General features: G+C 43.0%; 90 protein-coding genes and 1 tRNA gene (1 of these 91 running past the window's edge). 55 read left to right on the top strand and 36 right to left on the bottom strand.

Translation table 11 applies throughout. The features are described 5' to 3' along the window. From NAF19_RS24345 to NAF19_RS24245, 21 genes are all read left to right on the top strand, one after another. Window positions 1-930: the 3' portion of a helix-turn-helix domain-containing protein gene (locus NAF19_RS24345; protein ID WP_252792962.1), read on the top strand. The gene continues 24 nt to the left of window position 1, outside the view; the window shows 930 of its 954 coding nt (coding positions 25-954); its start codon lies off the left edge, out of view; the stop codon is at window positions 928-930. 58 nt (window positions 931-988) lie between these two features. Next, on the top strand, window positions 989-1,921 hold the full coding sequence (locus NAF19_RS24340; protein ID WP_252792961.1) for a tetratricopeptide repeat protein: 933 nt from the start codon (window positions 989-991) through the stop codon (window positions 1,919-1,921). Window positions 1,922-2,015: 94 nt separating this feature from the next. Next, entirely contained in the window at window positions 2,016-3,698 is a 1,683-nt protein-coding gene (locus NAF19_RS24335; protein WP_252792960.1) for a DUF5060 domain-containing protein, read from the top strand. A 175-nt stretch (window positions 3,699-3,873) separates the two neighbouring features. Further along, window positions 3,874-4,269: an HYC_CC_PP family protein gene (locus NAF19_RS24330; protein WP_252792959.1), complete on the top strand. Its 396-nt coding sequence runs from the start codon at window positions 3,874-3,876 to the stop codon at window positions 4,267-4,269. A 174-nt stretch (window positions 4,270-4,443) separates the two neighbouring features. Next, the gene (locus NAF19_RS24325; protein WP_252792958.1) at window positions 4,444-4,959 is read left to right on the top strand and encodes a DUF3347 domain-containing protein; all 516 of its coding nucleotides are present in this window, start codon (window positions 4,444-4,446) and stop codon (window positions 4,957-4,959) included. 43 nt (window positions 4,960-5,002) lie between these two features. Further along, complete coding sequence (locus tag NAF19_RS24320; protein ID WP_252792957.1) at window positions 5,003-7,252, top strand: multicopper oxidase domain-containing protein; 2,250 nt, start codon at window positions 5,003-5,005, stop codon at window positions 7,250-7,252. Between the two features lie 17 nt (window positions 7,253-7,269). Beyond that, window positions 7,270-9,288 (top strand): copper-translocating P-type ATPase, encoded by a 2,019-nt coding sequence (locus NAF19_RS24315; protein ID WP_252792956.1) that lies wholly within the window; start codon window positions 7,270-7,272, stop codon window positions 9,286-9,288. Window positions 9,289-9,417: 129 nt separating this feature from the next. Next, window positions 9,418-9,723: a DUF6799 domain-containing protein gene (locus tag NAF19_RS24310; RefSeq protein WP_252792955.1), complete on the top strand. Its 306-nt coding sequence runs from the start codon at window positions 9,418-9,420 to the stop codon at window positions 9,721-9,723. 65 nt (window positions 9,724-9,788) lie between these two features. Then, window positions 9,789-10,157: an HYC_CC_PP family protein gene (locus NAF19_RS24305; RefSeq protein ID WP_252792954.1), complete on the top strand. Its 369-nt coding sequence runs from the start codon at window positions 9,789-9,791 to the stop codon at window positions 10,155-10,157. A gap of 121 nt (window positions 10,158-10,278) precedes the next feature. Continuing rightward, window positions 10,279-10,518: a heavy metal-binding domain-containing protein gene (locus NAF19_RS24300; RefSeq protein ID WP_252792953.1), complete on the top strand. Its 240-nt coding sequence runs from the start codon at window positions 10,279-10,281 to the stop codon at window positions 10,516-10,518. 53 nt (window positions 10,519-10,571) lie between these two features. Then, window positions 10,572-11,846: an efflux RND transporter permease subunit gene (locus NAF19_RS24295; protein WP_252792952.1), complete on the top strand. Its 1,275-nt coding sequence runs from the start codon at window positions 10,572-10,574 to the stop codon at window positions 11,844-11,846. Further along, complete coding sequence (locus NAF19_RS24290; protein WP_252792951.1) at window positions 11,843-13,738, top strand: efflux RND transporter permease subunit; 1,896 nt, start codon at window positions 11,843-11,845, stop codon at window positions 13,736-13,738. The genes NAF19_RS24295 and NAF19_RS24290 overlap by 4 nt, the downstream gene beginning before the upstream one ends. Window positions 13,739-13,746: 8 nt before the next feature. Beyond that, the gene (locus NAF19_RS24285; protein ID WP_252792950.1) at window positions 13,747-14,970 is read left to right on the top strand and encodes a TolC family protein; all 1,224 of its coding nucleotides are present in this window, start codon (window positions 13,747-13,749) and stop codon (window positions 14,968-14,970) included. Then, entirely contained in the window at window positions 14,945-16,114 is a 1,170-nt protein-coding gene (locus NAF19_RS24280) for an efflux RND transporter periplasmic adaptor subunit (RefSeq protein ID WP_252792949.1), read from the top strand. Before NAF19_RS24285 ends, NAF19_RS24280 begins: the two co-directional genes overlap by 26 nt. Next, window positions 16,104-17,354, top strand: a complete 1,251-nt coding sequence (locus tag NAF19_RS24275) for an efflux RND transporter periplasmic adaptor subunit (protein ID WP_252792948.1) — start codon at window positions 16,104-16,106, stop codon at window positions 17,352-17,354. Before NAF19_RS24280 ends, NAF19_RS24275 begins: the two co-directional genes overlap by 11 nt. Before the next feature lie 227 nt (window positions 17,355-17,581). Then, complete coding sequence (locus NAF19_RS24270; RefSeq protein ID WP_252792947.1) at window positions 17,582-21,253, top strand: ABC transporter permease; 3,672 nt, start codon at window positions 17,582-17,584, stop codon at window positions 21,251-21,253. A gap of 298 nt (window positions 21,254-21,551) precedes the next feature. Further along, window positions 21,552-22,256, top strand: coding sequence for a hypothetical protein (locus NAF19_RS24265; protein WP_252792946.1), 705 nt, complete (start codon window positions 21,552-21,554; stop codon window positions 22,254-22,256). A 191-nt stretch (window positions 22,257-22,447) separates the two neighbouring features. Then, complete coding sequence (locus tag NAF19_RS24260) at window positions 22,448-23,608, top strand: helix-turn-helix domain-containing protein (protein ID WP_252792945.1); 1,161 nt, start codon at window positions 22,448-22,450, stop codon at window positions 23,606-23,608. Between the two features lie 65 nt (window positions 23,609-23,673). After that, entirely contained in the window at window positions 23,674-26,106 is a 2,433-nt protein-coding gene (locus NAF19_RS24255) for an ABC transporter permease (RefSeq protein ID WP_252792944.1), read from the top strand. Between the two features lie 159 nt (window positions 26,107-26,265). Further along, a complete protein-coding gene (locus NAF19_RS24250; RefSeq protein WP_252792943.1) occupies window positions 26,266-28,137 on the top strand; it encodes a S8 family serine peptidase in 1,872 nt (623 codons plus the stop codon). Window positions 28,138-28,344: 207 nt separating this feature from the next. Next, window positions 28,345-28,635 (top strand): hypothetical protein, encoded by a 291-nt coding sequence (locus NAF19_RS24245; RefSeq protein ID WP_252792942.1) that lies wholly within the window; start codon window positions 28,345-28,347, stop codon window positions 28,633-28,635. Between the two features lie 70 nt (window positions 28,636-28,705). Here NAF19_RS24245 and NAF19_RS24240 read toward each other — a convergent pair whose 3' ends face one another. Beyond that, window positions 28,706-30,184 carry a ligand-binding sensor domain-containing protein gene (locus tag NAF19_RS24240; protein WP_252792941.1) on the bottom strand — a complete coding sequence of 493 codons (1,479 nt, stop codon included), beginning with the start codon at window positions 30,182-30,184 and terminating at the stop codon, window positions 28,706-28,708. Between the two features lie 230 nt (window positions 30,185-30,414). Between NAF19_RS24240 and NAF19_RS24235 the strand changes: the two genes are divergently transcribed. Further along, window positions 30,415-31,791 (top strand): beta-helix domain-containing protein, encoded by a 1,377-nt coding sequence (locus NAF19_RS24235; RefSeq protein ID WP_252792940.1) that lies wholly within the window; start codon window positions 30,415-30,417, stop codon window positions 31,789-31,791. 123 nt (window positions 31,792-31,914) lie between these two features. On the opposite strand, the gene NAF19_RS24230 is transcribed toward NAF19_RS24235, so the two are convergent. After that, the gene (locus tag NAF19_RS24230) at window positions 31,915-32,331 is read right to left on the bottom strand and encodes a hypothetical protein (protein ID WP_252792939.1); all 417 of its coding nucleotides are present in this window, start codon (window positions 32,329-32,331) and stop codon (window positions 31,915-31,917) included. Further along, the gene (locus NAF19_RS24225; RefSeq protein WP_252792938.1) at window positions 32,307-32,729 is read right to left on the bottom strand and encodes a hypothetical protein; all 423 of its coding nucleotides are present in this window, start codon (window positions 32,727-32,729) and stop codon (window positions 32,307-32,309) included. Before NAF19_RS24225 ends, NAF19_RS24230 begins: the two co-directional genes overlap by 25 nt. Before the next feature lie 683 nt (window positions 32,730-33,412). Here NAF19_RS24225 and NAF19_RS24220 point away from each other — a divergent pair. From NAF19_RS24220 to NAF19_RS24145, 16 genes are all read left to right on the top strand, one after another. Continuing rightward, window positions 33,413-36,577 (top strand): SusC/RagA family TonB-linked outer membrane protein, encoded by a 3,165-nt coding sequence (locus NAF19_RS24220; RefSeq protein ID WP_252792937.1) that lies wholly within the window; start codon window positions 33,413-33,415, stop codon window positions 36,575-36,577. Between the two features lie 12 nt (window positions 36,578-36,589). Next, on the top strand, window positions 36,590-38,110 hold the full coding sequence (locus tag NAF19_RS24215; protein ID WP_252792936.1) for a RagB/SusD family nutrient uptake outer membrane protein: 1,521 nt from the start codon (window positions 36,590-36,592) through the stop codon (window positions 38,108-38,110). A gap of 30 nt (window positions 38,111-38,140) precedes the next feature. Beyond that, window positions 38,141-38,827, top strand: coding sequence for a hypothetical protein (locus NAF19_RS24210; RefSeq protein ID WP_252792935.1), 687 nt, complete (start codon window positions 38,141-38,143; stop codon window positions 38,825-38,827). 88 nt (window positions 38,828-38,915) lie between these two features. Further along, window positions 38,916-39,902 carry a DUF5007 domain-containing protein gene (locus NAF19_RS24205; RefSeq protein ID WP_252792934.1) on the top strand — a complete coding sequence of 329 codons (987 nt, stop codon included), beginning with the start codon at window positions 38,916-38,918 and terminating at the stop codon, window positions 39,900-39,902. Between the two features lie 601 nt (window positions 39,903-40,503). After that, complete coding sequence (locus tag NAF19_RS24200) at window positions 40,504-40,923, top strand: hypothetical protein (protein ID WP_252792933.1); 420 nt, start codon at window positions 40,504-40,506, stop codon at window positions 40,921-40,923. Between the two features lie 202 nt (window positions 40,924-41,125). After that, window positions 41,126-41,590 carry a ribosome assembly cofactor RimP gene (gene rimP / locus NAF19_RS24195; RefSeq protein ID WP_252792932.1) on the top strand — a complete coding sequence of 155 codons (465 nt, stop codon included), beginning with the start codon at window positions 41,126-41,128 and terminating at the stop codon, window positions 41,588-41,590. Window positions 41,591-41,594: 4 nt separating this feature from the next. Further along, window positions 41,595-42,830: a transcription termination factor NusA gene (gene nusA / locus NAF19_RS24190; RefSeq protein WP_252792931.1), complete on the top strand. Its 1,236-nt coding sequence runs from the start codon at window positions 41,595-41,597 to the stop codon at window positions 42,828-42,830. Window positions 42,831-42,891: 61 nt separating this feature from the next. Next, window positions 42,892-45,891, top strand: coding sequence for a translation initiation factor IF-2 (infB, locus tag NAF19_RS24185; protein WP_252792930.1), 3,000 nt, complete (start codon window positions 42,892-42,894; stop codon window positions 45,889-45,891). A 55-nt stretch (window positions 45,892-45,946) separates the two neighbouring features. Beyond that, on the top strand, window positions 45,947-46,084 hold the full coding sequence (locus tag NAF19_RS24180) for a hypothetical protein (protein ID WP_252792929.1): 138 nt from the start codon (window positions 45,947-45,949) through the stop codon (window positions 46,082-46,084). Window positions 46,085-46,341: 257 nt separating this feature from the next. Further along, window positions 46,342-47,094 (top strand): hypothetical protein, encoded by a 753-nt coding sequence (locus NAF19_RS24175; protein ID WP_252792928.1) that lies wholly within the window; start codon window positions 46,342-46,344, stop codon window positions 47,092-47,094. Window position 47,095: 1 nt separating this feature from the next. Continuing rightward, a complete protein-coding gene (locus tag NAF19_RS24170; protein ID WP_252792927.1) occupies window positions 47,096-49,861 on the top strand; it encodes a TonB-dependent receptor in 2,766 nt (921 codons plus the stop codon). A 23-nt stretch (window positions 49,862-49,884) separates the two neighbouring features. Continuing rightward, the gene (locus tag NAF19_RS24165) at window positions 49,885-51,060 is read left to right on the top strand and encodes a DUF4249 domain-containing protein (protein ID WP_252792926.1); all 1,176 of its coding nucleotides are present in this window, start codon (window positions 49,885-49,887) and stop codon (window positions 51,058-51,060) included. A gap of 111 nt (window positions 51,061-51,171) precedes the next feature. After that, entirely contained in the window at window positions 51,172-52,326 is a 1,155-nt protein-coding gene (locus NAF19_RS24160) for a DUF4249 domain-containing protein (RefSeq protein ID WP_252792925.1), read from the top strand. 44 nt (window positions 52,327-52,370) lie between these two features. Then, entirely contained in the window at window positions 52,371-54,731 is a 2,361-nt protein-coding gene (locus NAF19_RS24155; protein WP_252792924.1) for an MG2 domain-containing protein, read from the top strand. 113 nt (window positions 54,732-54,844) lie between these two features. Then, entirely contained in the window at window positions 54,845-56,059 is a 1,215-nt protein-coding gene (locus NAF19_RS24150; protein WP_252792923.1) for a glycoside hydrolase family 88 protein, read from the top strand. Further along, window positions 56,056-56,850: a hypothetical protein gene (locus NAF19_RS24145; protein ID WP_252792922.1), complete on the top strand. Its 795-nt coding sequence runs from the start codon at window positions 56,056-56,058 to the stop codon at window positions 56,848-56,850. The genes NAF19_RS24150 and NAF19_RS24145 overlap by 4 nt, the downstream gene beginning before the upstream one ends. On the opposite strand, the gene NAF19_RS24140 is transcribed toward NAF19_RS24145, so the two are convergent. The 14 genes from NAF19_RS24140 to NAF19_RS24075 form a co-directional block, all read right to left on the bottom strand. Continuing rightward, window positions 56,847-57,152: a response regulator gene (locus NAF19_RS24140; RefSeq protein ID WP_256484453.1), complete on the bottom strand. Its 306-nt coding sequence runs from the start codon at window positions 57,150-57,152 to the stop codon at window positions 56,847-56,849. The genes NAF19_RS24145 and NAF19_RS24140 overlap by 4 nt on opposite strands. A 72-nt stretch (window positions 57,153-57,224) precedes the next feature. Beyond that, window positions 57,225-59,894 (bottom strand): PAS domain S-box protein, encoded by a 2,670-nt coding sequence (locus tag NAF19_RS24135; protein WP_252792920.1) that lies wholly within the window; start codon window positions 59,892-59,894, stop codon window positions 57,225-57,227. A 234-nt stretch (window positions 59,895-60,128) separates the two neighbouring features. Beyond that, window positions 60,129-60,854: a 6-phosphogluconolactonase gene (pgl, locus tag NAF19_RS24130; RefSeq protein WP_252792919.1), complete on the bottom strand. Its 726-nt coding sequence runs from the start codon at window positions 60,852-60,854 to the stop codon at window positions 60,129-60,131. A gap of 126 nt (window positions 60,855-60,980) precedes the next feature. Next, window positions 60,981-62,492 carry a glucose-6-phosphate dehydrogenase gene (gene zwf / locus NAF19_RS24125; protein ID WP_252792918.1) on the bottom strand — a complete coding sequence of 504 codons (1,512 nt, stop codon included), beginning with the start codon at window positions 62,490-62,492 and terminating at the stop codon, window positions 60,981-60,983. 13 nt (window positions 62,493-62,505) lie between these two features. Continuing rightward, complete coding sequence (locus NAF19_RS24120) at window positions 62,506-63,114, bottom strand: zeta toxin family protein (protein ID WP_252792917.1); 609 nt, start codon at window positions 63,112-63,114, stop codon at window positions 62,506-62,508. After that, entirely contained in the window at window positions 63,107-63,355 is a 249-nt protein-coding gene (locus tag NAF19_RS24115; RefSeq protein WP_252792916.1) for a hypothetical protein, read from the bottom strand. Before NAF19_RS24115 ends, NAF19_RS24120 begins: the two co-directional genes overlap by 8 nt. Window positions 63,356-63,394: 39 nt before the next feature. Then, window positions 63,395-64,825 carry an NADP-dependent phosphogluconate dehydrogenase gene (gnd, locus tag NAF19_RS24110; protein ID WP_252792915.1) on the bottom strand — a complete coding sequence of 477 codons (1,431 nt, stop codon included), beginning with the start codon at window positions 64,823-64,825 and terminating at the stop codon, window positions 63,395-63,397. Beyond that, window positions 64,822-65,454: an HAD family hydrolase gene (locus tag NAF19_RS24105; RefSeq protein WP_252792914.1), complete on the bottom strand. Its 633-nt coding sequence runs from the start codon at window positions 65,452-65,454 to the stop codon at window positions 64,822-64,824. Before NAF19_RS24105 ends, gnd begins: the two co-directional genes overlap by 4 nt. 5 nt (window positions 65,455-65,459) lie before the next feature. Next, a complete protein-coding gene (tal, locus tag NAF19_RS24100) occupies window positions 65,460-66,554 on the bottom strand; it encodes a transaldolase (RefSeq protein WP_252792913.1) in 1,095 nt (364 codons plus the stop codon). 222 nt (window positions 66,555-66,776) lie between these two features. Next, on the bottom strand, window positions 66,777-67,475 hold the full coding sequence (gene rpiA, locus NAF19_RS24095) for a ribose 5-phosphate isomerase A (protein WP_252792912.1): 699 nt from the start codon (window positions 67,473-67,475) through the stop codon (window positions 66,777-66,779). An 83-nt stretch (window positions 67,476-67,558) separates the two neighbouring features. After that, window positions 67,559-69,568, bottom strand: coding sequence for a transketolase (gene tkt / locus NAF19_RS24090; RefSeq protein ID WP_252792911.1), 2,010 nt, complete (start codon window positions 69,566-69,568; stop codon window positions 67,559-67,561). A 19-nt stretch (window positions 69,569-69,587) separates the two neighbouring features. Then, window positions 69,588-70,343 carry an ROK family protein gene (locus NAF19_RS24085; RefSeq protein WP_252792910.1) on the bottom strand — a complete coding sequence of 252 codons (756 nt, stop codon included), beginning with the start codon at window positions 70,341-70,343 and terminating at the stop codon, window positions 69,588-69,590. Between the two features lie 243 nt (window positions 70,344-70,586). Continuing rightward, window positions 70,587-71,675 (bottom strand): glycosyltransferase family 2 protein, encoded by a 1,089-nt coding sequence (locus NAF19_RS24080; RefSeq protein ID WP_252792909.1) that lies wholly within the window; start codon window positions 71,673-71,675, stop codon window positions 70,587-70,589. Between the two features lie 2 nt (window positions 71,676-71,677). Further along, on the bottom strand, window positions 71,678-72,304 hold the full coding sequence (locus NAF19_RS24075; RefSeq protein ID WP_252792908.1) for a 1-acyl-sn-glycerol-3-phosphate acyltransferase: 627 nt from the start codon (window positions 72,302-72,304) through the stop codon (window positions 71,678-71,680). Window positions 72,305-72,581: 277 nt separating this feature from the next. Here NAF19_RS24075 and NAF19_RS24070 point away from each other — a divergent pair, with 277 nt between their 5' ends. Next, window positions 72,582-73,502, top strand: a complete 921-nt coding sequence (locus NAF19_RS24070) for a collagen-like triple helix repeat-containing protein (protein WP_252792907.1) — start codon at window positions 72,582-72,584, stop codon at window positions 73,500-73,502. Window positions 73,503-73,545: 43 nt separating this feature from the next. On the opposite strand, the gene NAF19_RS24065 is transcribed toward NAF19_RS24070, so the two are convergent. Then, on the bottom strand, window positions 73,546-74,724 hold the full coding sequence (locus tag NAF19_RS24065) for a 3-deoxy-D-manno-octulosonic acid transferase (protein ID WP_370362914.1): 1,179 nt from the start codon (window positions 74,722-74,724) through the stop codon (window positions 73,546-73,548). A gap of 472 nt (window positions 74,725-75,196) precedes the next feature. On the opposite strand from NAF19_RS24065, the gene NAF19_RS24060 reads away from it, so the two are divergent. From NAF19_RS24060 to NAF19_RS24040, 5 genes are all read left to right on the top strand, one after another. After that, window positions 75,197-76,513 (top strand): UDP-glucose dehydrogenase family protein, encoded by a 1,317-nt coding sequence (locus NAF19_RS24060; RefSeq protein ID WP_252792905.1) that lies wholly within the window; start codon window positions 75,197-75,199, stop codon window positions 76,511-76,513. Beyond that, on the top strand, window positions 76,510-77,496 hold the full coding sequence (locus NAF19_RS24055) for a UDP-glucuronic acid decarboxylase family protein (RefSeq protein WP_252792904.1): 987 nt from the start codon (window positions 76,510-76,512) through the stop codon (window positions 77,494-77,496). Before NAF19_RS24060 ends, NAF19_RS24055 begins: the two co-directional genes overlap by 4 nt. Further along, window positions 77,496-78,518, top strand: a complete 1,023-nt coding sequence (galE, locus tag NAF19_RS24050; RefSeq protein ID WP_252792903.1) for a UDP-glucose 4-epimerase GalE — start codon at window positions 77,496-77,498, stop codon at window positions 78,516-78,518. Before NAF19_RS24055 ends, galE begins: the two co-directional genes overlap by 1 nt. Before the next feature lie 156 nt (window positions 78,519-78,674). Beyond that, window positions 78,675-79,727, top strand: coding sequence for a dTDP-glucose 4,6-dehydratase (gene rfbB / locus NAF19_RS24045; RefSeq protein WP_252792902.1), 1,053 nt, complete (start codon window positions 78,675-78,677; stop codon window positions 79,725-79,727). Between the two features lie 3 nt (window positions 79,728-79,730). Continuing rightward, window positions 79,731-80,471, top strand: coding sequence for a tyrosine-protein phosphatase (locus NAF19_RS24040; RefSeq protein WP_252792901.1), 741 nt, complete (start codon window positions 79,731-79,733; stop codon window positions 80,469-80,471). A gap of 138 nt (window positions 80,472-80,609) precedes the next feature. On the opposite strand, the gene NAF19_RS24035 is transcribed toward NAF19_RS24040, so the two are convergent. The 3 genes from NAF19_RS24035 to NAF19_RS24025 form a co-directional block, all read right to left on the bottom strand. Continuing rightward, window positions 80,610-81,851 carry an ABC transporter permease gene (locus tag NAF19_RS24035; protein ID WP_252792900.1) on the bottom strand — a complete coding sequence of 414 codons (1,242 nt, stop codon included), beginning with the start codon at window positions 81,849-81,851 and terminating at the stop codon, window positions 80,610-80,612. A gap of 219 nt (window positions 81,852-82,070) precedes the next feature. Continuing rightward, window positions 82,071-82,445 carry a hypothetical protein gene (locus tag NAF19_RS24030; RefSeq protein WP_252792899.1) on the bottom strand — a complete coding sequence of 125 codons (375 nt, stop codon included), beginning with the start codon at window positions 82,443-82,445 and terminating at the stop codon, window positions 82,071-82,073. Window positions 82,446-83,316: 871 nt separating this feature from the next. After that, window positions 83,317-83,985 carry a hypothetical protein gene (locus NAF19_RS24025; protein ID WP_252792898.1) on the bottom strand — a complete coding sequence of 223 codons (669 nt, stop codon included), beginning with the start codon at window positions 83,983-83,985 and terminating at the stop codon, window positions 83,317-83,319. A gap of 1,205 nt (window positions 83,986-85,190) precedes the next feature. Here NAF19_RS24025 and NAF19_RS24020 point away from each other — a divergent pair. The 6 genes from NAF19_RS24020 (at window position 85,191) to NAF19_RS23995 (ending at window position 92,870) form a co-directional block, all read left to right on the top strand. Continuing rightward, on the top strand, window positions 85,191-85,916 hold the full coding sequence (locus tag NAF19_RS24020) for a tetratricopeptide repeat protein (protein ID WP_252792897.1): 726 nt from the start codon (window positions 85,191-85,193) through the stop codon (window positions 85,914-85,916). A 906-nt stretch (window positions 85,917-86,822) separates the two neighbouring features. Then, window positions 86,823-87,971 carry a DNA polymerase III subunit gene (locus NAF19_RS24015; RefSeq protein ID WP_252792896.1) on the top strand — a complete coding sequence of 383 codons (1,149 nt, stop codon included), beginning with the start codon at window positions 86,823-86,825 and terminating at the stop codon, window positions 87,969-87,971. Window positions 87,972-87,973: 2 nt separating this feature from the next. Beyond that, entirely contained in the window at window positions 87,974-89,404 is a 1,431-nt protein-coding gene (locus NAF19_RS24010; RefSeq protein ID WP_252792895.1) for a PSP1 domain-containing protein, read from the top strand. Further along, the gene (locus NAF19_RS24005) at window positions 89,401-89,892 is read left to right on the top strand and encodes a gliding motility lipoprotein GldH (RefSeq protein ID WP_252792894.1); all 492 of its coding nucleotides are present in this window, start codon (window positions 89,401-89,403) and stop codon (window positions 89,890-89,892) included. Before NAF19_RS24010 ends, NAF19_RS24005 begins: the two co-directional genes overlap by 4 nt. 247 nt (window positions 89,893-90,139) lie before the next feature. Further along, a complete protein-coding gene (locus NAF19_RS24000; protein ID WP_252792893.1) occupies window positions 90,140-91,525 on the top strand; it encodes a DNA recombination protein RmuC in 1,386 nt (461 codons plus the stop codon). 88 nt (window positions 91,526-91,613) lie between these two features. Next, window positions 91,614-92,870 carry a glycosyltransferase gene (locus NAF19_RS23995; protein ID WP_252792892.1) on the top strand — a complete coding sequence of 419 codons (1,257 nt, stop codon included), beginning with the start codon at window positions 91,614-91,616 and terminating at the stop codon, window positions 92,868-92,870. 130 nt (window positions 92,871-93,000) lie between these two features. On the opposite strand, the gene thiL is transcribed toward NAF19_RS23995, so the two are convergent. Further along, entirely contained in the window at window positions 93,001-94,047 is a 1,047-nt protein-coding gene (gene thiL / locus NAF19_RS23990) for a thiamine-phosphate kinase (protein ID WP_252792891.1), read from the bottom strand. Between the two features lie 343 nt (window positions 94,048-94,390). On the opposite strand from thiL, the gene NAF19_RS23985 reads away from it, so the two are divergent. After that, window positions 94,391-96,007, top strand: coding sequence for a hypothetical protein (locus tag NAF19_RS23985; RefSeq protein ID WP_252792890.1), 1,617 nt, complete (start codon window positions 94,391-94,393; stop codon window positions 96,005-96,007). A gap of 335 nt (window positions 96,008-96,342) precedes the next feature. On the opposite strand, the gene NAF19_RS23980 is transcribed toward NAF19_RS23985, so the two are convergent. Then, on the bottom strand, window positions 96,343-96,903 hold the full coding sequence (locus tag NAF19_RS23980; protein WP_252792889.1) for a restriction endonuclease: 561 nt from the start codon (window positions 96,901-96,903) through the stop codon (window positions 96,343-96,345). A 287-nt stretch (window positions 96,904-97,190) separates the two neighbouring features. Next, window positions 97,191-98,183, bottom strand: a complete 993-nt coding sequence (gene nadA, locus NAF19_RS23975) for a quinolinate synthase NadA (RefSeq protein WP_252792888.1) — start codon at window positions 98,181-98,183, stop codon at window positions 97,191-97,193. A 408-nt stretch (window positions 98,184-98,591) separates the two neighbouring features. On the opposite strand from nadA, the gene nadB reads away from it, so the two are divergent. Genes nadB through NAF19_RS23960 form a run of 3 tightly spaced genes read left to right on the top strand, consistent with a single transcriptional unit; the run spans window position 98,592 to window position 101,526 of the window. Continuing rightward, the gene (gene nadB, locus NAF19_RS23970) at window positions 98,592-100,184 is read left to right on the top strand and encodes an L-aspartate oxidase (RefSeq protein ID WP_370362915.1); all 1,593 of its coding nucleotides are present in this window, start codon (window positions 98,592-98,594) and stop codon (window positions 100,182-100,184) included. Window positions 100,185-100,224: 40 nt separating this feature from the next. Beyond that, entirely contained in the window at window positions 100,225-100,989 is a 765-nt protein-coding gene (locus NAF19_RS23965) for a hypothetical protein (RefSeq protein WP_252792886.1), read from the top strand. A 33-nt stretch (window positions 100,990-101,022) separates the two neighbouring features. Continuing rightward, window positions 101,023-101,526 (top strand): hypothetical protein, encoded by a 504-nt coding sequence (locus NAF19_RS23960; RefSeq protein ID WP_252792885.1) that lies wholly within the window; start codon window positions 101,023-101,025, stop codon window positions 101,524-101,526. Window positions 101,527-101,545: 19 nt separating this feature from the next. Here NAF19_RS23960 and NAF19_RS23955 read toward each other — a convergent pair. Both NAF19_RS23955 and NAF19_RS23950 read right to left on the bottom strand, forming a co-directional pair. Then, window positions 101,546-101,618: transfer RNA gene (locus NAF19_RS23955), tRNA-Gly, on the bottom strand. Window positions 101,619-101,677: 59 nt separating this feature from the next. Then, entirely contained in the window at window positions 101,678-102,184 is a 507-nt protein-coding gene (locus NAF19_RS23950) for a hypothetical protein (RefSeq protein WP_252792884.1), read from the bottom strand. 82 nt (window positions 102,185-102,266) lie between these two features. On the opposite strand from NAF19_RS23950, the gene NAF19_RS23945 reads away from it, so the two are divergent. After that, window positions 102,267-102,779, top strand: a complete 513-nt coding sequence (locus tag NAF19_RS23945; protein ID WP_252792883.1) for a gamma carbonic anhydrase family protein — start codon at window positions 102,267-102,269, stop codon at window positions 102,777-102,779. Here NAF19_RS23945 and NAF19_RS23940 read toward each other — a convergent pair. The 10 genes from NAF19_RS23940 to NAF19_RS23895 all read right to left on the bottom strand — a co-directional run bounded on the left by NAF19_RS23940 (window position 102,769) and on the right by NAF19_RS23895 (window position 115,252). Continuing rightward, the gene (locus tag NAF19_RS23940; RefSeq protein ID WP_256484446.1) at window positions 102,769-104,412 is read right to left on the bottom strand and encodes an Ig-like domain-containing protein; all 1,644 of its coding nucleotides are present in this window, start codon (window positions 104,410-104,412) and stop codon (window positions 102,769-102,771) included. The genes NAF19_RS23945 and NAF19_RS23940 overlap by 11 nt on opposite strands. Window positions 104,413-104,529: 117 nt before the next feature. Continuing rightward, a complete protein-coding gene (mnmG, locus tag NAF19_RS23935; protein ID WP_252792881.1) occupies window positions 104,530-106,392 on the bottom strand; it encodes a tRNA uridine-5-carboxymethylaminomethyl(34) synthesis enzyme MnmG in 1,863 nt (620 codons plus the stop codon). 34 nt (window positions 106,393-106,426) lie between these two features. Then, window positions 106,427-106,684, bottom strand: a complete 258-nt coding sequence (locus NAF19_RS23930; protein WP_252792880.1) for a CBU_0592 family membrane protein — start codon at window positions 106,682-106,684, stop codon at window positions 106,427-106,429. 2 nt (window positions 106,685-106,686) lie between these two features. Further along, complete coding sequence (locus NAF19_RS23925; protein WP_252792879.1) at window positions 106,687-108,549, bottom strand: ABC-F family ATP-binding cassette domain-containing protein; 1,863 nt, start codon at window positions 108,547-108,549, stop codon at window positions 106,687-106,689. Then, the gene (locus tag NAF19_RS23920) at window positions 108,546-109,202 is read right to left on the bottom strand and encodes a Rossmann-fold NAD(P)-binding domain-containing protein (protein WP_252792878.1); all 657 of its coding nucleotides are present in this window, start codon (window positions 109,200-109,202) and stop codon (window positions 108,546-108,548) included. Before NAF19_RS23920 ends, NAF19_RS23925 begins: the two co-directional genes overlap by 4 nt. A 367-nt stretch (window positions 109,203-109,569) precedes the next feature. Then, window positions 109,570-110,139: a crossover junction endodeoxyribonuclease RuvC gene (gene ruvC / locus NAF19_RS23915; protein WP_252792877.1), complete on the bottom strand. Its 570-nt coding sequence runs from the start codon at window positions 110,137-110,139 to the stop codon at window positions 109,570-109,572. 113 nt (window positions 110,140-110,252) lie between these two features. Then, on the bottom strand, window positions 110,253-110,891 hold the full coding sequence (gene aat, locus NAF19_RS23910) for a leucyl/phenylalanyl-tRNA--protein transferase (RefSeq protein ID WP_252792876.1): 639 nt from the start codon (window positions 110,889-110,891) through the stop codon (window positions 110,253-110,255). Further along, window positions 110,872-111,318 carry a hypothetical protein gene (locus NAF19_RS23905; protein ID WP_252792875.1) on the bottom strand — a complete coding sequence of 149 codons (447 nt, stop codon included), beginning with the start codon at window positions 111,316-111,318 and terminating at the stop codon, window positions 110,872-110,874. Before NAF19_RS23905 ends, aat begins: the two co-directional genes overlap by 20 nt. A 65-nt stretch (window positions 111,319-111,383) precedes the next feature. Then, complete coding sequence (locus NAF19_RS23900; protein WP_252792874.1) at window positions 111,384-113,318, bottom strand: DUF3857 domain-containing transglutaminase family protein; 1,935 nt, start codon at window positions 113,316-113,318, stop codon at window positions 111,384-111,386. A 2-nt stretch (window positions 113,319-113,320) separates the two neighbouring features. Then, window positions 113,321-115,252: a DUF3857 domain-containing protein gene (locus NAF19_RS23895; protein WP_252792873.1), complete on the bottom strand. Its 1,932-nt coding sequence runs from the start codon at window positions 115,250-115,252 to the stop codon at window positions 113,321-113,323. Between the last annotated feature and the right edge of the window lie 91 nt (window positions 115,253-115,343).

The following is a 115,343-nucleotide window of genomic DNA, read 5'->3' as shown; positions in this document are numbered from 1 at the left end:
TTAATTGATAAGTTCCCGCGTTTTGATACCCCGGGTTTTGATATTGATGCATATAACGAAACTTTCAGGCGATCAAATGTCATTATAAATGCCCACTCATCTGACGTTTCATACGCAGAGCATTGGGGCTGCCTTTCGATAAAATGCGCCTTTGGCGGCACTGAGACGTATAAAATTAGCGATAGGTATTATGCGGTTACCGATGACGCCTATTTTATTTGTAATGAAGGGCAATATTATTCGAGCTTTATAGCTGCTAAAAAAACGGTAGAATCTTTTACCGTAAACTTTACCGGCGCTTTTGTTAACCAGGTTACAAGCAGTCTTTATGCAGATACGAAACTGATTGATGACCCGGGTTTCATCGGCGGCGGGTCGTGCGAATTTGTTGAGACGCTTTATCGCCATAGCGGCGATTTGAGGAATAGCATAGCCGGGTTAAGGGCCCTGGCTAGAAACTTCGGGGAAAACAGGGGCGAGATTTCAGAAAGCTATTACCAATTGCTTCAGAATCTTATGTTTTCGCAGCAGCATATTTTAAATGAAGTAAAAAAAGTTAAAGCTGTTAAACTATCAACCCAAAAAGAATTACACAAACGACTACACTATGCCAAGGACTATATCGAATCGTGCTATGTTGACGATGTGACGCTTGAAAAACTGGGCCAAATATCCTGTTTAAACAGCGCCTACCTGTTACGCAATTTTAAACTTTACTTCGGGCAAACCCCTTACCAGTATTTAATAAACAAGCGAATATCGGTTGCAGCCCGTTTGTTGATTAACACTCAAATACCCATATCCGAAGTTTGTTTTGACACAGGCTATGCCGATGTCAGTTCGTTTTGCAGGTTGTTCAAAAAAGTTTATGGATGTTCCCCTGAAAGTTATCGCTTAAGCAAGACAAAAAAAGTCATTTTTAGCACGTAAAAGCGCCGGCAAATCCGGTAATATTACGTTTGAACAATATTTATTTAAAACCGTTCTTATGTTTAAAGCACTTACCTTTTTTGTACTTGCAATTTTTACGCCCGGCATTATCTTAACGGCCATTGCTCAATCGCCACAGGTTAAAACCGCTGATTCCCTATATTTGGCCGGGGACTATGCGCATGCCAGGATCGCCTATAAAAACCTGGTGAATGACACCTCGAAAAATGGCATTTGGTGGAACAGGATGGCTTTTTCGTACTACAACACAGGCGACTACGAAACGGCTCTAATGGGTTATCATAAAGCGTTGACATTAAAGGCAGGACCGCCGCTTAAGGCCTCCATTTACTCGCGTATGGCGCGGCTAAACGCATTGCAAAATAAACCAGAGCTTGCCTATGCAAGCATTGATAGCGCCCGGGCTAATGGCTACGTGCAGTTTACCGAACTGGATAATTTAAAGGACTTCGATAGAATAAGGAGCACTCCACGTTTCAAAGAATTACGTACTGCCGTTTTTAACAATGCCTATCCTTGTATGGTTAACAAACAGGCCCGTGAGTTTGATTTTTGGGTTGGGGAATGGAAGGTATACGTAACCGGGACGAAGATTGTGGCAGGGCATAGCGTAATACAGCGAATTGCCGGGGGCTGTGCCATTTTGGAGAACTGGACATCGAGTAACGCAGCCAACAATGGCAAAAGCATCAATTTCATCGACCCGGTTACCGGCAAATGGAAACAATCGTGGGCGGGCGGCGGCGTACAGGAGTTTGTAAACGGCGAATATAAGGACGGTGCCATGCGTTTCACCTTTGAAACCACCGGCCCGCAAAACCAAAAACTGATAGGCCGATTTATTTTCTACAACCAAAGCGACGGCACCGTAAAGCAATTTAACGAAACCTCGGCCGATAACGGCAAAACCTGGACAACGTCGTACGACTTTACTTACGTGCGGGTTGGCGAAAGCAAGGATGACCTGTAAATAAAGCCGGCTGACGGGCGGGCTTCTTTACTGTTTTTACAATTTATTGTCGGTGGTGCGTGCGTGCCTTTTTATTCATAATTTTAGGGCACTAATGAAAGCACTTAAAATTATTCCCGGCCTTTTTCTGTTGATATTGTCCGATTTTGTCGGACTGGCGCAGCCGAAAATAAACGCATACCAGCTATTAAATAAAGGTGTAAAGCAATATGAAAAGGCGGAGTGGGAAATAAAACTCGCCGCCCGGTATAGCAATCCATATAACCAGAAGGATATAACACTTGATATGTCGCTTATCTCGCCATCGGGCAAACCCGTTGCGTTGCCCTGTTACTTTGAAGGTGGCGATACAACTGCCTCGGTTTGGAGAGCCCGGTTTGCGCCGCAGGAAGCAGGAAAATATGTTTATCACTTCAGGGTTCAAAACAAAACGGGCGCGGTTGAATCTGCATCCGGGGCCTTTATTGCCGTTGCCTCTTTAAAGCCGGGTTTCTTACACAAAAACTCCTTATGGACTTTCAAATTTGATAACGGGCAACTTTTTAGGGGCATTGGTGAAAACGTTGGCTGGGAGTCGCGCGCGTTCGAAAACCCAAAATGGACTTATGATTATTTGCTGCCAACGCTAGCGAAAAACGGCGCTAACTTCTTCCGCACCTGGATGTGCTATTGGAACATGCCGCTAGAATGGCAAAAGGTAAATTCAACGAAACGATACGGCAATACAACCGAATACTTTAACCCGGGTGCCATCAAACGCATGGATGAACTGGTAAACCTTACAGATTCGCTGCACCTGTATTTTATGCTAACGATGGACTGGCACGGCCACCTGATGGAGGGCGGCGGCTGGAAAAACAGCCCCTACAATGTGGTAAACGGCGGCCCGGCAAAAACGCCCACTGAGTTTTTCACCCTGCGCGGCGCCCGCGATAAATACAAAAACAAGCTGCGTTATGTGGTGGCCCGCTGGGGATACAGCACCAGCATTGCTGCATTTGAATTTTTTAACGAGGTTGACAATGCCGCTTTCAACGGGGCCGACAGTATCTTAATTCCACACGCAGCAATTACCCAATGGCACGATGAGATGAGCCGGTATTTGAAAGATATCGACCCTAATCGTCATATGGTTACCACCAGCGTATCGCACCGGGATATTATCGGTATGAACTCCATTGCTTATATCGATTTTAACCAGAAACATATTTACAAACACACCGAAAAAATCCCGGCTATATACCCCGATTATATCCAAACTTTTGGCAAGCCATACGTGGTAGGCGAGTTTGGCTTCAGGTGGGAGGACGACGACCCGAAATATGGCAAAGATGAAGACTATGATTACAAGCGCGGACTTTGGTACGGCCTTTTCAGCCCTACGCCATTGCTTCCCATGACCTGGTGGTGGGAGTTGTTTGACACCCGGAAGATGACGCCCTATTTTAACGGCGTACGCCAGATTAGCGACGAAATGTTAAAAGCAGGAAACGGAAGCTTTGAGCAATTTGCAGTAACTATCGACCGGATTGAAAGCCACGGTGTACAATGCGGCAATAAATTTTTTGTGTACCTGCTTAATAATACCGGCGAAAAGATCACATCGCCGGTATCGTTTGCGTTTAAAGGCAAAGGTGCATTGGTAAAACAATTTGATCCTTCAACAAGGCAATATAAAACGCTTGCCGGATATACAGTTTTGCGTGGATCTATTAAAATAGGTGATTTATCCCTTGATACAAAGAAGGAGACGGTGCTGGTAATTGAGACCCGGTAACTTAACCTGTGCCCCTGTTCAATAAATAATTCGGCAAACTGAAGCTTTATCGAGCGTTCTGTCAAATGGCGACAAAACCATTATCCCTGGGTTTATATCGCCTTTGCGTAATTTTATAACATTAAACCATAATTGTATAAAACATTTCTCTGTATAAACTATAACTTTGTTATTAATGAAAAAGGCAGCGGTTTTCAGTATGGCAGCATTTTACCTGTTACTTACAACAGGGATGTTTGTTTGTATTGTGCACTGCGCTGCCGAAAGCATGGTTAAAAAACCGGCCATGGTTATGGCGCATAACCACGGCCATCAGTCTAAAAAACATTGTACCAATGGCTCAGGCTGCGACTGTTGCAAACAGCACGGCGCATATGTGGTTAAAGAAAATCTTAAACCGGGCTTCGACTACCTGTTTTCGCCCACGGCGGTATTAATTGCATTTGTTGTACCAGAAGGACTTTTTAAAACCAAACAGCAGTTAACTAATTATTGCTGGGCCGACACCAAAGCACCTCCCGGCAAATCGGGCAAGGCCTTGTCCATTCAATTACGTTCCCTTCAAATCTGATTTAAGCTTTGCTGTATTTACGGCCACCACATTCTATTGTCTAAATTATAGTAGCTTTAATTATTAAATAATACTTTCTGTTAAAAACACGATTTGCGACCGCTTAAATACGGTTGTAAGCAGCTGGTTTAATACTTAAACCAACAGATTGCTGAACATTAAACAAACAAAATCATGAAAAATATAAAATCGTTAATTATAGCCTTAATTGTTTTAACATCGTCGACACAAATAAAGGCGCAGGCTGTTACAACTAGTACTGCGGTTAATAATGTGGTAACCGCCTATTACGGGGTTAAAAATGCACTTACAGCCGATAATAATAACCTGGCGCAAACCAATGCCAAAGCTTTAGTTGCAGCCATTACCGCAGTGCCAATGGATAAGTTTACTGCTGACCAGCATAAACTTTGGATGAATTACTCAACCAAATTGCAGTTTGACAGCAGGCATATAAGCGAGAGCAGCGCGCTTGACCATCAGCGGGAGCATTTTACCAGTCTCTCAAAAAATCTTTCCGAACTGGTAAAGGGTTTAAAAATGAATACCGCAGTAATTTATGAGCAGTATTGCCCAATGAAAAAAGCTACCTGGTTGAGCGAGACCAGCGACATTAAGAACCCTTACTACGGCAAACAAATGCTAACCTGTGGCAAGGTTACTGAAACGCTGAACCCGGTAACAAAATAAATCATTTAAGCGCTGCCGGTTAGTCCCGGCAGCTTATTATAATATGAAAAGATACCTGCTGTTACCAGTTATTTTCTTGCTGTCTGTTTCTGCTTATGCCCAGCATATGATGGGTATGAAGATGGATAGTAAAGAGCCGCGCAAACCCTTTTACACCAAAATTGGCAATCGCGAAATTTATCACTTGTATATCGGCGATTCTACAGTAAACTATACCGGCAAAGCGAGGCCTGCCATGGTAATAAATGGGAGCATACCTGCTCCGGCGCTTGAATTTACCGAAGGCGATACTGCCGAGATTTATGTACATAACGAAATGATGATGGAAACCTCCATCCACTGGCATGGGCTGATATTGCCCAACCGCTACGATGGTGTTTCATACCTCACAACTGCCCCGATCGGGCCTGGCGAAACACATTTCTACAAGTTCCCGCTGGTGCAGCACGGTACTTACTGGTACCACTCGCATACCATGACGCAGCAGCAAAGCGGTATGTACGGCGCGTTTGTTATTCATTCTAAACACGAGGCCCCGCAAAAAGAATATACCTTACTATTAAGCGACTGGACAGACGAGAACCCCGACGAGGTGGAACGCTCGCTGCATAACCAAACTGATTGGTACGCAATACGTAAAGGCAGCACGCAAAACTATGCCGAAGGTCATTTTAAAACCAAGCTGACCAACGAGTGGAAAAGAATGGTGGCGATGGATGTAAGCGATGTGTATTACGACCGCTTTTTTAGCAATGGTAAGGCGGTTAACCATGCGTCGCAATTTAAAAAAGGCGACAAGGTGAGGTTGCGAATCGTGAATGGAGGCTCTTCAACTTATTTCTGGCTTAACTATGCCGCCGGCAAAATTACCGTGGTTGCCAATGATGGCGAAGATGTACAGCCAGTGCCAGTTGACCGGTTGATTATCGCCACCGCCGAAACCTATGATGTGGTAGTTACCATACCCCACGATGGTAGCTTTGAGTTTTTAGCTACGGCTGAAGACCGTACCCAATCTACCTCGCTATGGCTGGGCGGCGGTCCCGAAGTAAAAGCCAAACCCTTGCAGCATTTAAAATATTTTGAAGGCATGCAAATGATGAACGACATGATGGGAGTAGACGGCAACATGAAAAAGATGGATGGCATGGTGATGACCAACCAGGTAATGGACATGAATACAGTAATGTACCCGGAAATGAACGATGATGCAACGAAAAAGGACACAGTTGCACCGGATAAAAAAATGGCCGATATGACGGGTATGGATATGGGAAACACTGCCGGCATGGTTACGCTAAACTACGGCATGTTGAAGGCGTTAAAGCCTACAACCTTACTTGCCGGACCGGTTAAACTGCTGCATTTTAACCTTACCGGGAACATGAACCGTTATGTTTGGACCATCAACAATAAAACCGTTTCCGAATCGGATAAAATATTGATTAAGAAAGGCGAAAACGTTCGGATCATCCTGTATAACAATACCATGATGCGGCACCCCATGCACCTGCACGGGCACTATTTCAGGGTACTGAACGGACAGGGCGACTATTCTCCATTGAAAAACACATTGGATATTATGCCGATGGAAACCGACACCATTGAATTTGCAGCTACCGAAAGCGGCGACTGGTTTTTCCATTGCCATATTTTATACCACATGATGAGCGGTATGGGCCGCATTTTCAGTTACGAAAACTCCCCACCAAACCCCGAACTACCCGACCCGGCAAACGCTATTAAAAAGGTTTATGCTGATGACCGGCGTTTTTACCCGATGGCTAAAGTTGGCCTGGAAAGCAATGGCAGCGATGGCAATTTAAGCTTTGCAAATACACGCTGGAAATTATGGACCATGTGGCACCTGGGGATTAAAGACACAAAAGGCTACGAAAGTGAAACCATGATTGGCCGTTATTTTGGCCAGATGCAATGGCTGTATGGTTATGCCGGGTTTGATTATCACTATAAGAAAGCCACAGGGCAGGAAAAGAACCTGTTTGGCCAGGTGAGCAACAAAAACAACCGCCATACCGCAGTAGTCGGCCTGGCTTACACCCTGCCCATGCTGTTTGTTGCCGATGCGAGGATTGATGGCAATGGTAAATTAAGGTTTCAACTGGGCCGGGAGGATATCCCGCTTACCAGCCGGCTAAGGTTTACGGTGATGGGCAATACCGACAAAGAATACACTGCCGGTTTCAGGTATATTGTTACGAAGTATTTTTCGGTATCCAGCCATTATGATAGCGACATGGGATTGGGTGGTGGATTGACGTTGACTTATTAAAAAGCAGGATGATGAAAATGAACAAAATGCATGGCGGCATGGATCACAGTAAGATGCACCAGGGCAACGACCCACATCAGGGCATGTCAGAGCATGATCATCATGCGATGATGATAGCTGACTTTAAAAAACGGTTCTACGTGGTGCTGGCGCTCACTATTCCTATCATGATGTTGTCGACCATGATACAGCATTTCATGGGCGTTAACTGGCAATTTACAGGTTCGTCCTACATTTTGTTTGCACTTTCTTCGGTGGTATTTATTTATGGTGGCTGGCCATTTTTAACCGGGCTGGCAAACGAGGTAAAGGCTAAAAATCCGGGTATGATGTTTCTGATAGGGTTTGCCATAACAGTAGCTTACAGCTACAGCGTAGCTATCGTTTTCGGCTTAAAGGGGATGGATTTCTTTTGGGAGTTGGCTACGCTGATATTGATTATGCTGCTGGGGCATTGGATAGAAATGCGTTCAGTAATGGGGGCATCGAACGAACTGGAGTTATTAGTAAAGTTGATGCCTGCCGACGCCCACATGGTGATGCCGGATATGGTGCATGATGTAAAAACGGAGACTTTAAAAACGAATGATATTATCCTGGTAAAACCGGGTGAAAAAGTAGCAGCCGACGGAATTATACTGGAGGGCGAAAGTTATCTCAATGAATCTATGCTAACCGGTGAATCAAAACCGGTGCATAAGATTAAAGGAGATAAAGTAATTGCTGGGTCCATCAATGGCAATGGCTCCTTTAAGGTTACCGTATCTCATCCTGCAAAAGAGTCTTACCTCTCGCAGGTGGTCAAATTGGTGGATGACGCGCAAAAATCAAAATCGCAAACGCAGTTACTGGCGGATACGGCAGCAAAATGGTTAACCATTATAGCCCTGGTGACTGGTATTTCAACTTTCCTCTTTTGGTTTTTAACCGGGCATCCCTTGTCCTTTGCGATGGAAAGAATGGTAACCGTTATTGTGATTTGCTGTCCGCATGCATTGGGGCTGGCGGTGCCATTAGTTGTTGCCAAATCAACCGCCCTGTCTGCAAAAAATGGATTACTGATCAAAAAAAGGAATGCATTTGAAAATTCCAGAAAAATCACCACGATTGTATTTGATAAGACGGGTACATTAACGGTGGGAAAATTTGAGGTTTCAAAAATAGTTTCACTCCAAAAGGACTTAAAGGAAAATGAAATTATTCGTTTGGCATCAGCTTTGGAACAAAAATCAGAGCATCCCATTGCGACAGGCATCCTGCAGAAAGCAAAAGACTTAAAACTCACTATCCCGCAGGCAACGAACTTTAAAGCGATTAGCGGCAAGGGCGTTGAAGCCACGGTAGATGGCAAAAAGATATTGGTGGTTAGTCCCGGTTATCTGAAAGAAAGTAAGTTAGCCGTGCCGGATGGCTTTTCGGCCAACGATATAGAAACTGTAGTGTTTGTATTGATAGATAAAGAGCTGGCAGGGTATATAGCACTTTCTGACGAGATACGCCCCGAATCGGCAGAAGCTATTAAAACTTTAAAGGAGGAAAACATCAAATCTATTTTGCTTACCGGCGATAACAATAAAGTAGCGGCAAGCGTAAGTAAAACTTTGGGGATGGATAGTTTTATTGCCGAAGTTCTGCCCCATCAAAAATTGGAAAAGATTAAAAAATTGCAAAGCAAAGGCGAGTTTGTAGCCATGACCGGCGACGGTGTGAATGATGCACCGGCGCTGGCACAAGCTGATATTGGCATTGCGGTTGGCTCAGGCAGTGATATTGCTGCAGCAACCGCCGGTATTGTTTTAGTGAACAGCAATCCCAAGGATATTGTAAGCTTAATATTATTTGGTAAAGCCACCTATCGAAAAATGATCCAGAACCTGGTTTGGGCAACGGGTTATAACGTGATTGCCTTACCATTGGCAGCGGGAGTCCTTTTTAACCAGGGCATCGTATTAAGCCCGGCCGTGGGGGCGGCATTAATGACGGTTAGCACCGTGGTTGTTGCAATTAATGCCAGTATGCTGAAAGTTAAAACTTAATCTGATTTAGTTTCTCAATATACCGAAACGTGGCTCGATTAGTGTGCTCTAAATAATATCTACCAAAAAGTTAAAAACATGAAAAAAATTCTGATCGCCTTAACTGCAGTTGCACTAAGTTGTAGCGCAATGGCACAAACCAAAATGGCCGACACATCAATGCATAAGATGTCGCACATGTCTATGCACAAAATGAATCACTCAGCAATGATGATGAACGGCAAAATGATGACCGTGAGACACGGTAAAAAAATGCCTATGACCAAAACAATGACCATGACCAACGGAACGATGGTGATGACAGATGGTACCGTCAAAATGAAGGACGGTAAAACCATGATGCTGAAAGAGGGTCAATGCATAATGATGGATGGTAAGTTGATGAAAATGTCCATGAAAAAGGGCATGATGATGAAAGACACCATGAAAATGTGACCTGTTTTTATGCCCCGTATGGACAAATGCGGGACATTTGAATATAAAATCAGTAATTTAGACGCATGAAACGCACCGCGCTCATCTTATTAACGGCAGTTTACCTTTTATCCATTGCGGGTATAGGGGTAAACCGTTTTTATTGCTGCGGTAAACTCGCTTCGGTGACGCTGACCCTTGCTTCGACAGATCATACCGATAAGGGCAATTGCTGCAAGCATGAAAGCAAGAGTTTCAAGATAAGGGACGGGCACGTTATGGCGAAAACTACTGTTTTAGCCCAGTCTACACCGGCACTGTTACCGACACCAGCTTACGGCATCGCCGTTAATTCTCCAACAGAACAAACACTTCACACCAATTACCAGGCGAACGCCCCGCCGGGGAATCCTACGATACCTATCTATACTTTAAACTGCACTTACAGGATCTGACCTGTATTCTCCACTAGCCTTACTTTCTGTATCAGGCTATATTATCCCTTGTAATCCATCTTAATTCATTATTCACGCATTGGGCTTGCCCGTGTTATTATCGATTTTCAATTTTAAATAGATGAAAAAAATAATGCCGATGGCAGTTGCCATCCTATTCGCTGCTACAAGCGTTTTTGCTGCTCATTCAACAATCGCGTTAGCAGACACCACTAAGACAAAAAAAGTTAAACCGGCAAGGGTTCAGTACACCTGTACCATGCATCCTGAAGTAATCAGCAACAAACCCGGGAAATGCCCGAAGTGTGGTATGACGCTTGTTAAAAAGACTGATGCCAAAAAGAAACCGGCAGGAAAATAAAGATGTAATTCATTTCGGCCTTGCTTAAAGCAGGGTCGAATAAAACCTTTAAGATGATTAATCAACTTATTTCCCTGTCGCTGAAAAACAGGTATATCGTATTGCTGATCGCAACGATTCTTTTTGCTTGGGGTGCCTATTCTGTTAAGCAAAACTCCATTGATGCCATTCCCGACTTGTCGGAGAACCAGGTGATCGTTTTCACCGAATGGCAGGGCCGCAGCCCCCAGATTATGGAGGACCAGGTTACCTACCCATTGGTGAGCAACCTTCAGGGTATCCCAAAAGTAAAGTCCATCCGGGCCACCTCTATGTTCGGGATGAGCTTTGTATATATAGTATTTGATGACAAAGCCGATGTTTATTGGGCGCGAAGCCGTGTATTGGAAAGGCTGAACTATGCGCAGCGTTTACTGCCCGAAGGCATTACTCCAACATTAGGGCCTGATGGTACCGGCGTAGGGCATATTTTATGGTATACGCTGGATGCCAAAGGCCTTGACCTGGGCGAACAACGAGCTTTACAGGACTGGTATGTGAAATTAGGTTTGCAAACAGTACCTGGGGTTAGCGAAGTAGCTTCATTCGGTGGGTTTGAAAAACAGTACCAGATCAGCATTGACCCGCATAAACTCAACTACTATAACATACCCTTATCGCAGGTGCTTAAGGCTGTAAAAAGCAATAATAACGATGTAGGGGGCCGCAAGTTTGAAATGAACGGCACCGGTTACATTGTTCGGGGCCTGGGCTATATCAAAAATTTGCAGGACGTGGAGAATATCCCTGTTGGCGTTATCAACACCATTCCGGTAATGATAAAAGATATTGCAACCGTTCAAATGGGTGGCGACCTGCGCCTGGGCATATTTGACCAGAACGGCGAAGGAGAAGCTGTTGGTGGCATTGTTGTTATGCGCTACGGAGAAAATGCCGATAGGGTGATCCATGCGGTAAAAGATAAAATGACCGATATAGAGAAAGGTTTCCCACCCGGAGTTAAATTCAAGATAGCATACGACCGGAGTGAACTGATAGAAAATGCCATTGGTTCGGTTAAGCATACCCTCATTGAGGAGATGATAACCGTTTCAATTATTGTTATCCTGTTTCTATTCAGTTTGCGAAGCGCATTAAGTATTATCATACAAATACCCATCACAATAGCCACCAGCTTCATTTTGCTTAATGCCTTTGGCATCAGTTCCAACATCATGTCATTAACCGGTATCGCCCTGGCCATTGGCGTGATAGTGGATAACGGCATCGTAATGGTCGAAAACTCACACCGCAACCTGGCTATTGCACAAGAAAAAGAAAAATCATGAGCACAGCAGAAAGAATCAAAATTATAGAAGCCTCCTGCAAGCAGGTAGGGCGTGGCGTTTTTTTCTCCACTCTCATTATTGTTGCTTCATTCCTGCCGGTATTTTTACTGGAAGGCCAGGAAGGTAAATTGTTTGGCCCGTTAGCCTGGACAAAATCTTTCATCCTCGCTATTGACGCTATCCTTGCGGTAACGCTGGCGCCGGTGCTCATTTCCTTTTTCCTCAAAGGTAAATTGCGAACTGACAACCATAACCCCCTGAACCGGGTACTGCAAAAGGTATATCACCCGGTATTAAACTGGTGCATGACCTGGCGGAAAACCACTATAGGTATTAACATACTTGCTTTAGTAATCAGTGTACCGTTATTACTAAGCCTGGGTACGGAGTTTATGCCGCCTTTAGATGAAGGAACAATCTTGTTTATGCCGGTTACCCTGCCCGATGTTTCCAATTCAGAAGCCAAGCAGATATTACAGGTACAGGACAGGATAATTAAAAGCCTGCCCGAAGTAAAAAACGTATTGGGTAAAGCAGGACGAGCAAATACCGCTACCGATAATTCGCCTATAAACATGGTGGAAACAATCATTTTGTTAAAGCCCAAAGACGAATGGCGAAAAGGCATTAAAAAGGAAGATATTATTAATGAGTTAAACGCCAAACTACAAATACCCGGCGTAGTTAACGGCTGGACACAGCCTATCATCAATCGTATCAATATGCTTTCGACAGGTATCCGTACCGATGTGGGTTTAAAGGTTTACGGGCAAAACCTGGACACCATTGCTGCATTATCCACCCAAATGAAAAAGGCGCTGCAGGGCATTGCGGGTGTAAAAGACATCTACGTTGACCCGATCACCGGTGGAAAGTATTTGGATATTAAAGTGAACAAGGATGCCATTGGCCGTTACGGCCTGAGTGTGGATGATGTGAACGAGGTTGTTGAAAGTGCACTCGGTGGGATGAACCTTACCCCAACCATTGAAGGGCGCAGGAGATTTAGTGTGAACCTGCGGCTTGCACAGGATTACCGCAACAACCTGGACGCTATAAAACGCACACTGGTACAAACAAGTAATAACGGGCCAATTCCATTATCATCGGTTGCGGATATCCAAATCAGTGATGGCCCGGCTATGATACAATCAGAAAATGCCTTATTGCGGGGCACGGTATTGTTCAATGTACGCGACCGGGATTTGGGCAGTACTGTTGACGAGGCGCAGAAACGGTTAAACAACATGGTTAAAACTTTGCCCAAAGGCTATTTTATTGAATGGAGCGGCCAATATGAGAACCTGATCCGCGCCGAGCATACCCTGAAACTGGTTTTGCCAATTGTATTGGTCATCATTTTCGCCTGTTTGTATTTCGCCTTCCGGTCTGTCCGCGAGGCATTTTTCAGCCTCATCAGTATTCCATTTGCATTGATAGGCGGCGCGTACATGGTGTATTTTTTTGGCGTGCATTTATCTGTAGCAGTTGCGGTTGGGTTTATAGCCCTGTTTGGCATTGCTGTAGAAACAGGAATAGTAATGGTGATATACCTGAACGATGCGATGCAGCAATTAGTAGCCCTTAAAGGCAACTCCAGAGAGAACATTACCCGGGCTGACCTGCATGAATATGTAATGAACGGTGCGGTAAAAAGACTAAGGCCAAAGCTGATGACGGTTTGCGTAGCCTTGTTCGGGCTGGTACCCATCCTATGGTCCACCGGTACGGGCAGCGACGTGATGCAGCCAATTGTATTGCCGATGATTGGCGGGGTATTAACATCTTCCACCCATATTTTACTGGTTACCCCACTGATTTTTTTAATGGTGAAGGAATATGAACTAAAGAAGTATGGCAAGCTTGAAGTATTGGATGTAAAGGAGCAATAACCATGAAAATGAAATATCAAATTATAGCTATAACGCTTGCCTGTTTTGCCGGCCTGTCGGTAAAAGCGCAGCATTTGTCGTTAGACAGTGTTTTACACCGCGTTGCGAATAATCCGGCATTGCAGGCTTACGATGCGAAGATCAGTGCGCAGGATGCTTATGCCGCCGGGGCAAAAAGCCTGGACGCGCCAAAGATCAGCGCGGGGCAGTACCAAACCCCTTACCGGATTAATCCGAATGGCGGATCATTTATGATCCAGGCGGAGCAAATGTTCACAAACCCGGCAAAACTCCGGGCAAAAGAAGATTACATGAAAGGCATGTCGAAAGTGACGGCAGCCGATAAAGGTTATTTAAAAAACCAGCTCATCGCCCAGGCCAAACAATACTATTATGAACGGGTGATACTGGAAAAGAAGCTGGCCCTGCTTGGAAATACACGGGGGCTACTGGAATACATGCTTAAAGATGCCAATATCCGCCTGACGTATGGCAAAGAAAAGTTAAGTAACATTTATAAAGCCAAAGCCGAATTATTTGAACTGGATAATACAGATGAGCAACTGAAAAACGAGGTCAGTCAAAATAATATTATGCTGAATACCCTGATGAACAATGATAAGCAAACGGCCTTTACGGTGGATACCATTATTGATGTAAAAAATTACGAAAACAGTATCACCGATACTGTGACACTTGTAGCCACCCGAAGTGATATTAAAGGGGTAAGCCGAAGTATTGAACTACAGCAATTAAATTCCCAAATAGAATACAGCAAGCGAAAACCGGATTTTGGTATCCAGGCAGCGCATATGTTTAGTTACGGGGGGATGGCTAATCAATACGTCCTTATGGCCTCAGTTACGATACCAATTGTTCCCTGGGCCTCTAAGGAATATAAAGCCAATCTTAAAGGCATCCAATATGAAGTGCAGGAGTTACAGCAAAAGAGGCTCGACATACTGAACCAGGCCGAAGGCCAGTTGACCGGCCTGAGAACAGGCATGAACAGTAAAACCAGGCAGATCAACAACTATCGGCACAACATTATTCCTGCCTTACAAAACAGTTATAAAACCTCGCTGCAGGCTTATGATCAGAATACAGGTGATCTGCCATCGGTATTGAATGCCATCAAAGACCTGCAAATGGCAAGAATGACGGCCTTTGACCGTTTACAGGAACTTTTATTATTACAGGTAGCTTATGAAAAGGAAAATGAACAATACTAAAATAATACTAGTCGCCTTTGGGTTAAGCGGAATGCTGTTCGCTGCTTGTTCCGACCATACAAAGGAGGGGGGCGTTACAAAATCGGGCAAACCAGCGGATGCAAATATTGGTTTAAGTACAGTTTTACAGCCAGTCAATTCCTCGGTTTTATCAACGGTAAATGCCATTGTGCCGAAACAAAAAGCCGTGCAGACAACCATTCCGGCGGAGGGATACCTTGATTTTGATACGCGTACTTTTAATAATATTGCGGCCCGGTTTTCCGGGCGAATTGAAAAATTGTACATCAAATATGCGTTCCAGGAGATACACAGGGGGCAACGTATTTTTGATATTTATAGCCCCGACATGGTTACCGCACAGCAGGACCTCATTTATCTCAACAGAAACTCAGCCCAGGAAACAAACCTGGTTGATGCCGCAAAGCAAAAATTGTTGCTGTTGGGCATGTCGGCCGCACAAGTGGATAAGGTTGTCAAAACCGGCAAGCCATTCAATAGTTTACCGGTTTACAGCCCCTATGATGGCCATGTTCATGATGTGGCGCACAGCCAGATGCCCGGCAGTACAGCTGTCAGGCCTGAGCAAAACTTCACCGGTAATCTTCCTTTATTAATTAAGGAGGGTATGTATATAGAAAAAGGACAGCCCGTTTTTAATGTAGTTAATCCCCACCATTTATGGGCCATTTTAAAGATTGACCGATCAGCAGTTGCTGGTTTAAAGCTAAATCAGCCGGTGAAAATCAGCTCACCAGATATGCCGGGTAAAACAATCAACGGGAAAGTCGATTTTATTGAACCTTTTTTGCAGGATGGCGACAAAAGCACCAGCATCCGGGTTTATATAGACAATATGGATCATACCCTAAAAGTGAATGCCCTGGTTAAGGTGACTATACAAACAGGAGAAATAAATGCCTTATGGATACCACGGGCGGCATTATTAGATTTAGGGGAAACAAAAATAGTGTGGCTTAAAAATGGCCCGTTATTTAAAGCCCGCCAGGTGAGTACAGGAATAATAAACGGGAATGAGATACAAATTACCAAAGGTTTAGCCGTGACTGATAGCCTGGCAGAAAATGCCCAATATTTAACGGATAGTGAAAGTTTTATTAAAACCCGGGAAAATGAAAAATAAGCACACAAGGACTTCGAAGTTTATGATAACAGGGAAAAATATACTGTTTGTTTTAGTATTAGCGGCGTTGTTTACAGCTTGCAAACAAAAACCGCAACAGGTAACAAAGGCACAAAGCAAAGCCTATTACACCTGTTCGATGCATCCACAGGTACATGAAGACCATGACGGTAATTGCCCAATTTGCGGCATGAAGTTGATCAAGGTAGAAATAGCCGGTACTAATGCCGGTACAGCCAGCGATAAAATCATGCTGACTGCATCGCAAATCCAGCTGGCCGGTATTCAAACGGACACGGTACGGGAAGAAAATGTCGGTAATGAAAAAACCTTGACGGGAACGGTTACCACAAACGAAAACCTGGCTGAACAGCTAAGTGCCAGAATTTCAGGACGGATACAACAGCTTTTTGTTAGGGCCGTGGGTGAAAAAATAACTATTGGCCAACCTGTTTATTCCATTTACAGCGAAGATTTGCAGGAAGCAGAGAAAGAATACCTGCTGGCGGTGCAACAACAAAAAGTATTGAATAATCCGGATGTTGATTACAAGCAATTAATAGGCGCAGCCGAAAATAAACTCAAACTGTGGGGTATTACTAAGTCGCAAATCAGGAGTTTGGTTTCTACGGGAAAAGTTTCTGCAACCATAAATATTCAAAGCCAGGTAAACGGGACAGTGAGTGAAATAGCTGTGCATGAGGGGGATTATATAACAGAAGGCATGGCTATCCTGAAAACCCAGGCATTAACCAGTTTATGGGTGCAAGCGCAGCTTTACGCCAATGAAGCGGGAACGTATAAAGAAAAGGACCAGGTAAGTGTTTCGTTCCCCGACCTGGGCGGCCGGGTAATAAAAGGAAAAGTTGAATTTATCAACCCTGAATTGTCAGATGCCTCAAAAGTAGATTTGATCCGTATCAGCATACCAAACACACAAGGGTTGATCAAGCCTGGAATGCTTGCTTATATTTCATTAGCCTCCGGCGCTCAGCGGTCTTTGGCTATTCCTGTCACATCCGTACTATCAGATGGGACCGGCGATAAAGTATGGGTAAAAAACACAGATGGAAGCTACTCGCCAAAGATGATCAAACAAGGCAAAGGGAACCAAAATTATATCACCGTCATTTCAGGTTTAAATGCAGGCGATATTGTGGTAACAAACGGGGCTTATCTTTTAAATAGTGAAGCTATTTTTAAAAACGGTAACGACCAGATGGGTGGTATGAAGATGTGAGTTACGAAAACAACAAAAATTATCATCTGTCATTCCCGGGCATTCAACAAATGACTAAAATGGAAACGCTGATATGGTTAGCGTAATGTCAGGACGCGTGAATTTCAACTCAAAACCGAACGGCCTGATGTTCAGTATCGTTACAATAATCCGGACGAATAAAAACACAACTTACTATATGGCAACGTGTTAACAATTTGGAACGACGATTGACGAATTAAAACTACTTGAATGCGTACACTTTCCATATCAGCCCCTATGACCTGGCCTTCCTGGGAACAATTTTCGTCGGGCTGACTTTTGCCCTGCAATTATGGTTCACCAAAAGAATCAACCAAACGGCAAACCGGTTCCTTAGCCTGGCGTTAGCCATAATGGTTTTGTGGGTGGCGTGGGTATTGGGTATCGACCTCCGGTTGACGACCGTTTTTCCACATTGGAGCCAGCTTCCGCTGCAATTTTCGTTGGCCCTTGGCCCCCTGATCTATTTTTATGTACTTAAAATTACCCGGCCGCAATATAAATTCAGATGGAAGGATCTGCTTCATTTTAGCCCGCTGCTGGTGGAGCAAGGCGTTCTGGCACTGGAGATTAAGGAGAGTATAAAAACGGGTGCAGCTACTTACGATACTTTCACCTTTCATTATGTAAACCCCGTATTGCAGCTATTGGCATTTTTTTCAGTCATTATCTATTTGTATTACTCTTTTAGGCTGATAGACCACTTTTACCGGCGGCAGAAATTTAACGCTGTGAGCGACAGGTACCGGCACGAATTGCGATGGCTGTATAATTTACTTACCGGTTTTGGTGCGATATGGTTGTTATGGATCCCCTTTACGGCTGCGGATTACTATTACCAATTAGGGCGCCATGTATATTATCCCCTGTATCTTTTTTTAGCAGTAATGGCTATCTGGATGGCGGTAACAGCATTTTTAAAGCCGGAAATTAGCGCGCCGCCTAATCCGTCTCCGGCTTTAAAGCCGTCCCCGCCGGCTGAATTGAAGCAAAAAGGTATTTGGCTGAAAAAAGCTGTCGAAGCTAACCGGTATTACCAGGACCCGGAACTAAGCCTAAGCTTGCTGGCCGAAAGGCTTGAGCTGACTACCCATGAATTATCCCGTATAATCAATACTGCGCTCAAAAAGAGTTTTAATGATTTCATTAATGAATATCGCGTTGCCGAATTGATCCGGAGAATGCAGGACCCTGCTAATGACCACCTCACCTTGCTGGGTCTGGCATATGATTCGGGATTTAATTCAAAAACTTCATATAACCGTATTTTTAAACAATTGACCGGGAAAAACCCGGTGGACTATAAAGCCGAGTTGAAAAAAGAAGCCCCATCTTATAGTTTGGGGCTTCATCGCAGCCGGGCCGCGGTAATTTCGTACCGTCAAACCGCTCCGAAATGGGCGGACACGAAATTAAACCGCAACTATATGTTTAGAAATTATTTAAAAATCGCGTGGCGCAGCATCAGCCGCAATAAGGTATATACCTCCATCAATGTGCTTGGATTATCACTCGGCGTATGCGCCTGTTTGATTATTTATTTGATAACCAGTTTTGAATTAAGTTACGATACTTTTCACCCTGATAAGGACAGGATATACCGGCTCGTAACGTTGATGCAGGATCCCCAGGGAAATAAGTCTGAGGGGAGTAGTGGTATAATGGCGTTACCCATGACCGCACGAAAGGAGTTGAGCGGCTTTGAAGATGCAACCGGGTTTTACAATTATTTTGCAAAGGTTACTGTACCTGGCATCAATGGTGCCGCTAAAAAGTTTTTCGCGCCAAAAGAGGGTGAAGAAACCTCGCCGGTTATTGTAGCGGAACCACAATATTTCAAAATATTCCAATACAAGTGGCTGCGGGGCGACCCCTCTACAGCTTTAAGTGAGCCCTTTAAAGTAGTGCTATCACAACAGGAAGTGCACAAATATTTTGGTACAACACCATTGCAGGATGTTGTCGGCAAAGAAGTTATTTACAATGATTCGTTGCGGCTTACGGTGTCCGGCGTTGTGGAAGACTGGGATAAGCATACCGACTTTGGCTTTAAGGACTTTATATCATTTGCAACCGTTCAGCATAGTTTTCTGAAAAACGATATCGATTTGCAAAGCTGGCGCATGTGGGATTCTGACTCGCAAGGGTATGTAAAATTGGCGAAAGGGGTAACGCAGGCCCAGGTTGAGAAACAGTTTCAGCAATTTGTTAAAGCACATATCAGGGTGGAGGCAGGGTCAAAAGTACAAATGTTGCTGCAACCTTTGTCCGACATCCACTTCAATAACCATTACCCGGATTCGTATTCGCGACAGGCGCATTTACCCACGCTTTACGGCTTAATGGCTATCGCTGTTTTTATATTACTCATAGCAGCTATTAATTTTATCAATTTATCAACCGCCCAGTCGCTGCGCAGGGCAAAAGAGGTTGGCGTGCGTAAAGTACTGGGCAGCAGTAAAAGCAATTTAACTATCCAGTTTTTAGTGGAAACATTTATAGTTACTGCCATAGCTTTGGTCATCGCGGTGGCGGCCGTTAGCCCCATCATTTCAGCCTTCCACACCTTTATACCCCAGGGCGTGGCCTTAAATTTATTTAGTGCGCCGGTGCTTTTGTTTTTGGGTGCCATACTTATAATAACAGCGTTGCTTGCCGGTTTTTATCCGGGAATGGTGTTATCGTCGTACCTGCCGGCGTTAAGTTTAAAGGGGGAAAGCACATCGCCGAGCAGTCGTAAAAGCTACCTCCGGAAAACATTGATCGTGTTCCAGTTTACCGTGTCGCTGGTATTTATTATCGGCGCATTGGTTGTTGGGGACCAGATACGTTTTGTTTTAAATAAAGACCTTGGTTTTAACAAAGACGCTATTATTACTGTCCATACCAACGGGAATGGTGCTAAGGATCAGCTTAATGTTTTTTGCAACGGGGTAAGGGAATTACCAAATGTAAAAATGGTAAGCCGGCATCATGCAACACCGGCAGCACAAAGGCATTCCGGAACCTTTATTGAATACAAAGGTGTGGGCGGGGCTAAAATAGACGCTTCGTTTGATTTTTGCGACGAAAATTACGTACCCCTGTTTGGTTTGAAAATTATAGCGGGGCGCAACCTTTCGCATTCTGATACGCTAAAAGAATACCTGTTAAATGAAACATGCGCCAAAGCGCTTGGGTTCAGCAAGCCGGCAGATGCCGTTGGCAAGACGGTTGAAATGGGAATGTCGGATTCAAAAAGACAAGTAGTAGGTGTTGTAAAAGATTTCCATTCAAAATCATTACACGAAGTTATCACCCCATTTTTTATGGGCACCCTTAAAGGCCGGGAACGAACCGTCAGCATAAAATTAGCCCCGGGCAAAGGAGCCGGCGGTTTTAAAACAACAATAGCGCAGGTAGAAAAAACGTGGAAAAAGGTATATCCTAACGAAAAATTTGAATATGCTTTTTTAGACCAAACCATTGCCGGCTTTTATGATAAAGAGCAGAAAACTGCGCAGCTAATGAATACCGCAATGCTTATCGCAATATTTATTTCGTGTATGGGATTGTTTGGCCTGGCGACATTTACCGCACAGCAACGTGTTAAAGAAATAGGCATACGCAAAGTTTTGGGCGCTAGTGTTACCAACATAGTATCCATGTTAAGCAAAGATTTTTTAGTGCTGGTAATTATTGCGTTCCTTATCGCGTCACCAATTGCTTTTTATTTAATGTATACCTGGCTGCAGGATTTTGCTTACCGGGTTTATATTAGCTTGTGGATATTTTTATTGTCAGGATTATCGGCAATAATAATAGCCTTTGCCACCGTAAGTTTCCAGGCTATAAAAGCGGCATTGGCAAACCCTGTGAAGAGTTTGCGTTCCGAGTGATTGGAGATTAGAGACCAGAGGTTAGTTAAACTAATCTCTGATCTCTAATCAACTAACAAAAAGCGTTCCGGGGTGGGATACCCAAGCCGACGGATGGACCATGAGCGGCAATAAAGGTGGATTTGTTGCGCAACACGGGTATATCTATATAGTTACCGATGGGCAGCCCGTGATATTTAGCGGGCAGGACGGCATTTGTGATTAGTTACTTATTAGCCGTGAAGAGATTTAGTCCGTCGCTGTTTATTATAAAATAACAGCTATATTGTACCAAATTAAACGTCACAATCCACGCTACATGGAAACCGGGTACAAAAATGTCAGCCTGCTGTTTGTTGTAATTTTCGGCATTGTTGTTTTGGGGTTTTTCAAAACCTATTTCGGGCTATTTCCGGGCTTCAATAATGTTACCCTCATCCAGCATATTCACGGCCTGCTGTTCACCACCTGGTTTGTGTTGCTGGTTGTTCAGCCCCTGCTTATCCGCTACGGCAAATATAAGGCGCACCGCATCATTGGCCGGCTTACCTATGTGCTGGTGCCCTGTATTATTATTTCCATTCACTTTATAGCGCGCGAAGCATACTTAAATGCCGTAGCCGCTCATGCGCCCCAACAGCGCGTTCTCGCCGGAATGTATTTCCCTACTTACCAGATATTTGATTTCCTCGTGCTGTACCTGCTTGCCATCATCAACAAACACCGCCCCCCCTACCACATGCGCTATATGATCGCTACTTCGCTGGCTATTGCCGGGGCAGGGTTGCGCAGGGTTTTCACCCACATGGTGGGCCTGAACGGGGCAGAGGCAGTACTGCTTGGCTTTTTAATACCCGACCTGCTTCTGGCAGCACTCATTGTTTACGATAAGATAAAGGGCAATAACAGCAGGGCGTATGTCATCGCGTTCATTATCCTTGCGATATCGCATTACAGCTACTATTTTATACCTGATTCGGCGTTATGGCAATCTGTAAGCGGCTATTTTGTAAGGTTTTTCTAATGCGAATTACCCATGGGGTTATGGGCTTGTACCGCCGTAAGGGAATGACTTTAAGCGGGCCAAGTTCATTAACAGGCAAAACCAAACGCCCAAATTTGCGCTTTTTTTACAATCTTCGAAGCTCATAAACGCTAATTTTCCATTTGCCTGGATATTAGCAACTTGGAGCAGCTATTGATTATTTGTGTCACTTGAACCCATATACATTACATATTAACCTTTACGACCTGGCATTCCTGGGAACGATATTTATCGAGCTAAATTTTGCCTTGCTTTTAGGTTTCGCCAAAAGGACCAACAGGACCGCAAACCGTTTTCTGGCCCTGGTATTGGTTACCATTGTTTTGTGGATAGCCAGGATATTGGGCATTGATATCGGGCTGTCAGCTTACCTACCTGGTTGGAGCCGGTTTCCGCCGCAATTTTCGCTTGCACTTGGACCGCTTATCTATTTTTATGTGCTCAAAATAACCCGGCCGGAATACAAATTCAGGTACAAGGATTTGCTGCATTTTAGTCCATTGCTACTGGAACTGGGTGCACACGCACTGGAAGTTGGGGATAGCATAAAAACAGGTGCCGCTACATATGATACACGGACCTATCAGCAGCTGAGCCCGGTATTGCATTTACTCGCATTTATTTCAGTCAGTATTTACCTGTATCAGTCGCATAAGCTGATATGGCGTTTTTATAATCATCTTAAATTTAACGGTGGCGACCGGTACCGGCACCAACTCCGGTGGTTGCATAATTTATTGAAAGGTTTTGCCTTGTTGTGGTTATTGTGCATACCGTTTACAGCCGCAGACTATTTTTATTACCATTACCAATTAAGCATCCATGCTTATTATCCGTTATATCTCCTGGTAGCGGTATTAACCATTTGGATGGCCGCAGCCACTTTCTTAAGACAGGAGGCTGGCGTGCTGGCCGCTGCCCCTTCATTTTTAAAATCACAACTCCCTGCTGAGCTAAAGCAAAAAGGTACCTGGCTGAAAAAAATCGTCAAAACAAATTGCTATTACGAAGACCCGGAACTGAGTTTAGTTTCGCTTGCTGAAAAGCTTGACCTGACGACCCATGAATTATCCCGCATCATCAATACAGCGCTCAAAAAAAGTTTCAACAATTTCATCAATGAGTATCGCGTTGCGGACGTAATCCGGAAAATGCAGGACCGGGCCTATGGCCATATCACACTGATGGGCATCGCCTATGATTCGGGCTTCAACTCTAAGAGCGCCTTTCACCGGATTTTTAAGGAGTTGACTGGTAAAAGCCCGGCGGAATATAAGGCTGATCCCAAAAAAGAACTCCCATCTTATAACTTAGGACAACATCCCCAATAGCCGCGGTAATTTCGAACCAGCAAACCATCCCGAAGTGGTGTGCCGAGAAATTAAACCGCAGTTATATGTTTAAAAATTATTTAAGAAACGCCTGGCGCCACATTGCACGCCACAAAACTTATTCGGCCATTAATGTAATGGGGTTGGCGCTGGGTATTTGCGGCTGCCTTGTTATTTACCTGGTAGCCAGCTTTGAGTTCAGCTTTGATGCTTTTCATCCGGACAAGGAACGCATTTATTGTGTCGATCTAAGCTCTAACTGGGGGCCAAACGCCACCCTTATGCATTGGAACTCGGTGCCGGGCACGATGCCCGATGCGATGCGCAATGATATTTCCGGGCTGGAAACGGTGGCAGCTTTTCACCCCTATTTGCCAAAGGTAACGATAAAAGCGGGCGACAAAGCGGTTAAGGAATTCGATAAGGCAACGGCGGTAATTGCCCAGCCTGATTATTTCGACATATTGCCATATTCCTGGTTAAGCGGCAGCAAGAAAACATCGTTGAATAACCCAATGACCGTAGTACTTACCCAAAGCCGTGCGCAAACCTATTTCGGCAACCTGCCGCCCAACGAGATGATAGGGAGAACGATCACTTACGACGATTCGCTTACGGTAACAGTGACCGGCATCCTTCAGGACTGGAATAAAAATTCGGATTTTAATTTTTCTGAGTTTATTTCCTACAGCACCATTAAAACCAATTTTTTACGACACCGGATCTCATTGGATAACCCGCACATGATTGATGGCGATAGTCAAGTGCTTGTAAAGTTGCCCGCAGGCGCGAACCCCTCACAAATAGATGCCCAGTTTCCGGCATTTATAAAAAAGTATATCAATACCCTCCCTAATCCGAGAACGCACGGCCGGCTACAACCATTTACCGGTATTCATTTTCACAAAGAATATGGCGGACGTGGGAACAAAGCCGATTTGAGGGTGCTGTATATTCTTTCGGCGGTGGCGCTGTTTATATTATTTATCGCAGCTGTTAATTTCATCAATTTATCAACGGCGCAATCCATACAACGCACTAAAGATATTGGCATCCTTAAGGTGTTGGGCAGCGGGCGGGGTGGTGTTCTCATCCAATTTTTAACCGAGACATTTATCCTGGCCTTATTGGCGGTGGCTATAGCCGTAATTGCCATGCAGCCTGTGTTGAATTTGTTCGCCGGCTATATCCCGGCATGCGTTAAATTCCACTTTACAGATTATACCACCTGGATATTTTTGGCCTGCGCCGCAATTTTCACCACCCTGGTTGCAGGCTTTTACCCCGCGAGGGTGTTATCGGCATTTAAGCCAGTGGCCAGCCTGAAGGGCGAAACAAGTAGCCGGGCGGGCAATAAAGGCTACCTGCGTAAAAGCCTCATCGTTTTCCAGTTTACCATATCGCTTGTTTTTATTATCAGCACTATAGTGGTCGACCGGCAGGTTAACTACATGCAAAACATTGACCTGGGCGTTGAAACAAGCAATATTATCACGTTAAGAACCCTGTTTCGGGAACAACCGGGGAAAGTGAAAGTGCTTGCCGAAAACATAAAACGATTGCCCGGCATTGAACAGGTGATAACAGGGGCCACCCCTCCGATAAGCGTTAGCCATCTGATAGATGCAATACAATTACAGGGTAGCAATAAGCAATCTATCGAGTCTTACGCCTATTCGGGCAATGCCGGTTTTGTGCCATTTTACCACATGAAAATAGTCGCCGGCCGTAATTTGTTGCAATCAGACAGCGTAACGGAATACCTTATAAACGTAACCGCAGCAAAGGCCATGGGGTTTAGCGATCCGCAACAGGCCATTGGCAGGCTTTTAGGGAATACCGCGCGGGATAAAGCCTGGCCTATAGTGGGCGTGGTTGCCGATTTTTACGAAGAATCATTTTATCATCAAATTTTGCCATGCACAATATCCAATAACCCTGACGTACAAAAGACCATTGCTTTGAAACTAACCCCCGCCGAACATCAGAAGGGCGATATACCGTTGCTGATAAACCAAATCGCAAAGGAATGGAAGAAACTTTACCCTGAAGAACCCTTTGACTATGCTTTCCTGGGCGAATCGGTAGCAAAGCTTTACGAAAGTGAGCGGCAAACAGCATGGCTTATCCGGACGGCAACGCTCATCACCATCTTTATTTCGTGCATGGGCTTGTTCGGCCTGGCGATGTTCACCACCGAGCGAAGGACCAAGGAGATCAGCATCAGGAAAGTGCTGGGCGCCAGCGTTACCAATATATTAATGCTGCTAAATAAAGAGGTGATCGTGCTGATAGCTATTTCGTTGCTGATATCCTCGCCCATAGCCTGGTTGCTGATCCACAAATGGCTACAGAATTTTGCCTACCATACCAACCTGAACTTATGGGTATTTGTACTGGCAGGTGCAGGGGCCATGTTAATAGCACTGGCAACCATAAGTTTTAGGACGATGCGATCTGCGGCGGCTAATCCGGTGAGAGGGTTGAGGAATGAATGAAATACGCCGCCGATTCAAGGTCCGGCTGACGTTACTAAACGATCATTAGCCGGGTTTCGGCATTGACGCTTTTGTTTAAAGAAGTTATTGTAAGCGGGACGTATAAACCGGCAGGGAAAAATCGGCCGATTTTGTATCTTAGAAAATTAAATTACTACTATGAAATCGGTATTCTTCGCGAAAATGTTTGGCACTTTCCTGTCATTGTTATTTTTGTTTGCAACAAGTTCGTTGGCTCAAAAGCCAATTGCTAGTTCAGGTGCACAATTACCTGTACATAACTATCCCGTTAAAGACAGCCTTAACGTATTGCTTGGCAATGAGCAGCGGATCAAAGCCTTTGCCATACAATTGAGGAATGACCTGGCTACCGATATTGCTAAATTCGACATACGTGATACTGCTGTTTTAAAATCGTATTACAGGATATTAGGAGATCTTGCTTTTTACGATGGTGATCGTCAAAAGGCATTGGCGTATTATGATAGTTTAAGAATGCTGGAGGTTAAACCTGCAGCCAAGGCCACCAGCGCCTTGGTAAAAAGATCGTTGATAGCGGCGGGCGACCCTGCGTCACCGGCCTATATAGCCAATTTCAGAACTATTTTTACAAAAGCGATAAATACCATACCGTATGTTACTGCAGCGTCGTCATTGCAGCGCATCAGGCAGCAATATGCTAACATGACCGCCGCCGAATACGTTAAAATTGCAGCGAGCGACCTGAACCCACCTATAGCCAACGGACCGCTTTCTGTAAGAAACATAGATTATGTGTTGTTTCTTTTTTATGAAATGCATGATTTTGATAAAGTGAGTGCGGTGGTTACCGCTGTGATGGACAGCGTAACGCATGTAAACGCGCGCAACCAGGTAAACATATGGCCCGCGCGTGATTTGGAGCTGTTACCCGGAAAACCCTATAAACCCGTTGTGATATCGGTATTTGATTTAGGTACCGACATTTCTCTTTTTAAAGACAGGCTATACACCAACCCAAAAGAAAAAATTGACGGATTGGATAACGACCATAATGGCTACGTGGATGATCTTCATGGCGTGGCTTACGACGGTAAAGAAAATAAAGATACGCACCTGCTAATGCCCTTATCAGCAGAAAAACAAAAACTATACCCAAGTGCCGTGCGGCTGCTAAAGGGTAACGGCGAGGACGAAGCAGGTGTGGAAAGTGCTGACTACCGTTATTATAAAGACGCCCTGGCAAAGGCAAATGTGGTGCAACGCGACTCTATCTATGGCCTGATCAATTTTGTGGGCGACTACATCCACGGGACGCATGTTGCGGGTATTGCCATGCGTGGCAACCCTTATGCGCGTTTGCTTACCGTTAGGTTTACTGAAGATGTTGGATTTACTCCGGATGGGGGCTCGCCTTCTGTTGAAACAGAACAGAAAGTAGCCAAAAACCTGAAGGACCTGGTACAATATTGGAAAGCCGCAAACGTGCGGGTGGTGACCATGAGCTGGGGTTATTTTGTAAGCGATTATCAAAGCGATATAGCCAAATACAACCCAAAAATGCCCGAAGAGGATCAGAAAGCCCTTGCAGTAAAGTTATGGACCATGCGTAAAAATGCGCTTTTTGATGCGTTTAGTTCGGCCCCTGGTATTCTGTTCGTTGCATCAAACGGTAACAAAAACTCCAATTCCAATATCGACCTTAGGTATCCCGCAGCACTCGATATCCCCAATATGATAGGCGTAGGGTCGGTAAACAGCGCCGGCCTCGAAACCGATTTTACTGCTACCGGGAACAAGGTTGCCATACACGCAAACGGCTACCTGGTTGAAAGCTTTGCCCCCGGAGGTACAAAAATTTTATTGTCGGGCACGTCGATGGCTACGCCATACATCGCAAATTTAGCAGCGAAGCTAATCGCTGTTAAGCCATCACTCAGCCCGGCCGAAGTAATAGCGCTTATCAAAAATGGAGCGGATATTTCGGCAGATGGCCGTATTAAACTTGTTAACCCAAAGCGATCTTTTGAATTGCTGTCTGCTGCAAAATGAACGTAAACCGGTCCGTAGATTTTATAATCGCTCGCGTCTATAAAAGTTTGGATTTGAGACACCGTTTTCAAAGACTACGGGCATAGTCGTCTGCAGACACAGTCTACGAACAGCGGGCCTTCGTCTACAAATGCACCAGGCAGGTAGCCTATGACTACCAGGCACGAAATACCTTATAATCCTTATTTTCGAAAAAAATAACAGCCTATGAAAACGCTAGCAGATTTTAAAGCGTCCTTAAAGTCAGACCAGCCGGGTACCGGACTCTCTGTTCAATTAAAAAGCCTTTGGTATGATGGCAAAGGCGACTGGCATAAAGCACATGCGGAGGTAGATCAGCTTACAGACCAGGCTTCGGCATGGGTACATGCCTACCTGCACCGTAAAGAAGGCGACATTTGGAATGCTGATTACTGGTATAACAAAGCACGGCAGCCCCGCCCGAACGTGTCTTTGGAAAAGGAGTGGGAGCAGTTGGTATTACAGTTTCTTGGTTGAGGCCCTCGCCCCATGCCCGCCGGTTCAGGCGGGATTTAAACCGGCAGGGTAATTTAAAGTTAAATTCCGATCAGGGTTTTTGTTTCTTCCTGAGCCTTAACAGGCCGTTGGCGGTGGTTGCATAAATGGCCCCTTTTGAGTCCTGGACTAATTGATAAATTGTATGACCGGGTGCAGGGGAGTTAATGTTGTGATAATTTTCCCAGCCATCTTTCAAATTGAACCTTACAATACCCGACTGATCGGTACCTAACCATAAAACGTGTTCAAACTTGTCGTACAAAATATCATTGACGCGGTTTGAGGGCATTCCTGAATTTTTATCATTATAGTGAAGCCATTTGCCGTCGGCTTTCAGTACTGCCAGGCCTTCCTTATCGTCGTCATCCACAACTTTATTATAATTGACCAGCGAGAAGTAGAGGTTACCTTTTTCATCCTCTACCGCATCCGAGATGCTCATGTTTTTTAATGGTGTGTTTGATTTATTAAATGTGGTAACAAAGAAATTTTTATCAATCATGATAGTGCCTTTAGCGGTACCTATCCATAAATTTTTGCGGCTATCAACATAAGCATAGCTGATATCATTTGACGGCAGCTGTGGTAAGGACTTTTTATTAAACACCACCACTTTATCGTTTCTAACTGCCACCAGGCCCTGGTTTGTAGTAAAAAGGAGCTTTCCGTTACTGCTGTTTAAGATATGGGTAACCGCTGAGGTAAAATACTTATTGAAGTCGTACACCCGGAACCTGCCGGCGGTAACCTGGTAGATGTTATGATCAACATACACCCATGTCTTATTGTCTTTATCGGTGTTTATACTCCCTATCGCCTGGTCGGCAGTAAACGGCGAGTTGTATTCATTAACAGGATTGAAGAATTCCCCGTCGAACCGGGTTAGCCCGCCGGCGGTAGCATACCACAAAATATCAGACTTATCCATCGTGCACGACCGGCTTATATTATCGGGAAGAGGAGAGTTGTATTTGGTCCAAACGCTGAACTCGTAGGTTTTTAGCGACGGGTTGCTATAAGTAGTTTGTTTATTATAGATGACGGGATCGTCCGGGGGCCTTAATTCGGCCAGGTCCATCCGTTGGATCTGGCTTGACAATTTGCCATCGGCAATACGGAAAATCACATTCACAGATGCGCTTACGGCTTTGCCATTTACTTTAGCCGGTTTCCACAAAAAACCATTCAGGTACCTGATCAAATCGGCGGTGATCGGGAGGTTTGCGATGTCGGTATGGCTCAATACGCAACCAAAACCGGTAGAGTCGACCACAACCTGGAAGGTTATTGATCCTTTGGAATTCCCCAATAAGTATTTACGAACGATTTGTCCGGAGATATTATCCAGGATAACCTGGTCGCAAGTTGCCTTTGGGTCCCCGCAGTCCATACAATAGTTTGAAGTGTTGCAGGCCTCTACTTTTTCGAGGAAAAGATTTTGTGCTGAAAGCCCTGCAGGTAAACAGAAAATAAACAGGATGACGAGCCATAGCCTGCAAACCTGATTTGATGGAAATACTGCTGACATTAAGTTTATAAATTAAAGAAAGCAAACGCAGAACGGCAAATGAATGATAGTTAAAATAAGTTAAAGTTTGAAACGCTTGTCCGGGCCCCTGTCCGTGTTTTACCCCCGCCGGGCTATTATTGTTTAAAGCGACTGTTGCCAGATGATATTAATAAAATCATATTGGAAATTTAATTGATTTCAACGAAAACCATTTTCGTTATTTCTTGTTGTTGAATATATTTTTCCCCATGAAAAAAATTATTTTACTTACACTTTTTGTTTCCGTATATCTTATATCCTGCAAACAGGACAACATTTCTCCAGGCAAAATCAGCGGCAAAAAAACCGATACCTTGCAGGGGGCAATAACCACTAATACAACCCTTGATGCCGGCAAAAATTATTTTTTAAAAGGGCAGGTGTTTGTTAAAAACAATGCAGTGTTAACTATACCCGCGGGCGTAACCGTGTACGCCCAGGTGAACGCAGCAGCAGCCAATAAAAGCGCACTTGTAATAAGCAGGGGGGCGAAACTGAATGTAAATGGCACCGCCGCCATGCCTGTTGTTTTCACATCAGCAGCGACAACAAAATTGCCCGGCGATTGGGGCGCAATTGTATTAATTGGCAACGCACCAACAAACGTGGGTACCGGTTACGTTGCCGGTTTACCTGCCAACCCCGATACCCAGTATGGTGGTACCAATAGTGCCGATAATTCAGGCTCAATAACTTATTTGAGGCTGGAATATACCGGCGGCATAAATCCGCCTGCGGAAGACGAATGGGCAGTGGATAAAGCCAGCGGTTTGGTGCTGGCAAGCGTTGGTTCGGGCACCCGGATTGATAACGTAATGGTGAAATATTCTAACGATGACAGCTTTCAATTTGTTGGCGGAACGGTAAATGCAACCCATTTAATCAGTTATAACTGTGGCGATGATGATTTCGATTTCGACCATGGGTACGAGGGTAATTTGCAGTTCCTTATTGGTTACCGTACTAAAGCTTCTTCACATGCGCTTCGCGCTAACGGTTTCGAAAGCTATAATGATTCGGTGCCTACTACCAACGTCCCTTTAACCCGCCCGGTGGTGTCAAACATGACAATTATAGGGCCGGAGGGAATTGACGCTGTAAAAACCAATATTAACCAGGGGGTTTATATGCGCAAAGGAACCCGGTTAGCAATCAGGAATACCGTGATTGCCGAATACTCTGAAGGCGGCTTTATGGTATGCCCCAGGACACGACCAGTGATATTAACTAATAATGATGCCGAGTTCCGCAGCAATTTGGTTCACGCAGACACACTTGCGCGGACCTTTTGCTGGGACCAGGATTCGAAAGGTGTTTTTGCAGACCCGGAGCTGACGCTTTTTTTGACTAACACTGTAAATAAAGATTCGGTGATAGCCACCACTGCCGACCTGAAACTTAAGGCTATGTATAACCATGGTGCTGCTCCCGACCTTACGCCAACAACCGGCTCGCCGGCCCTGCACGGCACCGATTTTACCGGGGTTGATTTTTCAAACTCATTTTTTACCCAGGTAAGTTACCGTGGTGCTGTGGGGACAACCAACTACTGGGCAGCACAAAGTAACTGGGCCGACTGGCGATAGAAAATCACGACATCCGCTTATTTTGAAAGCCGGTAAAACATGCAAGCCGGAATCATTATGTGTCGCGGCAGAGACTAAAGGCATAGTGGTTCGTAAACGCAATCGACAAATAGCGGGCACCACTTATTTCGGCTTTTCTGTTTTTGCCGACGATTGATGGTGCATGATGCCCATATTGCCGTAGATGATGATGTTAACCAGCCCCAACAGAAAAGTGATGATCTGTAAGCCTGTAAATACCCTCATATTACTGTGCATGGTAACCTTTGCGCCTATGGTAATGGCGTCGTCAATTGCTCCTGTCAGTGCCATCAGGCTTAATATTCCGAAAAAAATCGACAAGAAGTTGAAAATCCAGCAAAGACTGATGTAACGCCTTATTTTGCGGGGGTTGTTTTTTGCGATGTCTTTTGCAAAGGTGACAGAAATGGTAATAATACCCGCCGAAAGCGTAAGCAATTGTTTGGTCAAATCGCCGGCGTAATCGAACAGGTCTTTTACCTCGCTCTGTATGTCTAGCAAAATGGAAATAGCGGGCATAATTTTTTTAGTGCGCTTTTAATAGAATAACTGGAAATCCGGGGTGGTCTTGATGTGTGATAAGCGATTAATACTATCATCGAGGGCCCTTTGCCTCCGGCAACTTTGTACATTGTAATAGTATCCGTTAACCTGCGAAAGTTAGCAACTATAGTGTTGTACACATCCTGGTTGTGTTGTTTGTCGTAGGCTTGCAATCCCCTGTCTATCAAACGGGTCATTTCTTTCTGTGCGTCTCCCGTCACTTCAAATCCCGAAAAAGCTTTATTTTCAATAGCATACAACTCGCTTTTCAATCCGAAACTGTGTGTTTGCGAAAAGGCTGAAGTACTGCCTGTCACCATCGCCGAAATCAGCAGGCACAAGCTTAAAATGCGATAAGATTTAAGGGAATTCATAACGGTTTTGATAAAAGGTTTACGATGGGCAAAGAAACGGCGGTATTCCGCACATTTTCAATTACTTATTGAAGGTAGAATTTATTTTTCGGATTTAAAAGCCTGAAGATAAAGTATTTCGGTGCAAAGAGAGCCGCTTGCAGAGGGGCTGCGCACCGTGCTATGTGGAAACCTGGACATTTTCTTCGCTGCCGCCCCCTAAACGCGGAGCACGAGTCGCCCACCTCTTTTGGTCCGCCCGGATACTCGCGCTAGAGGAGTTAACCGCCTCTTGCGGCAGGTCCCTTATTTTGCCGATAAAAACCTGGTCCTTTTCATTGGCCCAGACTTCGTACTCCAGTTCGTTGGGTATTTGGCCGGTGAGTATGGTGCGGTTATAGCTGATGATAAATTACCTCATATTTCATTTTATAAAAAAAATTCTCCTGGCTGCGATCGGACTTATCCGGGCGCTGGTCTACCCATATCGGTCTTTAAGCTTTCACCGGCGGCACAGGTTCCCCGGTGCTATTTTTTAAAATATTATAATATGTAAAGATTGTTGGGGCATTTCGGCCATAAGCCTGTAATAAAGGCGATAAGATTGAAAATTGGTTAATATAACGTTAATATGAGATAAGATATCGTGAAATAATATATCTGTGTAATATATACATTTGAGTTCACACACTAAACTATTAATTATGACAAAAACTTTTACATTCTACAGGAAACTTTTGATTGTATGTATTTTTCTTTGTTGGCAAATTCCCTGGGGTGCTTTTGCCCAGGCTGTTCTAAAGGGAAAAGTAGTTGATAAAGACAATGTGCCTATTGTAAATGCCACTGTTACGGAGAAGGGGACTACAAATTCAACATCCACAAATGAAAAGGGAGAATTTAGCCTCAAGATTATTAAACCCAACGCGGTTTTAGTAGCTACCTGTGTGGCTTTTTTGCCTGCCGAAACAACGGTTGGAGCAAAATCTACACTTACTATAGTGTTACATGAAAACCAGCAAACGTTGAGTGAGGTGGTGCTTATCGGTTACCAGAAAATTGCGAGAAAAAAAACAACAGCCGCCATTTCAAGTATCTCGGCAAAAGAATTGAGCGACCTGCCGGCTGCAAGTTTTGATCAGCTTTTGCAGGGTAGAATTTCTGGTGTTAACGTACAAAATTTTTCAGGCCAGCCGGGTGCAACACCTACGGTTTCTGTAAGGGGCAGCTCGTTAGTAAGCCGTGGATATGATGAATATAATGTGGTAAACACGCCGCTTTATGTTGTTGATGGTGTGCCGCAGCCAACAGAAAATTATGTTGGCCCGGGGGTAGGCACGGGTGCTAACTACCTTGCCGGAATAAATCCAGCCGATATTGAAACAATTGATGTATTGAAAGATGCTTCAGCTGCCGCAATTTATGGTTCAAGGGCGGCCAATGGTGTTATATTAATTACCACCAAAAAGGGGTTATCGGGCGATCCGAGGATTACCATTAATTCATACTTTGGCATTACTCAACGCCCGAAATTGCGTGACGTAACCCTGGGTACTACAGAACGGAGGCAAAAATTGGACGTTTTACAAAGTCAACTTCTTTACGGTGATCAAAGACAGCTTCCGTATATCCTTACTGATAGCCTAAACACTGCTTTTAACGGAAATACCGACTGGCAGGATCTTTTCTATCAAACAGGGAAAATTACCAATACTGACCTGAGCTTAAGCGGTGGTGGTGCCGGAGGTACGATTTATCGTTTTAGCGGTGGTTATTATAATGAAGAAGGTATTGTTAAAGCCACAGGATTTAAAAGATATTCTGCCAGGATGAACCTTACTTCGCACGCGCTTAATGGTAAATTGATGATTAACCCGTTAATGGCTTATTCAAGAACTGACAAAGCAAGAGGTAACGGCGACAACAGCAGCCCCATAAGTCTTGGAGCCGGAAATATGCCCTCCTCTCTATTAAATCTGGATCCTGATAAAAAAGCATATTATTTAGGCTCGTACAGCGAAAATTTAGATAAAAATATCGGGAACCAACTCACATTTAATTTAAATTTAAGCTACCAGATTACTAAGCATTTAACATTAAACTCACAATCGTCTTATTTATACAACGCCAATCGCAGGGATTTGAGCAGGAGCGATCTGTTACAGAACGGGCAGGGTAATTACTCTTACAGCTATGCTGATAATAGTATAAATTTAACTACCTCAAACTTTATAGCGTATAACAATACTTTCAAAAAACACTCAGTTAGCTTTGTAGCCGGTCAGGATATTTTATACAACCAGTTTCAGAATACTATAGCGTCGGGCTATAACGGGCCGTCAGATAATATCCAGGTTGTGCAGGGCTTTCAGCAATCAAAAATTGGTGCCAGCTCTGATTACCAGGCTTACGGTTTATTGTCATATTACGGTAGGTTAGCATACGACTATAACAGTAAATATTTACTGTCTGTAAGTACAAGGGCCGATGGCTCGTCTCGCTTTGGGCAAAACCATAAATGGGGCTTTTTCCCGGCAGCATCTGTTGGATGGTTAGTATCCGAAGAATCATTTTTGAAAGACAATCCCGATAATCCCTTTACCCTGGTGAAATTAAGGGCGAGTATTGGAGCCTCTGGTAGTTTACCTAACAATAACTACCTTCAGTACAACCTTTACAACGTAAATAACGGGGGGTTTGAAGGAAACAGCGGTGCTACATCTTATAATGGAGTTACAGCTATTACACCTAACTTTTACGATGGCGCAGCTCAAAAAAGTTTAAGCTGGGAAAGGTCAACGCAATGGAACATCGGTACAGATATTGAAATAAAAAATGGCAAGTATGCCGTTTCACTTGATGTATATAATAAAGAATCGTCATTACAGCTTTTCAGCGTAGATCTTCCGCTAACTACCGGTTATGATTTAGCGCTTACCAACTCCATTGGTGTTCGTAACTCTGGTGTTGAGATCACCATTTCGGCGAACCCGCTCGAGGGGGCTTTCAGATGGTACTCCCGCCTTAACCTCGCTTACAATAAAAACCGCATTATGAGCTTGCCAAACGGCGGGCGGGATTTGGTTTTGAGCGGCGACAGGTTTGATAAATCCCACATTTTATCTGTAGGAAGCCCGATCAACGCATTTTATCTTTACACAACCAAAGGTGTTTTTCCAACTAATGCAAGTGTTCCTGTAAATCCTCTAACGGGTGAAAGATACAGAAACAGCAACGGCACATACCAGGCCGGTGATTTTTACCTGGCCGATTTGGACGGAGATTATTTCATAGATATATTTAACGATGGAATAAATCCTGATAAAAGACCCATAGGTGATCCTAACCCTAAATACACCGGCGGCTGGACAAATAACTTCAACTACAAAAACTTTAGCTTAAGTATCTTTTCAACTTTTACGTTTGACAGGGATGTATTGAATTTATTTGAATCAGACAGGTTTTCAAATTCAACAGATGGTAACGCCGTATCCAATTTTGCCGGCACATCAACGCCCGATTTGAGCAAGATTAATATATGGAGAGCCCCGGGAGATAAAGCTACCTATGCAAAATATGATATAGGAACTTATAGGTATTACTATACCGGCGCCCAAACATTTTTCCTTGAAAAGGGTGGATATTTTAGAATTAAGAGTATAAACTTTGGTTATGACTTCCCAAAGAGCGTTTTAAAGAAACTTGGGGTAAGCAAACTTAAAGTATACGGCATCGCTGATAACGTGAAGATGTTCCAGCAATCAAAAAGATTGCCCGATGCCGAAGCAGTGAACCCTTATGGTGAATACAACGGGAATGGCTATCCAATACCAAGTAAATACACAATAGGCCTTGAAATTAATCTGTAATAAGAAATAGCGATGAGAAATATATATAAAAAATTAAGCGTATTCTTTGGTATATTGGTTTTTGTAAGTGTTAGTTCATGCAAAAAATTGCTTGAGCAGGTACCTAAAAACTCAACTTACTATGAGGCATTCTGGAAGAATGCAAAAGATGCCCGAAATGCACTGGCCGGCAATTATTCATTGCTGCGTAGTGCCGTTACCTATAAAAATGACCGGTATTATTTATACGGCGATGCGATTGCAAAAAATTATTTTACTATACAATATAATGGCGATGGGCTTGAAGGGATACAAAATGGTGATTTTACATTTCAGTATAACGTAAATTCATTAGCCAATTACACATTGTACTACAAAACAATCGCAATGTCAAACATTGTGCTGAAAAATGTAGCAAAGATAACTGATGCGCAGCTTAGTGATGAAGAAGATCCTGCTGCATTCAGGAAAAACGTGATGGGGCAGGCCTTATTTATTAGGGCGTTAAGCTATTTTATGATGGTTAGGATATGGGGCGATGTTCCTATTGTTACCGAAGCTTATGACGATCCGCTTAGCGCGCCTCAATTGGCAAGAAGCCCTAAAGCTGATGTGATGAAACTTATTGAGGACGATTGTCACAAAGCCGCAGGTATGTTAAGCTGGACATATACTAACGCTGGCGATGCTAAAGTTACCGCGAACTGTGGTTCTGTTTATGGCCTCCTTGCACATCTGTATCTTTGGAGGGCAACTATGCTGGATGTATCTAATAATAATCCAAAACTTACAGATGTAAGCAGCGCAGATACTACCATTAACAGCCTGATGGCTCATGGTAATTATGCAACTGTTGATACAGCTAATTATAAAAATATCTTTATTGGCCGGTCAACAGAGGGCATATTTGAAATTAACATGAGCGAAAATACCCTTGAAGGATCAAATTCAAATGTAGGGATTAACTTTTTAAACGGAAGTTATATAAACAATGCTTCCAATACCCCTCGTTATTTTGTGCCTCCGGGCTATTTATCTGACCATTATGGTACAGGGTCAACTGATATTCGTTACGAAAAGAATTTTGCCCTCACAGGTACCGATAAACCTATGTGCATTAAATACAGCAACGTTGTATATCGTAATCCCGGACAAAAGCTGGATGCTTACCTGAGCAATAATATGATTATTTTCAGATTAAGCGATTTTAAACTATTGAAAGCCGAAATAGCTTTGTACAAAGGAGATAAAAGTGCCGCAATAAAAATCATAAATGAGTTTAGAATTAAAAACGATCCTAACCCATACTTATTAGATGATAGTTTTAGCGCTGACGATGTAATGTATGAATATATTATTGAACGCGGTAAGGAAATGTACCTGGAAGGACAAATCTTTTATGATCTGCTAAGAACGAGGCAATATGGCAACCATATTGACTGGTTAAGCGAGCCGAGATTTAAGGCGGAAGGTTTTTACTGGCCGGTTGACCCGGCATTGTTCAGGCAAAATCCGCTGTTAAAGCAAACTAAATACTGGCTTGGTAAGGTTTAATAAATGAGTAGTACTAAACAAAAGAAAATTATGAAAAAATATATAAGTATATGTATATGTTTTGCGGCCTTTTTTATTGCTTCGTGCAAAAAAGACAGCTATAAAAACGACGGCGGGGTGAGCAAAGCATATGTTGATTTAACAACATATGATTACTTAAAATCGAACCCTAAATTTGATTCATTGGTAAAAGTGATTGACAAGGCCGGGTTAAAGGATGTAGTAAACAGTAATATTACCTTTTTTGTTACCACCAATTATGGTGTTGCAGATTATGTAGCTGCCAAGAAAAATCAAAAAGCTATTGAGGTGGGAAATGAGAATATCAATTTCGGCATCAAAGACATTCCGTCGCAAGAGCTAAGCGATTCATTAAAAACCTACATGTTTGAAGGGAAGATTAACAGGGATCAAATCACATTAGCCGGTAAATTATATAATAGTTTATTGGGGCCCATTCCAGATGTGAGTTACATGATTAAATTCAGGCGGTCATTTGACTATAGCAATTATGTAGATCATGTGGATTATGTGACCTATACCAAAGTAATCGGAACCAGGGATGATCAGGAACTTGATCAGAATGCCATTCCTGATGATCAAAAAGATAAGGCCGTTGATTGTCAAACATCTGGCATTATCACAAAAACGGGAATTGTGCATGTTCTTGATGGTCGCCATCGTTTATTTTTTAATGCGCAATCCTTAGGTAATTAATTAAATAATAATCTGATACGGCTGCATGATCTTGTGATCTGAATACATTTTATAAGGTTATGACAGCCATATCTAAAAAATAAATAATATGCAAGTGAAAAAATATATTCTTGGAATAATGCTTTTAGGGAGTGTTGTTGCATGTAAAAAAATCCAGAATGGTTTTCAAAGCGATGCTATTCGATATAAAGATAATGACATCTATGCCAAGCGCGGATTGATCTTGTTTCAATCTGACCGGATAAACGCCGACGGCTCAACTCCGCCATATTCGTTTAAAATGCTTAATTTAAGAAAGGAAGATGGCAGCGCCGCACCAAAGGAATTTACAACAAAATATGATATCCTGGTTTTTAAGCAAGGGCTATCTTTTGATGCAACAACCGACACAACTGTAGCATTACTCAATGCAAAAAGAGAAACTCAATCAACGTATCCGATGTCCTTTAATGAAACGAGCGGGCAGCTGACCTTTAACCGGGCTTCAACACATCTTCCGCTTGGCAGATATGTTTTTGATGTGGAGATGAAAAACGTTACCCGCACAAAATTATTCCCCTCATTGGCAACCATCAATGTTATTGACCCGGCTCCTGAGGATCTTTTTGTGAAGACCGATGGTGTGGCAAATGCTTTTAATGATAAAACCGGGGCCGTTACCCCCATGAAAGCCCCAACAATTACCTGTACTAAAATATCCGGTGATGGTGCAAGGGTGATATTGAAGATGGTTGACAAAAATGGCAAAGTTTTTAATCCCAGAAGCGGCGAAATCATTAAAAGGGGCGATAGGCCGGTGTTTGAAAACTATGCCAAATTTAATCCGGTTATAAAAAATGATACCGCCATGATATGCGATTTTGAAGTTGCGCCTTTTCCTTTAGCACCGTATGTAACACCTTCAACTAACTGGGGTTTTTTAATGTATTACAGAATCCCAAGCACTTTTGCAACAATTGATGGTTTCCCTGCTTCGTTAGGTACGTTTTCCATAAATCCAAGATGGTCATGGCAGGTAAAGCTTGAAGGAACTTATATAGTACAGGTTAAATTTAATGATGTAACCCATAAATAATATTCAAAGAGTCAAATACTGATTCATTAAAAGTCGATACTGTTATTTTATCTTTTACTTAAAAGTTAGAATTAACTAAGATTAATGGAGTTTGCAAATCACACTCCCGTTGTCTGGTATTTAACAGCAGTGTTTGCCTTTAATCCTTTCATCTTTATTCTATATGTTTTACATGTAGTTAATGCGTAAAAGCGTGGCCAGGTAAGATCGGGGCACGCTTTTTTTTAACTTTAATTTGAACTGAAAAGGTAACCAGCCCGCTGACACCTTTAGTTAATAAATTTTTATCATCGGGCAATAATGCCGCCATCAATTTATAGGCTTATACTTTCTTGAGCCCTTAACGCAGATGCCAAAGTTTTACTTGGAAAAATAAGCCCTGCTTTACCTAATGTAAAGCCGGGTTTATTAGAAATTGCCTTGTCCTGAAATAGATTACTTGATGTAAACCAAAAAGCGGACAAAACCAAGTGTAAACTTTTTTTAAGACGGGACAATTTGGAATTAACAATAGTCTCTTAAATTTTGAAGACGCCACGCATTCGGTAAATTCTTCAATTCTAAAAATTCCGGTTCAGAAAATTATTGATGATATTTAACCATGAAAAAATCCGCCTGGCTTTTACTAACACTTTGCTTCGCCTGTAGCCAAAAGCCAAAAGCGCCTTCGGTGCATATCAGCCTTATAAATAATAAGCAGTCGGTTAAATTCACGGGGCTCGATAATGCCATCGTAAACGAAATAAACCGCGATTCGGTGCGCGAAGTTTGGCAAACGCTGTTGCCTGTATACAAAATGCCGGCCGATTCCAATTTAAAAAATTATCAGCCTGTTCAGCCCGGTGCTTATATGGTAAAAGATAGCGCCGTAGTATTTACGCCCGATACCCCCTTCGTAAAAGGCCATGCTTACTTTATGAGGTACTACCGGTTTAAAGGCGAGAACATGTGGGATTACATACAAGGGCGAAAGAGACTGGGAAATGTGGAACACGTTGACCTGGTTGTTAAAGTTAATTAGGCTATAGTTGTTGTAAAGGTTGTAAAAGCATAGCCAACCGGGGTGCGCCTGCAACATTTACAACAACTACAACATTTACAATCCTTAAAACCAAAATACACTTGAAATTTTAAATAAAAATTACTACATTTGCAGTTGAATTAAAAAAGAGGGGGCGATTGTCCCCTCTTTTATTTTATCAATCAATTATTTTTGAGGGATAATGAATATCGAGAAAAGAGTAAAAGAGCTGGTTGAAGAAAAGATTGCCGATAAGCCACACCTGTTTTTAGTGGATGTAAAATTCCACAGCAATGGTAAGCTGATGATTTTGGTTGATGGCGATAACGGTATAGGCATTGATGAGTGTGTGGCCATAAGCAGGCATGTTGGCTTCCATTTGGAAGAGGAAAACGTGATTGAAACTGCTTATAACCTCGAAGTTTCATCGCCGGGTATTGATACTCCACTTACGTTAACCAGGCAGTATACCAAAAACATAGGCCGTAACTTAGCTATTAAAATGGCTGACGGCGCTAAGCGGGAAGGTAAACTATCGGGCATTACGGAAGATGCCGTTATAATTGAAGAAACAATAAAAAATAAAGGGAAAAAGGCCGAAACTGTTGAGAGCGTTATCCCAATAAATACAATAACAGAAACAAAAGTTTTAATATCATTTAAGTAGAAAAATGAGCAATATTAATTTAATTGATTCTTTCCAGGAATTTAAAGATTTCAAAAACATCGATCGCCCAACGATGATGAGTGTGCTGGAAGACGTTTTCAGGAGCATGATCAGGAAAAAATATGGCACTGACGAAAATTGCGACGTAATTGTTAATACAGACAACGGTGACTTGGAAATCTGGCGGACGCGTAAGGTTATGGAAGATGGCTTTAGTGAGGATGATGACCTGGAAATTGAACTGGCCGAGGCGAAATTATTAGACCCAACTCTGGAAGTTGGCGATGAGCACATTGAGCAAATCACCTTAGAGAGCTTTGGCCGTCGCGCTATATTAGCTGCCCGCCAAACGCTGGTATCTAAGATACTGGAACTGGAGAAAGACGAAATATTTAAAAAATATAAAGACCGCGTTGGCGAAATTGTTACCGGCGAAGTTTACCAGGTTTGGAAAAAAGAAACTTTGGTACTTGACGACGAGGGCAACGAGTTGTTGCTGCCAAAATCGGAACAAATACCTGCCGATTACTTTAAAAAAGGCGACAGCGTAAAAGCAGTGGTCGACAAGGTGGATATGCTGAACAGCAACCCCAAAATCATCATATCGCGTACAGCGCCCGAGTTTTTACAGCGTTTGTTTGAGCAGGAAGTACCTGAAATTTTTGATGGCTTAATCACCATTAAGAAAATTGTACGCGAGCCGGGCGAACGTGCTAAGGTAGCGGTTGAATCGTATGATGACCGTATCGATCCGGTTGGTGCCTGCGTAGGTATGAAAGGATCGCGTATACATGGTATCGTTCGCGAGTTGAAAAACGAAAATATCGACGTAATCAACTATACCAATAACCTGCAGCTTTATATACAACGTGCATTATCACCAGCTAAAATCACTTCGATTAAGCTTGATGATGAGAAAAAAACTGCTGCCGTTTACCTAAAACCCGACCAGGTTTCGTTAGCAATCGGTCGTGGCGGACACAACATTAAGTTGGCTGGTAAATTAACAGGTTACGAAATTGATGTTTACCGTGAAGCGGATGAAACCGACGAAGATGTGGACATTGAAGAATTTTCGGACGAAATTGAGAGCTGGATTATCGACGAATTTAAACGTATTGGTTTAGATACGGCAAAGTCGGTACTGGCTTTAACAGTGGGTGAATTGGTAAAACGTACCGATTTAGAAGAAGAAACTGTAAAAGAAGTGTTATCAATTCTGCAAGCTGAGTTCGAATAAACGTAATAACCAAAATTAAAATCGTATTTTTGCACAAAATAGCAGAGAAAGAATATAATAAATGTCAGAAGACAAATCCATAAAATTATTTACAGCAGCAAAAGAGCTGAATATCGGTACAGGTACTATTGTTGACTTTTTGGCAACAAAAGGGTATAAGGTACAAAAACACCCTACTACCTTGCTTGATGGCGATATGTACAGCGCGCTTTTGAAAGAATTTGCTGTGGATAAAATTATTAAGGAGGAAGCTAAGCAGATAAGCATAGGAAAGATAAGGAAGGAAGAGCCTGCGCCGTTTCCCGAAAAGCCGGTTGAACACCGCCGTTCGAGAGATTTCGAGAACGAGGAAATCCTTATTAAAGGAATTGGCAACCACTATAGCCCGCCGCCGGTTGAAAAGCCAAAACCTGTTGAACCTCCCAAACCCGTTGAAGTACCTGCGCCTGTAAAGGCCGAGGAGCACAACGCGGTATTGCCTGGTGTAACCGTAGTAGGCAAAATTGACCTGAATAATCTGAACGCAAAACCTCAGCCACCGGCCGAAAAGCCTGTTGTTAAGGAAGAGCCTGTAGCGGCAAAGCCAGAAGTGGTAGCGCCTGCGCCTGCACCGGAGCCTGTAAAAGAAACACCAAAAGAGGTAGTTGCTGAGGCCCCGAATGTTGAAGAAGTTAAAAAAGAAGTACCTCCGCCGGTTGTAGTGCCTCCGGTTGTAGCATCTGTTGTGCCTGAAGAGCCGGTTGTTGACGAACCGCAGGAGCCCGAAGTAATTCGTGCAAAAGCCGAGCGTTTGAGTGGCCCTAATATTATTGGGAAGATACAGTTGCCGGTTAATGCGCCAAAACGTAACCCGGTTGCTTCGTCATCAAACACAAATAGCGCAGCCGACCATAAGCGCAAACGTAAACGTAAAGATAACCAAGGCCCGGGTAACAACCAGGGTGGTGGCCAAAACCCGCAAAACTTTGCACCAAACCCTCCTGGGTCGCAACAGGCGCACGGTGGTAACCGTCCCGATTTCAGGAACCGTGGCACAGGCGCTAATCCCGGTGCTGGCAATAACCAGCAAGGTGGAGGTGGCAATCGTCCCGATTTCAGAGGCAACAGGAATACCGCTCCTCAAAACAGCGGACCGAAGGAAGAACCTTCAGAAAAAGATATACAAGACCAAATTAAGGCCACACTGGCCCGCCTTAGTGGCGCCGGTAAATCGGGCAAGTTTGCGCAACGTGCCAAGTTCCGCCGTCAAAAGCGTGATGATGTAGCAGCAACTGCCGAAGAGCTGGCAATGGAGAACGAATTGCAATCGAAGGTTTTAAAAGTAACCGAGTTTGTAACCGCCAACGAACTGGCAAGCATGATGGATGTATCTGTAACACAGATCATATCTACCTGTATGAGCCTTGGTATGTTCGTATCCATTAACCAAAGGCTTGATGCCGAAACATTGAGCATTGTTGCCGATGAGTTTGGTTACCAGATTGAGTTTGTAAAACCACAGGACGAAGAAAGCAGTCTTGATCAGCCGGATGATCCGGAAGATTTGGTACCACGTGCCCCAATTGTAACCATAATGGGTCACGTTGACCACGGAAAAACATCGTTGCTCGATTTTATACGCAAAACCAACGTTATAGGCGGCGAAGCCGGGGGTATTACCCAGCACATTGGCGCTTATGAAGTTACCTTACCTGATGATAAAGGAAAAATAACCTTCCTTGATACACCGGGCCACGAAGCGTTTACCGCTATGCGTGCCAGGGGTGCCCAGGTAACCGATATTGTAATAATAGTAATTGCTGCTGATGACAGCGTGATGCCGCAAACCCGCGAGGCCATAAACCACGCACAGGCTGCCGGCGCACCAATCATCTTCGCATTCAATAAAATTGATAAGCCAGGTGCAAATGCCGACAAGGTACGTGAGCAGCTATCAGCCATGAATATTTTGGTTGAAGAGTGGGGTGGTAAATACCAGTCGCAGGAGATATCGGCTAAAACCGGTTTAAATGTTGAGTTATTGTTAGAGAAGGTTTTACTGGAAGCAGAATTGCTTGAATTAAAAGCCAACCCTAATAAACGTGCCGTTGGTACTGTTATAGAAGCTGCTTTGGATAAAGGCCGTGGTATTGTTACCACCATTTTAGTACAGGCAGGCCGCTTAAAGGTAGGCGACCCAATACTGGCTGGCTGTTATAGCGGTCGTGTTAAGGCGTTAACCAATGAGCGCGGTCAGCGTGTAGAATCAGCAGGCCCGTCGACACCGGTACAGGTGTTGGGTATGCAGGGTGCACCAACTGCGGGCGATAAGTTTAACGTGCTGGAAAGCGAAGTTGAGGCCCGCGAAATTGCCAACAAACGCTTACAATTACAGCGCGAACAAGGTTTACGTACGCAGAAACACATCACGCTTGATGAAATTGGCCGCCGTTTGGCAGTTGGTAACTTTAAGGAACTTAACATTATTGTTAAGGGCGACGTGGATGGTTCAATCGAAGCGTTATCCGATTCGTTACTGAAACTATCAACCGAACAGATACAGGTAAATATCATATCGAAAGCCGTAGGGCAAATTTCGGAATCAGACGTATTGTTAGCATCAGCTTCTGATGCAATAATCATCGGCTTCCAGGTGCGTCCTTCAGGAAGCGCACGTAAACTGGCCGAGGCCGAGCAGATTGATATCAGGCTTTACTCGATCATCTACGATGCGATAAATGAGATAAAAGCCGCTATGGAAGGCATGCTTGCACCAACCTTCGAAGAGAAGATTGTTGCGAATGTTGAAATACGCGAAACCTTTAAAATCAGCAAGGTTGGTACCATTGCCGGCTGTATGGTGCTTGATGGTAAGATTACCCGTAACAGCAAAATACGCATCATCCGCGAGGGTGTGGTAATTTACACCGGCGAGCTGGCATCATTGAAACGCTTTAAAGACGATGTTAAAGAAGTTGCCACCGGCTATGAGTGCGGCTTAAACATCCAGAACTTTAATAATATTGAAGTTGGTGATATAGTTGAGGCTTACGAAAATGTCGAGGTAAAGCGCAAGCTCTAATAAAAACATAAAAAAAGTAAAAGGCCCGGTAAATTATTTTGCCGGGCCTTTTTTTGTGCTTTTATCTTTTGGTTACAGGGCGGCGGTGATGATGCCTTTTGCCATGATGATGCCTTTTATGATGCAGCTTACGATGGGCACTTCTATGATGAACAACCTGGGCATTTACTGTGCTGAAGCTAAACATCGCTAATAAAACAATCGCTAAAACTTTTAATGATTTCATGTAGGGGAGGGGTTAAATATTCCTCCAATATTATATATCGTGTCGACAAATTGAGTTGAGGATTTGTAACAATATTGTAGCAGTTATATTGTTTTGAGTACACTAAGGTAAGGTTTTAAACTAAAAATACAGTTTTTTTCAATAAACCAGCGTAAATGCTTGTTTTTTAGCCCAAACTGGCGTAAATTCCACTTTTAACCTTTAGCGCCAACTAACCTAAATTCATGAATAAACCTATTTACCTGTTCTCAGCAGTGCTGTTACTTTGCGCTTTTTTTGCGCGAAATGCACGGGCACAAACTGCACCAGGCGACAGCAGTTCGCAGCAAAATGCCCTGAATAACGCCGTAACACTATACAACACCAGCATAGGCATACAAGCACCGATTTACACAGGGCCCGAATATTATTTTTACGACCCGCATATTAAAGGCAATGCCTACTACCTGGATATAAATGGCTTTACCAAAGGCTCGGTTTACTATGACGGCACTTTGTACAATAACATGTCAATGTTGTACGATATTAATAATGATGATTTGGTAGTGTTGTACCCGAGCAGGGTATCAAAGTTTATAGCGATTAAAGAACGGGTAAAAAGCTTTGACTTTTTGGGCGGGCATTTTATCAACTTAAATGCAGATACACTGGCTGCCGGCGGCGACGTAAAATCTGGCTATTACAGGCAGCTTTACAATGGAAAATCTGAAGTACTGGGAAAATACTCAAAAACCATCCAAACTACCACCAGCAATACAAACGGGGTGGAGAATTATTTCAGCTTCTCGAAGGATTTTTATATCAAAAAAAACAACGTTTACCATAGTGCAGGCAGCAAGGGGGCGGTTCTCGATATTTTTAAAGACAGGAAGAAAGAAATACGAAAATTCATCAGTGCGAATGATTTGGATTTCCACGCCAACCCCGAAGAATCGCTGGTTAAAGTTGCAACCTATTACGACCACTTATCAAACTAACATGAGAAAAATATACCTCGCAAGTTTTTGCTTCCTGGTTTTTTTACACGCTGTTTCAGCCCAGCAAAATAGCACAAAGCTGTTTACTGTGAACTTTCAGCAAGCCACCATATCACAAATTGTAAACGAGCTTGAATCAAAAAGCAGCTATCATTTTTATTATGACCCTGCTCAGTTTGATAGTTTAAGGGTTACCCTGCAGGTAACGCAGCAACCGCTGAATGCTGTTTTAGACCTCGCCTTTAAGAAAACCGCATTTGTGTACGCCATTAACCAGCAGCAGCAGGTGTTTATTACCAAGGGCCGGCAAATACGCACGGAGCTAGCGCTGGGCTATTCGCAGGTACGTACAAATACACCGGTTAGCCAGGCGCCCGTTGCAGACTATACACAAGAGGCTGAAAAAAAGGTGCCCGATGCTACAACGGAAAACAAACTTTACGAAATTGGGGTAAAAACCAATACCATAAAGCCGGGGAGGGCCATATTGAGTGGATATATACGTGATATTAAATCGGGCGAGGCCGTTACGGGGGCTACTATTTACGTGGCAAATACTAAAACCGGCGCGGCTTCAGACCAATTTGGTTTCTTCTCAATTACTTTACCGCGCGGCCGGCAAACTTTGCTGGTACGGGGCCTGGGCATGCGCGACACCCGCCGGCAGATAATACTGTATACCGATGGCAAGCTGAACATTGAAATGCAGGAACAAATTAACAGCCTTAAGGAGGTTAAAATTTCGGCAGAGAAAGTGGCCAACGTAAGGAGTACCGACCTTGGCGTAGCAAAGCTGGATATCAAAAACATTAAACAAATTCCAACTGCATTTGGCGAGGCCGATGTTCTAAAAGTTGTTTTGACCCTCCCTGGGGTTACGTCGGTAGGCGAAGCTACAACCGGCTTTAACGTACGCGGTGGTGCGGCGGACGAGAACCTTATTTTGCTTGATGGCAATACCATTTATAACCCGGCCCACTTTTTTGGGTTTTTCGCAGCCTTTAACCCCGACATTGTAAAGGATATAGAGCTTTACAAAAGCAGTATTCCTGAAAAATTTGGCGGGCGTTTATCATCCGTTTTGGATATTACCAACCGCGAAGGCAACAAAAAGAAATTTACAGGCTCAGCAGGGATAGGCTTGCTGACAAGCAGGCTGAACGTTGAAGGTCCGCTTGGCAGCGATAAAACCTCGTTTATATTTGGCGGCCGCACCACTTATTCCGATTGGTTATTGAAGTTGCTGCCCGAATCGTACAAACATAGCCAGGCATCGTTTTATGATTTTAATTTGGGCATAAGTCACCAGATAAACGAAAAAAACAACCTGTACCTAAGCGGCTACCTTAGCCAGGATAAGTTTAAACTGAATAGCGATACGAGCTACTCATACAGTAATAAAAACCTGAATGTTAAATGGAAGCATAATTATAATAATAAACTATACAGTTTAATTTCGGCAGGCGTTGATAATTACAAGTACAACGTATCGAGCACCGCCAACCCGGTAAACGCGTACAACCTTGGTTTTAAGGTGATGCAATCGAATTTTAAAACCGACTTTACCTATTATTTAAGCAATAAGCACACGCTTAACTTCGGCCTGAGTTCAATACTGTATAAAATTAACCCCGGAACGTTTGAGCCCAATAGCGATAAATCATTAATTGCACCAGACATTATCCCATCAGAAAAGGCATTGGAAAGTGCTGTTTACCTGGGTGACAAATTTGATGTTACCGACAATTTAACCATTAGCGCAGGTGTCAGGTTTAACGCTTATAGCTACCTTGGCCCACAAACAGTTAATAACTACGCCCCTAATTTACCTAAAGAGCCCAACAACGTATTGGATAGCACCACTTATGGTAGTGGTAAATTTATAAAAACATACCTGGGCCCCGATATCAGGCTATCTGCACGCTATTTGCTGGGCGACAATTTATCTATAAAGGCGGGCTATAATACCCTGCACCAATATATCCACCTGTTATCTAACTCAACGTCAATATCTCCAACAGATGTTTACAAACTCAGCGACCCTAATATTAAGCCCGAAAACGGCGACCAGGTGTCGTTAGGGATTTTCAAAAACGCACAGGCCAATACCATCGAAATGTCGGTTGAGGTTTATTACAAAAGGCTCAGAAATTACCTCGACTACAAAAGTGGCGCTGTGTTGCTTTTAAACCACCATATTGAGCAGGATGTAATAAACACCGAGGGCAAAGCTTACGGTGCCGAATTTTTGCTTAAAAAAACCGCAGGTAAGTTAAACGGCTGGATGAGTTACACCTATTCGCGTACATATTTACGCCAAAACGACCCTTTTGCAGGTGAGTTTATAAATAGCGGCAAGTATTACCCGGCAAATTACGACAAACCGCACTCGGTTAATTTTAATGGTAACTACCGCTTTACACACCGTTACAGTGTATCTTTCGACATTTCGTACAGTACCGGGCGGCCAATAACACTACCAATTGCAAAATACGAATATGCCGGCTCTGAGCGCGTATTTTACTCGGATAGGAATGCGTACCGGATACCTGATTATTTCAGGTCCGACTTTTCAATTATCATAGAAGGCAATCATAGGGTACACCAGCTAACACACAACTCGTGGACTATAGGTGTGTACAATATTACCGGGCGGCAAAATGCTTACTCCACATTCTTTAGCGAGCAAAGTGGTGTAATAAGCGGCTATAAGCTATCAATATTTGCTGCCCCTATTCCGTTTATTAATTATAATATCAGGTTTTGATGATGGGGCACAGAACTGGTTATATGATATTGTTTTTTGCGCTGGCTGTAACTATAACTGCCTGCAGGAAACCGTACGACCCGCCGGCAATATCGGCGCCTGGTACCTATCTTGTGGTTGAAGGCGTAATTAACAGCGGGGCCGACTCAACTATAATTAAGCTGAACCATACAGTAAAGCTTTCCGCCTCAACCAGCATAAACCCTGAATTAGACGCCATAGTACGTGTTGAAGGCGACGATAACAGCAGCCGGCCCTTAGCCGCAGCCGGTAAGGGTATTTACGTCTTTCCGGGGCTAAATCTCGATGTTAACCACAAATACCGACTCAAAATAAAAACTGCTGACAATAAAGAATACGCATCGGATTTTGTGCCGGTAATAAACAGCCCGGCAATTGATAGCGTAACTTATAAAGTTAAAAGCGACGGTATCGACATTAATTTAAACACCCACAGCCCCAATAACCTAAGGTATTACAGGTGGGAATATAACGAAACATGGGTTCATCAATCAGACTTTGAATCGAACTACAAATCAAATGGTGACACGGTGTTACAACGCGACCGCGTGAACAACGGGATATATGTTTGCTGGAGAAATAATGCGTCGAGTACGATAACACTGGGTTCATCGGCAAAACTGGCGCAGGATGTAATCAGCGATTTCCCGATAACTTTTATATCGCGCCACGACGACAGGCTGAGGCACAGGTATAGCATATTAGTAAGGCAATATGCGCTTACCAAAGATGCTTACAGCTTTTGGCAAAACCTTAAAAAAAACACCGAGCAATTGGGTAGCATTTTTGATGCACAACCTTCGCAAATAAATGGCAATATCCACTCGTTAACAGGCGCTAATGAGCCGGTAATTGGCTATATCAGCGCGGGCAACTATGCAACTAAAAGAATTTATATAGATGAATCAACGCTGCCCCCCTGGCTCGACCCGCTTGGCGACGGCTGCGTGGCAAAACCGTTATTATATCGTTTTTTTGATAAAGACGGGCAAGGGCCATTTAACCAGGTTGACCAGTATATTAATTTTTACAAAGCAACCGGCGAGCTGCAAATACCTATCGACGCTATCAAGCCCCCCGGCTCACCAATAATAGGTTATACGGGAGCGCCGCCGTCATGTGTTGACTGTACATTAACTGGTAGCAATAAAAAGCCAGACTTTTGGCAATCAAATTAATAATAGCATGAGAAAAAGGGAGTATTGTATATTGAAAGTAATAGAAGTAGTTGGCTGTGGGTTACAAAATGGAACGAACAAACAACCTGATTTTTGGAAATAAGAGAAAATATGAAAAACTGGAGAATTTGGTTATTTATTTTAACGCTATCAATAGGTTGCAAAAAACCTTATAACCCTAAGGTGATCAATTCGCCGAGGAGTTACCTTATTGTGGAAGGCACAATTAATACGAATGATACCACCACCATTAAATTAAGCCGTACGGTTAATCTTAACGCCAGCACAACGTTAAACCCAGTGGAAGGCACCATACAGGTTGAGTGCGATAATGGGGATAAATTCGGCTTATTTGAGGTAGCGCCCGGCATTTATAAACTTGCGGGCATAACCCTTGACAGTACCCGGAAATTCCGGCTAAGGATAAATACGCCAGGTGATGGAAACGAATATCTTTCAGACTACGAACAAGCGAAAGCGGCACCCCCTATTGACAGCGTTGGCTTCAGCGTTACAGGGAAGGGCATCCAGTTGTATGCCAACACGCACGACCCCAAAAACGCTACGCACTATTACCGCTTCGACTATGTGGAAACTTGGCGGTTCCATTCCATGTTTAATTCGTCATACGTATCAAACGGCACCGCAGTAGTGCCTCGCAGCCAGGATCAGCTGGTTTATTATTGTTTTGCAAGCAATGCTTCTACAAGCATTATTTTAGGCTCTTCAGCCAAGTTAAAACAGGATTTTTTGTTCCAGGCTCCAATTACTGCAATTGAATCAACGTCCGAAAAAATTGAGTTAAAGTATAGCATTCTGCTGCGCGAGTATGCGCTTACAGCCGATGCGTACAAGTTTTGGGAAACGCTAAAAAAGAATACCGAACAACTGGGAAGTATTTTTGATGCCGAACCTACAACATTAGCGGGCAATATTCACAACACGCACGATGCCACCGACATTGTAGTGGGGTTTATCAGTGCGGGCACGGTGGCAAAAAAACGAATATTTATAGCCAGCGAACAGCTGCCAAGTACCTATTTGCCAAAATATCCTTACGACTGCTCTATAGATTCGACATTTTATAACGACCCGCACAGCCATGCAAACACGGTGTTGCAACGACTTTTGGCTGGCGCGGAAGTACCTGTAAACGCAATATTTAGTAATACGAGCCCTAATCCGATAGGATTCACAGCGTCCGACATATATTGTATCGACTGCACTTTGCGGGGAAGCAAACAGCAACCGGATTTTTGGAAATAATTAACTGAATAAAAGAAATTAGCTCAATATAAATAGCACTGATTATGAGAAATATTAAACGATCCGTTAAAGTAATGCTGCTGACGCCGGCTTTGTTGCTTCCTTTTTTAATCGGCCGGGCCCAGGTTATACAGGAGGTGCAAAACAGCTTCAACTTATATAAGCAAAGCGCATTACAGGAGAAGGTATTTGTTCATACAGATAAAAACACGTACTTACCGGGCGAAATAGTATGGTTTAAGGTTTTTTGTGTGGATGGTAACGACCATAAGCCATTAAACTTAAGCAAAGTGGTTTACGTCGAGATTTTGGATAATAACCAAAGCCCGGTAACGCAGGCTAAAATTGCCATAAAAAACGGCATCGGCGATGGTTCGTTATACGTACCCGTGTCGATAGCTAATGGCAAATACAAATTCAGGGCCTACACCAGCTGGATGAAAAATTTCAGCCCTGATTATTATTTCGAAAAAGTGATTACCCTGGTAAACCCGCTGCGATCGCCCGATGGCAGCCCTCCAAAGGAAACTGCTGCGGCCTTTGATATTCAATTTTTTCCGGAGGGTGGTAATTTAGTTAGCGGCCAACAAAGCAAAGTTGGCTTTAAAGCCGTCGACAAAAATGGCAAAGGCGCTGCCGCAAGGGGCGCGGTAATTGATCAGCATAATGATACAGTAGCCCGTTTTCAATCGCTAAAGTTTGGGATGGGGAACTTTTCTTTCACCCCCGTTGGCGGCAATACTTATAAAGCCATAGTAAAATTCAACGGCGCAGCATTAACCAAAGAACTACCTGAAATAAACGCCCAGGGTTATGTAATGAAACTTACCGACAAAGGCGCCCAGCTTGATGTGGAGGTAAAAGGCCCCGACGGCAATATTTTCCTGTTTGCCCATACCCGCCAAATGATTAAGGCTGCCGAAGGGTTATCGGTAAGCGCTGGTGTTGCCCATTTTAATATAAATAAAAACTCGCTGGGCGATGGCATATCAAGCATCGCCATTTTTAACAACTCGAAGCAGCCAGTTTGCGAACGCCTTTATTTTAAACGGCCAGGCCAAAAACTGTCAATTGCAGCTAGTGCCGATCAGCAACAATATGCGTTACGTAAGAAAGTTAATATCAGCCTGGCGGCAAAAGACATGGCAAATAAGGCGGTACTGGCAAACATGTCAATGGCTGTTTACCGGGTTGATTCGTTGCAGGAAGTTGACCACAGCAATATTTTTGATTACCTGTGGCTGGGTTCGGATCTGAAAGGTAATATCGAATCGCCCGATTACTATTTTGCAAATGCCACCGCCGAAACGGATGAAGCGTTAGACAACCTGATGCTTACCCAGGGCTGGCGCCGCTTTCAATGGAACCAGGTGCTTGAAAACAAAACACCATCATTTAGCTTTTTACCTGAGTATAAGGGGCATATTGTTACCGCCAAATTGGTAAACACGCAAACCAATACGCCCGCAAATGGCATTTTTGCCTATATGGGCGTACCGGGCAAGCGTGTACAGGTATATGCCGCGCAAAGCGACTCATCAGGACATGTAATGTTTAACACGAAAGATTTTTATGGCCCCGGCGAGTTAGTTGCACAAACAAATGAAACCGTCGACAGCACTTACCGGATAGATATAGCCAGCCCCTTCTCGGAACAATATTCAAAAACAGCCCTGCCAAAATTTGAATTTGTTAACGGCATGCAAACTGCATTACAGACGCACAGCCAGGGTATTCAAATATTGAATATTTATTCGGCCAACAACATCAAAAAGACATTTGATCCCGGAGCAGACAGCACTGCTTTTTTCGGAAAGCCCTACAAGAGCTATAAGCTCGACGATTTCACCCGCTTTACTACTATGGAAGAGGATTTGCGTGAGTATGTATCGGAAGATAATATTGTTAGATCGAAAGGTAAGTTTCATATCAAAGTGCTTAATGACCGGGGCTTTCTTGATGGCGACCCGCTGGTGATATTGGACGGTGTGCCTGTTTTTGATGTAAATAAAATATTCTCTGTCGATCCGTTAAAAGTAAGAAAGCTGGATGTGATACGTGAAAGGTTTTTTTATGGCCCGAGCGAACAGGAAGGCGTTTTTAGCTTTACCACCTACAAGGGCGACCTGGGCGGCGTAGAGCTTGATCCGAAGGCCGTAGTAATTGATTATGAAGGATTGCAATTGCGCAGGCAATTTTACTCGCCTGTTTACGAAACCGAGGCCCAGGCAGCAAGCCGTATACCCGATTTCAGGAACATCCTGTACTGGGGCCCGAATGTAAATAACCAGGACAAGGTGTCGTTTTATACATCAGACCAGGCTGGTAAATATGTAGGTGTTGTACAGGGGTTAACTGCCAATGGCGATGCCGCAAGCCAGTATTTTACATTTGAGGTTAAATAAAGTGATAAGCTAAAAAGGATAATGGCGTTCCATTATCCTTTTTAATTCAACCTTTTTCCAAATAAAAAAGGCCATGCCTTTACTAACTATTCTGTAATAATCAAAAACTGTCTATGAAAACCAGGATACTGTTTATTGCCGCATTAATATACCTTGCCGGTTTTAGTCAAGCTTGTTTCGCCCAGGCCGTTTCGTATTTAAAGCCGCAGGCTGAACTGCTTAATATTATCAAACAAAACATAACTGATGCCGACAGTCAGTATAAGTTTTTAACAAGCCAACTAACGGCCGGGCGTTTCCCAAAGAATTTTAATCCGGTTAACAATAAACTCGAAACAAGTAATTCCGGCTGGTGGTGTAGTGGTTTTTATGCCGGCACGTTACTAAATCTTTATGAGCAAAACCATGACGTCGCGCTGCTGACAGCGGCCAAACGATCAATGGATAGTCTTGCCAAAGAACAATATAATACCCACACGCACGACCTTGGCTTTATGATGTACATCAGTTTTGGTAATGCCAACAGGCTAAACCCGAATCCGGAATACCGGCAAATATTAATAAACAGTGCAAAATCATTATCCACCCGGTTTAATCCTAAAGTTGGTTGCATCAAATCATGGGAATCAAAACCATCGGACTTTTTGGTTATAATAGATAACATGATGAACCTTGAACTGCTGTTTTGGGCAACGAGAGAAACCGGCGACTCGAGTTTTTACAAAATTGCCGTAACCCATGCCAACAGTACTATCAAAAACCACTACAGGGCTGATTACAGCTCGTATCATGTTATAAATTATAATCCCGAAACCGGTGCTGTTCAGCAAAAGAAAACGGCTCAGGGCTTCGCTGACGAGTCGGCATGGGCGCGGGGGCAAGTTTGGGGGCTTTATGGCTTCACCGTAATGTATCGCGAAACAAAAGACAAAAAATACCTGGAGCAGGCTAAACATATAGCTGAATTCATTCTCAACAACCCTAACCTGCCGGCGGATAAAATTCCTTATTGGGATTTTAATGCACCAAACATCCCCAATGCCCTGCGCGATGCCTCGGCTGGTGCAATAATGGCATCAGCGCTGTTAGAACTTTGCCGGTATACCGACAAAAGTAATGGAGTTAAATATTTCAATACGGCGCAATCTATTATAAAAACTTTGTCATCGTCTGAATATAAGGCTGTGCCAGGCACCAACGGTGGCTTTATTTTAAAACACAGCGTCGGCCATTTTCCTCAAAAAAGCGAGGTTGATGTTGCCATTAGCTATGCCGATTATTATTTTGCAGAAGCGATGAAACGATACACGCAATTTGCTGCAAAATGAAAAAACCGAGAATTTTAATGGCCACTATGTTGCTCGCTGGTATTTACTTGAATGCAAGCGCACAAAAAGTGACACTTGATTATTACTTTAATCACGAAGTACACAAAACTTCGGCGGGCAAAGTTGAACGCTACCATTATTTGTGGACAGAGAAGGCTAACTCCGGCTTCTCTATTTTTGGCGAAGCCTTTAAAAAAGCCGGCGCAGCTTTAGATACGTTGGACAGCGCGCCGACTTCTGCAAACTTAAAAGGCACAGCCATTTATATCATTGTTGATCCGGATACCAAAAAGGAAAGCCCTAATCCGAATTATATCGAACCAAAAGACATTAAAGCAATTGCCTCCTGGGTAAAAAGCGGCGGTGTGCTGTTAATGATGGCCAATGACAGCGCGAACTTTGAGCTGCCCCATTTTAACAACCTCGCTACTAAATTCGGGATGCATTTTAATGATGATTTGCAAAATCATGTAATCGATGATAATCATTTTGAAGATGGTGCAATAGTTACCACAGGTAACCCGGTTTTTAAAACCGCCTGTAAGGTATTTATGAAAGATGCCTGTTCCATAGCGCTAAGTGGTTCGGCTAAGTCATTACTAAAAAATAGCAGCGGCGCGGTAATAATTGCGGTCGCAAAATATGGAAAAGGAACTGCTATCGCTGTAGGTGACCCATGGTTGTATGATGAATATACCAATGGCCGGTTACCGAAGTCGTTCGAAAATGATAAGGCTGCGAATGATATAGTTAATTGGTTAACTAAGCTAACCTTGCCAGGCGCCAATTAGAAATTGTTCAGTATTTCTTTTAGGTTATCTACAGTAACAGGCTTCACAATGTATTGGCTAATGGCTTCGTACTGTTTTGCCTTTTCTACATCGGCCGGGTCAATAGAGGATGTTACGATATAGATAATTATTTTTTTTGCCGGGGGAACCTTTGTGAACTCATCTAAAAACTCCCAACCATCCATTACGGGCATATTGAGGTCCAATAATATAACTTCGGGTAAGTTTTCGCCAGCGGTAACAATAGCCTTTAGGCGATCCAATGCCTCTTTTCCATTGTGAAAATAAGGAAACTCTCGCAGAAACTCGCCATTTACATAATCCGCTTAGTGCAAAAAATATAAATCGGGTCATCATCAATTATACATGCAATTTCAATTTTCTTCATGTTTAAAATATATTTTAAATTTTGTTCCTTTGCCAATTTCGCTTTCAACCTCAACTTTTCCGCCTAAAGCTTCAATCTGATTTTTTGTAATAAACAATCCGATCCCTCGTGCATCCTTATTGCCGTGAAAGGTTTTATACATGCCAAAAAGTTTACCACTGTGTCTTTTAAGGTCAATACCCAAGCCGTTATCTTTAATTTGTAACACTACAAAATCATTTTTTATAATTGTTGTAAATGTAACATTTGCTTCGCGGTCGGGCGAACGATACTTTATGCCATTTGTTATAAAGTTTAATAAAACACTATCCAGATAGGCCGGGATCGCTAAGATTTCAAGTTGTGGATCTGCTTTGTTTTTTATGGTAACCATAGCATCTCTTGCGAGTTGACTTACGTTATTAGCTGCAGACTCTATCGCATTAAACAGGTTTATAGGCACTAACTTTTCGGAGAAAGAAGTGTTCATCAAAACCACCTCATTTAAGTTTGCGATGGTTTCCTTTAAATTGTTTATTGATTGTTTGAGTAATTTAATGTATTCATTTTCGCTTACACCGTCATTTTCTTCTATGTACAGATCTAAGCACATGTCTATATTACCGGTATGCGACCTAAGGTTGTGTGATACGATATGGGCAAAATTTTTAAGCCTGTTGTTCTGATCGGTTGTAATCTCCAGCAGTGATCTCATTTCGTTTTCTGCCTTTTTTAACTCACTAATGTCAGTTGCTACCCCAAGAAATCCGGTTATCCCGCCCTGTTGGTTTTTTATGGCGGTTACAACTAACTGAACTGGAAAAGTCGAACCGTCTTTCCTTACATAAGTCCATTCCCGCGACTCATACTCACCATGTTTTGGTAGTTCGGTAAAAATATCGAATCCAGCTATGGTCTTTCCATACAAGGCCGACAGCTCATGTCCTCTTGCTGTAACTTCTTCTTCAAGATGTATCTGGGCCGGTGTTTTTATCCCTACCATTTCTGTGGCTGAATATTGGAGCAGTAACTCAGCCCCCCTGTTAAAATGTGTAATCAGGCCCTTGGTATCGGTTCCTACTATTGAAACATAACCCGCGTTAAGCAAAGTATTAAGTTCCTCATTTAAGGTATTTAATGTTTCTTTTGCCCTTTTAACTTCGTCGATATCCTGGAAAATCCCGTATAAGCGCGTGCACACCCCGTTCTTGAATTCTGATTGACCTATTGCTCTTGCCCAAATATTATTTCCCCTGGCAGTTACAAGTTCTACTTCAATATCGTAACCGGTACCGTATTTTATAGCACAGGCAACAGCCGATTGAATAGTTTCACGACTAGGGCCTTCTTTAAAAAAATTAATAGCTGTGCTTAAGTCGGGCTCATAGCCAGGGTCGACTTCATGAATTTCCTTTGTAATACGGCTCCATTTAACTGTGCTATTTACTAGATCAACTTCCCACGTGCCTATCCTCGCCACCTCATTTGTTTTGTCCAGTATTTCTTCAATCCGCCGTTTTTCCTGGTCCTTCTCCTTTATTCCCGATATATCAGCTGTATACATTAGTATCCCGCCAATATTATTCTCAGAAACAAACCATGGGCGTACATCCCAGGTTATCCATTGTATCGATCCATCTTTGCGGGTAAATGAAGCTTCGTCACATTGATTTATCGCGCCGTTTAAACAGGCCTGGTGTATTGCTTTCCAATCGTCATCTATCTCCGGAAAAATTTCGTAATGAGATTGACCAATAATTTCTTTACCGGTTAACTTATAATCGGTGATCCACTTTTTCGAGGCGGCCAGGTAGCGCATTTCTTTATCGAACATTGCGATAGCGTTCGGGGCTTGCTGAATGAATATTTTATTACGGTCATTGCTTTCCTTTAATTCAGCCGCCCTAGTTTTCTGTTCTGTTACATCCCTTATTGCGGCTGATACATACAGGCCGTCTTCTAACTGAATGGGACTGATGCTAATTTCGACCGGGAACTCGTAGCCTTTTTTATGTTTTCCGAACAGTTCATGCCCTGCGCCCATTCGTCTTGCATAGGCTTTAGCAAAAAAGCTTGCACGTTGACCGGGGTGGTGGTCTTTGAATCGGTCCGGAAGTAACATTTCGATCTTTTGCCCATACAGCTCATCTTTGGTATAACCGAAAACAATTTGGGTTTGCTCATTAATTATCTGTATTTCACCGGAGCCATTTACAATAACAAGCGAATCGGGGGCGCTTTCTAACAGAGATTTAAACTTGTTTTGAGATAAGATAAGTTTATTTTCGAGATTTTTAATTTTTGTAATATCGGCGACATGCACAAAAAAGCCCTTAACTTCACCATCAATAATATCGGGATAATAACTAGCTATAGTATGCCGTATTTCACCGTTTGGGATTGTTATTTGCCGCTCAAATTCCTGCGCGTTTCCATTTAATACTCCGTTAATGTACGGGAGATTTTTTTCATAAAGTTGCCCAAGAAGTTCTTTCATGGTTATTTTATCCACCATGTCTTCCCGACGTTTATTAAACCATTCAAGGTAGGCGTTATTGGCAAACCGACAAATTTCATCCTTATCCCAATAAGCCAGCATTGCATGGATATGGTCGGCAACTAATAATCCAAGGTTATTAATTTTAAGCAATTGTTCGCCGCTAAATTTCCCTTCCATGTCATCAAATTAAATACGGTTTGTAATAACAAAGATACACAACCTGTAAATGGATTAACAAATTGGGGTTTTAACGCATCCGTAAATAGTTGTAAATGCTTGCTGTATTACCTTTATCTAATGTATGGATTAATAACCTCACACAGAGTAGATCATTAAAATTAAAAACCGTTAGCTTTTCCTTTTGAGTTTAGGAATGCTAACGGCAACTTTAAGCTTTGAGGTTTTTACGATTTATTTCTCGTCCAGCATCGAAGCTGCCGCCTCATCCAAAAACCATTGAATTTGCCCTACAATAGGCTCAATAAGCTGTGCAGGGTACTCTTCAATATCCTCCTCATCCTCTAACACGTGATGAACGGCTATCGCTTTCCCTTCGCCATAAACTAAAAAGGCGATGTTCTGGGCCTCGTTGATTAACGGGGCGTTCATAGTTATGCGATAAACCTGCTGGTCGGGCAAAAACACTTCGCTAACGCCCGGTACACGATCATGCAATACCGGCGTGTGCGGGAATAACGATGCGGTGTGTGAATTATCACCAAGGCCAAGCAGTATTAAATCAAAACTGAGTTCGGTTTCGTCAAAAAACTGCTCTACCTCTTCCTGGTATTTTTTAGCAGCTTCTTTAGGCTCTAGGGTGGTATCAACCGCGAAAATCTGGTGCGGGTCTATAAACAGCGGAATAAACAGGGCTTTTTTAGCCATCAGGTAATTGCTGTCAGGACTGTCTTGTGGAACATTGCGCTCATCGCCAAAAAAGAAGAAAACTTTCTCCCAATCCAGCTGGTCGTGATACGAAGTTGCCAGCAATTCATATAGCTTTTTGGGCGAACTGCCGCCAGATAACGCTACGGAGAATTTACCATTTTTACCGATGGCCTCGCTGCCAATTATTACAAAATACTCCGCTAGTGCGCTAAGTACTTCGTCGGCTGTGTTATAAATATTTAAACTCATGGAGTTAGAGATTAGAGATTAGAGGTTAGTTTGCTTTTGAGACCAGAGGTTGGAGATCAGAGATTAGTTGGGATGCTTTCGCCGCCTGTGCGCTTTAACTAATCTCTAACCTCCAATCACTAACCTCTACTTCTTCCCATTCACCGGCAATGTAAACCAGTTAAATCCATCGCGGGCTATCAAAGCCTCGGCGGATTCTGGTCCCCATGAGTCGGCCGAATAATTGGGGAAATTTAAACTCTTCTTATTTTGCCAGGTGCTTAAAATCGGCATTACTAATTCCCAGGCAGCTTCCACCTGGTCGCCACGCATAAACAGGGTTTGGTCGCCCAGCATGGTGTCGAGTATTAGGGTTTCGTAAGCCTCAGGTGCCTGTGCGGCATATGTGCCCTTATAATCGAATACCATATCTACGGTGTTTAATACCATATCAAGCCCCGGGCGTTTAGCCTGCACCTGTAAACGAATGCTCATTTCGGGCTGAATACTAATAATCAGCCTGTTTTGTTGCCAGCTTTCGCTTGACTCGGCGGGGAATATTAAATGCGGAACATCCTTAAACTGGATGGTAATTACAGACGACGATTGGTGCATCCGTTTGCCTGTACGCAGGTAAAACGGAACACCGTGCCAGCGCCAGTTATCTACAAAAAACTTAATGGCTGCAAATGTTTCTGTGTTCGATTGCGGGTCTACTTTGGGCTCCTCTCGGTATCCGGGTACTTCCTTCCCTTTCATCCAGCCGCTGCCATATTGGCCCCTTACAGCCGATAAACGAACATCGTCAGGAGTGAAGCGGCGCATGGCCTTTAAAACGTCAACCTTGCGGTCGCGTACCTCATCAGCGTTAAAGCTTACCGGCGGTTCCATGGCCACGTGGCAAAGTAACTGCAAAAGGTGGTTCTGTATCATATCGCGCATCGCACCGGCTCCGTCGTAGTAATCACCGCGTTCTTCAACACCCAATTGCTCGGTAACCGATATTTGCACATGCTCAATATAGTTGCGGTTCCATAGCGGTTCCAGTATGCTATTGGCAAAGCGGAAAGCCATAATATTTTGTACCGTTTCCTTGCCCAGGTAATGGTCAATACGGTAAATCTGGCATTCGTCAAAAATACCCGAAAGCAATTGGTTCAGCTCTTTTGCCGTTTCCAGATCGTGCCCGAAAGGTTTTTCGATAATGATGCGTACCCTGTTTTTATCTTCGGCCAGCTTGGCTTTTGATATGTTTGAAGCAATGATAGGGAAGAAGTTTGGCGCTACAGCAAGGTAGAAAATTACGTTCGCCTGGGTTTTCCATTCAGCATTGTGCTTTTCGATGCGTTTACCAAATTCCTTGTATGTTTCAGCATCGGTAGCGTCAGATACCTGGTAATAAATATTGGCCGAAAACTCGGCCCATTTCTTATCATCGGTTTTTCCGCTGCGCGAAAACTGGTTAATGTCATTATGCAGGTTATCCCTGAACTGCTCATCGGTAAGCTTGGTACGGCCTGTACCGATTATAGAAAATTGGTGGGGTAGCCAGCCATCCAAAAACAAGTTATAAAGGGCCGGGGCTATCTTCCGGGAGTTCAAATCGCCGGTACCACCAAAAATGATGAATATAGTAGGTTCTGATTTTGTTGTGCTCATTGTAATTAGTTTTTCAGTTAGAGGTTATATTTTGAAGGACTTCGTCGATGGTTTGTTTGGCCCATTGGGGTGTATTTGAACTAAGGAAATGAATATTGTGATTTTGGAGCGTTAATAGTATATCTGGAACAGTATTACTTTTATTTGTGGAGGAATCAAATAATAACACATTATCAAATTTATTGAAGTGTTGTTTAAGCATTTTTAAACTGTATTCAAAGTTATATCGGATGCTTTCCTGGTCAACAAAGTGCCCTTTTCTATCTACTCTTAAATCGACCCTGTCCATCGAAGCCTTTACATCGGGGAGAAGCATAAACATTAAATTTATTGTGTATCCCTTATCTTTAAAATATAATGCTCTTTTTATTAAAAAATCGTCTCTTAAATTACTTTCGACGGTTAAATTTCTACTGCTCAAGATTGCCTTTTCTTCCAGATCCCAATATTCCGTAGTTAGCATAATTTCTATGCTTTCTATTGGAATATCCGGCCATAGCTTTTCCTTCAGCGCTTTCACTTTATCCGCATCGAATATTAAAGTGTCCGGGTCAGATAGAACAGAGGAAAATGTACTTTTACCTGCGCCGTTAGGCCCTGCGATAATAGTATAGTCAGGCATTTAGAACTTTCAATACCTTAAACTTGCCAGTTTCATCGCCTAATTGTATTAATTCCTTGCGGCCATCTTTAAATTCATGGATAAACATGTCATCTTGAACGCAAAGTTCATTTCTGTAGGAAAACCACGAACCTTCGTCTAATGCATCTTGCCTTGCCTTTATTGCAATAGGCTTTAAACGCTCCCGAATCTCTTCCGGCGTCATGTCAAAAACCGATTTTTTTGCTATTAACGTTGCCATATTACAAATATAATTATAATAATAACGCGCTCACCCGCTTTACTCCCCGCTTCCTTCAGTCCATTGCGTGTGGAACACACCCTCTTTGCCAACAAGCTCGTAGGTATGCGCGCCAAAATAATCGCGTTGTGCCTGGGTTAAGTTTGATGGCATTCTTGCGCTGCGGAAAGCATCGAAATAACTTAATGACGATGCATAGGCCGGTGCTGCAATACCTGCCGCAATGGTTGCCGAAAGCACTTTACGGGCACCCGGTACGGCTGCCTTAACCAGCTCCTCAACACTGCCATCTAATAACAGGTGCGCCAATTTTGCATTCTTTTGATAGGCGTTGAAAATATCGTTCAAAAACTCTGAACGGATAATACAGCCGCCGCGCCATATTTTGGCAATATCGCCTAAATGCAAATCGTATTTATATTCCGCAGATGCTAATGACAGTAAGTGCATGCCCTGTGCGTAGCTGATTATCATGTTAAAATAAAAAGCCTGCTCCAAAGCAGTTAAAAACTCGTCTTTATTTACATCCAGTACAATCTCGTCCTTGCTGTAAACCTCGCTGGCCTGTACGCGCAAAGCCTTATATTTTGATAAATCGCGCATGGCAACAGCAGTATCAACAGTTGGGATTGGCGCCTGCAAATCCATAGCCACCTGCGATGTCCATTTACCGGTGCCTTTTGCCTTGGCTTCGTCCTTTATATCATCCAATAACAAATGGTCGCTGCCTGGTGCTTTATATTTGAAAATATCTTTGGTAATATCAAGCAGGAAAGACTTTAAGCGCCCATCGTTCCATTTAGAAAATACTTCGCCCATGGTGGCATTGTCCAGCTTCAGGCCTTTCTTCATTATCTCGTAGGTCTCGGCAATTAATTGCATAATACCGTACTCGATACCATTGTGCACCATTTTAACAAAGTGCCCTGAAGCTCCCGGACCAATATAAGTAACACAAGGGGCGCCATCAACCTTTGCCGCAATAGCCTCAAATATCGGCTTCATTACCGCATAGGCATCCTTATCGCCACCCGGCATCATGCTTGGGCCGCGGCGTGCGCCTTCTTCACCGCCCGACACACCCATACCGAAGAAATGCAGGCCTTTTGCCTCCAGCTCTTCCACACGGCGGTTGGTATCGGTAAAGTGCGAGTTACCGCCATCAATTAAAATATCGCCTTTGTCAAGCAATGGCGTCATCTCTTCAATTACGGCATCAACAATTTTACCGGCAGGTACCAGCATCATAATAGCGCGTGGGGTAGTTAGGCTTTGTATAAATTCTTTAGCATCGCCAAACCCTTTCACATCATATTCTTTTCCTTCTTCGTTAAGCGATGCTACTTTGGCGGCATCTTTATCGTGCCCGGCTACGGCAAAACCATGGTCGGCCATGTTGAGCAGCAGGCTGCGGCCCATGGTGCCCAGCCCTATCATGCCGAAAGCATATTTGTTTGTTTGTGAACTCATTTTTGGGGAGATTGATTTTCCTTTTTTAATTTTTCTAATATGGCTTTGGTTTCCTCGAAACCGGTGTGCTGGTAGGCATGGATACCTAATTTTTTTGCTGCGTTTACAAACATTATCCTGTCATCAAAATATACGCACTGGCCTGGCTGGGCAAGTGCTATGCCCATGGCCAGGTTAAAAATTTGCGGATCGGGCTTACGCATTTTTACCTCGCACGATGATATGAAGGCATCAAACACTTCGTGCAATTTGAATTTTTTTACCCGGTAATCGTTTAGTTCCTTGCCTTCGTTGTTGATGGAAATGATGCGAAAACCGCAGTCTTTTTTCCATTCCTTCAGCCATTTAAGGGTATCGGGCAGCTCGAGACTTTGGCGGTACATAAATTCTTTGAAGTCTTCGCGGGCGAAATCGCGCGGATGGTTAAATACCACGGTGTCCAGGTATTCATCCAAACTAATGCTGCCCATCTCGTATACATTAAAAATAAAAGTGTGCAGTTCTTTTACTTCTTCGTAATCGAGGCCGAATTTTTCCGACGCTTCCCTGCGCGACTCATGCCCCCAGCCATTGGTTAACAAAACGCCACCAATGTCAAAGAACAGTATTTTGACTGATGTTGCTTCCACCTTGCTTAAACTTTATTTTTCTGATCTTCGATAGCTTGCAGTAGTTTTTCAAAAGGCTTGTTGAATTTCTCAATGCCTTCGTCTTCCAGTTGCTGGGTTATTTTATCAATATCGATACCGGCGGCTTTAATTTTGTCTAAAATTTCGGTGGCCGTGTCCAAACCTTCTTCAAGGCTGTTAGCAGCAACGCCATGGTCGCGGAAAGCTTCGATAGTCTCTAAAGGAACGGTATCAACAGTTGAGGGGCCAATCAGGGCCTCAACATATTTGGTATCTTTAAACGCAGGGTTTTTGCTGCTGGTGCTTGCCCATAACAAACGCTGTGGCTGTGCGCCTTGTGCTGCCAGTTTTTCCCAGCGTGGGCCGCTGAATACGCGTTTGTAAATTTCGTAAGCTTTTTTGGCTGACGCGATGGCTACTTCGCCTTTTAGATCGCCCAGGCCTTTTTCGTCAAGCATCGGGTCAACCAATACATCAATACGGCTTAAAAAGAAGCTGGCTACCGATGAAATATGACCAATTTTATGACCGGCGGCTAAGTGATCCTCAAGACCAGAGATGTAAGCTTCGGTTACTTCTTCGTAACGCGGCAAACCGAATAATAGGGTAACGTTAATGTTTATCCCTTTACCAATCGATTCCCTTATAGCCTGTAAGCCTGGTTTAGTGCCAGGGATTTTTATCATTACGTTTTTGCGGTCAACTTTTTTCCAAAGCTCATCGGCCTGTTTGGCAGTGCCTTCGGCATCAAGCGCCAAAAATGGCGATACTTCCAAACTCACATAACCGTCTTCCCCTTTTGATTCATTGTAAACGCCTTCAAAAAGTTTGGTTGCATTTTGTATATCGGAAACAGCCAGGCCAAAAAACAGCTCTTCGTTGGTTTTAGCAGTTTTGGCAAGCGAGCGGATATCATTGTCATAATCAGAACTGCTGGTGATGGCCTTTTCGAAAATGGCCGGGTTTGAAGTTACCCCGCGTACGCCGTCGTCATCAATAAGGCTTTGCAGTTTTCCGGATGAAATGATTGCCCTGTCGATAAAATCGAGCCAGATACTTTGACCAAAGCTGTGTATTTGCTTTACTTTATTAGTTTCCATTAGTTTGTTGTTTTATAGTTAATTATAGTACTCAAAATGAGTGTTGGTTTGTCTTGTTTGCGACAATAAGCATACCACTTACAGTCAGTTTAGTGTAGTATTTATTCTCGCCTCACCCTGCCCTTTCCAAAGGAGAGGGTTCTAAAAACGAGCGAAGCTAAAGTCCTCTCCTTTGGAGAGGATTATTACATGAGGGCTGCGCCGTTTAGGTGAGGCAAAACGCTACGCCATCAAAATCTCTACATTATAATTAATAAAAAGCCCGCTTTCAATCACGCCCGTTATCGCTTTTATCCGCAACTCCATATCATCCGGAATATTATCAAACCAGGCATCAATCACCAGGTTGCCGTTTTCGGTAATAACCGGGCCGTCCTTGCCCTTTGCCGGCCTCAAAATCAACTCCCGGGCGCCCAATTTTTTTAATTCTTCTTCCACATGCAGTAAAGCCAACGGGAAAACCTCGATGGGTACCGGGAACTTGCTGCCCAGTCTATCAACCAGCTTTGATTCGTCTACAATGATATAATTTACCGGGCTGCTGCTAATCAGCAGTTTCTCCTTAAACATTGCGCCGCCACGGCCTTTTATCAGGCTGCGGTTGGGGTCGACCTCATCGGCGCCATCAAAAAGCCAGTCGGGCCGGTGTTCGTATAGGCTGGTCATGGGTATACCAAGGTTGGTTAACGCCATGCTGATTTCAACAGAGGTCGGTATCGCCTTAATGTTCAATTTTTCTTCCTTGATCCTTTTGGCAATGGCAAATAAAGCCATAAAAACTGTGGACCCGGAGCCAACGCCCAGCACATCACCATCTTTAACCTTTTCGGCAATTTTGGCTGCAACCCGTTCCTTACCTTCTTTGTTAATAATGGTATCAGACCAGTGCAGGTTGTTTATGAAATCGCTTTGCCAGTTCATAGGGATAGATATGAGATTTGAGATTTGAGACGTGAGATTTAAAACCGCTTTCCGTCTCAAATCTCAGATCTCACGTCTCAAAACTATTTTAACAGTGCCTTTGCTTTTGCAACAACATTATCAACCGTAAAGCCAAAGTGCTTATACAATTCTTCTGCCGGTGCCGATTCACCAAAGGTGGTCATGCCCAGCATGTCGCCTTCGTCGGTGGTGTATTTGTGCCAGCCCATTGGCGATGCCATTTCGACAGCCAAACGCTTGCGGCTTGCTTTGGGGAACACCTTTTCTTTATATGCTGCATCCTGTTTTTCAAACAGTTCCCAGCTTGGCATACTTACCACGCGGGTTGAAATACCTTCTGCTTCCAGTTTTTCCTGTGCCTGCATTATCAGTGCTACTTCCGAACCGGTTGCAATCAGGATTAAATCAGGCCCTTTGCTGCCTTCCGAAAGGATATAGGCGCCTTTTTCAACGTTTTCTGCTTTGCCATATTTATCCTGGTCGAGGATTGGCAAGCCCTGGCGGGTAAATATTAACACAACCGGGCCACCTTTGTGCTCAACGGCAACGCGCCACGCGTGAACAGATTCATTGGCATCTGCCGGGCGTATAACAGTAATATTTGGTATCGATCGTAAAGATGCCAGTTGTTCAACAGGCTGGTGGGTTGTTCCGTCCTCGCCCAGGCCGATACTATCGTGCGTATAAACAAAAATCGGGTTTATCTTCATAATGGCTGCCAAACGGATTGGCGGGCGCATATATTCAGAAAACATCAGGAAGGTAGCGCCGAAAGGTATAACGCCTTTTGTTAAGGCCATGCCGTTCATAGCCGAACCCATAGCATGTTCGCGGATACCGAAATGGAAATTGCGTCCGGCACGGTTTTCCGAAGTAAAGCTGTCGTATTCTTTTAAGTTAGTTTCGGTAGATGGGGCTAAGTCTGCCGCGCCGCCAATTAAGTTTGGCAATTTGGCAGCAATGGCATTCAATGCTTTACCCGATGCTACGCGTGTTGCCACTTTAGGGTCGGTCGACTTAAATACCGGCAGCGAATCTTTCCAGCCTTCAGGAAGGCCGCCGCTGCTTAACAATTCGTATTCGGCAGCAAGTTCCGGATATTTGGCTTTATAATCGGCGAAAAGCTTGTTCCACTTTTCTTCTTTGGCTGCACCTTTCGATCCGGCTTTGTGGTAATAATCCAAAACTTCGTCAGAAACCTCGAATGACTTATCAGGATCAAAACCGAAGAACTCTTTCACCAGTTTTATTTCATCCGGGCCAAGCGGCGAACCGTGTGAGCCGGCAGTTCCTGATTTATTAGGGCTACCGTAAGCTATCAGCGAACGTACGTTTATTAATGAAGGCTTTTGCGCTTCAGACTTGGCATTTACAACGGCAAGTTCTAAAGCATGTATGTCATTAACATCAGGCAAATCCTGTACATGCCAGCCATATGCCCTGAAACGTGCGCTAACATCTTCGTTAAATGCAATATTTGTACTGCCTTCAATCGAAATGTGGTTGTTATCGTATAAAAAGACGAGGTTACCCAATTCCAGGTGACCAGCTATAGATGCTGCTTCGGAAGTTACGCCTTCCATCATATCGCCATCGCTGCAAATAACGTATGTTTTATAGTTGAACAAGTCAAATCCGGGCTTGTTATAGCGGGCAGCCAAATGTTTTTGACCAATGGCAAAGCCTATTGCGTTAGCAAAACCCTGCCCAAGCGGACCTGTAGTTACTTCAATACCTGGGCATAAACCATACTCGGGGTGACCGGCGGTTTTGCTGTTCATCTGGCGGAAGTTTTTTATATCATCTAAACTAAGGTCGTAACCGGTAAGGTACAGGTACGCGTATTGCAGCATACAGGCATGGCCCGCCGATAAAATGAACCTGTCGCGGTTAGCCCACTCCGGGTTTTTCGCATTGTAGTTCATTGCCTTTGTCCATAGCACGTGCGCCATTGGGGCAAGCGCCATCGGCGTTCCGGGGTGGCCTGAGTTTGCTTTTTGTACTGCATCTGCCGCTAATATCCTTGCGGTATTAATTCCAAGGGTTTCTATGTCTTGTGTGTTCGAGCTCATTATAGTGTAGTGATTGATTTTATTTTTTTTTGATTTTAACCGGTTCAATTGTTTCAGGGGCGTCGTCGTTAGTCCACAACCTGGCGCCGCCTTTAATCCCGTCGGCGTTAGAGACCACTTTCATGTTATCATCCAGCTTAAAGGTAAGTATGTCTGAATTTCCGCCGCCGATGTAAAGGAAATCGTAGTTGAAAACTGTTTTCAGTGTATCAAAAACCTTCTGCATACGCTTATTCCATTTTTTATCGCCTTCTTTTTCGCGTGCAATATCACCGATGTATTTATCGTACGATTTTGATTTGCCAACCGGCTGGTGTGAAAACTCAAGGTGCGGCAGTAAATTGCCGTTAAGCAACAATGCTGTGCCGAAACCTGTGCCGAGTGTAATAACCAACTCGAGGCCTTTGCCACTTACCACGCCCAGGCCCTGCATATCCGCATCATTAACAACCCGCGCTTCGTGGCCAAGTTCCTTTTTCAGCGTTGCCGCCAAATCAAAGTCTTTCCAAAGTTCGTTGCTGAGGTTTGGAGCAGTTTTAATAACCCCATCGCGTACATAACCAGGAAAACCAACCGAGATCCTGTTAAATTCAGGAAAATCCTTCACCAGGGCTTTAATGGCGTTTATCACATTTTCGGGGCTTGCAGGCACGGGTGTCGGTATTTTTTCGTACTTTTTTTGCAATTCGCCTTGTGCGTTAAGGATGGTTCCTTTAATATGCGAGCCTCCAATATCAATGGAGAGTACTTTCAATTGCTGAGGGGTTGATTTCATTAAATTGGTTGGCGGTAACGTATGTTTAATTGAATACAGATTTTTGCGCTGTAAATATCAATATTTATATAATATAAATCACGAATAATAAGCACAAATATCGCTTTCAAAGTTAACAACAGCAGCCTTAAGCCATTGTTTTCTTTATGTCATGCTTTGAGTTTTTTACAATTGTGTTATATTGAGTGTTTTTAACACTTTAAAATCGCTTTCTTAAATCATGGGATGGTATTTAACGCGGCACTAAATTTTTCTCCCTTTCCATTCATTCGTCCTGGTCAGGTATTTTTGAATTGATAAAAAGGCAATAATGGCGAGGTTGACCATCTGAATGGGATGTAAAATAATATTGTACACCACATTTTGCCCCGATGCCAGCGAAATCATTATGCGTGGCAGGATAATAAGACCGGCCATAAAAAAGATAAGATTGAAATTGAGCGTCATTAACACAATCATGGGGCCGCCAATAATGGCCAGGATATAAATCAGCATGCCCAATATGCTATAGTTAAATGCTGCCAAAGCATTTTTACTGAACCCGTTTATGGCGTCGTTATAACTTTTATACATTCGGCAGTTTATCATGTTATTGGCCAGCAGTACTTCGCCGTTGCAGCCTGAAACCTTTACCAGTCGCATAATTTCCGCGTCTTCAACCACTTTATCCTTTGCCTGCTGGTGCCATTTGTTTTCGTGATATACCGGTGCATCAAAAAGCATAAACTGCCCGCAGGCTACAGCCGCCGAAGGCCACTTTGTTAATAAAACCAAACGCAGCGGCGACAAATTAAGCAGCAGGAAATTAAGCAGCGGCACCGTTGTCTTTTCGCCTGTTGTTTGCATATCCTGGTTGGGGAAAAGGCTTAACAAACCGAGCCTGCCTATATACATTCGGTGCACGGCGCTGTTGATAAGGTGGTTGTGCACAATAGTATCAGCGTCTAAAAACAAAAGGTATTTGCCACGCGCTTTTATTGCCAGCCGATGGCAGGCGTAATTTTTGCCTAACCAATCGCCGGGCAGTTCATCACCATTAATTACACTAAAATTCGGGTGAGCGGCGGCAAATTTGGCGCATATTTTATAAGTATTGTCGGTCGAATTATCGTCATAAACAATTACCTCGTAGTTTTCATAGTCCTGTTTTTGTATCGACTGCAGCAAAGCTAAAATGTTGCCGGCCTCGTTACGGGCGGGTATAAGTATCGATACCTTGTCGGTATAGTGCCTGCTTACGCGGGTAAGCTTAGGGTTCGAGATGAAATTAAAAAGCGTTACGCTAAAGCGCAGTATAATAAAAAACAGGGTGATGGATATTGCTATTAGCACTGTTATAAATCTATTTCGGTTTGCAGTTTTTTAGCGGCATTATAATGCTGCTGGTACGCCTCTTTTAATTCACCGATTTCCTTATCGGCAAAGCTTTCCTTTTCACTTTTTAAATATACGTTGATGCTTTGTTTCCTGTGTTTATAAAATTGTATAAATGTAGCCGAAAAAATTAACTGGTATTTACCCGCAGCTTGTTTAATTACACGCAACACCCCCTTTTCAAAACGCATATCGTCAACAAAGTTCGAAAAAAGCCTGCCCTGCGGAAACAGCAGTACGAGGTTCCCGGGCTCATCCAAAAGCTTTGCTGCATAATCCAGCGATTCAAGAATATCCCTGGAGTTTTTGTGAATAGAAAACGCGCCTCCGTATCGCAGGTAGCCGAGCTTATAGGCCGTGGCCTCGTTTACCATAACATGAAATTTCTTTTTAAAAAGCCGCTTGTTTACACAATGCATAATCAAACCATCCCAAAAACTGAAATGATTGGCCAAAACAAGCAACGACTTATTTTTATCAACCTCGATAGGGTTAAATAAAAGCTGTTGGAATTTAGTGCGCACCAAAAACTTTACATACCAGTCCATTAGCCGATAAATAATTTTATTGTTTTTAGGAGTCAACATTAGGTGCAAGTTAATATATCCCATTTAACCTGGCGGCCCCCAGCACGTAATTCCCACATAGGCATCGGCTTCAAATTAAGGAAAAACACCAAAAGACATGATAGTTGATGTGGTTATTACGCAGCGACTATGACGTATTTTAACACTGACAATCCGGTGATTACACGCTTGTGCCCAGTCTGCGCACCCACTTACTTTGCATTGCTATTTATTACTAAAATACAAATATCAAATAATGTTTAGCAATCAATTATCAACACACAAAATTCAATCTGTTATGAAAAATTTAAAAACCCCTTTATTTGTTTTAATGGCTGCGGCCATAATTTTTACTTCCTGCGGGAAAGATGGTGCAGTTGGCCCATCGGGCCCTTCAGGTTCTACAGGTGCAACCGGCCCAACCGGGGCAACCGGTGCCGATGGTACAAAAATATACTCAGGTGCAGCGGCTCCGGCAACTACTATTGGTGCTAACGGCGATTTTTACCTGAATACCGCTAACAGCGATTTTTATGGGCCCAAAAGCGCTGCCGGCTGGGGAACACCTACAAACCTAAAAGGCGCTACGGGAGCAGCCGGGCTTACCGGAGCAGCCGGGGCGGCGGGATCAAAAATTTACAGTGGCAGCGGCGCACCGGCAGCATCGGTGGGTATTAACGGTGATTATTATTTGGATGTTACCGGTTATTTATTTTACGGGCCCAAAGCAGGTGGAGCATGGTCGGCACCAATTAACCTAAAAGGCCCTAAAGGCGACCCGGGAACAGCCAACGTAATTTACTCCGATTGGTATACCCCGGCCACTTATACAAAAACAACAGTTTTTGGAACAATCAATTTTACAGCCGATATAGCGGCCTCAAAAATTACCCAGGCTATTTTAGACAAAGGCGCCGTATTTGTATATGGCAAATTAAATGGTTACAACCCGGTTATATGGCCGACTGATCAGGTTAGTCAACTACCTATTGCTATTAACTATATGAGCGGCGCCACCCCAAATCTTGATACATGGTCGGGCCTTTGTACAGTGGGCAATGTTAGGATAACACTAACCAGCAGTACCAACGCTTACGGCAGCATATCTAATGCACACCAGTTCAGGTATGTTATTGTTCCCGGTGGTGTACATACAATCGGCTCAATTGACCCCAAAAATTACAAACAGATGCAACAGTTACTCGGTATAAAAGATTAACCTGCATTTGCCTGTTATAAAAATGATAGTAAACACCGGCAGCTCAGGCTTCCGGTGTTTCTTTTTCTATGAGGTTTATAATAATAGCTGTTGCGCCGGTGTGTGCCTCCACGTAAGCCTTTGCTTTTTCGCCCACAACTTTATATGCATCATTTTTAATCAGACCGTCAGTAACAGATTTCAACTCTGCCTCGTTAGCAATGCTAAAACCGGCCTGTAGCTCAATTAAATCTCTTGCTTCTTTAAACTTCGAATAATTGGGGCCGAAAATTACCGGTAAACCGAACGCGGCAGCCTCCAATGTGTTATGTATGCCGGCGCCAAAGCCTCCGCCGATATAAGCAATATCGCCATATTGATAAAGCGACGACAACATACCGATGTTGTCAATAATCAGAAATTGGTGATCAGAGATTAGAGATTCGGCCGAAGAAAGTTGTGAATACTTTGCAAAATTGTCTTTTGGCAAAATATCGGTAAGCCTTTTTATTTTTTCTTCGCTTATTTCGTGCGGGGCGATGACGAATTTCCAATCAGGATATTGCGTTACCAGGGCGGCAATCAATAGCTCATCCTGTGGCCACGTACTGCCTGCTATAAACGTCTTCCGGCCATTTTTAAAATCGCTAATAAAAGCAATTTCCTTAGGCTGTTGTGCATTGGCCCATACCCTGTCAAACCGGGTATCGCCGCTTATTGTAGCGTTCGTTATCCCTAATTGCTGCAACAATGCTTTTGATTTTTCATCCTGCACAAAAAAATGGCTCACAAAGCCTAGCATTTCCCGGTGCAGGCTGCCATACCATTTAAAAAACACCTGCCCCGGCCTGAAAATACCTGAAATGATGTACAGCGGAATATTGCGCCTGTGCGTTTCATTAAAAAAATGATACCAGTACTCGTACTTTGTAAAAACAGCCATTTTGGGTTGCAGTTCATCAATAAAATGAATGGCATTTTCCTTCGTATCCAGCGGTAAATAATAAACAGCGTCAGCCAGCGGCGTATTTTTGCGAATTTCGTATCCCGAGGGTGAAAAAAAGGTGATGACTAGTTTACTTTCGGGATTATTTAATTTTAATTGCTCCAAAACAGGCCGGCCCTGTTCAAATTCGCCCAGCGACGCAAAATGAAACCAAATACATCCATTTAAACCTATAAATGACTGGTTTTTCCGCCCTTCAATCCAAAGTTTTGCTTTAGAATTGAAAAAAGAAGCCAAATAAACCCCCAAGAAATAAAATCTAACCCCGATATTATATATTAAATGCATTACATTGTGTTATTTTTTGCAATATTTGTATCCAACCGATAAAAAAAATGCGATATTTATTTTATTATTAGGATTTTTTTGCTTTTAATTGCTTTAAGAAAGGCAAACCTTTGTTCAAGTTCGTCAAATGAAGCAAAATGAAACAAAATTCACCCACTTAAACGTATAAACAGCCGACTGTTGCCCATTAATCCGAACTTTTTCTTTAGGGCTGAAAAATGAAGCTAAATAAACTGCCAGGAAATATAATTGAACCCCGACATTATATATTAAAAGCATTTTATAGTATGAATTAGTAACTTCGCGGGGATAAATGTAATCACAAAAAAATAACAAATCTATGAAACCATCGGGAGCAAGCCATAAAAAACAAACAACTGCTCACGTTAGCTTCATAGCCACTTAAAAACACATAATATCTATGAAAATTGCTGTTATAGGAACAGGCTATGTAGGCTTGGTAACCGGAACTTGTTTAGCCGAAACCGGTAATGAGGTTGTATGCGTTGATATTGTTGAAGAAAAAGTAAACAAGATGCGCGCCGGCGAAATGCCGATTTACGAACCCGGGCTCGACCAGTTGTTCCACCGCAACATTAAACAGGAACGATTGACATTTACAACTAATCTTGCTGAGGCAATAGCACCGGCAAAAGTCATTTTTTTAGCATTGCCAACTCCTCCGGGCGCTGATGGCTCAGCCGATCTGAGCTATGTGCTTGGCGCGGCGAAAGATATTGCCAAGCTGATTACCGAATATAAGGTTATAGTTACCAAATCAACGGTGCCGGTTGGTACGGCTGATAAGGTTACGGCTGTTTTAAAGGCCAATACCAACGTACCGTTTGCAGTGGTTTCAAACCCCGAATTTTTACGCGAGGGGGTTGCCGTTGAAGACTTTATGAAACCCGATCGTGTAGTTATAGGTACCATGGACGAAAAGGCCCGCCAGATAATGGGCGATCTATATGCACCTTATGTACGCCAGGGTAACCCGATATTGTATATGGATGAGCGTTCGTCGGAATTGACGAAATATGCGGCCAACTCATTCCTGGCAACAAAAATTACATTTATGAACGAAATTGCCAATATGTGCGAGCTTGTTGGTGCGGATGTGGACATGGTGCGTAAGGGCGTTGGGGCCGATGCGCGCATTGGCAAGCGTTTCCTGTTTCCCGGCGTTGGTTACGGCGGCAGTTGTTTCCCTAAGGATGTGCAGGCGCTGGCAAAAGCGGCCGAAGAAAATAGTTATGAGTTTAAAATATTAAACTCGGTAATGGAAGTTAATGAAACCCAGAAAAAACGACTGGTTGTAAAACTGCGCGAGTATTATGGTAAAGACGGACTAAAAGGCAAAACCTTTGCACTTTGGGGCCTGGCATTTAAGCCCGAAACCGATGATATACGCGAAGCCCCCGCTTTATATATAATTGAAGACTTGCTGGCCGCCGGCGCAAAAGTTGTTGCTTACGACCCTGAAGGTATGCCAAACGTTAAAAAGTTGCTTGGCGATAAGATTAGTTATGCCCGCGACAGGTATACCGCCCTTGACGATGCTGATGCATTGTTGATTGTAACCGAATGGCCAGTTTTTAGAACGCCTGATTTTGATTTTATGAAGGAAAAGTTAAAGGCTCCTGTTATATTTGACGGGCGTAACCTTTACGACCTTGACCGGATGAACGATTGTGGTTTTTATTACAGTAGCATAGGGCGTAAAACAATTGGCAAATGACAGAACGTAAAAGAATACTGATAACCGGCGCAGCCGGTTTTCTGGGCTCGCACCTTTGCGACAGGTTTATTGCCGAAGGATACCATGTTATTGGAATGGATAACCTGATAACCGGTGATTTACGCAACATCGAACATTTATTTAAGCTGGAAAATTTCGAGTTTTATAACCACGATGTTTCGAAGTTTGTATACGTGCCCGGCGATTTGCACTATATATTGCACTTCGCATCGCCTGCCAGCCCTATCGATTATTTAAAAATACCTATCCAAACCTTAAAAGTAGGTTCGCTGGGTACGCACAACCTGTTAGGTTTGGCTCGTTCAAAAAAAGCGCGCATGCTGATAGCCTCAACATCCGAAGTTTATGGTGATCCGAGTGTAAACCCGCAACCCGAAGAATATTGGGGTAACGTTAATCCCGTTGGCCCCCGCGGCGTTTATGACGAAGCCAAGCGCTTCCAGGAGGCGATCACCATGGCTTATCATACTTTTCATGGTCTGGAAACCCGCATTGTCAGGATATTTAACACTTATGGCCCGCGCATGCGGCTTAATGACGGACGTGTACTACCTGCCTTTATTGGCCAGGCTTTGCGCGGCGAATCGTTAACTATGTTTGGCGACGGGTCGCAAACGCGCTCGTTTTGTTATGTTGATGATTTGGTTGAGGGCATTTACCGGTTATTATTCAGCGATTATGCCCAGCCGATGAATATTGGCAACCCTGATGAAATAACCATTCGCGAATTTGGTGAAGAAATAATAAAGCTAACCGGCACCGACCAGCAATTGATAAGCTTACCTTTGCCGACTGACGACCCTAAACAACGCAGACCTGATATTACCAAGGCACGCAGTATTTTACGGTGGGGGCCGAAGGTATCGCGCAGCGAGGGTTTGAAAATCACCTACGAATATTTTAAATCGTTGCCCGAAAAAGAAATACAGCACAAAGATTTCACCTATTATAACAAAAGTTAATGTCTAAAATATTAGTAACAGGCGGGTTAGGCTACATTGGGTCACACACGGTAGTTGAATTGGTTGAGGCGGGCTACGAGCCGGTAATAATTGATGACCTTTCGAATTCGAACATAAAAATACTTGACCAGTTAAGTAAAATTATAGGGTTTAAGCCCATTTTTTACCAGTTTGACCTCTGCGACGAACAAAAATTAAATGACTTTATAGCCGCTGAGCCTGATATTGATGGCCTTATACACTTTGCCGCGTTTAAAGCTGTTGGCGAATCAGTACACAACCCGTTAAAATACTACCGCACTAACATTTATTCGCTGGTAAATTTGCTGCGCGCGTATAGCGCAAACCCGGTGAAATTTGTGTTTTCATCAAGCTGTACCGTTTATGGCCAGCCGGATATATTACCCGTAACAGAGGACGCTCCGGTTAAGCCGGCACAATCGCCTTATGGGAATACCAAGCAAATAGCCGAAGAAATTTTAAAAGATGCAGTAACTGCAGGTAATGCCGATAAGGTGATTGCGTTAAGATATTTTAATCCGGTAGGCGCTCACGAAACTGCATTGATTGGCGAATTGCCAAACGGCGTACCGCAAAATCTGGTGCCCTTTATTACACAAACGGCCATTGGCAAACGCGAAAAAATAACCGTTTTCGGTAACGACTACAACACTAAAGACGGCAGCTGCGTGCGCGATTACATACATGTGGTTGACCTTGCTAAAGCACATGTTGCCGCTTTAAAATTAATGGCGCACAACGATTTTAAAGGTTACGACGTATTTAACATAGGAACCGGGAACGGAAATACAGTGTTGGAAATAATTGCGGCATTTGAAAACACCACCGGTGTGAAATTAAATTACGAAATTGGCCCCCGCCGCGAAGGTGACGTGGAGAAGGTTTGGGGCGATGTAACCAAATCAACAACTATTTTAAATTGGACAGCAAAACTGGGCATTGATACTATGATGGCATCGGCCTGGGAATGGGAAAAATACATATCACAAAACCCCTCTTAGTGTGATAATATGTATGTTCCTTTAATTTGGCTTAACAGCCGAAACAAAAATTGATTTGATAATTGTGAAGATAATCAGTCTCATAAAACGAGGTGATTGGTGTGTTTTGATGCTTGATGAACACTTACAATAACAAACAACAAAAGCAATATTTTGATGAAAAAGATAATTATTACCGGTGGTGCAGGTTTTATAGGGTCGCACGTTGTGCGGCGTTTCGTAAAAACCTACCCAGATTGCAAGATAATAAACCTTGATAAATTAACGTATGCCGGAAATTTGGCCAACCTGCGCGATATTGAGGATGAGCCGAATTATAAATTTATAAAAGGCGATATAGTTGATGTTGATTTTATTCAAAAGCTCTTTGTTGATGAACAACCGGATGCTGTAATACATTTAGCTGCCGAATCGCACGTAGACCGATCGATAACCAACCCGCTTGATTTTGTGATGACCAACGTGGTGGGTACCGTAAACCTGCTAAACGCTGCCCGCCTTACCTGGAAAGGGCGTTATGATGAAACCAGGTTTTACCACGTATCTACAGATGAAGTATACGGCACGCTTGGCGATACAGGAATGTTTACCGAAGAAACCGGCTACGACCCGCACTCACCATACTCGGCATCAAAAGCCGGGTCCGACCATTTTGTACGTGCATATTTCGATACCTATGGCCTTAATACGGTAATCTCAAATTGCTCAAACAACTACGGGTCATTTCATTTTCCTGAAAAACTGATTCCGCTGGCAATTAATAATATAAAACAAATGAAGCCTGTGCCCGTTTATGGCAAGGGCGAAAACATACGCGACTGGCTGTGGGTTGAAGACCATGCACGGGCCATTGACGTAATATTCCATAAAGCAAAGGCTGGATCTACCTACAATATTGGTGGACATAACGAATGGAAAAACATCGACCTCATAAAGCTTTTGTGCAAGGTGCTTGATTCTAAACTGAACAGACCCGCAGGCCAATCAGAAAGCCTGATAACTTTTGTTACCGACCGCGCTGGACACGATTTGCGGTATGCTATTGATGCATCAAAGCTCAAAAATGATTTGGGCTGGGTACCGTCAATTACTTTTGAAGAGGGGCTGGAAAAAACCGTTGACTGGTACCTTGCTAACGAGCAATGGCTTAACGATGTTACTTCGGGCCATTACCAGCAATACTACTTAGAGCAATATAACGATCGCTAAAAAATGTTTGGGTTATTTAAAAAGAAAGAAGCAAAAAGAGAAATCACCTTCGACTACAGCACGTTGATGGTTGATATGCACTCGCATATTTTGCCGGGAATTGATGACGGAGCACAAACCCCACAGGAATCGATCTTCCTTATTAAACAAATGATGGACGTGGGCATAAGAAAGTTTATTGCTACCCCTCATATAATGGTTGATTATTACCGTAATACAGCCGAAACAATAAACGCAGCCCTTGATGTTCTTAAAGCTGAGTTGAAAAAGGAAAATATTGATGTGGAAGTACAGGCAGCAGCCGAGCATTATTTTGATGAAACTTTCGAAGCCCGGGTTGACGAAAATAAATTGATGATAATGGGGGATAATTATGTGCTTTTTGAGTTTTCGTTTGTCAACCAACCCCCTAATACAATTCCCGTAATCAGTAAGCTGCGCAATGCGGGGTATAAGCCTATACTGGCGCATCCTGAGCGTTACCCCTATATGGATATCGATCAGCTCCGGGTGTTACATGAATGGGGGGTTGACTTCCAGTTGAATACAATATCGCTAACGGGGTACTACGGCGCAGGCGCACGAAAAATTGCTGAAGAGATGATAGACAATCAGTTGATAGATTTTATCTCGAGCGATATGCACCACCCGCGGCACGCCGAAGCATTTAAAAATGCGCTAAAAACCACCTACCTGGAGAAGTTACTTTTTGATTATCCGTTAAAGAATACATTGTTGAAATAATTTCGGAATTCGGATGTTCGATTTCGGATTTAGAGAGTTTTCAACAAAATTGCCATTATAGCTTCTTGTGAAGATTCCGCAATCGGCATTCCGACTTCCGAATTAAAAATTCCGAAATCGAACATCCGAAATCCGACATCATTCGTATCTCAACGCCTCAACAGGATCTAATTTCGACGCTTTTTTGGCGGGATAGAAGCCTGAAATAAGCCCGATGGCCGTACATAGGGCAATGGCGCCAAACAGCCATTTCCACGGCGCTACAAACGAGCCGCTAATGCTAACGGCGATGAGGTTACCTACAGCCATTCCTAAAATAATCCCCAACACGCCGCCAATAAGGCATATTACAATGGCTTCAATTAAAAATTGCTTGCGTATAATAGCAGGTGTTGCACCTAATGATTTGCGCAGGCCTATCTCGCGGGTACGTTCAGTTACCGATACGAGCATGATGTTCATCAAACCTATGGCCGCGCCAATAAGTGTTATAATGCCTATCGCTGCCCCTCCCATGGTCATATAGGCCATCTGGCCGGATAGCTCCTGCTGTATAGAGTCGCTACGCTCAATTTCGAAATTAGGCTCATCGGCTACGTGCAAGCCCCTAACGTTCCTAAAAAGGGATGTGGCTTCGCCTATGCTGGCGTTGAGCGCACCCGGGTTGGCCACTTTTATGGTAATACTAAATGCGGAGTGCGATGAGTCTTTAAGCTGGTTTGCCTTAGTTATTGGTATCACGCAAAACTTGTCGCCCCCAAAACCGGCACTGGATCCTTTCGATGCGAACACACCAACAACCCTATATTCGTTATTGCCCACGTATACCAGCTTGTTTACCGGATCTTCGTTTTTAAACAGCTTTTTCTTTATCTCGTTACCAATCATTACAACGTTGGTGCCATGCTCCATCTCTGCTGCCGAAAAATTGCGACCGAATGCCAGTTTTTGTCCGCTGGTAACTAAATAATTTTCGTTGGAGCCGCTTACCGATATATTGGGGTTGGTTTTTTGATTGCCATACTTGGCTATAGCGGTACCAGAAAGTTGCAGGTTGATGGCAATAACCGATGGCAACGTAAATGTTTTTTTAAACCGCTCGGCCTGCTCATAACGAATGGAAGGATAAACCTTACGATGGCCGCCGTTGCCGAAATTTAAACCTCGTCCGCGGGTTTGTATGGTAAATGAATTGGCGCCGAGGCCTGCAAATGCATCATTGGTAAATTGTTTAACGCCCTCAATGGCCGTTAAAATACCCACCAGCGCCATAATGCCTATAGCAATAATTAAAGCCGTAAGCGACGTACGCAGCCTGTTGCCCGCTATGGACTGCAGAGCAATGGAGATATTTTCGCGGTAACTGGTTTTAACGGCCATATTATAAAATAACAAAAAACTTAATGATAAGACTGTACTACCCGCTGGTTTGTTACAGCGCATTGGCTATTAAATATTTACGCCTAACACTATGAAACACTTTGCTACTAGCTTAAATGGCGCAGTTCAAATCTTTTTATTATCCGCCGGGCTTATTAATAGCAAAGGCTTCCGAATCACTTTGGAAGCCTTTGTTTATAGTGAGTTTTTTAGTTTTTATTAAATGCCGCGGAATACAGTCTGCGCAATCCTGCCAAAAACCGGTATCGGTTTTTCTTTGCCACTGCTGGCTCCGGTTAACCCTACTATCCAAAGCAGAACAAAAACCACATTTGTAAAAACAACCAGGTTGTTGAATGAAAGCGTGTGGTTTAGCAAACCGGCCTTATCTAAAATGGTTAGCAATCCGAAACGGATAGCCACATAAGAGATATATAAAAACAAGGTTTGCCTTAAGTGGAAACTGCTATAACTGGTTTTTTCAATCTGATGATAGCCAAAATAAGATACAGACCATCCTAAAACAAAGAAATAACTACATAATCCTGCTGTCTTCCCGTCATCCTGTACTCCGAAAATGTTGTGAAACTTCATTTAATTTTTCCTAATTAATGTTAATTTAATCTGTTAATAATGAGTCCGTTTGCTTAATATAACATTGCGTTTGTCACATTTAACGGGCTTTTATACGAAAAAAAGGAGGTCTTTGTTGTAGTTTTTTGTGCTTTTATTGTATTTCAACAACTTATAACGCGGCAGTAGGGATTGTTCCCTTTTTGTTGTGATTTGCGTTTATTTCGCCGATAGGCGAACAATATGCTAAAATCATCCCAAGAAACGCCGAGGCGCCGTATTTTTTATGCTGGAATTTGTGGTGCCCCTCGTTCCGTTTTTCTGCGGAACAGGTGGAACACCATGGAACATGCAAATTATCAATCGCTTGAATTTATATCAGAATTAGCCGCATTGATTATCAGCCAATTAAGCAATTTTCGGGGAATTTGTTCCACGCTTTTAACAGGCTTATAGTGGATGCAGGCCGTTTAAAGGAAATTCCTGCCGGCTGGTTACGCGCTGGCAAAGCGCTCCATTTTTGCACACGGAACACCCGGAACGCTGTGAAATACACTGATTATAAACCTATTAAATTTGTTGTAAGTGTAAGTAGGTGATGATAATCTGCTGACAAATACATCAACCCAAAACACGATGGCGAAACTTATAAAATATATTCCCTCCGGATTGTGGAATTTTTAATTGCGGCTCATGTTTTAAAACTACAAGTTTTGTATTATAAAAACAGCCCGCTTTGTTTGTAAAGCGGGCTATTTGAATGTTGTTAAGAACGCGGGCTACCTAAAACGCAGGACACTAGTACCCCACCTCTTTGGGCGTTGGCAGCATTCTCGCGCCCGAATGAGTACACTACCCAACGCTATTTCCAGGTCTCGATACTTACGCCTGATTAAGGGTATTTCTCCACAATACTATAACGTCCGTTTTTTTCTATTATTAAATAGAGATCGATTCCGATATCGGTCGAAGGTATTCCAATTGAACAAATCAATACAATATGCGTTTTATCTTTATTTCCCCGGGAAAGGTATGGCATTGACATACTTCCATATTTTTTTATATGGCCTCCAAACTTATCCTTAAAGAACGGGCTGAAACTGTTTGCTTGAAATTGTTTTTTCAGAACAGTGTCTCCATTATGTATCAAGAGTATATGCGAGGCAAACGGATGAGTGACAAAATTTTTTGTGCCTTTCTCGTCATCATTATATGGTACTAAGATATTAATTTCTTTCAGACAGTAATATTTTAAATGAAATGATAGGGTATCTTCTTTATCGATAATTGTTGAATCAATCATTTTAATATCGCCATACGTTCCTGATAATCGTTTCCTTTCCTCATCCGGTGTTGGGGTATCATTTTCATTATTTGAACTATCGTTTACGGAGGTGTCAGGAATAGGTATTTTACTTCCAGAATCGGGAATTTTAAAGTTATTTAAACGTGCATTAGTTAGTGAAGTATCGGAAGATTTTCTCAGCGAATTACCAGTGCAACCAATAGTTCCAATTACCAGTAACGCTATAAATATTCTAAACATTTTATATATGTCCATTTGTAATAAATTTTTAATCCTGTTTAAAGATCATTGCCGTGTATTGCCATATATTCATTAAACCCAGCCCATTTATCCTTAATCCATTGCCATACCCCCTCCGCTCCCGCAAGCGTTTTCATTTCTCCGCTGCCGCCCCGATTTATCGGGGTGCCCCGCTGACACGTAACAAAGCGACAACTATCGCTTGAACTCAATTACCGGAATTATTCTCGCTGCCAGGTTTCCGGAACAGGCCGAACAAAATTTTTATTGATAAACCAGAGATTGCTAATACGATAAATAGCGGGATAACAATAGCATAATCCCCGATCTTTACTTGCAATATTTCGTAAAAGAAATATATAAAAGAGAGCAATATAAAAGAAATAAGCAAGATTAACACATTTCTTAGGGCGGGTCTTTCTTTACACTGAAATATTATTAATAATGTACCTGTCAATGAATAAAGCCCGATCAAAATTAAATACAGTACGTTCTCCGCATCCTTTAAACTAATAGAATGTCCGGACGCCCCGAATAATATTATCAGAAAGAAGGCAAATAAGTACAAAAGTGCACTGAGTATATAAATGGTCTTTTTCATCCGCTATTGTTTTTTTCGTTTAAGAATGTAGTCGTGATACTCCGCTCCCGCAAGCGTTTTTCCTTTCTCGCCGCCGCCCCGATTTATTGGGGTAGCCCGGTGACAGGTAATAAAGCGATCGGTAGCCAGCAAGCTAATCAGCAATACGTTAAAATTACAAATTACGCATCATAAAAATAGCCAGCTTTGTTTGTATGGAGGGCTATTGGAATATTGTTAAGAACGCGGGCTACCTTAAGGGGGCCACGAAGTACGCCACCTCTAAACGCCTTTGCGCTGCATACTCGCGCCTGAATGGTCATGGTGTAAGGTATAAAAATAGCAAAATCAGTTGGCGGGTCAAAGCGACATCCTTCAATCCCTTAATCCTAAAAATCATAGTTCAGACAATTGCGTTAGGGATTGCAGCGGATACCGGCCCGTGGCTAAGGCCTGTGCAGTATAAGCGGAAAGCCCGGCCGCAGGCAACGCCCTGTTAATCTATTTTTCATTTTAAATCACACTTTCACATTCTGAAGGGTAAATTGCAGGAGAGTTAGTATCTCAATTGCACAAAATGCAGCATTATCAAGTGCTTTTCTTTATATTGTACCATCAATTTCTCGCTCATTTATAGTTAATGAAACTTGTTATCACCGCAGCCGCTGTTTTATCGTCATATTTTTACAATATTCAACAAGGTGGGTATGCGGAGGCACTCCAGCTTAATAAAGACAAACAATTTCTTAAATCGGCAGATGTTTGCACTAACAACCTACGAAAACTTGCAGCGCATGATACATTGGTTGGTAAATTTTTAGAATTGAGGGGTGAGGACTATATTGCTTTAAATGAATTCGATACAGCAGCCAAAGACTTTAAAGAACTGATCATATTAAAGCCTAAGAATATGGAATGTTATCTCAACTTAAGCTATTGTTACGGCCAGAGCGGAGATTATGAAAATTGCATCAACATCTTAAAAAAAGCCTTGCTGGTAGACGGCAAAGACATTTATATATACAACAATTTATCGTACTACTCCGCACAGCAAAACAAATATACCGATGCTATAAGCTTCGCCAATGAGGGACTAAAATATGTTAAGGATCAATCATGGAGGGGGGCGCTGCTCAATAACCGAGGCTACGGATATATCGGCTTAAAACAATATGATAAAGCATTAAATGATATTAATGAATCGATTAAACTTAACGACGATAATCCTTTTGCTTATTGCTACCGGGCAATGGCTAATATTGGCCTAAAAAAAATGGCAACGGTTTGCGGTGACTTAAATAAGGCGAAAAATCTTGGAGGAGTTGCTTTAACAGCAGATTTAATCAAAGAGTATTGCAAAAATTAGAGCCCCTAATTCCCCTCTTGCGCAAGAATGCAGCGCCGGCCGCAGAGGTCGGGTACTCGTGACATGATGACCACGTGGTTTACATTACCTAAGGCTAAATTAAAAGAACGTCTATCAAGCCGGCCATTCCGCAATAATTCTGGCGCCGCTTGTGGCCCGCTGACAGCTAATAAAGCGACAGGTTGCCAGCACGCTAATCAATGACCCTCGGTATCAATATACCCAAGAAGACGCGCTGATTGGCTAGTCCACCGTCGATAATTTTCGTTTTTTTACGAATTGTATAATCATTGAGATGCATATTATTAAAATGACAGATGCGCTCATAAACATACCGTAGTAAGGGATAGCTTTTCCACGAAGACCTATTACTAATGTTTGTGCAAAACCAGTACATAAATCTAAAATTGCGCTCGAGTAATTTTTAGTTCTTATTGAAATTAACAACAAAACAAAATGACATACGCCAACTGAGAAAGCAACGAAAAAAAATCTGGCTCCATCAGGTAAGTATTGATTCCCTAATAAATCCAGGTATTCACAATAATACTTAAGACCTGTGAGAACTGCTAAAACAAGTATAATAATGCAATTGATTTTTTTCCAATTGTTCATTTTTTGATAATTTTATTAAGGGGATTGTTCCCGCTCCCTCAAGCGTTTTCCTTTTTCGCTGACAGGTAACAAAGCGACAAGTATCCGACTAACCAATCAACAATAACTTAAAAGTACAAATTTCCATCACTAACCACCTGCTTCAACGGGCAAAACGTAGCCGTTTCCCTGTTTATTTAACATTAAGTGCTACATCAGTTATCCTCATTTTCACCCATCCGCTCATCTGCCCACTGTAAAAATCTCGCGTCTCATATCTCACATCTCATATCTATTCCCTAATTTGCACCGATGCAGTTTAAGCAAATAGTTGGTCAGGATGCTATAAAGCAGCGCCTGGTTACTTCGGTTAAGGAGAACCGGGTAAGCCATGCGCAGTTGTTTTTGGGGCCGGGCGGGAGCGGGAGTTTGCCGCTGGCAGTGGCGTATGCGCAATATTTATCGTGCGAGGCTAAGCTGGCCAACGATTCGTGCGGGGAGTGCTCGTCGTGCCGAAAGTACCAGAAGCTGATGCACCCCGATCTGCATTTTTCGTACCCTTTCTTTGCCAAACATAAGGAAGATACGGCCATTACCTTCATTGAGCAATGGCGCGATGCGTTTTTGGCCAACCCGTATTTAAGCCTCGACGCCTGGCGCGGCTATCTCGACGCCGAGAATAAGCAGGCAAACATCAATATTGCCGAGTGCCACCAGATCATTAAAAAACTCAGCTTTAAGCCATTTGAATCGCCCTATAAAATTTTGATTTTATGGCTGCCTGAATACCTTGATAAATCGGGCAATGCGCTGTTGAAGATCATTGAAGAACCGCAGCCCAATACGCTTTTTATACTGGTGGCCCAAAACCAGGACCAGATTTTAAATACCATTTTAAGTCGTACACAGCTGATAAAAATTCCACCATTGGAATTTGAAGATATAAAAAACCACCTGATTACGCACCACAACCAAACGGTGGACGCCGCTACCGAAATTGCCTACCTGGCCGAGGGCAGCCTTACCGAGGCATTGAACATGCTGCAGTACGACAACAAGGGCTACCACGAACAGTTTGTGCAATGGCTTCGCTTGTGTTTTGGCAATAAAGGACTCGACGTAATGAGCTTTGTTGACGGTGCGGCCAAGATGGGCCGCGAAAACCAGAAGAACTTTTTACGCTACGGCATAAACTTTTTGCGCGAGTGTTGTTTATTACTTTCAGGAGCGGGCAGCCTGGTGCATTTGCCCGCGCATGAGCTGGAAACGGCACAAAAAATGGCCAATGTGATGATTGTTGAAGAGGCAGAGGCCATAGTGGCCGAGCTTGAAAAGGCGCATTATCATGTTGAACGAAATGGTAACCCTAAAATTTTATTTTTAGATGTATCTTTACAGATTATAAAAATACTTAGCTTTAAAATTATCCGCCAGGGGCGGTCTCAATATATGCCGAATTAATTATGGGATGTGGAAGTTGTTCAACGGGGGGCGGATGTTCGCCTGCCGGCTGCAAAAGTAACGGCTCGTGCCTTACTAACGGTTGCAGTAAATTAGATGTTTACGATTGGCTGAGCCACATGGACATGCCGACAAATTATAAGCCTTTTGGCATCGTTGAAGTAAAATTTAAGGGGTCGAGGAAGGAGTTTTATCATAACCCGGACAATATTTACCTGGAGGCCGGTGAACTGGTTGTTGTTGAAGCTGCTACCGGCGGCTACGATGTGGGCCATGTATCTATAACCGGCGAACTGGTGCGCATGCAGATGGTAAAGCGCCGTGTTAGGGAAGATGACGTTGCCAAAAAAATATACCGCAAAGCCACCGTTGCCGATGTGGACAAGTGGAAGGCTGCCAAAGATTTGGAGTGGGAAACCATGCACAAATCGCGCACATTAGCGCTTCAACTCAACCTGAGCATGAAGCTGAGCGATGTGGATTACCAGGGCGATAAAACCAAAGCTACCTTTTACTATACTGCCGAGGGCCGCGTGGATTTCCGCGAGCTGATTAAAAAAATGGCGGAAACATTCCGTATCCGTATCGAGATGCGGCAGATCGGTATGCGCCAGGAGGCAAGCCGCCTGGGCGGGATTGGATCATGCGGGCGCGAGCTTTGCTGTTCTACCTGGTTGACTGATTTTAAAACGGTATCAACGTCTGCAGCACGCTATCAAAACCTTTCGTTAAATACGCTGAAACTGGCCGGCCAATGCGGCAAGCTAAAGTGCTGCTTAAATTACGAGCTGGATACTTATATGGATGCGCTTAAGCACATCCCCGATAATGTAAACGTGCTGAAAACCGAGCGCGGCGATGCCCGTTTGCAAAAAACGGATATATTTAAAAAGCTGATGTGGTTTAGCTATCCAAGGGAAGAATCGTGGATACCGCTGCCGATTAGCCGTGTTAAGGAAATACAGCAAATGAACCGCGATGGCGTTATCCCGCCTGATTTGGGTGTGGTTGTTGAAGTAGAATCCGCACCGGTTAAAGTGCTTGATTACGAAAACGTGGTTGGCCAGGATAGCCTTACCCGCCTCGACGAGCGCCGCAACCAAAACAAGAAGAAAAGCAAAAACCGCAACCGGGGCGATCGTCCCGGCGGGCAGCAGGGTGAACGTGGCGGGACTCCACGCCCGGAAGCCGGCGCAAACCCTAACCAGGGGCCGCGTCCGCAACAGCCACCGCGTCCGCAGCAACAGCCAAGGCCACCGCGCCCCGAAGGTGCAGCCCGGCCGGAAGGACCACGAACAGAGGGCGGAAGGCCTGAAGGTGGCGGCAACCCGAACCGCAACAGGAAAAACAGGCCAAACAGGAATAATCAAAACCGCAGCGGCGGACCAAACGGAAACCGCGAGGGCGGAAATCAGCCAGGTACTACGGAATGAAAAAACGGTTAATCTTATGTTTTTTAACGCTGTCGGCAAGCCTGCTGCTGTTTAGCGGCTGCACCGACAGCAATACCATCATCGACCAAAACGCGGAAATAACCGGGCATAACTGGACCTATCTAAACCGTTTTAGATTCACCTTTAAAATTGATGACGAGAACGCAACCTACAACCTGTACGTAAACCTGCGCGTAACCGGCGACTATAAATATTCTAATCTCTTCGTACTGGTGTCGCAAACGGGCCCCGGCATAAAGGACGCCGTTAAGCGCTACGAGATGAAACTGGCCAATAAAGACGGCGAGTGGCTGGGCAAAGGCTCGGGGAATTTGTACAGCTACCAGGAGCCGTTTTTAGTGAACCATAAATTTGCAGCCAAAGGCACATATACTTTCACCATTGAACAGAACATGCGCGATAACCCATTAAGGGAAGTTAGCGATGTTGGGCTGAGGGTGGAGAAGGCAGGCCCCCCGGTCCCCTAAAGGGCCGTTTGACTAATACGTTTTGTACTTGTCACCATTGAATGACTGGTGTTGGCTGTTCTTACTCCGCGCGTCATTGCGAGGAACGAAGCAATCTCTGCACTTGCAAATCAATGGAACAATAGCTTTAGGGTGACCTATCAGCCGCATTTCGGTCGCCGCAATCATTAAGGTTCGTTATCGTCCTGCGTAAAGATTGCTTCGTTCCTCGCAATGACGCGGGGGAATATCTAATATTCTTACAAAAATGGAATTATACATTTTAATCGCCTCGATTATCATCCTTTTAATCGCTATTATTTTATTTTTAAAGAAGAGCGGCAACGGCTTATCATCAGATGATATGATGTTATTGCAAAATGAGAATCAATCGCTTAAAATTGAACTTGCAACATCCCGCCAATATGCCGCCGGGTTAATCGCCGAAAAAGAGAGCATTACAAACCTGTTAAAAGAAGAAAAGGGCCGCTTGCTGGACGAGTTGGTTTATGAGCGGTCGCAATTGGCGGCGGCCAATCAGTCGCTCGAAAGTGCCCGGGCATATTATAAATCGCAACAGGAAAAAATACAGGAGCAAAAAATTGAGGTCGACCAGATACGGAAGGATTTCCAGTTGGAGTTTCAGAACATCGCCAATAAACTGCTCGATGAAAAATCGCAGAAGTTTATTGAGACCAACCGCAGCAATTTGGATGTGTTGCTAAATCCGCTTAAAGAAAACATTAAGGCTTTTGAAGATAAGGTAGAGAAGGTTTACAATATGGAAGCCGCCGAGCGCAACACGCTGAAGGGTGTTATTACCCAGTTGATGGATTTAAATAAGCTCATCAGCAACGAGGCGCAAAACCTTACCAAAGCACTAAAAGGCGATAACAAAAAACAAGGCAACTGGGGCGAGGTGATCCTTGAAAAAGTGCTGGAACGGTCGGGCCTGGTGAAGGGCCAGGAATACCGCCTGCAAGCCAGCATCACCACAACAGACGGCACCCGCCTGCAGCCCGACGCGATTATTGATTTGCCCGATGATAAACATTTGGTGATTGATTCCAAGGTATCGTTAATTGCTTATGAACGGTTGGTAAATTGCGAGACTGAGGAGGAACGCAAGCTGTTTTCAAAAGCGCATGTAGAGTCTATTCGCGGTCATGTGAGTAATTTGTCGTCCAAAAACTATCATGATCTATACCAGATAAACTCGCCTGATTTTGTACTGCTTTTTGTGCCGATAGAATCGTCGTTTAGTTTTGCGGTACAATTGGATGCCGAATTGTTTAGCGATGCCTGGGATAAACGGGTGGTTATTGTTAGTCCGTCTACATTGCTGGCTACATTGCGCACCATCGCCAGCATCTGGAAACAGGAGCGACAAAACCGAAACGTGCTGGAGATAGCCCGGCTGAGTGGTGCCATGTATGATAAATTTGTTGGCTTTGTTGGAGATATGGAAGGGATCGGCAAAAACATTAAGCTGAGCCAAAGTGCTTATGACAACGCACTTAACAAACTTAGCGAAGGTTCGGGCAATTTGATAAAAACCGCGGAGAAAATTAAAGGGCTGGGTGCCAAGGCAAATAAACAGATAGACCAGAAATATGTAGAGGCCGAAGCCCCCCAACCTCCGCCAGCTGGCTGAGGAGCAGAAGATTAGCATGTTCGCTTTTTTTAATTATTCACTGTAAGTAATTCGTGAAATTCGATTTAATTCGTGCTAATTTGTGCTCATGAATATCGGCATTTTCACCTATGGCACGCGCGGCGATGTGCAGCCTTATATTGCTTTGGCTTTGGGCCTTATGGCCCGCGGTCACCAGGTTACCATTGCGGCCCCGGAAAACTTTAAAGATTTGGTTGATGGTTTTGGCGTTTCTTTTCATCCGCTATATGGCAATGCCGAAGAAATGATGAACCGGCCCGAGGGACAAAGCGTGTTGAAAGCCGAAAACACCATTAAGCTGATGAAGTATTTTTTTAAGGTACTTAGCAGCGCCAAAGTCCCGTTGCGGCAATCTTATATCGAGGGGTTTGCAAAAGTTGACTATATCATTGCGAACTCCGCCACTTTACAAATTACCAGCACACTAGCCGAAAAACAGGGCAAAAAAATTGCGTTAAGCTATTTTATGCCGCCGGTTGTTCCTACTGCCGAGTTCCCGATGGGCGATTTTGATTTTTTAAATTTCCCGTGGTATAATAAGTTAACCTATAAGCTGGCACATGCGGCTTACTGGATGTTTGTGAAAGAGGAAACAAACGAGTTCAGAAGGGAACTCGGCCTTTTCCCATTAAAAGAAAACCTTATCCATCACCTCACGCGATTAAAACCGCTTGATCTATATTGCCTTAGTCCCAGCCTTATACCGCAGCCAAAAGACTGGACCGGCGACTCCAAAATAACCGGGTTTTTAACCGTGCCTGACGTTCCACAGGAAAACAAGGATGATGCCGCGTTAAATGCCTGGCTGGCCGATGGCGGCAAACCAGTTTATATGGGTTTCGGCAGTAACGGCGTGGGTAATACCGAAAAGTTTGCTGCGATATTAAACGATGTGTTAACAAAAACCAACGAGCGCATTTTGTTTTGTACCGGGTGGTCGGTGTTTGATAATTTGCCGGTGCATAAAAATTTGTTTGTCACCAAATATGTAAATCACCATACGGTTTTACCGCAATGCAAAGCCGGCATATTTCATGGCGGAGCGGGTACACTGGCCGCCATGCTGCGCAATAACCTGCCGGTAATTATTATTTCGTTTTATACCGACCAGCCAACCTGGGGTAAAATAATTGAGCGGAAGGGCCTGGGGGTTCATCTCCCTGCTAAAAAACTTACTTCGGGCAAATTGATTGATGCGTTGGTTAAGATTGATAGTGATGAGATGAGGGGTAAAGTATTGGCCGTTGGCGAAAAGATCAGGAATGAGAATGGGTTGGAAAATGCGGTGAGGGAGATCGAGGGGTATTTTTTGTCTGAATCATGATTCACCTGATTAAAAGATGGAAGGATGCTATTGCGGCCAAACATCAAGGGCATCCTAAAATCAAATAAATCATGGTTCAGACAAACGACGAGGTAACCTCGCTTGCAATCACAAGGTTTTAACTCCCCCTTTAGGGGGCCGGGGGGAACGCATTCCATCCCTGCGCTTTTAACTCATGCACCGTTCCGCTTTTGGTAACTAAATTGCAGCCCGCTGATGGCTCGGTGATGTAGCCGATGATGGTGATGTCCATTTTAAACTTGATCTTGTCGTAGTCGGCTTGTTTTACGGTGAAGAGGAGTTCGTAGTCTTCGCCGCCACTCAGGGCGCACACCGTTGGGTCGAGGTTAAATTCGCGGGCGGTTTCGAAGGTCATTGGGTCCAGCGGGATTTTTTCTTCGTACAGGTTGCAGCCTTTGTTGCTTTGTTTGCAAATATGCAGCAGTTCCGAAGCCAAACCATCCGATATATCAATCATGGCAGTTGGCTTCACTTCTATTTCCTTCAATAAGTCGATGATGTCCCTCCGGGCCTCTGGCTTTAGCTGGCGTTCAACTATGTAATCTTTGCCTTCCAGGTCGGGTTGAATTTTGGGGTTCTCCAGGTAAATCAACTTTTCGCGTTCCAGCAGCTGCAGGCCGGTATAGGCAGCGCCCAGATCTCCGGATACACAAATCAAATCGCCCTCTTCGGCGCCGTTGCGGTAAACCACGTCCTTTTCATCCGCATAACCAATGGAGGTTACACTGATAACCAGCCCCTGCTTTGACGATGAGGTATCACCGCCTACCAAATCAACATTATATTTATCGCAGGCCAGGTAAATGCCGTCATATAATTCTTCCACGGCCTCCAGCGGAAACTTGCTGCTGATACCAATAGAAACCGTTACCTGCGATGCCGTGCCGTTCATGGCGTAAATATCGCTCAGGTTTACCTGTATAGCCTTGTAGCCAAGGTGTTTCAATGGCGTATATGCTAAATCGAAATGAATTCCTTCTAAAAGTAAATCAGTTGATATCAGCGTTTTCTTGCCATCAAAATCAAGCACGGCGGCATCATCGCCAACACCCTTGGTTGTGCTTTTTTGGCTGAGTTTTATATTTTTCGTCAAATAGTCTATCAGGCCAAATTCGCCTAACGCTTCAATATTTGTTCTTTCTTTATTATCAAACATATTTTATTTTTTGTGATTTCACCGATTATCTTTTGATTACACCGATTTCACTGATTTTTTTTTCTTAACCACGTTTTGTTGATTACCGCCGCCGTCAGACAGGCACCATGAAAATCCATTAATCCTACAAATCATGGTTCAGGCTGCAAAAATACGAAAGCAAAACGCATTTATGCCCATAACCCTATGTAAATCCAACGGCAGCTGATTATCTCTTGGGGTAACTGTTTTTTTTCTTAACGCGTTGTGTAAATTATCTTAATATTAAAATAATAATTAATAAACAATGTTTTCGCTTGCTATATTTACCTTTAAATAAATTATTTAACCAAATCTTTTATTTATGAAAATCATTTACAAATTTCTTCATCCCGCGTGTATTGCATTTGTAGCGGGTTTATTACTCGTTGGCTGTAATAAAAACCAAATTGCGCCTGTAAAAACAGCTGCTACTGAAAACATCGCCGGCACGAAACTTCACACCGATGCCGTTTCGTTAACCCAGGGTTTCGAGGTTGGTGCAACCAGCCCAAAAACAGCGTATGACGTTACTCCTACCGGGTCATCAAGTGGCGACAACGTAACACTTAGCGGAAATTTGTGGAACATGTTTGATGCGTTGATCGGTAACCTGGCCGGCGATTTAAAGGCCGGCTCATGGTCGGCACGTATTCGCAACACCGGTAAAATCACCATGCTGTTTGATGTTACTACCGGTATCAGCACGGTTACTATAAAACACGGAACGTACAGCAGCGATGGTGCCAGCACCTGGGGCCTGTGGTATTCTGTTAACGGTGGTAGTACCTGGACCCAGAGCGGCAGCAATATCACAACAACTACTATATTGCAAACTCAATCGTTCACCATTACCCAAACAGGTAATGTACGTTTGGAAATACGCAAGCTTACCGGCGGTACCAACCGTATCAATATCGACGATATCACTATTAACGATAACAGCGGTGGTGGCGGTACCGGCGGCGGTACAATTGTTACCGGCAAAAAATTCCTGTTTGATGCTACGAAATATGAAAATGCGGGCAGTGCCGATTGGCAGATTGATGCCGATGGCACTGAAAATGTTCCACTTTATACCGGCGGCACAACAGTCGAAACCAAGGCACAGCGCGTACCAACACCTTCTTATACCGGCATAACTTCAACTACTGCCGAAACTTATTGGAAAGGCGCACTCTCTTCGTGGGCCGTTGCGCTTGTTAAAGATGGCGAATTGGTTGAAACGCTGCCAAATGGTGGCGCCATAACTTACGGCAACTCAAGCAATGCACAGGATTTAAGCAACTACGATGTATTCGTGGTATGCGAGCCAAACCGTTTGTTCAGCGCTGCCGAAAAAACTGCCATTATGAATTTCATTGCTGCAGGCGGCGGCCTGATGATGGTTGCCGACCATACCGCGGCTACTACCGGTGGCACCGATGCCAATGGTTATAACCCAAGCGACAGGGACGGCGATGGTTTCGACTCGCCACGCGTTTGGAATGATTTGATGACCAACAACGGCATCAACAATACCCATCCTTTCGGCTTTAACATCGATTATATCGACATTAACGATCAGCCAAGCAGCAACGTTTACACCGGCACTAACGCCAGTGCGCAAAAAGTGTTGAACGGCGCAGCAGGTACAGCTTCAAAAATGGCTTTTTATGATGGTACTACGGCTACACTTTTCCCTGGCGACAATGCTAATGTGCAGGGCCTTTTCTGGCGCAGCAGCTTTACCAACGGCGGCACTACCGGCGTAATGGCGTTATTATCAACTTATGGCAGCGGTCGTGTTGTGTTTATCGGCGACAGCTCGGATGCTGATGACGGCACAGGCGATACCGGCGACAGCTTGTTTAACGGCTGGTCGGGCGATGCACCTTCAGGATTTACCTCGCACCCGGCATTTCATTTAAATGCTTCGTTGTGGCTGGCTAAAGCTATATAGTTTTTCTGATTTCACCGATTCAGGTGATTATAATGAATAAAAAACACCGGTTGTTGATGAGGCAGCCGGTGTTTTTTATTCACGATTTTTTTCACAGTGTTGAAAAAAATCGCGCAACCTTGGTCACTATATCCGCCGTAGGCGGGAAAAAATTTTTGAGTTTTTAAGGGGGGCTTTTTTTGCGTCATTGCGAGGAACGAAGCAATCTCTGCGCATGCAAATCAACGAAGCAATAATATTGTGTTAACCTTACAGCCGCTGACAGGTAACCATTAACCTAAGGGTTCATGAATGTCCTAAGTAGAGGTTGCTTCGTTCCTCGCAATGACGCGCGTCTAGAGACAATAAGCAACTAACGCAGATATCTTTCCATTTGCTATATAACTCATCCTATCCGCCGCATAAAACTCCCCAATAAACGTTTGCGGCGCCGGCGGGGCGTATACCGGGCGCTTGGGTTTTGCCAGCGTATTGGTTACCATTTCAAACCGGCTGGTTAGCAACCGCACCAGGGCTATTTTATGACGCAATGCATATTCAATTGCGCCCGACTGGAAACCTGAAGTTGAAAATAATATACCCTTATGCGCTCCTGTCGACCGCAGCTTATCGTTTAGTATTTGAATCTTTTCGCGACCTACCGGGCTGGTGTAATGTTTGCATTCTATCAGCACAACCATATTAACATTTAGCGCTGTATAGCTTGCCAGTATATCTGCCTGGTAAATACCATCACTCCCTGTTACCCGGGTATTGTGTGCTACCTTAAATCCGGGGAGGTTTTGGCCGAGTTCCGCAATATACTTATAGACTGTTTCTTCAAACTCTGTGGGCGTCATTTGCTCCACGTAGTCATCGCCGGCTATGCTGGTGCCGGTGAATGAATTATCGCTCATTTATCGGTTTTATTTTGTGTGATAGAAAAGTAGAAAAAATCGCGCAACCCGGACCATTATATCCGCCGCAGGCGGGAAAAATTTTTTTATTTTAGGGGTGCCTTTCTATTTCGTCATTGCGAGGAACGAAGCAATCTTTACTTAGGACATTTATGAACCCTTAGGTTAATGGTTACCTGTCAGCGGCTGTAAGGTCAACAGAATATTATTGCTTCGTTGATTTGCATGCGTAGAGGTTGCTTCGTTCCTCGCAATGACGCGCGGTGGGTGGTAGGTGGTGGGGTATTTTATAATCCCAGCCTTGCCGATATCTCCAGCATTCTTTCAATAGGTTTTACTGCTTTTTCAATAATATGCTGCGGTACGGTAACTTCAGGATAGCCGTTTTTTAAACATAAATAAAGTTTCTCAAGCGTATTGCGTTTCATATGCGGACAATCGTTACAGGCGCAATTGTTGTTTGGCGGCGCCGGAATAAACGTTTTATCCGGATTTTCCTTTTGCATCTGGTGTAAAATACCTGCCTCGGTTGCTACTATAAATTCTTTATCCGGGTGATTGGTTGCGTATTTTAATATGCCGGTTGTTGAACCTATGTAATCGGCCATCTGCAAAATAACTTCCTCGCATTCAGGATGGGCCAACAGCTTGGCACCAGGGTGACGCTCTTTCAATTTGGTTATTTTCTCTCTCGAAAATATCTCATGCACCATACAGGCGCCGTTCCACAAAACCAAATCACGTCCTGTTTTTTTGGCTACATAAGCCCCAAGGTTTTTATCAGGGCCGAAGATTATTTTCTGGTCTTTTGGCAGGCTTTCCACAATCCCTACAGCGTTGCTGCTGGTGCAAACTATGTCGCTCATGGCTTTCAGCTCGGCGGTGCAGTTTACGTAAGTTATTACCAAATGGTCGGGATATTGCTCCTTAAACTTTTTAAACAAATGCGGCGGACAGCTGTCGGCTAACGAGCAGCCGGCCTTTACGTCGGGTAGTAAAACTTTTTTTGATGGAGATAAAATCTTTGCTGTCTCGGCCATGAAGTGTACCCCTGCGAAAACGATAATATCGGCATCAGTTTTTGCGGCCTGTTGCGATAGCCCAAGGCTGTCGCCAATATAGTCAGCAATATCCTGTATATCGGGTTCCTGGTAGTAGTGGGCAAGGATAACAGCATTTTTTTCCTTTTTAAGTTTTTCAATTTCATCAAACAGGTCCAGTGAGGGGTCAATATCTTCCTCAACAAAACCTTTCACATTTATTTCTTCGAAGGTATCCATTTCAACAATTCAATTAATAACAACTAATTTTATATATAAATAAAACTATTATTTATTAGTGTGTTAGTTATGTTTAAAACTACTTTTAAAAGATGGCTAAAAAGTTTTTTTTAATAATTTATTAACATTAAATGTACTTTTTATTTCATCTATCCTTTTGATTTTTAGATTTCTATAATAAGCTAATTTTACTTTCAAAAGTTATTTGTTAATACTTTTTTACTTTTCAAAATGTTAGCTTTGGCGCTTATCGGGCTCATAAGTCAGTTAAAATTAATTGTAAAAGTGGCCAAAAATTGGAGTTTTCCACTAAGCAAATACTTATTAGGTTTTTGCTTACACAAAATTAACATCTTTTACCCGGCTTATTAACAACATAGATAATTTTACACATAGTACATATAAATGATGGCCAAATCTGTTGATTTCCTGGTGGTAGGTTCGGGTATTGCCGGTTTAAGTTTTGCCCTTAAGGCAGCTAAACACGGTAAAGTTCTGATAGTTACAAAGAGCAATGAAGACGAATCGAACACTAAGTATGCCCAGGGCGGTGTTGCGGTAGTTGTGGATAAAAAGGAAGATTCCTTCGAAAAACACATAGAAGATACCTTAATTGCCGGCGACGGCCTTTGTGATGTTGAAGCAGTGCGTGCCGTAGTTACTGAAGGCCCGGCAAGAATTAATGAAATTATTGACTACGGAACTAATTTCGACAAGACAAAAGAAGGTATCTACGACCTGGCAAAAGAAGGCGGTCACTCCGAGTTCCGCGTGTTGCATTATAAGGATATAACCGGGTACGAAATTGAGCGTTCTTTATTGGAACAAATTCACAATAACCCTAATATTGAGATACTTACCCATTATTTCGCGGTTGATTTAATTACGCAGCACCATTTAGGTGAGTTTGTTGATAAATCTTCTACCGATATAACCTGCTACGGTATTTATGCATTCAACAATGAAACAAAAAATGTTGAGAAAATACTCTCGAAAATTACGGTAATGGCATCAGGTGGAGCGGGGCATATTTACTCTATAACCACCAATCCTACCATTGCTACCGGTGATGGTGTTGCCATGGTTTACCGGGCAAAAGGAAAAGTAAGGAATATGGAATTTATCCAGTTTCACCCTACTGCTTTATATAATCCCGGTGAATATCCTTCTTTCCTTGTGTCTGAAGCTGTAAGGGGCATGGGTGGTGTTTTAAAACGCACTAATGGCGAAGAATTTATGCAGGAATATGATGAGCGTAGATCATTAGCGCCAAGGGATATTGTTGCAAGAGCTATAGATGCTGAGATAAAAAAATCGGGTGAGGATTTTGTTTATTTGGATATAACCCATCGCAGTAAAAAAGATATACTGGCGCATTTTCCTAATATTTACGCTAAATGTTTAGAGATAGGTATTGACATGACACGTGATATGATACCGGTTGCACCCGCCTGTCATTATATGTGCGGCGGTGTTATGGTTGATCATGTCGGCCGTTCATCCTTAATGCGTTTATATGCCTGTGGTGAATGTTCGTCAACTGGGTTGCATGGAGCTAATAGGTTGGCATCCAATTCATTATTAGAGGCTTTGGTATTTGCACACCGTATTTATAAAGATGCAGTTGAACAGATTAAAGATATAACCATTCCTGATAATATACCCGACTGGGATGAGAAGGGTGTACAGCTGTCGAATGAAGACATCCTGGTTACCCACAACGTACGCGAAATGCAAAAGCTGATGAATGATTACGTTGGGATTGTACGTTCTGATTTCAGGCTGGAAAGGGCGATGCGCAGGCTGGGCTTATTGCATGAGGAAACTGAGGACTTTTATAAAAAGACAAAGCTGTCTGTGAAGCTTTGCGAGTTAAGGAATTTGATACAGGTTTCGTACCTGGTAGTAAAATCTGCGATGATGCGGAAGGAAAGCCGTGGGTTACATTATACTACTGATTATGCTCCGCATGCGCAAGAAGTTCATGATACCGTTTGTTAAACTAAGATTTTTTGGATTTGTAGGATTATAAGATTCTGTAATGAGCTTATTTGATTTTTTGAAAAGGAAGGAAGTTCAAGTTAACAAACAGATTGTTACTTCTGTAATATGTATACCGAGCCATATTGAAGATAAAATAGAAATTTTTTCAGGGACCAACGGAGCGTTTATGGCAGTTGGCGATGTACTGATGGATGTAAAGAACAAAGTCCATTATGTATTTGAAATGGCTGAATACGATAATAGAATGAAGAATTCGTTTAAAGTCGCAGGTAAGGTAATACGTATTTCAAACGATACTATCGATGAGATAGATAAGCACAAGGCAGTTATATATATTTCAGGTGAAACAGGGAGTTTAGATGCAGCCAGAAGATTGGCATATGCCGCAACCTGGGTGTTAGATATTGGTGGGATTGGGATTAAAATTGAATCTGCGGGAAAGGCATTTGATAATGTGACCTGGAATAGACTGGCCGCGCAATTGGATGATGCTGCCATTTACGAAATGTTTGTAGTGGATTCACTGATGATGACGGACGGAACGACTTATTCATGCGGAATGCATAATATAGGGTTGAAAGATACCATCGTATCTGGTCTTGATTTTGTTACTGCCCAAAATGCGGTACGGATTTTTAATTACTATCAGGTTATTGACAAGCCAGTGATTAAAGCTAATCAAACTTTTCAAACAGATATAGATTCACCGTTTTATAGAATAACAGAAGAGGATAATCAGCCATATAAAGGGGATGAATTATTTGGAAACCCTTTCGGGATGTGGCGGCTCACTTTGGAATAATTTTGAAAGTTGTAATATTATAAGTTGTTTTTAATGAGCTTGTTTAATTTCTTTAAAAGAAGTAAGAAAGTAAAATTCGATATAAATAATAGTTCTTTAAATGAACTGCTTGGTTATGGAATATTGTTTGAAGACAATAATAAGTTCCTGGAATGGGGTACGCCTGTAAAAGAATCATCAAAGGATTTAGAGGTAAATGAAAAGTTATTTGCTGATAGGTCTGTTTATAACTGGGGCGAACATACTATTTTAAAAGGGCTTACTTTTCCATTAGCAACTACTTATTGGAAACATCGCGAGGATAGTGTTTATAAAATATTTAACTCAATAGTTTTTTCCGTAACCGGTAATGAAGAAGCAAAGGAAAGTTTAGAATTAATAAAGATCCATCTTGTAGAAATATTTGGTGAGCCTCAAAGTAAAGAGATAACGGATACCGAAATAATTTTGGAATGGATTGTAAATAATACCAGGCTATGTATTCATTATTTTGAGCAATATACTAATAAGCTGACGTTTGAGATAAACAGGCTGTAAGGTAATAGTAATATTAAAGAGCGGAAAACGGGATTCGAACCCGCGGCCTTCAGTTTGGGAAACTGATGCTCTACCAGCTGAGCTATTTCCGCGTATTGTTACCGGCAAATTTATAATAAAATTAACGTCTTTATAAATAAAAACGTTCCTGTCATTTAATATATATTTCGTCGCTTTTTAAGCGATGAACAGGAAACAAGGTAGCTATATTGATATACTTCATACCGGTTTCTTTTTCAGTTTCTACCTTTACTGATTTAACCATTTCCTTTTCAAAATAATATGTGCCTGGCATATTTGCTATTGCGCTGTCAATAAATAGAGGCAAACCGTTATTTTTTATATGATTTAATGTAAGTAATTGGTTAATTGATAGTAATTTAAGAGTTTTTTTTGTTTTAATAATGATTAAGCCGTTGATCGCTTTTTTACCATATTCTTTGGTGTTGGCACCGTCCTTAAAGACGTTTATTGATTCAATATTGTCAGGTTTTATTATAATTCCCGATGCTTCTAATGGGTCAGCTAATGGCAACTGTAAAATGTAAAGTGGCGCATTTTTAAAACGGGTAGTGTCTTTGTCTAATTGATGATTAGCCTGGCCGTAACAAAACACCAATCCAAACAAAAAGAAAATTGTTAACGATAACTTTATCATAGTTGGGAGGTTTATAAGTAAGTTTGGGTTTTATCGAATTTACTTAAATATTAGAATAACTCACTAATTCACTAATTAAAAGATGCCTGTAATCCTGCCGGTTAAAAATATAAGCCCCTCATGGGGAAATGACTGTTTTATTGCACCAAATGCCACTATTGTAGGCGATGTCGAGATTGGTGATAACTGCTCCATTTGGTTTAATGCTGTTATACGCGGGGATGTACATTATATTAAGATTGGAAATAATACCAATATACAGGATGGCGCCTGTATCCATTGCACCTATATGTATGCACCAACCCACATTGGTAACAATGTATCTATTGGTCACAACGCCCTGGTACATGGCTGCACGCTTAAAGATAACGTGCTGATTGGCATGGGCGCAATAGTGATGGATCACGCCATTGTTGAAGAATATGTAATTATTGCTGCTGGGTCGGTTGTCCTTGAGAAAACGATCTGTGAATCCGGTTTCCTTTATGCAGGAACACCGGCAAAAAAAATAAAACCTATAACTCCCGAGCAACGAACCTTGCTTGATGAGTTGCCCGGAAGATATATTATGTATTCCGGATGGTTTAAGGAGTAGTTGGTTCCCTGGGCACTGTTATAGGCGTAACCTGTTCCCAATTAGCCCGGAGGGTTATGGGAGTTTCGTCTATCCAAATATTTTCGGGCTGTTGTTTTAGCTTAACGGTGCCGCTATCCCATTTGCCGTTATTGTTAGCGTCATAAATCACTTTAACATTGTACTTTCCTGTTAAGTAGTTTTTATAAATCAATGACGCTGTTTTATGTATAACATCAGTTCGTAACAATTGCTTTTGTTCGTTGTATAGTTCAACTATGTAAGATTTGCCGGTATCCGGAACGGTAACTGCCAGGGTAAGCAAGCTGTAATTTTCCTGTTTATCTATAGTGAATTTTTTAATGGGGGGACGTTTATTTTTTTCGCCATAAATGTCAGTTATAGCGCTGTTTTCGATGGTGAGTGTATAATTGTCATTTTGCTTCCAGCGATATTTTACTACCAGGTTTCTCTGGTCTGAGGTATCTTTTTGTATGGTATAATTACTTGCTTCTGCAGAATCTTCTTTCAAACTAAAAAGGTTGCTATCAAAATTCTCAATAGGATAGTTTGATTTTATAATGAGGTCGGTTCCCGGTTTAAGATGATTATCGTTGGTAATATTATAACTGAAATAAATAGTACGGCTATATGATTCTTTTAAACGTTTCCGAAAGTAAACGGTATCGATGGGTTTATTTTTATCGAGTATGGCAACACTCAGGGAGTCGAACGCCAGGTTACGCATAAATAAACTAACGGTGTCGTGAGTGGGGGTAAAGTTTGCAATTTTGTACTTGTCAAAATCGGCAGGATATAGAATCTTTAAAGAAGGGTTATCCGGTCTGCGATTAAATGTCATTACCATACGGCTGTCGGCGTCACTTCTTCGCTCAACCCTGAATTTGGCTGGCGCTTGTTTAAATAGCTTTAATTCAATATTTGCGCTGTCACGTTCCAGGTGGATGGGTTTTTTACTGAAAGCTATGAGTTCATCGTCCTTATTATAAATTTTGTCCGGTGCTTGTTCTTTCAAAGCGTATATACGGTAATCGTCGGGGTGCAGGTTATTTAAAGAAAAATTACCGGCGCTGTCGGTAGTCGCGTAAATGCTTGGTTTCTTTTTGCCAAATAAAAGCGAGTCCTGTTTTAATGTAAAAAGCATCACCGTCGCGTCTTTTTCTTTCAGCCCGGTTGATGTATTAAATACGGTTCCCGAAACACTCAGTGAATCGATGTGTTCGCCGGTTGAAAAAACGTACGTAAAATTTTTTAAAACGTTCGACTCATTTACGTCGGCGATTGCCTTACCAAAATTTATAACGTAGGTCGTATTTTTTTCCAGCGTGTCTTTAAGGTTGATGATTATGCTCTTGTCTTTTATTTTGTACTCCGGTAGTTTAGCCGGGGTAGGGCTCATGGTAACTTCCGAGTAAGTATTTGTTAGTTTAAAATATTCGTCGAAATCGAGCTTGATGGTTTTGGCCGAAAAATGCCGGGTCATATTTTCCGGGGTTGCCTTCAATAATTTTGGCGGATCGTGGTCGCGGGGTCCACCCTGGGGTAATTGGCGGTTTGCACACCCAAAATTGAGTAAAATGGCACAAAAAACACAAAATAGTAACCCGGAAAAAGGCGGCTTTTTATTTAACATGGTTTTTAAACGCTATAATCGATTTTTTTATTTTGACGAGCTGTAATATTAAAAATTTAAAATAATTAATCTAACGAGAATTTTTTATAAACATCTAATTATCAATTAATTATAATACTATCTGGTGATGTGAACCATTAAAACCGATATGTCCGACGGTGTTACCCCCGAAATTCTGGATGCCTGCCCTAAAGTGCGTGGTTTTATTTTCATCAATTTTTCGCGGGCCTCTTTCGACAGGGAAACCAGGTGGTTGTAATCGAAGCCGGGGTTTATTTCCTTGTCTTCCATTTTCTTCATCTTGGCTACAATCTCCAGTTCCTTCTCAAAATAGCTTTCGTATTTAATTTTAATTTCTGCTTGTTCAATTGTTTCTTTATCGTAGACAGACAGCAACTCATTAAGTAATGTATCCGCCTTACGCAAATCTTCAAAACCAATTTGTGGGCGACTTATTAAATTAAACAGTTTTGTGTTTTGGGTAAGGGAACTGGTGTCAAGGCTTTCAAGCAAAGAATTAACGTCGGCCGGCGCTATTGATTTTGATCTGGTATAGGCAACAATTTCGTCGGAGTTTTTTATTTTGTTGTTTACTTTTTCAAGCCGTTCGTCATTTATCAAACCAAGCTCATGACCTATCGGGCTCAACCGAATATCAGCGTTGTCTTGCCTTAACAATAAACGATGCTCAGCCCGTGATGTGAACATGCGGTAGGGCTCTTCAGTTCCTTTGGTCACAAGGTCATCAATCAATACACCAATGTATGATTCGGAGCGTTTCATAATGAGTTCGTGCTTATCATGAATTTTTTGATGAGCATTTATACCAGCAATAAAGCCCTGGGATGCCGCTTCCTCATAGCCGGTTGTTCCATTAATTTGCCCGGCGAAATATAGGTTACTGATCAATTTCGTCTCAAGTGTTAAACCAAGCTGGGTAGGGGGAAAGTAGTCGTACTCTATAGCATACCCTGGCCTGAACATCTTTGCTTTTTCAAAACCGGGTATTTGTATTAGAGCTTTGTACTGTATGTCCTCGGGTAGTGAAGTGGAAAATCCGTTTACATAAATTTCGACGGTGTTCCAACCTTCAGGCTCAACAAAGATTTGATGGCGGTCACGTTCAGCAAAGCGGTTTATTTTATCTTCGATTGATGGGCAATACCTTGGGCCGAGACCCTTTATACGGCCTGTGAACATAGGCGACTTTTCGAAACCCTCTTTTAATGTTTCGTGTACGGCTGTGTTGGTATAGGTTATCCAGCAGCAGCGTTGTTCTTTTGGTTGTTCAACGTCGGTAAAAGAAAAACGGCCACGCTCTTCGTCTCCCCATTGTTCTTCCATCAAGCTATAGTTTAGGCTGCGACCATCAACACGGGGAGGGGTACCGGTCTTCATCCTGCCGGATTCGAAACCTAATTCAACCAATTGCTCAGTTAGACCGGTAGCTGCTTTCTCTGCAGTACGACCACCTCCAAACCTTTTCTCGCCTATATGTATTAATCCATTCAAGAATGTGCCATTGGTTAGTACTACAGCATCGGCTTCGATCTCAATACCTAGTGATGTTTTTACGCCGGAAATGGTGTTGTTTTTTACCAATAGAGAAGTAACCGTATCCTGCCAGAAGTCGACATTAGGTATGCGTTCTAAAGCCAGGCGCCATTCTTCCGCGAAGCGCATGCGGTCACTTTGTGCACGTGGACTCCACATGGCGGGGCCTTTTGAGCGGTTGAGCATGCGAAATTGCACGGACGTCTTATCCGTGATAACTCCGGAATAGCCACCCATAGCATCAATCTCGCGTACTATTTGCCCTTTTGCAACCCCGCCCATAGCGGGATTACAGCTCATTTGCGCTATAACCCCCATATTCATGGTGATTAATAGCACGGACGAGCCGAGGTTTGCCGCCGCTGCTGCTGCTTCGCAACCGGCGTGACCGGCGCCTACAACTATTACATTATACTTTTTAAACATTTTAATTATATGTTCCACGTGGAACATGCTTTAATTATTGATCTTTTTCGATCGATGTTCCACGTGGAACACCAAGCAATGATAATAGAGCAAATAATCCCCAAACTCCTTCAAGTAACACAAAGGGGTAAAACTTTATTAAATATGAAGAGAAACAACAAATTCCAGCCCCTATAAAGTTCATTAAACTATAAGTTTTACTCTGGGACGGTAGCTTTTTATATAAATTTAGTAAAAAGGCTACGAGTAATATTATTACACCAATAGAGGCCAATACATCCGAAGTTTTCATAGTTAAGCCTCTTTTAATTCTGTTAACTCAATCCAACGGAAGCTTTTTTCATCCAGTTGGCTATTTAGTGTTTGTATTTGCTGTAGTATTTCGTTTAATTTCGCCGGCTGTATACCTACCACATTAAGCGCATCATTCCGTTCTTTTAATTGTTTTTCAATTGATGCTATCTCGCTTTCGAGGTTATCCAGTTCTTTTTGCTCCTTGAAATTAAGTTTATTCTTTTTTACTTCTGCCTTGGGTGTTTCAATAACGGGGTTGCGCTTATTTTGTTGCTTGTTTTCTTCTAACTCCAGCCGGTATGACGAATAATTTCCGTTGTATATTTTTACATGGCCGCCTTCTTCCATTATAAAAAGCTGGTCGGTTAACTTATCGAGTAAGTACCTGTCGTGCGATACTATCATTAAAACACCGGTGTAGTTGGTTAAAAACTCTTCCAATACGTTCAGTGTATCAATATCAAGGTCGTTTGTTGGCTCATCCAGAATTAGGAAATTTGGATTTTTCATCAGTATACTCATCAGCTGCAATCGTTTTTTCTCGCCGCCGCTTAGTTTTGATATAAATCCATACTGTTTAGCCGGGGGAAAAAGGAACAATGTGAGTAGGGCAGAGGCCGATATTAACTTGCCGTCGGCCATAGTAATAAACTCAGCTACGTTTTTTACGATATCGATAACGCGCTCATCTTCTTTAAAAGTTATTCCCTGCTGATGAAAATATCCAATTACAGTAGTCTCACCTTTATCTATTATTCCTTTATCAGGTTCCAGGCCACCGGTTATTAAGTTTAGTAGCGTTGATTTACCGCTTCCGTTTTTACCAGCTAAGCCAATCCGGTCACCTTTTTTGAATATATAGCTGAAGTTGTTTATGAAAGTTTGGCCGCGGAATGCCTTATAGAGATGATTCATTTCCATAATTTTATTTCCCTGGCGTGCTGTTTTTACACTTAATTCAACTTTTTGTTTAGCTCCGCCGTTTTTGGTTTTCTCCTCCAAATCGTAAAATGCATCAATACGCGCTTTTGATTTGGTTCCACGGGCCTGCGGCTGACGGCGCATCCACTCCAGTTCTTTACGTAATAAATTACTGTTTTTTTGGAAAGATGCTTCGTCGGCGCTTTCGCGTTCGGCCTTTTTCTCTAAATAATAACCGTAGTTACCTACATAAGGGATTATCTTACCCTTATCTATCTCTAAAATTTCGTTACACACATTATCCAGGAAATACCTGTCGTGGGTAACCATCAGGATAGTTTTTGAGCCGTCGGTCAGTAATTTCTCAAGCCATTCAATGGTATCTATATCCAAATGGTTGGTTGGCTCATCCAAAATGTAGATGTCCGGATCTTCTATCAATAGTTTAGCAAGTGCTAAACGTTTCTTCTGACCACCAGATAGTGTATTGATTTTTTGATTTAGGTGATGAATATCCAGTCGGCCCAAAATGGTCTTAATTTTATATTCATATTCCCAGGCATCCACATTGCTCATCTCTTCCATCACATTGGCGATGGCCTTTTCATTGTCGGGGTCGTTTTCAAGCAATTCTTCATACTTGCGTATCATTTGCTGCTGAATATCGTCGGCATGGAAGATATAGTCGCTTATGGTCACTGCATCTTTAAACCATGGATCCTGTTCCAGATAGCCCAGATTTAAATCGCGCATTTGGGCAACTTTGCCCTCGGTTGGTTTTAAGCTGCCGGACAACAATTTTAAAAGCGTGGTTTTCCCCGCGCCATTAATGCCCACAAGGGCTACACGACGCCCGCGGTTAATGCCGATGGACACATTTCTGAAAAGCCAGTGGTCGTGAAAGGAGTGACCTAAATTTTCTGCTGATATATAATTACTCACGCTAGTTCTTTTATTTTATCTGAGGGGTAAATATGGACCCCCGGTTCGTTCTTTAATGATTGATTGAACATGGCTTTTGCCACTGTGGCAGCCGCTATACTTTTGTATTTTCTTAAGCCTCCAAACAACAGCGGATCAACTAACTTCATCACTATTGAAAAGAAACCTTCCATTGGCCGGCTCTCGTTCCGCTTACCCGCTAAAAATGATGGCCGGTAAATATGCAATCCGGGCAATCCGACGTTAATAATATCCCGCTCCGTTTCGCCCTTCATTTTAGTATAAAAATTCGACGAACCGGGGTCCGCGCCAATTGCCGACACTAAATGGTATTGGCTTATGTTATTAGCTAAACCTATCTGCGCCAATTGAAGCGGATAATCATGGTCAATTTTCCGATATTCAGTTAGGTCCGGCGTTTTCTTCCTGGTTGAACCAAGACAGCAAAACAGCGTATTGCCTGTTATTGCAGCCGAATAGTAATGCAACCTGTTAAAATCAACAACCAATTGTGTTAACTTCGGGTGTTTTAGCAGTAATTCCTTTCGTACCAAAATCAAAACCTCATCATAGCCAGGTGAAGAGAGCAAAATATTTAACAGCTCGCCGCCCACTAATCCGCCGGCACCCGCTACTATCGTCTTATTAACCATTTGGCACCCAATTTTTTGCAAAAATACGAATAATTAAACTGGACTATCTATCGGTATTTTAAACAGGACTGGCTGTTTTATAGGGGAATTGCTATGAAACACTATTTATGCGATCCTTTAAATTGTATATAAATAATTGATTTACAGAATATTATACAAAATCTATAGCCAACCAACTTTACTTGTTCTTCCGGAGATGCAGGTATCAAACAGATTTAATCAAATATAGCAAAACAAAATAAGCGATATGCTGACACTGTTTTGACAGCACTGCATATTCAATCAAGCCAGTCGGCATAACTGTTTTGTTCTAAAATAAGCTTAAATATTGCAGTTTAAACCGGTAGATTTAAGCTAAATATCAGATTCACACAATCCGCTTCTTATTGTCCTGCACAAAAGTATCCCAGCCGGAGTATGATTTTTTGCTGCCACCGCCTTTGCCCGTGGGTACGCGCTGGAATGAATGACAAACTGCTACAGCCAGTCCATCTGTAGCATCAAGAAAATCCGGAGTTTCGGTAAATTTGAGCAGGGTTTGCAGCATAGCGGCAACCTGCTCCTTTGTGGCGTTGCCATTGCCGGTGATGGATTGTTTTATCTTGCGGGGCGCATATTCGGTAATATCCAAATTGCGCGACAGGGCGGCGGCAATTGCCATGCCCTGTGCCCGGCCAAGCTTTAGCATCACCTGTATGTTTTTACCATAAAACGGGGCCTCAATGGCCAGGCAATCCGGGTTATAGTTATCAATAAGAGCGACGGTTTTTTCAAAAATGCGCTGCAGCTTCAGCATGTGGTCGTCAATTTTTTCCATCTTCACCACACCAAGGCTTATCAGTTCAATTTTAGTGCCTACCTCTTTTACCAGGCCGTAGCCCATTACCGCGGTGCCGGGGTCGATGCCTAGTATTATTCGTTCTTTTTTGGTCTCCATGCTTTAAGTTGGCAGTTTTGAGTTGGCAGTTTACAGTGAAAAAATATGTGCCTGCCAATAGCCCAACGGCAACTGCAAACTACGGCATTTTTTGGTGGGAATAAAACTGCATTTTATACCGAAGTACCTTCCAGTACCGTGGCATACTCCGCACGGCTTATCATCCTGGCCCCCATCGATTCCAAATGCGGGGTGTATACCTGGCAATCTATCAAATTATATTTTCCGCTTTTGCACAAATAAATCAGTGCTGCCTTTGAGGCGTTGCTTACTTTGCTGAACATGCTTTCGCCGCAAAAAACGTTGTTTACCTGTACCCCATATAAGCCGCCAACCAGTTCGCCCTTCTCCCATACTTCAACAGAGTGGGCATAGCCTTTTTTATTAAGGTCGATATATGCCGCCTGCATGTCTGCCGTTATCCACGTACCGTCCTGGCCTGGGCGCGGGGCTTTTGAGCAGGCTGCAATAACCGCTTCAAAAGCATTATTTATGGTGATACTAAACTTGCCCGATTTTAACACCCGCTGCATTGATTTTGACACCTTCAATTCATCCGGGTAAAGCACAAACCGTTCGTGCGGCGAAAACCACAGTATCGGTTCATCCTCGCTGTACCACGGGAAAATGCCATTTTGATAGGCCAACATCAGGCGTTCGGTTGATAAATCGCCGCCGATAGCCAGCAAGCCATCATCCTCGGCTAAAGCCGGGTTAGGAAACAGCAAACGTTCATCGAGCCTGAAAATCATCAGGCAAATTTACGCCTTGCGCTTTATTACCCGCTTTAATAATTGTGCTTAATTTTTTATGAGTAAAAAAATTCAATATCGTATAAACCAGGAATCCGATCGAGAAAAATATGCCGGTATCTAAAGATTGTGAGAAAATATATGTTATTAAAACAATTAAGACAGCAATACCTATGGCAATTAACGCCTTAAACAGGTTTTTGAGTCGATATAGAACCCTAAACAAGGTGATTTGCAAAACAATACCTATAAACAAAAGAAAACAGAACGCCAAAATAAATCCACCACCGGGAAGGAAATCAACCAGGCTTCTGTTTTGTTTAAAATAAAGATCTTCCACAAAACTTACAACGTCGCAAAGGAATAATACGCCTAATACTCCAACTACTGAGCAAGTTATACCCAACAATGCTTTTTTCTGATTCATCGGTTAGTTTTCTTCAAATCAAGCATCAATTTTGTTAAAAATTCCGGTAATCAACAGTATCAAATTTACGCTTTGCGCTTTATCACCAGTTTTTTATTTTGCGCTTTGGCTACAGCATCAAGGTATTGCTGCAGCTCGGTGTATTTTGCAGCAGGTATCACATGGTTCGTCAGCTTAAAATTTGCCTTGCTAATCACCTGGTTTTTTGCAGCGTCATAGGTGTAGTTTACCTCGTAAATGCCATACGTAAACTTAAGGCTTTGGTTTGCGGGCAGGGTCTCTACTTCGAAACCTGTGGGCAAATCAATGTTTGTAACGCACGACATTTGCATTGGTTTTTCAAAATAAAAATCCGATTTTCTTTTCTCCAATACCGGTACGGTAATGCCGCATAAATCAAATATTTTAGGCCGGTAAAACTGTTTGTCGCCGGCAGCTACATCACAAAATTTATCGTACTCCAGGATAAGGCTTACCTGTTTAGTCCAATTGTTGTCTGTCGATGGTTCAATTTCAAAGACGGAAGGCTGTTTCATGTTGAATGCCCGCTGAAAGAAACGCTTTTGGTCATCGGTCTTTATCGCCTCTACCGCTAAAAACTCATCCCTGAAGCCACCTGTGCCGCTAATTTTAACCTGGGCTTTTGCGCCACCGTCGGCATCCAATGCAATGTGTACCTCACCATTAAACTGGTTATCATCGGCGGTACTACGAGGGGTATTAACCAGTTTACCTCCATCTTCGGTAACTAACAGCGCATTTCGGTTTTCGGTAAAACTACCAAGCTTTCCAAATTGCTGCGTACTGCTGGTGCATTCCAGCCAGGTGGTATCGCCTTTAAATGGCACACAAACGATGATATGATTAGACATATCGAAGGGAAAGGAGGCGTTACATGGTTCTTCATTTGCCCCGGCCCTCACTTTGGCGTAATAAGCCGGTATATTTACTGCCCTCAGCATGGCGACCATATAGTTTGAGAGCGCCTTACAGTCGCCGTATTTTTTTTGGTCAACAAAATCGGCAGGGAAGGGCTTCAGTCCTCCAATGCCTAATTGTATCGATACATACCGCATGTTTTTTTGCAGGTAATTGTATAAAAACTTAGCCTTCTCTTTATCGGTTTGTATGCCGGCAGTCATGGTGCGAATTTCGTTTACCCGCTGCTGACTAAGTGTGGCTACATCATAGTTGAGGTTCCACTGCCATTGGCCATAATTTTGCCAGGTGCTTATATCGCCCGGTATGCTGTAATATTCAAATTTACCTGCTGCAAAATCTATCCGGGGGAGCACCCTCCACTGCGCAGAGCCTTCTTCAGGCTTTATAGCCCTTAAATTTGAAACTTCCCACAGATAGTTGTCTGTATTACCCACAGATGTTTTTTGTGGCTTAATATTGGTGTTTTTAGTCAAATACCGAAAGCCAGCATCGTTGCTTATGGCGATGTGGTAATATGAATTTTGTATCGACTGCTCTTCTCCCTGTATATGCCAGGTATCAAGGTCTATCATACTGCTTTCGTCAATTTCAAAAATCATTTCAACAGTTGTTGGGTAGCTGGCAACGGAATGGCCTACGGTCATCAAGCGATCGTCTGTTACTAACGCTGCGTCATCATATGCAGCGTGTTCATACATGTCACCTTTATGGTATTTTTTTAGCTGCTTCCCGGTGGCATCATAAATTATCATTTCAAATGAACTTACCGCTATGAATTTGCGGTTATAAGGTAAAGTTATTACCGCCTCATCATTAGCTTTTTCATTTAGTATGGTCACTATCGTATGTATTTTCTCAACAGCCTTACCGGGGCCTTTAACGGTGATATCATGCATGCTATAACGCAGTACCGAATTTGCATCCTCTTTCAACGAATCGGGTATACCTGCAGCGCTATATAAACCGGGGTCAATTTTCTTATCCTGGCTGTAGGTTTTGGCACACAAAAGCAACACCGCTGCCGGCAGTAAAAAGTATTTAAAATATTTGTTATACATGTTTATCCCTTTTTTAACACAATTTGTTCATTCAACATTTCGTACATTTTCTTAAAAAATTCCCGTAACTCGGGGTAGCTGGTTTTAAAATATGCAAACCTGCTAAAATCAGCCACGTACCGTATCATAATGGTGCCTTCTTCCTGCGCAACCACCCGTTTAAAAGTTATGCCTTTATCCGGCATCGCTATGGATAAGCTCTCGGGCAACACATCTATTTTATACCCGGCAGGTATTTTGTAAATACCACTTGTCGATAATTTATTGTAATAGCCAAAGTCGATGTCAGTGCTGCGGCGTTCACTTAAAAACGGATTGCTGTGCAGGCCGGTAAATAAGTTGGTATTGAAGTAGATGTAATTGCCATCACTACCGGAAAGATCCTCGGTAAAGGCAATGTTTTGCACCAGTGGTAAAGTATCCACTTCCATGTTTTCCAGCTTAAGCGAGGCGATTTTTAAGTTATTATCATTATTGGTTAAAAAGTCGCTATACTTTTTGTCGCCATCGGTCTTATATTTATTAATGGCGTTAATACGGTGATAGCTGTAACTGGTTATGTGGGCTGTACCGTTCATTTTGCCATCGGCTTTTATCTCGGCATTTACCGATACCATCTGTCGTATCGGCGCTAAGTTTTTAAGGCTAACCAGTTCAAACTTGTCATCATCGCGGCTAAAGTAAAACCCCTTGCCGTTCAGCACCTCATCCGGAATTTCGTTATAAAGGTTGTATTTATTGGTAGCGTCAAGCACATACATCCCGTTATCGGCAGGAATGTAGGCAACGGCCCTGTTAAATTGGGATGCACTTGTAAGCGTTGAGTTTATCTTCCCGTTTTCGCGGGTGCTTACCAGCATAGGATAAACCTTCACGCCGGCTTTCAACAGCAGGTGATACAAGATCAAATTAATCTCGGTCGAATTCCCGATCTTTTTATTCCACGCGTCTGATATACCGTCGCTGGTGTAGTTGGCATCATTGCCATCCCATTTCATGCTGTTTTTTACTTCACTAAAAATGTATGCTATTTTTTCATCCAGGTTCAAAATCTGCTTCGCTTTGTCAAGAATAATGTTTTCGCCTTTAAGGCCCTTATTAAACTGACCGCCAAAATGGTCGTATTCGTCCATCTCAAGCCCGAGTTTTTTCCAGGTATCTGAAATATTCATCGATACATCCTGGGTGCGAACTGCATAGAGCGTAAACGTTACCCTGTCGGCATTGTCTTTTAGCGATGTCATGTAAGGCTCTGTAACAAGTGAGGGGATATAAGCAATTGACATAATTCGCCCGGTGTTAACTGCGTATTGGTGGTGCACCTGGGGCACAACATTATAATACAAAGTTCCTATCCATGATGCCTCCAGCTCACTGTACCTGGTAGGTATCCGGGTTTGAAAGTCCCAATCCGGATAATCCACAACCGACTGGATTGTGCGGGTGTACTTAAATTCGACTACCGAACCAGGCCTGACATCGGGGAACGAAAACGTTAATGCAGTGCGGAACTTATCTATAGGCTGCCGGTAAATATTTACCTTATCAATTTTTTTAAATACAATATTCCCGTTCTCAAGGTTAATGGTCTCTGCTTCAAGGCTATTTATGTTTTCGGCATTGTTGCCGCCAAAAAAAACAATCCGAATATTGGCCTGGTCCTTACCTTTATCATTAAAAATCTTGATCCGCGTATGCCGTTCCATCAATATATGGTATGCCGGCGTAACCGATATTTTGCCTTTGTCAAAAAGCACCTCGGCATTGGCATCGGGTTCAAAATCACATACCTTGGCGGCTAGTTCGGCTTTATCAATCTTGCCGAAAGGCTGCGTCGGGTCAACAGTAGCAGTATCGGTTTGTCCCTCGGCATAAAACCCAATTACGCATATACAGCATATTAAAAAAAGGTAACTATATATCAGTTGGGACAAACAAAAATATGAAAAAAAGTTCTTTGAAGTTCAAAGTGTTTTGCGTAAATTTACTATACAGGACGAGGGGGGCAATGATTATAATAAAGTG

Source organism: Mucilaginibacter flavidus (assembly GCF_024055575.1).
GTDB lineage: Bacteria > Bacteroidota > Bacteroidia > Sphingobacteriales > Sphingobacteriaceae > Mucilaginibacter > Mucilaginibacter flavidus.
Note: the sequence above shows the minus strand (reverse complement) of the source record. Positions and strands in the feature narration are given on the sequence as shown.

Bases quoted from the DNA above. Each gene is read 5' to 3' on its own strand.
- NAF19_RS24035 (WP_252792900.1), bottom strand. From the start codon at position 81,851: ATGGCCGTTAAAACCAGTTACCGCGAAAATATCTCCATTGCTCTGCAG.
- NAF19_RS24285 (WP_252792950.1), top strand. From the start codon at position 13,747: ATGAAATATCAAATTATAGCTATAACGCTTGCCTGTTTTGCCGGCCTG.
- NAF19_RS24005 (WP_252792894.1), top strand. From the start codon at position 89,401: ATGAAAAAACGGTTAATCTTATGTTTTTTAACGCTGTCGGCAAGCCTG.
- pgl (WP_252792919.1), bottom strand. From the start codon at position 60,854: ATGAGTTTAAATATTTATAACACAGCCGACGAAGTACTTAGCGCACTA.
- NAF19_RS23950 (WP_252792884.1), bottom strand. From the start codon at position 102,184: ATGATAAAGTTATCGTTAACAATTTTCTTTTTGTTTGGATTGGTGTTT.
- tkt (WP_252792911.1), bottom strand. From the start codon at position 69,568: ATGAGCTCGAACACACAAGACATAGAAACCCTTGGAATTAATACCGCA.
- NAF19_RS24220 (WP_252792937.1), top strand. From the start codon at position 33,413: ATGACAAAAACTTTTACATTCTACAGGAAACTTTTGATTGTATGTATT.
- NAF19_RS24280 (WP_252792949.1), top strand. From the start codon at position 14,945: ATGAAAAGGAAAATGAACAATACTAAAATAATACTAGTCGCCTTTGGG.
- NAF19_RS24305 (WP_252792954.1), top strand. From the start codon at position 9,789: ATGAAACGCACCGCGCTCATCTTATTAACGGCAGTTTACCTTTTATCC.
- NAF19_RS23965 (WP_252792886.1), top strand. From the start codon at position 100,225: ATGAGCTTATTTGATTTTTTGAAAAGGAAGGAAGTTCAAGTTAACAAA.
- NAF19_RS24075 (WP_252792908.1), bottom strand. From the start codon at position 72,304: ATGTTGACTCCTAAAAACAATAAAATTATTTATCGGCTAATGGACTGG.
- nadA (WP_252792888.1), bottom strand. From the start codon at position 98,183: ATGGATACCTTCGAAGAAATAAATGTGAAAGGTTTTGTTGAGGAAGAT.
- rfbB (WP_252792902.1), top strand. From the start codon at position 78,675: ATGAAAAAGATAATTATTACCGGTGGTGCAGGTTTTATAGGGTCGCAC.
- NAF19_RS24210 (WP_252792935.1), top strand. From the start codon at position 38,141: ATGAAAAAATATATAAGTATATGTATATGTTTTGCGGCCTTTTTTATT.
- thiL (WP_252792891.1), bottom strand. From the start codon at position 94,047: ATGTTTGATAATAAAGAAAGAACAAATATTGAAGCGTTAGGCGAATTT.
- NAF19_RS24200 (WP_252792933.1), top strand. From the start codon at position 40,504: ATGAAAAAATCCGCCTGGCTTTTACTAACACTTTGCTTCGCCTGTAGC.
- NAF19_RS24040 (WP_252792901.1), top strand. From the start codon at position 79,731: ATGTTTGGGTTATTTAAAAAGAAAGAAGCAAAAAGAGAAATCACCTTC.
- NAF19_RS24310 (WP_252792955.1), top strand. From the start codon at position 9,418: ATGGCACAAACCAAAATGGCCGACACATCAATGCATAAGATGTCGCAC.
- NAF19_RS24135 (WP_252792920.1), bottom strand. From the start codon at position 59,894: ATGGAAGGGAAATTTAGCGGCGAACAATTGCTTAAAATTAATAACCTT.
- nusA (WP_252792931.1), top strand. From the start codon at position 41,595: ATGAGCAATATTAATTTAATTGATTCTTTCCAGGAATTTAAAGATTTC.
- NAF19_RS23920 (WP_252792878.1), bottom strand. From the start codon at position 109,202: ATGGTTAATAAGACGATAGTAGCGGGTGCCGGCGGATTAGTGGGCGGC.
- NAF19_RS24340 (WP_252792961.1), top strand. From the start codon at position 989: ATGTTTAAAGCACTTACCTTTTTTGTACTTGCAATTTTTACGCCCGGC.
- NAF19_RS24170 (WP_252792927.1), top strand. From the start codon at position 47,096: ATGAGAAAAATATACCTCGCAAGTTTTTGCTTCCTGGTTTTTTTACAC.
- NAF19_RS24205 (WP_252792934.1), top strand. From the start codon at position 38,916: ATGCAAGTGAAAAAATATATTCTTGGAATAATGCTTTTAGGGAGTGTT.
- NAF19_RS23900 (WP_252792874.1), bottom strand. From the start codon at position 113,318: ATGTATAACAAATATTTTAAATACTTTTTACTGCCGGCAGCGGTGTTG.
- zwf (WP_252792918.1), bottom strand. From the start codon at position 62,492: ATGAGCACAACAAAATCAGAACCTACTATATTCATCATTTTTGGTGGT.
- NAF19_RS24225 (WP_252792938.1), bottom strand. From the start codon at position 32,729: ATGAATTCCCTTAAATCTTATCGCATTTTAAGCTTGTGCCTGCTGATT.
- NAF19_RS24160 (WP_252792925.1), top strand. From the start codon at position 51,172: ATGAAAAACTGGAGAATTTGGTTATTTATTTTAACGCTATCAATAGGT.
- NAF19_RS24325 (WP_252792958.1), top strand. From the start codon at position 4,444: ATGAAAAATATAAAATCGTTAATTATAGCCTTAATTGTTTTAACATCG.
- NAF19_RS23905 (WP_252792875.1), bottom strand. From the start codon at position 111,318: ATGAATCAGAAAAAAGCATTGTTGGGTATAACTTGCTCAGTAGTTGGA.
- NAF19_RS24085 (WP_252792910.1), bottom strand. From the start codon at position 70,343: ATGAAATCAACCCCTCAGCAATTGAAAGTACTCTCCATTGATATTGGA.
- NAF19_RS24055 (WP_252792904.1), top strand. From the start codon at position 76,510: ATGACAGAACGTAAAAGAATACTGATAACCGGCGCAGCCGGTTTTCTG.
- infB (WP_252792930.1), top strand. From the start codon at position 42,892: ATGTCAGAAGACAAATCCATAAAATTATTTACAGCAGCAAAAGAGCTG.
- NAF19_RS24120 (WP_252792917.1), bottom strand. From the start codon at position 63,114: ATGCCTGACTATACTATTATCGCAGGGCCTAACGGCGCAGGTAAAAGT.
- NAF19_RS24265 (WP_252792946.1), top strand. From the start codon at position 21,552: ATGGAAACCGGGTACAAAAATGTCAGCCTGCTGTTTGTTGTAATTTTC.
- NAF19_RS24015 (WP_252792896.1), top strand. From the start codon at position 86,823: ATGCAGTTTAAGCAAATAGTTGGTCAGGATGCTATAAAGCAGCGCCTG.
- rpiA (WP_252792912.1), bottom strand. From the start codon at position 67,475: ATGAACTGGCAAAGCGATTTCATAAACAACCTGCACTGGTCTGATACC.
- gnd (WP_252792915.1), bottom strand. From the start codon at position 64,825: ATGAGTTCACAAACAAACAAATATGCTTTCGGCATGATAGGGCTGGGC.
- NAF19_RS23980 (WP_252792889.1), bottom strand. From the start codon at position 96,903: ATGAGCGATAATTCATTCACCGGCACCAGCATAGCCGGCGATGACTAC.
- NAF19_RS24155 (WP_252792924.1), top strand. From the start codon at position 52,371: ATGAGAAATATTAAACGATCCGTTAAAGTAATGCTGCTGACGCCGGCT.
- NAF19_RS24175 (WP_252792928.1), top strand. From the start codon at position 46,342: ATGAATAAACCTATTTACCTGTTCTCAGCAGTGCTGTTACTTTGCGCT.
- NAF19_RS24235 (WP_252792940.1), top strand. From the start codon at position 30,415: ATGAAAAAAATTATTTTACTTACACTTTTTGTTTCCGTATATCTTATA.
- NAF19_RS24150 (WP_252792923.1), top strand. From the start codon at position 54,845: ATGAAAACCAGGATACTGTTTATTGCCGCATTAATATACCTTGCCGGT.
- NAF19_RS24315 (WP_252792956.1), top strand. From the start codon at position 7,270: ATGAACAAAATGCATGGCGGCATGGATCACAGTAAGATGCACCAGGGC.
- tal (WP_252792913.1), bottom strand. From the start codon at position 66,554: ATGGAAACTAATAAAGTAAAGCAAATACACAGCTTTGGTCAAAGTATC.
- NAF19_RS24025 (WP_252792898.1), bottom strand. From the start codon at position 83,985: ATGGACATATATAAAATGTTTAGAATATTTATAGCGTTACTGGTAATT.
- NAF19_RS23960 (WP_252792885.1), top strand. From the start codon at position 101,023: ATGAGCTTGTTTAATTTCTTTAAAAGAAGTAAGAAAGTAAAATTCGAT.
- NAF19_RS24275 (WP_252792948.1), top strand. From the start codon at position 16,104: ATGAAAAATAAGCACACAAGGACTTCGAAGTTTATGATAACAGGGAAA.
- NAF19_RS24320 (WP_252792957.1), top strand. From the start codon at position 5,003: ATGAAAAGATACCTGCTGTTACCAGTTATTTTCTTGCTGTCTGTTTCT.
- NAF19_RS24335 (WP_252792960.1), top strand. From the start codon at position 2,016: ATGAAAGCACTTAAAATTATTCCCGGCCTTTTTCTGTTGATATTGTCC.
- NAF19_RS24000 (WP_252792893.1), top strand. From the start codon at position 90,140: ATGGAATTATACATTTTAATCGCCTCGATTATCATCCTTTTAATCGCT.
- NAF19_RS24330 (WP_252792959.1), top strand. From the start codon at position 3,874: ATGAAAAAGGCAGCGGTTTTCAGTATGGCAGCATTTTACCTGTTACTT.
- NAF19_RS23940 (WP_256484446.1), bottom strand. From the start codon at position 104,412: ATGTTAAATAAAAAGCCGCCTTTTTCCGGGTTACTATTTTGTGTTTTT.
- NAF19_RS24230 (WP_252792939.1), bottom strand. From the start codon at position 32,331: ATGCCCGCTATTTCCATTTTGCTAGACATACAGAGCGAGGTAAAAGAC.
- aat (WP_252792876.1), bottom strand. From the start codon at position 110,891: ATGATTTTCAGGCTCGATGAACGTTTGCTGTTTCCTAACCCGGCTTTA.
- NAF19_RS24030 (WP_252792899.1), bottom strand. From the start codon at position 82,445: ATGAAGTTTCACAACATTTTCGGAGTACAGGATGACGGGAAGACAGCA.
- NAF19_RS23995 (WP_252792892.1), top strand. From the start codon at position 91,614: ATGAATATCGGCATTTTCACCTATGGCACGCGCGGCGATGTGCAGCCT.
- NAF19_RS24215 (WP_252792936.1), top strand. From the start codon at position 36,590: ATGAGAAATATATATAAAAAATTAAGCGTATTCTTTGGTATATTGGTT.
- nadB (WP_370362915.1), top strand. From the start codon at position 98,592: ATGGCCAAATCTGTTGATTTCCTGGTGGTAGGTTCGGGTATTGCCGGT.
- ruvC (WP_252792877.1), bottom strand. From the start codon at position 110,139: ATGGAGACCAAAAAAGAACGAATAATACTAGGCATCGACCCCGGCACC.
- mnmG (WP_252792881.1), bottom strand. From the start codon at position 106,392: ATGTTTAAAAAGTATAATGTAATAGTTGTAGGCGCCGGTCACGCCGGT.
- NAF19_RS24255 (WP_252792944.1), top strand. From the start codon at position 23,674: ATGTTTAAAAATTATTTAAGAAACGCCTGGCGCCACATTGCACGCCAC.
- NAF19_RS24300 (WP_252792953.1), top strand. From the start codon at position 10,279: ATGAAAAAAATAATGCCGATGGCAGTTGCCATCCTATTCGCTGCTACA.
- NAF19_RS24245 (WP_252792942.1), top strand. From the start codon at position 28,345: ATGAAAACGCTAGCAGATTTTAAAGCGTCCTTAAAGTCAGACCAGCCG.
- NAF19_RS24070 (WP_252792907.1), top strand. From the start codon at position 72,582: ATGAAAAATTTAAAAACCCCTTTATTTGTTTTAATGGCTGCGGCCATA.
- NAF19_RS23985 (WP_252792890.1), top strand. From the start codon at position 94,391: ATGAAAATCATTTACAAATTTCTTCATCCCGCGTGTATTGCATTTGTA.
- NAF19_RS24115 (WP_252792916.1), bottom strand. From the start codon at position 63,355: ATGGCAACGTTAATAGCAAAAAAATCGGTTTTTGACATGACGCCGGAA.
- NAF19_RS24165 (WP_252792926.1), top strand. From the start codon at position 49,885: ATGATATTGTTTTTTGCGCTGGCTGTAACTATAACTGCCTGCAGGAAA.
- NAF19_RS24250 (WP_252792943.1), top strand. From the start codon at position 26,266: ATGAAATCGGTATTCTTCGCGAAAATGTTTGGCACTTTCCTGTCATTG.
- NAF19_RS24145 (WP_252792922.1), top strand. From the start codon at position 56,056: ATGAAAAAACCGAGAATTTTAATGGCCACTATGTTGCTCGCTGGTATT.
- NAF19_RS24240 (WP_252792941.1), bottom strand. From the start codon at position 30,184: ATGTCAGCAGTATTTCCATCAAATCAGGTTTGCAGGCTATGGCTCGTC.
- NAF19_RS24060 (WP_252792905.1), top strand. From the start codon at position 75,197: ATGAAAATTGCTGTTATAGGAACAGGCTATGTAGGCTTGGTAACCGGA.
- NAF19_RS24295 (WP_252792952.1), top strand. From the start codon at position 10,572: ATGATTAATCAACTTATTTCCCTGTCGCTGAAAAACAGGTATATCGTA.
- rimP (WP_252792932.1), top strand. From the start codon at position 41,126: ATGAATATCGAGAAAAGAGTAAAAGAGCTGGTTGAAGAAAAGATTGCC.
- NAF19_RS23930 (WP_252792880.1), bottom strand. From the start codon at position 106,684: ATGAAAACTTCGGATGTATTGGCCTCTATTGGTGTAATAATATTACTC.
- NAF19_RS23945 (WP_252792883.1), top strand. From the start codon at position 102,267: ATGCCTGTAATCCTGCCGGTTAAAAATATAAGCCCCTCATGGGGAAAT.
- galE (WP_252792903.1), top strand. From the start codon at position 77,496: ATGTCTAAAATATTAGTAACAGGCGGGTTAGGCTACATTGGGTCACAC.
- NAF19_RS24010 (WP_252792895.1), top strand. From the start codon at position 87,974: ATGGGATGTGGAAGTTGTTCAACGGGGGGCGGATGTTCGCCTGCCGGC.
- NAF19_RS24020 (WP_252792897.1), top strand. From the start codon at position 85,191: ATGAAACTTGTTATCACCGCAGCCGCTGTTTTATCGTCATATTTTTAC.
- NAF19_RS24290 (WP_252792951.1), top strand. From the start codon at position 11,843: ATGAGCACAGCAGAAAGAATCAAAATTATAGAAGCCTCCTGCAAGCAG.